Annotated in this window: 103 protein-coding genes (1 of these 103 running past the window's edge); 61 read left to right on the top strand and 42 right to left on the bottom strand. The window is 65.1% G+C overall.

Annotation, left to right across the window (positions count from 1 at the left end; genetic code table 11):
• Positions 1-443: the 5' portion of a winged helix-turn-helix transcriptional regulator gene (locus HMJ39_RS15135; RefSeq protein ID WP_194297927.1), read on the bottom strand. The gene continues 100 nt to the left of window position 1, outside the view; the window shows 443 of its 543 coding nt (coding positions 1-443); the start codon lies at positions 441-443; its stop codon lies off the left edge, out of view.
• A gap of 133 nt (positions 444-576) precedes the next feature.
• Here HMJ39_RS15135 and HMJ39_RS15130 point away from each other — a divergent pair, with 133 nt between their 5' ends.
• Positions 577-1,302 carry an SDR family oxidoreductase gene (locus tag HMJ39_RS15130; protein ID WP_194297926.1) on the top strand — a complete coding sequence of 242 codons (726 nt, stop codon included), beginning with the start codon at positions 577-579 and terminating at the stop codon, positions 1,300-1,302.
• Positions 1,303-1,325: 23 nt separating this feature from the next.
• Complete coding sequence (locus tag HMJ39_RS15125) at positions 1,326-1,922, top strand: 2-hydroxychromene-2-carboxylate isomerase (protein ID WP_194297925.1); 597 nt, start codon at positions 1,326-1,328, stop codon at positions 1,920-1,922.
• 104 nt (positions 1,923-2,026) lie between these two features.
• Here the strand turns inward: HMJ39_RS15125 and speE are convergent, their stop codons facing one another.
• Entirely contained in the window at positions 2,027-2,893 is an 867-nt protein-coding gene (speE, locus tag HMJ39_RS15120) for a polyamine aminopropyltransferase (protein WP_194297924.1), read from the bottom strand.
• 142 nt (positions 2,894-3,035) lie between these two features.
• Between speE and speA the strand changes: the two genes are divergently transcribed.
• The 4 genes from speA (at position 3,036) to betA (ending at position 9,363) form a co-directional block, all read left to right on the top strand.
• Entirely contained in the window at positions 3,036-4,913 is a 1,878-nt protein-coding gene (speA, locus tag HMJ39_RS15115) for a biosynthetic arginine decarboxylase (protein ID WP_194297923.1), read from the top strand.
• An 18-nt stretch (positions 4,914-4,931) separates the two neighbouring features.
• Positions 4,932-5,384 (top strand): DUF4112 domain-containing protein, encoded by a 453-nt coding sequence (locus HMJ39_RS15110; protein WP_194297922.1) that lies wholly within the window; start codon positions 4,932-4,934, stop codon positions 5,382-5,384.
• A gap of 215 nt (positions 5,385-5,599) precedes the next feature.
• Positions 5,600-7,669, top strand: coding sequence for a choline BCCT transporter BetT (betT, locus tag HMJ39_RS15105; RefSeq protein WP_194297921.1), 2,070 nt, complete (start codon positions 5,600-5,602; stop codon positions 7,667-7,669).
• Entirely contained in the window at positions 7,666-9,363 is a 1,698-nt protein-coding gene (gene betA / locus HMJ39_RS15100) for a choline dehydrogenase (RefSeq protein WP_194297920.1), read from the top strand. The genes betT and betA overlap by 4 nt, the downstream gene beginning before the upstream one ends.
• Before the next feature lie 18 nt (positions 9,364-9,381).
• On the opposite strand, the gene betB is transcribed toward betA, so the two are convergent.
• Positions 9,382-10,845: a betaine-aldehyde dehydrogenase gene (gene betB, locus HMJ39_RS15095; protein WP_194297919.1), complete on the bottom strand. Its 1,464-nt coding sequence runs from the start codon at positions 10,843-10,845 to the stop codon at positions 9,382-9,384.
• A gap of 34 nt (positions 10,846-10,879) precedes the next feature.
• Complete coding sequence (locus tag HMJ39_RS15090; protein WP_194297918.1) at positions 10,880-11,536, bottom strand: DUF523 domain-containing protein; 657 nt, start codon at positions 11,534-11,536, stop codon at positions 10,880-10,882.
• Positions 11,537-11,575: 39 nt separating this feature from the next.
• On the opposite strand from HMJ39_RS15090, the gene HMJ39_RS15085 reads away from it, so the two are divergent.
• Both HMJ39_RS15085 and HMJ39_RS15080 read left to right on the top strand, forming a co-directional pair.
• Entirely contained in the window at positions 11,576-12,547 is a 972-nt protein-coding gene (locus HMJ39_RS15085; RefSeq protein ID WP_194297917.1) for a D-2-hydroxyacid dehydrogenase, read from the top strand.
• Between the two features lie 17 nt (positions 12,548-12,564).
• The gene (locus HMJ39_RS15080; protein ID WP_194297916.1) at positions 12,565-12,987 is read left to right on the top strand and encodes a secondary thiamine-phosphate synthase enzyme YjbQ; all 423 of its coding nucleotides are present in this window, start codon (positions 12,565-12,567) and stop codon (positions 12,985-12,987) included.
• A gap of 15 nt (positions 12,988-13,002) precedes the next feature.
• Here HMJ39_RS15080 and HMJ39_RS15075 read toward each other — a convergent pair whose 3' ends face one another.
• The 6 genes from HMJ39_RS15075 to HMJ39_RS15050 form a co-directional block, all read right to left on the bottom strand.
• A complete protein-coding gene (locus tag HMJ39_RS15075; RefSeq protein ID WP_194297915.1) occupies positions 13,003-13,773 on the bottom strand; it encodes a DUF2057 domain-containing protein in 771 nt (256 codons plus the stop codon).
• 81 nt (positions 13,774-13,854) lie between these two features.
• Positions 13,855-14,190 (bottom strand): DUF4870 family protein, encoded by a 336-nt coding sequence (locus HMJ39_RS15070; protein ID WP_194297914.1) that lies wholly within the window; start codon positions 14,188-14,190, stop codon positions 13,855-13,857.
• On the bottom strand, positions 14,187-14,465 hold the full coding sequence (locus HMJ39_RS15065; RefSeq protein ID WP_202552878.1) for a BPTI/Kunitz domain-containing protein: 279 nt from the start codon (positions 14,463-14,465) through the stop codon (positions 14,187-14,189). The genes HMJ39_RS15070 and HMJ39_RS15065 overlap by 4 nt, the downstream gene beginning before the upstream one ends.
• A gap of 45 nt (positions 14,466-14,510) precedes the next feature.
• Entirely contained in the window at positions 14,511-14,864 is a 354-nt protein-coding gene (locus tag HMJ39_RS15060; RefSeq protein WP_194297913.1) for a DMT family protein, read from the bottom strand.
• Between the two features lie 14 nt (positions 14,865-14,878).
• A complete protein-coding gene (locus tag HMJ39_RS15055; protein ID WP_194297912.1) occupies positions 14,879-15,406 on the bottom strand; it encodes a mechanosensitive ion channel domain-containing protein in 528 nt (175 codons plus the stop codon).
• A 121-nt stretch (positions 15,407-15,527) separates the two neighbouring features.
• The gene (locus HMJ39_RS15050) at positions 15,528-16,904 is read right to left on the bottom strand and encodes a cytochrome P450 (protein WP_194297911.1); all 1,377 of its coding nucleotides are present in this window, start codon (positions 16,902-16,904) and stop codon (positions 15,528-15,530) included.
• 147 nt (positions 16,905-17,051) lie between these two features.
• On the opposite strand from HMJ39_RS15050, the gene moaB reads away from it, so the two are divergent.
• From moaB to HMJ39_RS15025, 5 genes are all read left to right on the top strand, one after another.
• Entirely contained in the window at positions 17,052-17,570 is a 519-nt protein-coding gene (gene moaB, locus HMJ39_RS15045) for a molybdenum cofactor biosynthesis protein B (protein ID WP_161382944.1), read from the top strand.
• Positions 17,571-17,572: 2 nt separating this feature from the next.
• A complete protein-coding gene (locus tag HMJ39_RS15040) occupies positions 17,573-18,790 on the top strand; it encodes a molybdopterin molybdotransferase MoeA (protein ID WP_194297910.1) in 1,218 nt (405 codons plus the stop codon).
• A 29-nt stretch (positions 18,791-18,819) separates the two neighbouring features.
• The gene (locus tag HMJ39_RS15035; RefSeq protein ID WP_194297909.1) at positions 18,820-19,590 is read left to right on the top strand and encodes an SDR family oxidoreductase; all 771 of its coding nucleotides are present in this window, start codon (positions 18,820-18,822) and stop codon (positions 19,588-19,590) included.
• Positions 19,591-19,604: 14 nt separating this feature from the next.
• Positions 19,605-20,237: a TetR/AcrR family transcriptional regulator gene (locus HMJ39_RS15030; RefSeq protein WP_194297908.1), complete on the top strand. Its 633-nt coding sequence runs from the start codon at positions 19,605-19,607 to the stop codon at positions 20,235-20,237.
• Between the two features lie 150 nt (positions 20,238-20,387).
• Positions 20,388-21,356, top strand: coding sequence for an NAD(P)H-dependent flavin oxidoreductase (locus HMJ39_RS15025; RefSeq protein ID WP_194297907.1), 969 nt, complete (start codon positions 20,388-20,390; stop codon positions 21,354-21,356).
• A 72-nt stretch (positions 21,357-21,428) separates the two neighbouring features.
• Here HMJ39_RS15025 and HMJ39_RS15020 read toward each other — a convergent pair whose 3' ends face one another.
• Together HMJ39_RS15020 and HMJ39_RS15015 are read right to left on the bottom strand one after the other, a co-directional pair.
• The gene (locus tag HMJ39_RS15020) at positions 21,429-23,051 is read right to left on the bottom strand and encodes a glucan biosynthesis protein (protein ID WP_194297906.1); all 1,623 of its coding nucleotides are present in this window, start codon (positions 23,049-23,051) and stop codon (positions 21,429-21,431) included.
• Positions 23,052-23,130: 79 nt separating this feature from the next.
• Positions 23,131-24,294, bottom strand: a complete 1,164-nt coding sequence (locus tag HMJ39_RS15015; protein ID WP_194297905.1) for a YbfB/YjiJ family MFS transporter — start codon at positions 24,292-24,294, stop codon at positions 23,131-23,133.
• A 109-nt stretch (positions 24,295-24,403) separates the two neighbouring features.
• Here HMJ39_RS15015 and HMJ39_RS15010 point away from each other — a divergent pair, with 109 nt between their 5' ends.
• The gene (locus HMJ39_RS15010) at positions 24,404-25,327 is read left to right on the top strand and encodes a LysR substrate-binding domain-containing protein (RefSeq protein ID WP_194297904.1); all 924 of its coding nucleotides are present in this window, start codon (positions 24,404-24,406) and stop codon (positions 25,325-25,327) included.
• Positions 25,328-25,369: 42 nt separating this feature from the next.
• On the opposite strand, the gene HMJ39_RS15005 is transcribed toward HMJ39_RS15010, so the two are convergent.
• A complete protein-coding gene (locus HMJ39_RS15005; protein ID WP_194297903.1) occupies positions 25,370-25,858 on the bottom strand; it encodes an FKBP-type peptidyl-prolyl cis-trans isomerase in 489 nt (162 codons plus the stop codon).
• A gap of 162 nt (positions 25,859-26,020) precedes the next feature.
• Here HMJ39_RS15005 and moaA point away from each other — a divergent pair, with 162 nt between their 5' ends.
• Positions 26,021-27,016 (top strand): GTP 3',8-cyclase MoaA, encoded by a 996-nt coding sequence (moaA, locus tag HMJ39_RS15000; protein WP_228462397.1) that lies wholly within the window; start codon positions 26,021-26,023, stop codon positions 27,014-27,016.
• Between the two features lie 105 nt (positions 27,017-27,121).
• Entirely contained in the window at positions 27,122-27,760 is a 639-nt protein-coding gene (can, locus tag HMJ39_RS14995; protein ID WP_194297902.1) for a carbonate dehydratase, read from the top strand.
• Positions 27,761-27,768: 8 nt separating this feature from the next.
• Here the strand turns inward: can and HMJ39_RS14990 are convergent, their stop codons facing one another.
• From HMJ39_RS14990 to HMJ39_RS14960, 7 genes are all read right to left on the bottom strand, one after another.
• The gene (locus HMJ39_RS14990) at positions 27,769-28,485 is read right to left on the bottom strand and encodes a copper resistance protein B (protein WP_194297901.1); all 717 of its coding nucleotides are present in this window, start codon (positions 28,483-28,485) and stop codon (positions 27,769-27,771) included.
• Positions 28,482-30,341 carry a copper resistance system multicopper oxidase gene (locus tag HMJ39_RS14985; protein ID WP_194297900.1) on the bottom strand — a complete coding sequence of 620 codons (1,860 nt, stop codon included), beginning with the start codon at positions 30,339-30,341 and terminating at the stop codon, positions 28,482-28,484. The genes HMJ39_RS14990 and HMJ39_RS14985 overlap by 4 nt, the downstream gene beginning before the upstream one ends.
• A 531-nt stretch (positions 30,342-30,872) precedes the next feature.
• On the bottom strand, positions 30,873-31,655 hold the full coding sequence (locus HMJ39_RS14980) for an SDR family NAD(P)-dependent oxidoreductase (RefSeq protein ID WP_067605000.1): 783 nt from the start codon (positions 31,653-31,655) through the stop codon (positions 30,873-30,875).
• A gap of 72 nt (positions 31,656-31,727) precedes the next feature.
• Positions 31,728-32,429: a DUF6901 family protein gene (locus tag HMJ39_RS14975; protein WP_194297899.1), complete on the bottom strand. Its 702-nt coding sequence runs from the start codon at positions 32,427-32,429 to the stop codon at positions 31,728-31,730.
• Entirely contained in the window at positions 32,419-33,876 is a 1,458-nt protein-coding gene (locus HMJ39_RS14970) for a sensor histidine kinase (RefSeq protein ID WP_161382958.1), read from the bottom strand. Before HMJ39_RS14970 ends, HMJ39_RS14975 begins: the two co-directional genes overlap by 11 nt.
• Positions 33,877-33,881: 5 nt before the next feature.
• The gene (locus HMJ39_RS14965) at positions 33,882-34,334 is read right to left on the bottom strand and encodes a response regulator (protein ID WP_138773370.1); all 453 of its coding nucleotides are present in this window, start codon (positions 34,332-34,334) and stop codon (positions 33,882-33,884) included.
• Positions 34,335-34,502: 168 nt separating this feature from the next.
• The gene (locus HMJ39_RS14960) at positions 34,503-34,934 is read right to left on the bottom strand and encodes a PaaI family thioesterase (RefSeq protein WP_161382959.1); all 432 of its coding nucleotides are present in this window, start codon (positions 34,932-34,934) and stop codon (positions 34,503-34,505) included.
• Between the two features lie 500 nt (positions 34,935-35,434).
• On the opposite strand from HMJ39_RS14960, the gene HMJ39_RS14955 reads away from it, so the two are divergent.
• The 8 genes from HMJ39_RS14955 to HMJ39_RS14920 all read left to right on the top strand — a co-directional run bounded on the left by HMJ39_RS14955 (position 35,435) and on the right by HMJ39_RS14920 (position 45,568).
• Positions 35,435-36,784: a TolC family protein gene (locus tag HMJ39_RS14955; protein WP_138773368.1), complete on the top strand. Its 1,350-nt coding sequence runs from the start codon at positions 35,435-35,437 to the stop codon at positions 36,782-36,784.
• Positions 36,781-38,001: an efflux RND transporter periplasmic adaptor subunit gene (locus HMJ39_RS14950; RefSeq protein ID WP_194297898.1), complete on the top strand. Its 1,221-nt coding sequence runs from the start codon at positions 36,781-36,783 to the stop codon at positions 37,999-38,001. The genes HMJ39_RS14955 and HMJ39_RS14950 overlap by 4 nt, the downstream gene beginning before the upstream one ends.
• Before the next feature lie 13 nt (positions 38,002-38,014).
• Positions 38,015-41,122, top strand: a complete 3,108-nt coding sequence (locus HMJ39_RS14945; RefSeq protein WP_194297897.1) for an efflux RND transporter permease subunit — start codon at positions 38,015-38,017, stop codon at positions 41,120-41,122.
• Positions 41,123-41,171: 49 nt separating this feature from the next.
• A complete protein-coding gene (locus tag HMJ39_RS14940; protein WP_170214485.1) occupies positions 41,172-41,498 on the top strand; it encodes a P-II family nitrogen regulator in 327 nt (108 codons plus the stop codon).
• Between the two features lie 53 nt (positions 41,499-41,551).
• Positions 41,552-42,040, top strand: coding sequence for a GtrA family protein (locus HMJ39_RS14935; RefSeq protein ID WP_083209379.1), 489 nt, complete (start codon positions 41,552-41,554; stop codon positions 42,038-42,040).
• Positions 42,033-43,052, top strand: a complete 1,020-nt coding sequence (locus tag HMJ39_RS14930; RefSeq protein ID WP_067604980.1) for a glycosyltransferase family 2 protein — start codon at positions 42,033-42,035, stop codon at positions 43,050-43,052. Before HMJ39_RS14935 ends, HMJ39_RS14930 begins: the two co-directional genes overlap by 8 nt.
• Positions 43,036-44,544 (top strand): ArnT family glycosyltransferase, encoded by a 1,509-nt coding sequence (locus tag HMJ39_RS14925; RefSeq protein WP_083209378.1) that lies wholly within the window; start codon positions 43,036-43,038, stop codon positions 44,542-44,544. Before HMJ39_RS14930 ends, HMJ39_RS14925 begins: the two co-directional genes overlap by 17 nt.
• A gap of 70 nt (positions 44,545-44,614) precedes the next feature.
• Entirely contained in the window at positions 44,615-45,568 is a 954-nt protein-coding gene (locus HMJ39_RS14920; protein ID WP_067604978.1) for a cation diffusion facilitator family transporter, read from the top strand.
• 563 nt (positions 45,569-46,131) lie between these two features.
• Here the strand turns inward: HMJ39_RS14920 and HMJ39_RS14915 are convergent.
• Complete coding sequence (locus HMJ39_RS14915; protein WP_138773364.1) at positions 46,132-47,028, bottom strand: cation transporter; 897 nt, start codon at positions 47,026-47,028, stop codon at positions 46,132-46,134.
• A 95-nt stretch (positions 47,029-47,123) separates the two neighbouring features.
• Between HMJ39_RS14915 and cadR the strand changes: the two genes are divergently transcribed.
• Positions 47,124-47,525, top strand: coding sequence for a Cd(II)/Pb(II)-responsive transcriptional regulator (gene cadR, locus HMJ39_RS14910; protein WP_067604971.1), 402 nt, complete (start codon positions 47,124-47,126; stop codon positions 47,523-47,525).
• Between the two features lie 121 nt (positions 47,526-47,646).
• Here the strand turns inward: cadR and HMJ39_RS14905 are convergent, their stop codons facing one another.
• The 3 genes from HMJ39_RS14905 to HMJ39_RS14895 form a co-directional block, all read right to left on the bottom strand.
• Entirely contained in the window at positions 47,647-48,567 is a 921-nt protein-coding gene (locus HMJ39_RS14905; protein WP_138773363.1) for a bile acid:sodium symporter family protein, read from the bottom strand.
• A 15-nt stretch (positions 48,568-48,582) separates the two neighbouring features.
• Positions 48,583-49,812 (bottom strand): sodium:proton antiporter NhaD, encoded by a 1,230-nt coding sequence (nhaD, locus tag HMJ39_RS14900; RefSeq protein ID WP_138773362.1) that lies wholly within the window; start codon positions 49,810-49,812, stop codon positions 48,583-48,585.
• Positions 49,813-49,904: 92 nt separating this feature from the next.
• Positions 49,905-50,345 (bottom strand): MerR family transcriptional regulator, encoded by a 441-nt coding sequence (locus HMJ39_RS14895; protein ID WP_138773361.1) that lies wholly within the window; start codon positions 50,343-50,345, stop codon positions 49,905-49,907.
• Between the two features lie 144 nt (positions 50,346-50,489).
• On the opposite strand from HMJ39_RS14895, the gene HMJ39_RS14890 reads away from it, so the two are divergent.
• The 15 genes from HMJ39_RS14890 (at position 50,490) to HMJ39_RS14820 (ending at position 65,539) form a co-directional block, all read left to right on the top strand.
• Positions 50,490-50,678, top strand: a complete 189-nt coding sequence (locus HMJ39_RS14890) for a type II toxin-antitoxin system VapB family antitoxin (protein ID WP_138773360.1) — start codon at positions 50,490-50,492, stop codon at positions 50,676-50,678.
• On the top strand, positions 50,675-51,064 hold the full coding sequence (locus tag HMJ39_RS14885) for a type II toxin-antitoxin system VapC family toxin (protein ID WP_138773359.1): 390 nt from the start codon (positions 50,675-50,677) through the stop codon (positions 51,062-51,064). Before HMJ39_RS14890 ends, HMJ39_RS14885 begins: the two co-directional genes overlap by 4 nt.
• Before the next feature lie 62 nt (positions 51,065-51,126).
• Positions 51,127-51,468 carry a DUF3703 domain-containing protein gene (locus tag HMJ39_RS14880; protein ID WP_138773358.1) on the top strand — a complete coding sequence of 114 codons (342 nt, stop codon included), beginning with the start codon at positions 51,127-51,129 and terminating at the stop codon, positions 51,466-51,468.
• 56 nt (positions 51,469-51,524) lie between these two features.
• A complete protein-coding gene (locus HMJ39_RS14875; protein WP_138773357.1) occupies positions 51,525-51,863 on the top strand; it encodes a hypothetical protein in 339 nt (112 codons plus the stop codon).
• A 59-nt stretch (positions 51,864-51,922) separates the two neighbouring features.
• Positions 51,923-53,218 carry a TolC family protein gene (locus HMJ39_RS14870; RefSeq protein WP_170214484.1) on the top strand — a complete coding sequence of 432 codons (1,296 nt, stop codon included), beginning with the start codon at positions 51,923-51,925 and terminating at the stop codon, positions 53,216-53,218.
• Positions 53,215-54,438: an efflux RND transporter periplasmic adaptor subunit gene (locus HMJ39_RS14865; RefSeq protein WP_067604954.1), complete on the top strand. Its 1,224-nt coding sequence runs from the start codon at positions 53,215-53,217 to the stop codon at positions 54,436-54,438. The genes HMJ39_RS14870 and HMJ39_RS14865 overlap by 4 nt, the downstream gene beginning before the upstream one ends.
• A gap of 24 nt (positions 54,439-54,462) precedes the next feature.
• Positions 54,463-57,588 (top strand): efflux RND transporter permease subunit, encoded by a 3,126-nt coding sequence (locus tag HMJ39_RS14860; RefSeq protein ID WP_067604952.1) that lies wholly within the window; start codon positions 54,463-54,465, stop codon positions 57,586-57,588.
• Between the two features lie 201 nt (positions 57,589-57,789).
• The gene (locus HMJ39_RS14855; protein ID WP_142947541.1) at positions 57,790-58,722 is read left to right on the top strand and encodes a cation diffusion facilitator family transporter; all 933 of its coding nucleotides are present in this window, start codon (positions 57,790-57,792) and stop codon (positions 58,720-58,722) included.
• A gap of 24 nt (positions 58,723-58,746) precedes the next feature.
• Positions 58,747-59,400, top strand: a complete 654-nt coding sequence (locus HMJ39_RS14850) for a cation transporter (RefSeq protein ID WP_138773354.1) — start codon at positions 58,747-58,749, stop codon at positions 59,398-59,400.
• 33 nt (positions 59,401-59,433) lie between these two features.
• Positions 59,434-59,649 carry a DUF3820 family protein gene (locus HMJ39_RS14845; protein ID WP_067604947.1) on the top strand — a complete coding sequence of 72 codons (216 nt, stop codon included), beginning with the start codon at positions 59,434-59,436 and terminating at the stop codon, positions 59,647-59,649.
• A 109-nt stretch (positions 59,650-59,758) separates the two neighbouring features.
• The gene (locus HMJ39_RS14840) at positions 59,759-60,898 is read left to right on the top strand and encodes an efflux RND transporter periplasmic adaptor subunit (protein WP_194297896.1); all 1,140 of its coding nucleotides are present in this window, start codon (positions 59,759-59,761) and stop codon (positions 60,896-60,898) included.
• Entirely contained in the window at positions 60,898-62,859 is a 1,962-nt protein-coding gene (locus tag HMJ39_RS14835) for a MacB family efflux pump subunit (protein WP_194297895.1), read from the top strand. The genes HMJ39_RS14840 and HMJ39_RS14835 overlap by 1 nt, the downstream gene beginning before the upstream one ends.
• Positions 62,852-64,255: an efflux transporter outer membrane subunit gene (locus HMJ39_RS14830; RefSeq protein WP_228462396.1), complete on the top strand. Its 1,404-nt coding sequence runs from the start codon at positions 62,852-62,854 to the stop codon at positions 64,253-64,255. Before HMJ39_RS14835 ends, HMJ39_RS14830 begins: the two co-directional genes overlap by 8 nt.
• 7 nt (positions 64,256-64,262) lie before the next feature.
• Positions 64,263-65,168 (top strand): histone deacetylase family protein, encoded by a 906-nt coding sequence (locus HMJ39_RS14825; protein ID WP_194297894.1) that lies wholly within the window; start codon positions 64,263-64,265, stop codon positions 65,166-65,168.
• Positions 65,169-65,170: 2 nt separating this feature from the next.
• Positions 65,171-65,539: a sirohydrochlorin chelatase gene (locus HMJ39_RS14820; RefSeq protein ID WP_194297893.1), complete on the top strand. Its 369-nt coding sequence runs from the start codon at positions 65,171-65,173 to the stop codon at positions 65,537-65,539.
• A gap of 17 nt (positions 65,540-65,556) precedes the next feature.
• Here the strand turns inward: HMJ39_RS14820 and HMJ39_RS14815 are convergent, their stop codons facing one another.
• The 4 genes from HMJ39_RS14815 to cfa all read right to left on the bottom strand — a co-directional run bounded on the left by HMJ39_RS14815 (position 65,557) and on the right by cfa (position 72,040).
• Positions 65,557-66,762, bottom strand: coding sequence for a lipid A deacylase LpxR family protein (locus HMJ39_RS14815; protein WP_228462395.1), 1,206 nt, complete (start codon positions 66,760-66,762; stop codon positions 65,557-65,559).
• 338 nt (positions 66,763-67,100) lie between these two features.
• The gene (locus HMJ39_RS14810; RefSeq protein ID WP_194298149.1) at positions 67,101-69,398 is read right to left on the bottom strand and encodes a TonB-dependent siderophore receptor; all 2,298 of its coding nucleotides are present in this window, start codon (positions 69,396-69,398) and stop codon (positions 67,101-67,103) included.
• 194 nt (positions 69,399-69,592) lie between these two features.
• Positions 69,593-70,747, bottom strand: a complete 1,155-nt coding sequence (locus HMJ39_RS14805; RefSeq protein ID WP_194297892.1) for a sigma-70 family RNA polymerase sigma factor — start codon at positions 70,745-70,747, stop codon at positions 69,593-69,595.
• A gap of 132 nt (positions 70,748-70,879) precedes the next feature.
• Entirely contained in the window at positions 70,880-72,040 is a 1,161-nt protein-coding gene (gene cfa, locus HMJ39_RS14800) for a cyclopropane fatty acyl phospholipid synthase (protein ID WP_194297891.1), read from the bottom strand.
• A gap of 263 nt (positions 72,041-72,303) precedes the next feature.
• Here cfa and HMJ39_RS14795 point away from each other — a divergent pair, with 263 nt between their 5' ends.
• Positions 72,304-73,335, top strand: a complete 1,032-nt coding sequence (locus HMJ39_RS14795; protein ID WP_194297890.1) for a metal-dependent hydrolase — start codon at positions 72,304-72,306, stop codon at positions 73,333-73,335.
• Positions 73,336-73,498: 163 nt separating this feature from the next.
• Entirely contained in the window at positions 73,499-74,608 is a 1,110-nt protein-coding gene (locus HMJ39_RS14790; protein WP_194297889.1) for a helix-turn-helix transcriptional regulator, read from the top strand.
• Here the strand turns inward: HMJ39_RS14790 and HMJ39_RS14785 are convergent.
• The gene (locus tag HMJ39_RS14785) at positions 74,605-75,681 is read right to left on the bottom strand and encodes an AraC family transcriptional regulator (RefSeq protein ID WP_228462394.1); all 1,077 of its coding nucleotides are present in this window, start codon (positions 75,679-75,681) and stop codon (positions 74,605-74,607) included. The genes HMJ39_RS14790 and HMJ39_RS14785 overlap by 4 nt on opposite strands.
• A 4-nt stretch (positions 75,682-75,685) precedes the next feature.
• Positions 75,686-76,576 (bottom strand): GGDEF domain-containing protein, encoded by an 891-nt coding sequence (locus HMJ39_RS14780; RefSeq protein ID WP_228462393.1) that lies wholly within the window; start codon positions 76,574-76,576, stop codon positions 75,686-75,688.
• 349 nt (positions 76,577-76,925) lie between these two features.
• Between HMJ39_RS14780 and HMJ39_RS14775 the strand changes: the two genes are divergently transcribed.
• From HMJ39_RS14775 to HMJ39_RS14735, 9 genes are all read left to right on the top strand, one after another.
• Positions 76,926-79,391: a TonB-dependent receptor gene (locus HMJ39_RS14775; RefSeq protein ID WP_194297887.1), complete on the top strand. Its 2,466-nt coding sequence runs from the start codon at positions 76,926-76,928 to the stop codon at positions 79,389-79,391.
• Between the two features lie 67 nt (positions 79,392-79,458).
• The gene (locus HMJ39_RS14770; protein ID WP_194297886.1) at positions 79,459-81,306 is read left to right on the top strand and encodes a phytase; all 1,848 of its coding nucleotides are present in this window, start codon (positions 79,459-79,461) and stop codon (positions 81,304-81,306) included.
• Positions 81,307-81,373: 67 nt separating this feature from the next.
• Positions 81,374-82,141, top strand: coding sequence for a DUF3450 domain-containing protein (locus HMJ39_RS14765; protein ID WP_194297885.1), 768 nt, complete (start codon positions 81,374-81,376; stop codon positions 82,139-82,141).
• Entirely contained in the window at positions 82,138-83,496 is a 1,359-nt protein-coding gene (locus HMJ39_RS14760; protein ID WP_194297884.1) for a MotA/TolQ/ExbB proton channel family protein, read from the top strand. Before HMJ39_RS14765 ends, HMJ39_RS14760 begins: the two co-directional genes overlap by 4 nt.
• Before the next feature lie 10 nt (positions 83,497-83,506).
• On the top strand, positions 83,507-84,037 hold the full coding sequence (locus HMJ39_RS14755; RefSeq protein WP_194297883.1) for a MotA/TolQ/ExbB proton channel family protein: 531 nt from the start codon (positions 83,507-83,509) through the stop codon (positions 84,035-84,037).
• On the top strand, positions 84,030-84,443 hold the full coding sequence (locus tag HMJ39_RS14750; RefSeq protein WP_194297882.1) for an ExbD/TolR family protein: 414 nt from the start codon (positions 84,030-84,032) through the stop codon (positions 84,441-84,443). Before HMJ39_RS14755 ends, HMJ39_RS14750 begins: the two co-directional genes overlap by 8 nt.
• Positions 84,443-85,108: an energy transducer TonB gene (locus tag HMJ39_RS14745; RefSeq protein ID WP_194297881.1), complete on the top strand. Its 666-nt coding sequence runs from the start codon at positions 84,443-84,445 to the stop codon at positions 85,106-85,108. Before HMJ39_RS14750 ends, HMJ39_RS14745 begins: the two co-directional genes overlap by 1 nt.
• Before the next feature lie 4 nt (positions 85,109-85,112).
• A complete protein-coding gene (locus tag HMJ39_RS14740) occupies positions 85,113-86,291 on the top strand; it encodes a tetratricopeptide repeat protein (protein WP_194297880.1) in 1,179 nt (392 codons plus the stop codon).
• A 10-nt stretch (positions 86,292-86,301) separates the two neighbouring features.
• Positions 86,302-88,272, top strand: coding sequence for a PhoX family protein (locus tag HMJ39_RS14735; protein WP_194297879.1), 1,971 nt, complete (start codon positions 86,302-86,304; stop codon positions 88,270-88,272).
• Positions 88,273-88,285: 13 nt separating this feature from the next.
• Here the strand turns inward: HMJ39_RS14735 and HMJ39_RS14730 are convergent, their stop codons facing one another.
• Positions 88,286-89,296 carry a zinc-binding alcohol dehydrogenase family protein gene (locus HMJ39_RS14730; protein ID WP_194297878.1) on the bottom strand — a complete coding sequence of 337 codons (1,011 nt, stop codon included), beginning with the start codon at positions 89,294-89,296 and terminating at the stop codon, positions 88,286-88,288.
• Positions 89,297-89,377: 81 nt separating this feature from the next.
• On the opposite strand from HMJ39_RS14730, the gene HMJ39_RS14725 reads away from it, so the two are divergent.
• Positions 89,378-90,862 carry an amidase gene (locus HMJ39_RS14725; protein ID WP_194297877.1) on the top strand — a complete coding sequence of 495 codons (1,485 nt, stop codon included), beginning with the start codon at positions 89,378-89,380 and terminating at the stop codon, positions 90,860-90,862.
• 60 nt (positions 90,863-90,922) lie between these two features.
• On the opposite strand, the gene glcF is transcribed toward HMJ39_RS14725, so the two are convergent.
• The 3 genes from glcF to glcD are packed head-to-tail and all read right to left on the bottom strand — an operon-like array spanning position 90,923 to position 94,720.
• Positions 90,923-92,158 (bottom strand): glycolate oxidase subunit GlcF, encoded by a 1,236-nt coding sequence (gene glcF / locus HMJ39_RS14720; protein WP_194297876.1) that lies wholly within the window; start codon positions 92,156-92,158, stop codon positions 90,923-90,925.
• Between the two features lie 13 nt (positions 92,159-92,171).
• Positions 92,172-93,227: a glycolate oxidase subunit GlcE gene (gene glcE / locus HMJ39_RS14715; RefSeq protein WP_194297875.1), complete on the bottom strand. Its 1,056-nt coding sequence runs from the start codon at positions 93,225-93,227 to the stop codon at positions 92,172-92,174.
• Positions 93,227-94,720, bottom strand: a complete 1,494-nt coding sequence (gene glcD / locus HMJ39_RS14710) for a glycolate oxidase subunit GlcD (RefSeq protein WP_194297874.1) — start codon at positions 94,718-94,720, stop codon at positions 93,227-93,229. The genes glcE and glcD overlap by 1 nt, the downstream gene beginning before the upstream one ends.
• Before the next feature lie 145 nt (positions 94,721-94,865).
• On the opposite strand from glcD, the gene creB reads away from it, so the two are divergent.
• The 3 genes from creB (at position 94,866) to creD (ending at position 98,356) form a co-directional block, all read left to right on the top strand.
• Complete coding sequence (creB, locus tag HMJ39_RS14705) at positions 94,866-95,534, top strand: two-component system response regulator CreB (protein WP_323370918.1); 669 nt, start codon at positions 94,866-94,868, stop codon at positions 95,532-95,534.
• Positions 95,531-96,946 (top strand): two-component system sensor histidine kinase CreC, encoded by a 1,416-nt coding sequence (creC, locus tag HMJ39_RS14700; RefSeq protein ID WP_194297872.1) that lies wholly within the window; start codon positions 95,531-95,533, stop codon positions 96,944-96,946. The genes creB and creC overlap by 4 nt, the downstream gene beginning before the upstream one ends.
• Positions 96,947-97,027: 81 nt before the next feature.
• On the top strand, positions 97,028-98,356 hold the full coding sequence (gene creD, locus HMJ39_RS14695; protein WP_194297871.1) for a cell envelope integrity protein CreD: 1,329 nt from the start codon (positions 97,028-97,030) through the stop codon (positions 98,354-98,356).
• A gap of 45 nt (positions 98,357-98,401) precedes the next feature.
• On the opposite strand, the gene HMJ39_RS14690 is transcribed toward creD, so the two are convergent.
• From HMJ39_RS14690 to ubiD, 5 genes are all read right to left on the bottom strand, one after another.
• Positions 98,402-98,755, bottom strand: coding sequence for a NirD/YgiW/YdeI family stress tolerance protein (locus tag HMJ39_RS14690; protein ID WP_194297870.1), 354 nt, complete (start codon positions 98,753-98,755; stop codon positions 98,402-98,404).
• A gap of 208 nt (positions 98,756-98,963) precedes the next feature.
• Positions 98,964-100,244 carry an alanine racemase gene (locus tag HMJ39_RS14685; protein WP_194297869.1) on the bottom strand — a complete coding sequence of 427 codons (1,281 nt, stop codon included), beginning with the start codon at positions 100,242-100,244 and terminating at the stop codon, positions 98,964-98,966.
• A gap of 5 nt (positions 100,245-100,249) precedes the next feature.
• Complete coding sequence (locus HMJ39_RS14680) at positions 100,250-101,617, bottom strand: D-arabinono-1,4-lactone oxidase (protein ID WP_194297868.1); 1,368 nt, start codon at positions 101,615-101,617, stop codon at positions 100,250-100,252.
• 90 nt (positions 101,618-101,707) lie between these two features.
• Entirely contained in the window at positions 101,708-102,145 is a 438-nt protein-coding gene (gene trxC / locus HMJ39_RS14675) for a thioredoxin TrxC (protein WP_194297867.1), read from the bottom strand.
• Between the two features lie 63 nt (positions 102,146-102,208).
• Positions 102,209-103,678 carry a 4-hydroxy-3-polyprenylbenzoate decarboxylase gene (ubiD, locus tag HMJ39_RS14670; protein WP_194297866.1) on the bottom strand — a complete coding sequence of 490 codons (1,470 nt, stop codon included), beginning with the start codon at positions 103,676-103,678 and terminating at the stop codon, positions 102,209-102,211.
• Between the two features lie 416 nt (positions 103,679-104,094).
• On the opposite strand from ubiD, the gene HMJ39_RS14665 reads away from it, so the two are divergent.
• The 4 genes from HMJ39_RS14665 to HMJ39_RS14650 all read left to right on the top strand — a co-directional run bounded on the left by HMJ39_RS14665 (position 104,095) and on the right by HMJ39_RS14650 (position 107,134).
• The gene (locus HMJ39_RS14665) at positions 104,095-104,352 is read left to right on the top strand and encodes a hypothetical protein (RefSeq protein ID WP_194297865.1); all 258 of its coding nucleotides are present in this window, start codon (positions 104,095-104,097) and stop codon (positions 104,350-104,352) included.
• A 72-nt stretch (positions 104,353-104,424) separates the two neighbouring features.
• A complete protein-coding gene (locus HMJ39_RS14660; protein ID WP_194297864.1) occupies positions 104,425-105,630 on the top strand; it encodes an ISL3 family transposase in 1,206 nt (401 codons plus the stop codon).
• A 159-nt stretch (positions 105,631-105,789) separates the two neighbouring features.
• Positions 105,790-106,410 (top strand): hypothetical protein, encoded by a 621-nt coding sequence (locus tag HMJ39_RS14655; protein WP_194297863.1) that lies wholly within the window; start codon positions 105,790-105,792, stop codon positions 106,408-106,410.
• A 127-nt stretch (positions 106,411-106,537) separates the two neighbouring features.
• Entirely contained in the window at positions 106,538-107,134 is a 597-nt protein-coding gene (locus HMJ39_RS14650) for a PIN domain-containing protein (RefSeq protein WP_194297862.1), read from the top strand.
• A 140-nt stretch (positions 107,135-107,274) separates the two neighbouring features.
• Here HMJ39_RS14650 and HMJ39_RS14645 read toward each other — a convergent pair whose 3' ends face one another.
• The gene (locus HMJ39_RS14645) at positions 107,275-108,216 is read right to left on the bottom strand and encodes an IS5 family transposase (protein WP_194297861.1); all 942 of its coding nucleotides are present in this window, start codon (positions 108,214-108,216) and stop codon (positions 107,275-107,277) included.
• Between the two features lie 1,235 nt (positions 108,217-109,451).
• On the opposite strand from HMJ39_RS14645, the gene HMJ39_RS14640 reads away from it, so the two are divergent.
• Positions 109,452-109,772: a hypothetical protein gene (locus HMJ39_RS14640; protein ID WP_194297860.1), complete on the top strand. Its 321-nt coding sequence runs from the start codon at positions 109,452-109,454 to the stop codon at positions 109,770-109,772.
• Positions 109,773-109,973: 201 nt separating this feature from the next.
• Here the strand turns inward: HMJ39_RS14640 and rho are convergent, their stop codons facing one another.
• Together rho and trxA are read right to left on the bottom strand one after the other, a co-directional pair.
• Complete coding sequence (gene rho / locus HMJ39_RS14635) at positions 109,974-111,233, bottom strand: transcription termination factor Rho (protein WP_194297859.1); 1,260 nt, start codon at positions 111,231-111,233, stop codon at positions 109,974-109,976.
• 459 nt (positions 111,234-111,692) lie between these two features.
• Positions 111,693-112,019: a thioredoxin TrxA gene (gene trxA / locus HMJ39_RS14630; protein ID WP_161386184.1), complete on the bottom strand. Its 327-nt coding sequence runs from the start codon at positions 112,017-112,019 to the stop codon at positions 111,693-111,695.
• A gap of 186 nt (positions 112,020-112,205) precedes the next feature.
• On the opposite strand from trxA, the gene ppx reads away from it, so the two are divergent.
• A complete protein-coding gene (gene ppx, locus HMJ39_RS14625) occupies positions 112,206-113,678 on the top strand; it encodes an exopolyphosphatase (RefSeq protein WP_407645836.1) in 1,473 nt (490 codons plus the stop codon).
• Positions 113,679-113,771 lie beyond the last annotated feature (93 nt).

Below are 113,771 nucleotides of genomic sequence, written 5' to 3'. Positions count from 1 at the left end.
GCCGGGTTCTGACGCACGCGAACGTCGCGGGGGGCGACCGGTTCGCCGCAGGCGTCACAGGTGAGCCTGGCTTCCAGGCGGTGCCCGCATGTCCGGTGCTCGTGGAGCAGCGGCGCCCCACGTTTGTCCGCCAAATAACGATCACCCCATTGCACCAGGTGCACGATCACCGGGTGCAGCGCCCGCCCCATGTCCGTGAGCCGGTATTCCTCGCGACGGGGGCGCTCCTGATAGGCCGCTTTTTCCAGCACGCCCTGGTCGACCAGCTTGCGCAGCCGGTCACTGAGGACGTGCCGGGTGACGCCCAGGCGTTCCTGGAAATGGTCGAAGCGGCGGACCCCGAGAAAACAGTCGCGCAGCACCATCAGCGTCCAGCGATCGCCGATCACGGCCAGGGCGCGGGCCAGTGAACAGGGTTCTTGGTCCAGGTGTTGCCAGCGCACGTCGTCTCCTGCTTTTGGGCGGGCCCACAGTTTAGCGGTTTGACAGGTTCCAAAAAAGAACCCAGTATTTGGCGAGTCAGTGGGTTCCAAAATGGAACCCATGCCCGATATTTCGATCGCGAGGACAAAGCCAATGAGTCAGGCCGCCATGCTGGTGATCGGCGCCGGCGACGCCACCGGCGGCGCCATCGCCCGCCGCTTCGCCCGAGAGGGGTACACCGCCTGCGTCACCCGGCGCCGCGAGGCGTCCTTGGCGCCGCTGGTTGACGAGATTGAAGCCGCCGGCGGGCGCGCCCGGGCGTTCGGTTGCGACGCTCGTGACGAGGACGCGATGGTGGCCCTGTTCAATACCGTGGAAGCGGAAGTGGGGCCGGTGGAGGTGGTGGTCTTCAACATCGGCGCCAACGTGAACTTTCCCATTCGTGATACCACCGCCCGGGTCTACCGCAAGGTTTGGGAAATGGCCGCCTTTGCCGGCTTCCTGGCCGGCCGGGAGGCGGCTCGGGTGATGGTGCCCCGGCAAAAAGGGACGCTGATTTTCACCGGGGCCACCGCTTCCTTGCGCGGCGGCGCCGGTTTCAGCGCCTTCGCTGGCGCCAAGTTCGCGTTGCGGGCCCTGGCCCAGAGTCTGGCTCGCGAGCTGGGGCCGGAAGGCATCCATGTGGCCCATCCGGTGATCGACGGCGCCATCGACACCGCCTTTATCCGCGACAATTTTCCCGACCGTTATGCCCTCAAGGACCGTGACGGCATCCTCGATCCGGAACACATCGCCGACCAGTACTGGATGCTGCATCGCCAGCCCCGGGACGCCTGGACCCACGAGCTGGATCTGCGGCCCTGGATGGAAACCTTCTGACTTCGCCGATACGAGGCCCGATCATGACCGACACCCTGGAATTCTTCTTCGACGTGGGCAGCCCCGCCTCCTACCTGGCCTGGACGCAACTGCCGGCCCTCGCCGAGCGTACCGGCGCCGTGCTCCGCTACCGGCCTATGCTGCTGGGCGGCGTTTTCAAGGCCACCGGCAACGCCTCGCCGGCGGCGGTACCGGCCAAGGGCCGTTATACACACCATGACATGCAGCGCTTCGCGCGCCGCTACGGCGTCACCCTGACCATGAACCCGCACTTCCCGGTCAATACGTTGATGGGCATGCGGCTGGCCACGGCGGCGCTCGACACGGAACACCGGGACGCCATGCTGACCGCGCTGTTCGAGGGGATGTGGCGCCGGGAGCGGGATCTGGCCGATCCGGCGGTGCTGGCGGCGACCCTGTCGGAGGCCGGCCTGGACGCGGAGCACTGGGCGGCCCTTGCCCAGGACGCCGGGGTGAAGGAGGCGCTCAAGGCCACCACCGAGGAGGCGGTGGCGCGCGGCGTGTTTGGCGCGCCCACCTTCTTCGTCGGCGAGGAGATGTACTTCGGCCAGGACCGGCTGGATTTCGTCGAGGCGCACCTGAGCGGCGAGCCGGCGTGACCCGCGCCGGGCATGATCGCGGCTGAAGCCGCTCCTGCCGTGGGCTTTGGCACGAACGCCACCGGAACGCGATGGGAGCGGCTTCAGCCGCGATATCTTTCGCGTCAGTCGAAATCCGCCAGGGCGTCGCTCATGAACGGCGGCAGCACCAGCGCCGCCTTGTGAATGTCGGCGCTGTAGTACTTGGTGGCGAAACCCTTGCCGGTGGCGTCGCTTTGGCGGAATTCACCCACGTCGTGGCCCTTGCCGGCCAGGGTGCAGCTCCACCAGCCACTGGGATAGACCGGCTGCGGGAACGGCAGGGTGCGGGTATGGCTGAAGCCCGCCTCGCGCATGTTGGCGTGCAGGTCGCGGATGATGGTGTCGCTGTGCAGCAGCGGTGATTCGGACTGCTGCACCAGCACGCCGCCCTCGGCCAGGGCGCGGTGACAGTGCTCGAAGAACTCCGCCTTGAACAGCCCCTCCGCCGGGCCCACCGGGTCGGTGGAATCGACGATGATCACGTCGAAGCGGCCTTCCTCGCACTCCTGCATGAACTTGACGCCGTCCTCGAAGCGCAGCTCCGCGCGCGGGTCGTCGTTGGACTGGCACAGCTCCGGGAAGTACTTCTCGGAAAAGCGGGTCACCTGCTCGTCGATGTCGATCTGGATCGCCTTGGCCACGCCGTCGTGGCGCAGCACCTCGCGCAGGGTGCCGCAGTCGCCGCCGCCGATGATCAGCACGCTGGTGGCGCCGGCGTGGCTGAACAGGGCCGGGTGGGCCATCATCTCGTGGTAGAGGAAGTTGTCCCGCGTGGTGAGCATGGTGGCCCCGTCGATGGTCATCAGGTAGCCGAAGGTGTCGGTGTCCCACATCTCGATGTGCTGGTAGGGCGTCCTGGCCTCTTCCAGCTTGCGCTTGAGGCGCAGGCCGAAGGCGGTGCCGGCGGAGTCGAAATGCTCGATGAACCAGTTGTCGTCTTGGGTAGCCATAGCGGGAATCCACTGCATGAAAGGGAAACGGGGTACAAGCGTCGGCATTGTAAGGCGGCATGGATGATTTGCCACCGTGCATCCAGGCATAATGCCCGCAACGCCACCGCCAATACCACCGCCGCCGCTGAAGGACGCCGCCATGACCGACACGCCCACCCCGTTCGATGCCATCTATAACGTGGATCGCTGGGGCGACGGCTATTTCCGGATCGGCGGCGACGGCCACCTGCGGGTCCGGCCCCAGGGCGAGGCGGGCGGAGAAGCCACCCTGGAGGCGGTGCTCGCCGCCTGCCGCGCCGCCGGCCTGCGCACCCCGGTACTGGCCCGTTTTTCCGGCATTCTGCGCGACCGGGTTCGGCGCCTTTCCGGCGCTTTCCACGATGCCATCCAGGCCCAGGACTATCGCGGCCACTACACCCCGGTGTACCCGATCAAGGTGAACCAGCAGCGCCGGGTGGTGCACGAGATCCTGCGCGCCCGGGACGAGGGCGAGCGCATCGGTCTGGAGGCCGGTTCCAAGCCCGAACTGCTGGCGGTGCTGGCGCTGTCCAATCCCGGCGACACCGTGGTCTGCAACGGCTACAAGGACCGCGAGTACCTGCGCCTGGCTCTGATGGGCGAGAAGCTCGGCCTGCAGGTGCAGATCGTGGTGGAGAAACTGTCCGAGCTGCCCATGCTGCTGAGCGAGGCGGCGGCCCTGGAAGTGGCGCCGCGCATCGGCCTGCGCGTGCGGCTGATGAGCATCGGCAAGGGCAACTGGCAGAACACCGGCGGCGAGAAATCCAAGTTCGGCCTGAGCGCGCCACAACTGATCGAGGCGGTGGAGCACTGCCGCCGCGCCGGCAAGCTGGACTGCCTGCGCATGCTGCATTTCCACCTGGGCTCGCAGATCGCCAACATCCAGGACATCAAGGCGGGCATGCGCGAGGCGGCCCGCTATTACACCGAACTGCGCGGCCTGGGCGCGGCCCTGGACACGGTGGACGTGGGCGGCGGCCTGGGGGTGGATTACGAAGGCACCCATTCCCGTTCCTACTGCTCCATGAACTACAACCTGGCGGACTACGCCTGGCACATCGTGCAGACGCTGTCCGAGCAGTGCGCGCGGCATGATCTGCCCGAGCCGCACCTGATCTCCGAATCCGGCCGGGCGCTCACCGCCCACCACGCGGTGCTGTTGCTCAACATCACCGACGAGGAGCGCCAGGCGCCGGTGGCGGTGGCGCCGCCCGGCGACCACGACTGCGTGGAACTGCACGAGCTGTGGCGGCTCAATCGCCTGCTGGAGGACGGCGGCGTCAATCTGCTGGAGATTCACCCGGAATTGCTGGGCGCCTGGCAGGATCTGCACCGGCGCTATCTCAATGGCGAGCTGGACATCCGCGGCCGTGCCGTCGGCGAGCAGCTTTACATGAACGGCCTGCTGGCCTTGCGTGGCCGGCTCGATCCGCGCCGCCGTCAGCAGCGCGAACTGCTCGACCGCCTCAACGAACTGCTCGCCGACAAGCTGTTCGTGAACTTCTCCGTGTTCCAGTCGGTACCGGACGTGTGGGGCATCGACCAGGTGTTTCCGGTGCTGCCGCTGTCCGGCCTGGACCAGCCCGCCACCCGGCGCGGCGTGCTGCAGGACATCACCTGCGATTCCGACGGCCGCATCGACCAGTACGTGGACGGCGAGGGCGTGGAGGCCAGCCTGCCGCTGCCGGAAACACTCAACGGCCATCTGGCGATCTTCATGGTGGGCGCCTATCAGGAAATCCTTGGCGACATGCACAACCTGTTCGGCGACACGGATTCCGTGGACGTGAACCTCAATGACCGGGGCGGCATCGAGCTCACCCACGCCATTCAGGGCGACACGGTCAGTTCGGTGTTGCGCTACGTGAATTTCGATCCGGAACGGTTGCTCGGCACCCTGGAAGAACGCTGCCACCAGTCCCAGTTGCGCGACGACGAGCGCCAGCGTTTTCTGGGCGAGATCCGCGACGGCCTGGCCGGTTACACCTATCTGGAATAACGCCCGGGAAACAACGCCATGGACGAACAACGCAGAGCCCGCCAGGAAGCGGTGCTCAACCGCCTGGACCGGTTCAGCCGCTTCACCGATTCCAGCCTCCGGATTCCGTTCACCCGCTTCGAATTGGGCGCCGAGGCGATCATCGGTTTGATTCCCGGCGTCGGCGACCTGGCCGGGTTGGTGCTGTCCGGTTACGTGCTGGTGGAGGCGCAACGGGCCGGCGCCAGCGGCGCCACCAAGCGCCGCATGGTGCGCAACATGCTGATCGATTTCGTCGGTGGCCTGGTGCCGGTGGTGGGCGATGCCTTCGACGCCATCTACAAGGCCAACACCCGTAATACCCGACTACTGCGCAAGGAATTGATGCGTGACCTGGGGCGCAAGGAGAAGAAGCCGTTTCCCTGGACCACCCTGTTGGGCTTGTCCCTGCTGTTCGGCGCGATCACCGCCCTGGCGATGACATTTTTCTGAAAAAATTCGTTTTTCATGAAACCGGGTTGATCCTTCACGCCAGGTAAAAAGCTGTAAGAGGCAGCTGCCTTTCCTTCCCCAATGTGCTGATAATCAGGACCAGAACGACGCCAACCGGGTTCGCCCCGGAACCGCCGGTGAGTTCGCAGTCCACCCTTCCGCGTTCCGGGCTGCCCGTCTTTTCCCGAGAAGCTTGCCAATCAAAGGAGCGCCGGATGAGCACGTCCCCCGCCTCGGACACGAGTCCGCTGGATCAGAAGGACCGTATCAATCCCCTGGTGTTTTACGGGTCGGTTTTCGTCATCGTCCTGTTTTCCCTGTGGGCCATGTTCTTCACCGAGTCCGCCGGCAATGTGATCTATGCCGTGCTGGCCTGGATTTCCAACAGCTTCGGCTGGTTTTATTTTCTCGCCGTGGTCGCCTATCTGGTGTTCGTGATCGCCATCGCCTTTTCCCGCTACGGGTCGATCAAATTGGGGCCGGACCACGCCGAGCCGGAATTCAACATCGTCACCTGGGCGGCGATGCTGTTTTCCGCCGGCATCGGCATTGATCTGATCTTTTACTGCATCGTGGAGCCGGTGACCCAGTTCATGCAGCCGCCGGTGGGCGAGGGCGGCAGCGTGGAGGCCGCCCGCGAGGCGATGAAGCTGACCTTCCTGCATTGGGGCCTGTCCGGCTGGGGCATCTACACCCTGGTGGGCATGTCCCTGGCGTTCTTCAGCTACCGCCATGGCCTGCCGCTGACGATCCGCTCGGCGCTGTACCCGATCTTTGGCAAGCGCATCTACGGTGGCGTCGGCAACACCGTGGATATCGCCGCCGTGCTGGGCACGGTGTTCGGCGTGGCCACCAGCCTGGGCATCGGCATCATCCAGTTGAACTTCGGCCTTAACTATATGTTCGGCATCCCCGAGAGCACCCTGACCCAGGCGATCCTGGCCGTGGGCATCGTGGTGTTCGCGGCCATTTCCGCGGTCACCGGCGTGGAGAAAGGCATCCGCCGGCTTTCGGAATTCAACATGCTGCTGGCGGTGGTGCTGGTGCTGTTCGTGCTGATCGCCGGCGACACCCGCTTCCTGCTGGACGCCTTCGTGATGAACATGGGCGACTACATCGCCGGCTTCGTGCCCATGTCCTTCGACACCTATGCGTTCGATCCGCCGCAGAAATGGCTCAATGCCTGGACGGTGTTCTTCTGGGCCTGGTGGATCGCCTGGGGGCCCTTCGTCGGCCTGTTCCTGGCGCGTATTTCCCGGGGGCGGACCATCCGGACCTTCGTCGCCGGCACCCTGATTCTGCCGCTCACTTTCATGATGGCGTGGATGTCGATCATGGGGAACTCCGCCATCGACCTGGTGATGAACGGCGCCACCGAATTCGGTCAGCAGGCGGTGGGCAATCCGGGCTCGGCGATCTATCTGTTCCTGGAAAACTTCCCCTGGACACTGGTCACCACCGTCACGGTGACGGTGCTGGCCATTGTGTTCTTCGTTACTTCCGGCGACTCCGGGTCCCTGGTGTTGTCCAACCTGACCTGTTTCATTCGTGATCCGAGCACCGACGCCCCGGCGTGGATGCGCATCGTCTGGGCCTCGGTGATCGGCGTGGTGACCGTGGCGTTGCTGTCCACGGACGGCCTCGAGGCCCTGCAGAGCGCGGTGGTGATCATGGGTCTGCCGTTCGCCTTCGTGCTGTTCCTGATGATGATCGGGCTGTTCCGCGCTCTGAAAGTGGAAGGCATGAAAGCCGCCAGTAGCCGGGACGCCCTGGCCGGGCATCTGTCGGCGCGCACCAGCTCGCCGCGCGGCCACACCAACTGGACCCACCGGCTGAGCCGGGCGATCAGCTTCCCGGGCCGCAAGCAGGTTACCCAGTTCATCGAGGAAGTGGCGCGCCCGGCGTTCTCCGATGTGCGTTCGGCGCTGTCGGAAAAGGGCCACGAGGCGGTTATCGAAGGCGAGGACGGCGAGCAGGAGCACCTGTCCCTGACCGTGGACCTGGGCGGCGAGGAGGACTTTTCCTATCAGCTCTGGCCGCGAGCCTGCGCCATGCCCTCCTTCACCATCCGCGCCCAGCGGTCGCGCTCGGAGTATTACCGTCTGGAAGTGCACCTGCGCGAGGGCGGCCTGGGCTATGACGTCATGGGCTACACCCGCGAGCAGCTGATCGAGGACGTGGTGGACCATTTCGAAAGCCATCTGCAGTACCTGCACCTGCGCCGCGAAACCACCGGCGGCACCGGCGACGTGCGCGGCGAGGAAGACAGCGGAGAACCGACATGAGTGAACAGGGTTTCGACCAGACATTCGATTACGTGATCGTGGGCGCTGGCTCCGCCGGCGCCGCCGTGGCCTACCGGCTCAGCGAAAGCGGCGAGCACACCGTGCAGGTGCTGGAGTTCGGCGGCAGCGACGACTCCATCTTCATCAAGATGCCCACCGCGTTCTCCATTCCCATGAACATGAAGCGCTACGACTGGGGGTTCCATTCCGAGCAGGAACCGGGCCTCAAGGGACGCAGCATCCACCAGGCCCGGGGCAAGGTGCTGGGTGGCTCGTCGTCGATCAACGGTCTCGCCTACGTGCGCGGCTGCGCCGGCGATTTCGAGGAATGGGCGGCGCTGGGCGCCGAGGGCTGGAGCTATCAGGAGGTGTTGCCCTATTTCAAACGGGCGGAGGACTGCGTATACGGCGGCGATGTCTACCGGGGCGACCAGGGCGGCCTCACCACCTGCAACGGCAACAACATGAAGAACCCGCTCTACCGGGCCTTCATCAAGGCCGGTGAGCAGGCTGGCTACGGTTACACCGAGGACTACAACGGCTACCGCCAGGAAGGCTTCGGGCGCATGGACATGACGGTGCGCGACGGCGTGCGCTGCTCCACCTCCCTGGCCTACTTGAAGCCGGCCATGACCCGCCCCAACCTGGACGTGCAAACCCACGCGCTCACCACCCGGGTGCTGCTGGAGGGCAGGAAAGCGGTGGGCGTGGAATACCGGCAGGGCGCCAATACCTTCCGCGTGCGCGCCCGCAAGGAAGTGATTCTGTCCGCCAGTTCCTTCAATTCGCCCAAGCTGCTGATGCTGTCCGGCATCGGCCCGGCGGCGCATCTCAAGGAGCACGGCATCGAGGTGGTGCACGACCTGCCCGGCGTGGGCCGCAATCTGCAGGACCATCTGGAAGTCTGGGTGCAGCAGGAGTGCACGCGGAAAATCACGCTCAACAGCTGGCTCGGCCCGCTGGCCAAGGCCTGGATCGGCGCCAACTGGCTGTTCCTGAAACGGGGCCTGGGCATCTCCAACCAGTTTGAATCCAACGGCTACATCCGCAGCCGGGCCGGCCTCAAGTGGCCGGACATCCAGTTCCACTTCCTGGCCGGCGCCATCGCCTACGACGGCTCCAGCGCCTTCAAGGGCCACGGCTTCCAGGTGCACCTGGGCGCCAACAAACCCAAGAGCCGGGGCTGGGTGAAGCTGCGCTCCGCCGACCCGGCGGACCCGCCGGAAATCGTCTTCAACTACTTCGCCGAGGAGGAGGACAAGGCGGCGCTGCGCGCCGGCGTGCGCTGGACCCGGGAGATCTTCGCGCAGCCGGCCCTGGACCCCTACCGGGGCCGGGAAGTGTCACCGGGCCCGGAGGTGCGCAGCGACGCCCAGCTCGACGACTGGATGGCGGAGACCGCGGAAACCGCCTACCACCCGGCGGGCTCCTGCCGCATGGGCACCGACGACATGGCGGTGGTGGACCCGCGGTGCCGGGTGCACGGCATCGAGGGGCTGCGGGTGGTGGATTCGTCGATCATGCCCACGGTCACCAACGGCAATCTGAACGCGCCCACCATCATGATCGGCGAGAAAGCCGCCGACCACATTCTTGGCCGCGACATGCTGCGCAGCGATGCGCCCAGCTTCGCGCCGGACGACTGGGAGCAACGCCAGCGCACCGGCGCCCCGGAGCGGGTGATCGATCCGTGACGCACGGCGGGCGCGCCCTCAGTAGGGCGCGTCCACGTCGCCCCGGGCCACGTACACCGTCTTCAGGCGGGTGTAGTGCTCGAAGGCGCGGCGGCTGTTTTCCTTGCCAATGCCGGATTGCTTGATGCCGCCGAACGGCATCTCGATGGGCGTGATGTTGTAGTGGTTGATCCACACGATGCCCGCTTCCAGGTTGGCGGCCATGCGGTGAGCGCGGTCCAGATCGCGGGTGAAGACGCCGCCGGCCAGGCCGAACGGCGTGGCGTTGGCGCGGGCGGTGACCTCGCGCTCCTCGCGGAAGGTGAGCAGCGACAGCACCGGGCCGAAGATTTCCTCGCGCACGATGGTCATTTCATCGGTGAGGTCGTCGAACACCGTGGGCATCACGAAGTTGCCGTCCTCGAAGCCGGGCACCCGGGCCCGTTCACCGCCGATCAACACCCGGCCGCCTTCGCGTTTGCCGGTTTCGATGTAGTCCATCACATGCTCCAGGTGCCCCTGGCTGATCAGCGGCCCCACGTCGGTGTCCGGGTCCTGGGGATCGCCCAGGCGCAGCCTGGCGGTGCGTGCCAGCAGTTTCTCCACGAAGGCGTCGCGCACCGATTCGTGCACGAACACCCGGGTGCCGTTGGTGCAGATCTGGCCCTGGGTGTAGAAGTTGCCAAGCAGGGCGCCGGACACGGCGTTGTCCAGGTTGGCGTCCTCGAACACGATCAGCGGCGACTTGCCGCCCAGCTCCAGGGTCACCGCCTTGAGCGAGTCGGAGGCGGCGCGCATCACCGCCTTGCCGGTGCCCACCTCGCCGGTGAGCGATACCTTGGCGATGCGCGGATGGCCGGTGAGCGCCTGTCCGGTTTCCGCGAACCCCTGCACCACGTTGAACACGCCGTCCGGCAGCCCGGCTTCCTGGAACAGCTCCGCCAGACGCGGGGCGGACAGCGGCGTCAGCTCGGCGGGCTTGAAGATCATGGCGTTGCCGGCGGCCAGCGCCGGCGCCGATTTCCAGGCGGCGATCTGCAGCGGGTAGTTCCAGGCGCCGATGCCGGCGCACACGCCCAGGGGCTCCGGGCGGGTGTAGAAGAATCCGCCGTCCACTTCCTGGTATTCGCCCTGCAGGGAAGACGCCTGGCCGGCGAAGTATTCCAGGCAGTCGGCGGCGGAATCCACGTCCGCCTCCGGGGTTTCCGCGATTGGCTTGCCGGCGTCCAGGGATTCCAGGCGCGCCAGCTCATCGCGGTGCTCGCGCAGTAGTTCGGCGGCGCGCATCAGCACCCGGCCGCGCGCCGTGCCGTCCAGGGCGCGCCACTCGCGCAGGCCCCGCTCGGCGGCGGCCACCGCCTGTTCCACGTCCTCGGCGCCGGCCACCGCCACGCGGCAGATCACCTGGCCGGTGGCCGGGTTGAGGGAGTCGAAGAATTCGCCGGCGGTGCCCTGCCGGTATTGGCCGCCGATCCACAGTAACCGGTCTTTTTGCCGTTCCATAAGCGCTACCTCGCAAGCCGTGAGGGTAGGCCGGTCAGGGCGGGGCCCCGGCCAGCCGGTCAAGAAAACGTCGGGTGCCCGAGCGCAGCGGTTCGCCGAGCGCGGCGCTGCGTTGGCGCAGCGGGTCCAGGGCGCCGCCGGCGCGCCAGTGGTGATGGCAGAACACCCGCAGCACGAAGGCGCGGGCGAACAGGGCGTCGTCGAGATCGGTGTCGTTGGCCACCGGCAGCCCGGGATGGCGCCGGGTGAAGGCCTCGGCGAAGGCGCCGTCGCCCAGGCTCCGGGGCACGCCCTGGCGATCGTGCACCGGCGTGGTGCCCAGGCCACAGCTTGGGGAGCGGCTTTTGAACACGAAGCCGCTGAGCGGCGCGTCCAGATGCCGGGCCTGATCGCGCAGCGCCTCGGTGACGTCCCGCTCCGGGTGGGCGACGCCGCGCACCCGGTGCTCGCCGTTCAGGTCCACCACCTGGATCGGCGGGCGCGGCACCGGCAGACCGATGCCCACCTCCGGGCACACCCGGGCCAGGCGCACCAGCGGCGCCAGCTGGTCGAGGACCAGCCCGTGGCGGCGGTGGCCACCGTCATGGCGCACCGGCTCGCCCATCAGGCAGGCGCTCACCCCCACCGATGGCCGGTCGGCGTCCCGGCGGGGCACGTCAAAGCCCATCTGGCGCAGCAAATCCGGTAGCATGGAAGACCTCCCGGTCCCAACCAACGGCGATAGTGTTTCATGAAAGGTGTCATTCTCGACAGTCAGACTCTCAAGCCCTCGGAGCTGGATTTCTCCGCCCTGGAGAACGAGCTGCCGCACTGGACATACTACGAGCAAACCGGCCCCGACGATGTAAAAAACCGTTTGCGCGACGTCACCGTGGCGATCACCAACAAGGTGGTGATCGACGAGGCGGCGCTGGCGGCGGCCCCGGAGCTCAAGCTGATCGGCATCTCCGCCACCGGCACCAATAACGTGGATCTGGACGCCGCCCGGCGGCGTGGCGTGGTGGTCTGCAACGTCAGTGGCTACGGCACCGAAACCGTGGCCCAGCACACCCTGGCCCTGGCGCTGGGCCTGGCCACCCGCTGGCACCAGTACGACCGCGACGTTCGCCAGGCGTGGCCCCGTTCCTCCATGTTCTGCCGCATGGATTACCCGGTGTTCGACCTGAACGGCAAGACCCTGGGGCTGATCGGCCACGGTGTCCTGGGCCGCCGCGTGGAAGCGCTGGCCAAGGCCTTCGGCATGCGCGTGCTGGTGGCCCGCTCCCTGCGCCCGGACGCCGCGCCGGACCCGGCGCGGGCGCCCCTGGAACAACTGCTGGCGGAATCCGATCTGATCAGCCTGCACTGCCCGCTCACCGAGCACACCGACAAGCTGGTGAACCGGGATTTCCTGGCCGCCATGAAGCCCGGCGCCGGCCTGATCAACACCGCCCGGGGCGGCCTGGTGGACGAGCCGGCCCTGGCCGAAGCGCTGCGCGCCGGGCGCCTGGGCGGCGCCGCCCTGGACGTGCTCGGCCAGGAGCCGCCGCCGGCGGACCACCCGCTGCTCGCCGCCGACCTGCCCAACCTGATCATCACGCCGCACAGCGCCTGGGTGAGCACCGAATCCCGTCAGCGGCTGCTGGACGGCGTGGTCGCCAATGTGCGCGCCTGGAAGGCGGGCCGGCCCATCAACGTGGTCAACGGCCTGAGTGCCGCCTGACAGGGGAGGCCCGAAGCATGTGGCAACAACGGATACTGAAGCTGGCGCCCCGGTCGCGGGGCTTCCATCTGGTCACCGCGGAGGTGCTGGAGGGCATGCCGGAAATCGGCGAACTGGACGTGGGGTTGCTGCATCTGTTCATTCAGCACACCTCCGCGTCCCTGGCCATCAACGAAAACGCGGACCCGGACGTGCGCGGGGATCTGGAGCGGCACTTCAACGTCATGGTGCCGGAGAACGCGCCTCATTATGAGCACACCCTGGAAGGGCCCGACGACATGCCGGCGCACATCAAGACGGTGCTGATCGGCGAGAGCCTGACCCTGCCCATTCGCGACGGCGCGCCGGCGCTGGGCACCTGGCAGGGCATCTATCTGTGCGAGCACCGCGACCGCGCCGGCGGCCGGCGGGTCGTGGCGACGCTTCAGGGTGAGCGGTAGGAGAGGCCCGTCTTCTTACCGGGACAGCCACTGCAGGAACTGGCGGCGTTCCTCCGGGGTGGCCTGGTTCCACTGCGCTTTCAGGGTGTCCAGATAGCTGGCGCCCTGGGCGCTCTGGCCGGCCGGGGCCGGAGCGGCGGCCGGCGCCGGGGCGCTGGCTTCGGGCTGCTCGCTTTCCGGCGCCACGGTGGTCGCCTTGCGGGCCCGCGGGCGAACCGGCTGATCGGTGCCGCCGCCGCCCTGGGGCACGACGCTGGCGGACGCGGCGCTTTCCACGTCGGTGCCGGTGATCGGTGACAGCAGGCCGCGATTCAGCACCAGGCCGCTGTCCTCGGACGGGGTCTTCTCGCCGGTCTGCATGTTTTCCACCCAGCCGGAGAAGTCATCCGCCAGTTCACGGGCTTCCTCGGCGTTTTCCGGGCGCTCGAAGCCGAGCCGGTAGAACTCGCCGCCCTGGCCATCCACCATGAATTTCGCCGGGTCGGACTTCATCACCTCGTGGTTGTCCGGATCCAGATCCCAGAGACGCTTGTAGAACGCCACGATCTCGTAGCGGCCGGGGGTCAGCTTGAGATCCTTGTAGCCGCTGCTGAAGAAGGTGTTCACGCCGTCGATTTCGCGGCCGTTGATGGTGAACACTTCCAGATCGGACGGCACGCGCACCGTCAGAACCTGGGCGTCCGGTTTCTGGGCCCCGTCATAGAGCTGCACCACCGGGCTGCGGGCGCAGGCCGCCAGCAGCAGGGCCGAGCCCAGGATCAAAACGAATGAACGCAGTAAAGCCATGTTGGTCTCCCGATTGACGGACCCGCCAGTGTGGGCGGGCCCGGTAACGATTTTATGACAGCGATCCGATAACGAGGCGGATCAGAATCCCCAGGTGGTCAGGTTCGCCGGCGGCTGCCCCCGGCCCAGGCTTCGCAGCCCGCGGATGCAGCGCACCAGCCACCACACGCCGATCACCACCAGCAGCAACCAGCCGATCAGCGCCAGGGTGGTGATCCCGGCGATCAGGTAGTAGAGCAGGCCGATCCAGAAGGTCCGGTACTGGAAGCGGTAATGGGAGCGTTCCGGCTCCCCCGCTTCCGGCGCGTTCAGGTGGGCGATCACCGCCCCCACCAGGGCGGTCACCCCGCCGGTGAGCAAGCCGATCAGCAGCAGGGCGTAGACCACCCTGAGCAGTTGCCGGCTCTGCTCGTTCACGGCATTTCTTTCCCTTGCAGGTTTGGTGCCGGGGCGTAGCAGCTTGCCATGCAGCTATCCATTGTCTCGAACGGTACGCTGCCCTCGCAGCCGCCCCAGGTGAATTCCTCGCAGCGGTCGGTTTCCGCATTGTAGTAGTAGCGCGGCACCGCCGCCCGGCACTGGCCGGCGTCCGGTTCCTGGAAGCAGGCCTCGGGCAGCGGATGAGCGGTGCGCCCGCTCTGGCAGCCGGCCAGCGCCAGAGCGCCGCCCAGCACGATCAACAACATGCGCATGGTCATTCCTCCTTGGATGTCGCCGGCCATCATAGCAGGCCCGGCCTAACCCATCAGGCGCCCTCGAAACAGAAAGAACACCGCCCCCAGCAGGCAAAGCCCCGCCCACAGGTAGTCCCAGGTCAGTTTTTCCTTAAGGTAAAACAGGGAAAAAGGCACGAACACCGCCAGGGTGACCACCTCCTGGGTGATCTTCAGCTGGCCCACGGTGAGCACCTGGTGGCCGATACGGTTGGCCGGCACCTGCAGCAGATACTCGAACAGGGCGATCCCCCAGCTCACCAGCGCGGCCACGATCCAGGGCTTGTGGGCCATGTTCTTCAGGTGGCCGTACCAGGCGAAGGTCATGAACACATTGCTCAGGGTGAGCAGGCACAGGGTGGTCAGAACAGGCTTCATGGCGGGCCTCCGCGTCAGCGGCAGTGTTTCTGGTCCGATGGCAGGTCGTCGCCGCGGAGCAGAATCACCGTCTTCTGCAGCAGCAGATTGTTGGGCAGGGTGTAATGATGCCCGCCGTTGTCCTCCAGGGTGATGAACACCAGCCCCATGTGGCGGATACGCCCGGTGACGGTGTTGTCGCCGTCCAGAAAACGGATCCGGTCGCCGATCCGGTAAGGCGCGCTGAAAAACAGAATCACCGCCGCCGTGGCGTTGCTCAGCATCGACCAGCTGGCGAACAGGGCCACGCCCAGCAGCGCCACCAGGGAGGTGGCGAACACCACCACGCCGTCGCCGCTGAGGCCCCAGACCGCGCCCAGCAACAGCAGCCCGAGCACCAGGCACAGTACATTGATCAGCACCGCCACCTGGAACACCCGGGCGCGCGCGAACCCGCGCCGCTCGCCCAGCCGCCGCGTTATCCCGCGCAACAACGACGACAACCCGAACGCCCCCAGCACCACCGCCAGGGACAGCAGAATCTTCACGAAAAAGGCGGACATAACCAACCCGACACCATCACCGGAAAAGGCCACAGTCTACCCCCGCCACCCCCCACCTCAAACCAAGCGATGGAGGAATTTGGCACGTGAGCGGCTCGGCGGTGGCCCCTGCTGGAGAGACCTACCGCCGGACGATCTCCACCGGCAACCCATCCTTGGGCATCGCCAACGGCACCAACTGCACCGGCATCTCATACCCGTCCCGCACCCGCACCCGATAACGGCGCAGGAAATGGAACAAAAAGGCCTTGGTCTGGATCTCCGCGAAGTTCAGCCCCAGGCATTTATGGTGCCCGCCGCCGAACGGAATCCACTGGAAATGATGGCCCTTGTGCTCGGCGCGCTCGTCGCTGAAACGCTCCGGGTCGAAGCGCTCCGGGTCGCTCCAGTGCTCGGGCATGTAATGAGTGAACAGCGGCGACAGATTGACCAGGGTATTGCGCGGAATCCGGTAGCCCTGGAACTCCACCTCCTCGGCGGTGCGGCGCGGAAAGGTGGTCAGCGCCGGCCGCAAGCGCAGGGTCTCGCGGAACACCCAGCCGGTTTCCACCATCTTTTCCAGATCCCCGTAGCCGGGCCCGTCGCCGTCCATGCCCTCGGCCACCCGGTCCATCTCCGCCGCCAGCCGGGTCTGCCACTGCGGATTCCGGCACAGCAGATAGATCAGCGAGCACAGCGTGCTGGTGGTGGTGTCGTGGGCGGCGAACAGCAGGAAGATCATGTGGTTGGTCACGTCCCGGTCGGTGAGGCCGCCTTCCTCCGCCGCCGCCTTGCACAGCTCGCTGAAGAAATCCGGCGTGTCCGCGCGCCGCTTCTCCGGGATCAGCCCGGCGATGAAATCCTCCAGGAAACGCCGGCCGCGCAGGCCCCGGTGCCAGAGGGTGCCCGGGATCGGCACCCGCAGCACCGCCAGGGAGGCGTCCGCGGCGTCGATGAAGGACTGGTTCACCCGGTCCGCCCGGGGCCCCATGTCCAGGCCCAGGAAGGTCTGCGCGCCCACGTCCAGCAGCAGGCTCTTGATGCGGTCGAAGAAGGTGAAGGTCTCGCCGGCGGGCCAGTGGGCCACGCCCTCGCGAATACGCGGATTCATGCGCTCCAGGTAGCCGGCCAGGGCCGGCTTCTTGAACGCCTGCTGCATGATGCGGCGGTGGAACTTGTGATCGGCGAAATCGCGCAGCATCAGGCCGTCGGTGAACAGCCGCTCCAGCAACGGGTTCCAGGCGGCGCGGCTGGAAAACACATGCTCCTTGTCGCGCAGCACGAACTCATTGGCCTCCGGCCCGAGCAGGGTGACGCCGCGCTGGAACATGACGCTGCCCTTGTGCACCGGCCCGTAGCGTTCCGCCTGGTGGCGCACCAGACCCTGGTAGTCGCGCAGGAACGCCAGGGTCTGGCCCAGCAGCGGCCAGCCGTAGTCGCCGGGAATATGGTCGAGTTTGCGCTGGGGCATGCGTGGCAGGTGGGCCGCGCGTACCCGGGCGTCTTCCATGGAAGTCATGCGTACTCCGATAAACAGCCTGTATAGGCCGCAAAGTAACCGCCTCGGCCGGTGCCGGGCCAGCGGCTGTCGGCAGCGGTCAAACGGTGCTGTGCCGGCGGGTACGGCGGCTGGTAACATCGCGGGTCCGCAAAGGAGGAAACCGCCATGGCTCACCACGACACCGACTTCCAGCCCCTGGCGCTGGCGGTGCTCACCGTCAGTGACACCCGTACCCCGGACAACGACACCTCCGGCGACCTGCTCGCCGACCGCGCCCGCCAGGCCGGCCACGAGGTGGTGGCCCGGGACCTGGTGCGCGACGACATCTACCAGCTGCGCCGGGTGGTCTCCGCCTGGATCGCCGACCAGGCGGTGCAGGTGGTGCTGGTCACCGGCGGCACCGGTTTCTCCGGCCGGGACAGCACCCCGGAAGCGCTCGCCGTGCTGTTCGACAAGGAGGTCCAGGGCTTCGGCGAACTGTTCCGCCAGGTCAGCCTGGACGAGATCGGCCCGTCCACCATTCAGTCCCGCTGCCTGGCCGGGGTCGCCAACCGCACCCTGATTTTCTGCCTGCCCGGCTCCAACAACGCCTGCGCCACCGGCTGGGACAAAATCATCGCCAACCAGCTGGACAGCCGCACCCGGCCCTGCAACTTCGCGGGCCTGGTAAGCCGCGAGGTCTGATCATGCCGTTGATGCCCGTGGACGAAGCCCGAGCGCGGCTGCTGGACACCGCCCGCCCTCTCGGCGAAGTGACACGCCTGCCGCTGGCCGAGGCCCGTGGCGGCTGGCTGGCGGAGCCGGTGGCCGCCCGGGTCACGGTGCCGCCCCACGACAACGCGGCGGTGGACGGCATCGCCGTGCGCCACGCCGACCTGGGCGACGGCACCCGGAGCCTGCCGGTGACCCTGCGGGTGCCCGCCGGCGATCCTCTCGGAGAGCTGGCCCCGGGTGGCGCGGCGCGCATTTTCACCGGTGCCCCGGTGCCCGCCGGCGCCGACACCGTGCTGATGCAGGAAGACTGCGAGTTCGGCGACGGCACGGTAACGCCGCCGCCGGCCGCTGGTGCCCGGCCCGGCCAGAACATCCGCCCCGCCGGCCAGGACGCCCGCCAGGGCGACACCGTGCTGGCCGCCGGCACCCGGGTTTCCGCCCGGGCCATCGGCCTGGCCGCCTCCGTGGGCGTGTCGGAGCTGGCGGTGCGCCGGCCCCGGGTGGTGGTGCTGAGCAGCGGCGATGAATTGCTCCCTCCCGGCGCGCCGCCGGCGCCGGGCAAGATCTACAACAGCAACGGCCCGCTGATGGAAAGCCTGCTGGCGGACAGTGGCTTCCCGGACGTCACCGCCCTGTGGCTGCCGGACGACCGGGCCCGTACCCGGGAGGCCCTGGACCAGTTGCTGGCGGACCCGCCGGATCTGGTGATGGCCAGCGGCGGCGTGTCCGTGGGTGAGGAGGATCACCTGCGGGCGGTGCTGGAGGAACGGGGCGAGCTGGATTTCTGGCGCCTGGCGATCAAGCCCGGCAAACCGTTCACCTTCGGCCGCCTGGGCGACGCCGGCGTGCCCTTCTTCGGCCTGCCCGGCAACCCCTCGGCGGTGCTGGTGTGTTACCTGATGCTGGTGCTGCCCTATCTGCGCCGCTGCCTGGGGGGCGAGCCGGTGCTGCCGGCGCCCCAGCGGTTGCCGGCGGAGTTCGCCGTCAAACCCGGCCCGCGCCAGGAATACCTGCGCGTGCGGCGGGTGTCCCGCGACGGCGCCGTGGTGCTGGAAAAGCACCCCAACCAGAGCTCCGGCATGCTCAGCTCGGCGGTGTGGGCGGATGGGCTGGCGGTGGCGCCGGTGGATCACGGCCAGGCCGCCGGTGAGCCCCTGGATTATTACAGCTTCGCCGATCTGCTGGCCTGACGCGGCGACCACGACAAGGACATTCCGCCATGAGTGACACGACCCCGAGCGCCGCGAGAGTAGCCATCGTCACCGGTGCCGGCACCGGCATCGGCAAGGCCTGCGCCCTGGCCCTGGTGGATGCTGGCTACCGGGTGGCGTTCGCCGGCCGCGACGGCGAGCGCCTGGCGCGCACCCTGGCGGACGCCGGGCTGGGTGAGGACCGGGCCCTGGCGGTGGCCACCGACGTGGGCGACCCGGCCCAGGTGAAGGCGCTGTTCCAGCGCACCCTGGACGCCTTCGGCCGGCTCGACCTGCTGTTCAACAACGCCGGCACCGGCGCGCCGCCGGTGCCCCTGGAAGAGCTGACCCCGGAGCAGTGGCAGCGGGTGGTGAACACCAACCTGTCCGGTGCTTTCTACTGCACCCAGGAGGCCTTCCGCATCATGAAGGCCCAGGCGCCCATGGGCGGGCGCATCATCAACAACGGCTCGATCTCCGCCCAGTCGCCGCGTCCCAACTCGGCGCCCTACACCGCCACCAAGCACGCCATGACCGGCCTCACCAAATCCACCTCCCTGGACGGCCGCCGTTACCGCATCGCCTGCGGGCAGATCGACATCGGCAATGCCGCCACCGACATGACCGAGCCCATGAAGCAGGGCATTCCCCAGGCCAACGGCGAGATTCTGGTGGAGGACCGCATGGACGTGGCCCACGTGGCCGAGGCGGTGGTGCGTATGGCGGCCCTGCCATTGGACGCCAATGTGCAGTTCATGACGATCATGGCCACCCGCATGCCCTTCATCGGGCGCGGCTGAGCCGGGAGGGCGCCGTGGCCAAGAAACCCAAGTCCGAACAGGAAGTGGCGGCTTTTCGCGAGCGGGTTCGTGACGCCGCCACCCGGCTGTTCCTGGAGCGCGGGCCGGACAACGTGACCATGCGCCAGATCGCCGCGGAAATGGGCGTCAGCCCGATGACGCCGTACCGCTACTTCCGCGACAAGGACGAGATTCTGGCGCTGGTGCGCGCCGCTGCCTTCAACCAGTTCGCCGAGAACCTGGAGCAGGCGGTGCGCGCCGCCGGGGACGCCCGCGCCAAGGCGCGGGCGGCGGGCACCGCCTACCTGGACTTCGCGCGCCGTTTTCCGGATACCTACCAGCTCCTGTTCGAGCACACCCAGGACGACGAGGACCGTTACCCGGAGCTGGTCAAGGCCCATGCCCGGGCCAACGAGAGCATGGCCGGCTACGTGCAGGAGATGATCGACGCCGGCCTGGTGCGCGGCGACGCCAAGCTGATCGGCTACATGTTCTGGGCCGTCACCCACGGCACCGTGGTGCTGGAGCAAAGCGGCGCCCTGGGGCGGGACATGGACGTGGATTTCCTGCGCCAGACCACCATGCGCACCCTGTTCGCCGGCATGGGCGTGTTGCCGCCCTACTGGGACGAGGGCGATCGCGACTGAAGTCGCGATCGGGTGGCTGGCCAGAATCACCAACCCGTTGACCGTAAAGGTCACCTTCGGGGCGTTTCCGGGGTTGCCGGGACGCGTTTTTCCGGCATAAAGTATACGCCGTAAATTATTCGGCCCATTTGCCCCTGGAGAGAGTCCGTCATGGCTTTACCCGCGCATCTGGCGGACCGGCTGCGTTTGCCGGTGATCGCCTCGCCCCTGTTCATTATTTCCAACCCGGACCTGGTGATCGCCCAGTGCAAGGCCGGGATCGTCGGTTCCTTCCCGTCGCTGAACGCGCGGCCGGTGTCCCAGCTGGACGAATGGCTGCACCGCATCACCGAGGAACTGGCCGCCTGGGACCGGGACAACCCGGACACCCCGGCCGCGCCGTTCGCGGTCAACCAGATCGTGCACAAGACCAATGACCGCCTGGAGGAAGACCTGGCCCTGTGCGAGAAGTACAAGGTGCCCATGGTGATCACTTCCCTGGGTGCCCGGGAAGATCTCAACAAGGCGGTGCACGGCTGGGGTGGCATGGTCATGCACGACGTGATCAATGACCGCTTCGGTCGCAAGGCCATCGAGAAGGGCGCCGACGGTCTGATCGCCGTGGCCGCCGGCGCCGGTGGCCATGCCGGCCAGCTGTCGCCGTTCGCCCTGATCCAGGAGCTGCGCCAGTGGTTCGAGGGCCCCATCGCCCTGTCCGGCTCCATCGCCAGCGGCGCGTCGATTCTCGCCGCCCAGGCCATGGGCGCGGATCTCGCCTACATCGGCTCCCTGTTCATCGCTTCCCAGGAAGCCAACGCCGTGGACGGCTACAAACGCATGATCGTCGACAGCAATGCCTCGGACATCGTCTACAGCAACCTGTTCACCGGGGTGCACGGCAACTATCTGGCGCCGTCCATCGTCAACGCCGGCATGGACCCGGCCAACCTGCCGGAGAGCGACCCCTCGAAGATGAACTTCGGCTCCGGCAGCAGCAGCAAGTCCAAGGCCTGGAAAGACATTTGGGGCTGCGGCCAGGGCATTGGCGTGGTGGACGATGTTCTGCCCGCCGCCGAGCACGTGGCGCGCCTGACCCGGGAATACGAAGCCGCCAAGGACGCCCTGCGCGCCAAAATGTAGGGTGACCCCGTAGGAGCGGCTTTAGCCGCGATCATTAGCGCTGAAGCGGCTTCCGCCACCTCGGCGTTTCGGTTACAGGTGGCCGGGGTTGCGCAGGTCGCGCTCCTCCATGGGCGGCGGTGACCACTGGTAAATCCAGGTTTCCGTGAGCGGCGCGCCGTCACTCTCGCGCTTGAGGAACAGGCGCAGGTTGATCGGCGTGAGGTCGTCCTCCGGCGGCACCAGGTCGAACATGGCCCGGTAGCCGTCGATTTCGTGCAGCGGCCGCGCCGAGGTGATCTCCACCCGGCCGGCGCTGCTGTCGATCACCGGCACCACCTCGCCCATGGCCGGCAAGGCGCCATCGGAGATCGGCCCGCCCCGGAAGTCCACCACGAAGCGCCAACTGAAATACTCCCGGGGTTGCCCCACCACGCCGCCCAGGCCGGTGCGGGTGGCCACGCAGCGGGCCAGCGACGGGCGCGGAGGCCGGCCGGTCCAGGACAGCCGATAGCCGAACAGGTATTCCCGCCCGGCTTGCACCGGTTCCTCCGGGCGCCAGAACGCCACGATGTTGTCGAAGGTTTCGTCCAGGGTGGGTATCTCCACCAACTGCACCGCGCCCTTGCCCCAGTCCCCCCGGGGCTCCACCCACAGGCTCGGACGGCGCTCGTAGAACACGCCGTCGTCCTGGTAATGGTCGAAGTCCCGGTCGCGTTGCAGCAGGCCGAAGCCCCGTGGGTTGTCGTCGCCGTAGCTGTTGAAACGCAGCCGGGGCGGATTCACCAGCGGCCGCCAGAGCCATTCGCCGCCGCCGGTGTGCATCGCCAGGCCGTCGGAATCGTGGATCTCCGGGCGCCAGTCCCAGGCCACCCGGCGGCTGTTCTCGCCCACCTGGTACATGCTGGTCAGCGGCGCCACGCCCAGGCGCTCGATGGCCTGGCGCGGGTACAGCGCCGCGTCCACGTCCATGATCAGGTCGCCCTGTTGCCGTTCAATGGTGAAGCGGTAGGCGCCGGTGACGCTGGGGGAATCCAGGAAGGCGTACACCCGCACCCGGTCCGCCTGGTCCAGGCGCTCGATCCAGAAATGAGTGAAGCGCGGGAACTCTTCCGGCTCCGGCAGGGCGGTGTTCACCGCTAGGCCCCGGGCGGACAGGCCGAACTGCCGGGAGGCGCTGGTGGCGCGGAAGTAGCTGGCGCCCAGGAAGGCGGCCACGTCCCGCTCCCAGTCGCTGTGGTGGAGCAGCCGGAAGCCGGCGAAGCCCAGCCCCTCGGGCAGATCCGCCGGGTCCACGCCGCTGTCGCTGAAATCGAACAGGTCGGTGCGATAGGGAATCGGCCGCGCCTCGCCGTCGACGATCTCGTGGATCTTCACCGGCGTCTCGAAGTGCAGGCCCAGATGGAAGAACTGGAAGCGGAAATCGGCGTCCTCCCGATCCGCCCAGAGGGCGTGATCCGGCCGGTAGCGGATCGCCTGGTACTGGTCCCAGGTCAGGTCGCGGATCGCCTTGGGCAGGGTTTTCGCCGGGTCCCGCCAGGGGCGCCCGGCGAAGTGCCGCGCCATGCCCTTGAGGCCGGCGTAGCTGAACGGTTCCCCGCGGCCCTCGCGGCCCACGCCGGGGGCTTTCTCCAGGGCGCGGGCCAGGGCCGGCGCCGCCGGCAGCAGGGCGGTGCCGAACAGACCCAGGGCTTTCAAGAGCTCACGTCGATCCATGCCGTTCTCCGCTGTCTTTCCATGATGGCCATGCAGGTTGGAGCCGGTGACGCCGGCTCCGGTTCCTGATGGTACACGGCTAGCGGCGGGCGAGCAGACCGGAAACCAGCAACAACAGGGCGGCGGCCAGCAGGGTGGCGCCGCCGATGCGGAAGATCAGCGGCCCGGCCTGGTGGGCGTACAGCGCCGCCATGGCGTAGGCGGCGCCGGCCTGGCCCACGGCGAACAGGGCGGTGGCGTGGCCCCAGGTGCGGGTGGCCAGGCGCGGCGGCACCAGCTCCGCGGTGCGCCCCATCACCGAGGACACCATGGCCGGAATCATCGCGCCCACCAGGTAGGAGGACAGAGTCACCGCAGCGACCCCGCCCACCGTTACCGGCAGCAGCACGGCGCCGCCCTTGATGGTAAGCGCGCCGATCAGGGTGCGGTGCCAGCCCAGATGGCGGGCGGCGGCGCCGGCCAGAAAAGGCCCGCTGATCGCGCCCACCGCGAACACGCCCCACTGCACGGCGCTGGCCCAGGTGGTGAAGTCCCGCTGGCGCTCCAGATAGTCCACCCAGAACACGGTGTGTGGCACGAAGCCGATGGCGTCCATCAGGTAGGCCAGGTAGACCGCCACCAGCAGCAGGCCGGCGCCCTGGCCCGGGCCGGCTTCGCCACCTTCGCCGGTGGGCATGGGCGGCCACTGGCGCCACAGCAGCCACAGCGGCGGCAGGCACACCAGCGCCAGCCCCAGCCAGGCCCGCTCCAGGCCGCTGTCGATGAGCAGCGGCACCAGGGTGGCGGAGAACAGCACGCCCAGGCCGACGCCGGCGAAGATCCAGGTGCTGCCGCGCTTGCGCATGGCCAGCGGCAGTTGCTGGGCGATCAGCGACGGCGCCAGCACCATCAGAAAGGCGCCGGTGACCCCGGCCACGAAGCGCCACAGGCTGAACCACCACACCGGCGCCGGCCACGCGCTGGCGGCGAAGCCCACCGCCACCAGCAAGGCGGACACGCGGATCACCCGGCCCGGGCCCAGCCACTGACCGGCCCGGCCGGCGAGCACCGCGCCCACCAGGTAACCGAGCAGGTTGGCGGCGCCCACATAGCCGGCATCCGCCTCGCTCAGCCAGCCGGCCTTGATCACTCCGGGCAGCAGGGCGGCGTAGGCGAAGCGGCCCAGGCCGATGCCCACCAGGGTGGCCGAGCCGGCCATCACCACCAGGCGAATCGGGGAGGGAAGCGAACTGTCGCGGGTCATGCGCGGCTCCAGCCGGGACAATAAAGGCGCCAGTAAAGCAGAGTGCTGGTATCACCGGAAATGATTTTTTAAGATCGCACCCATCACTGACAATGAATCGAGGCCGGTCATGCTGATCCGCTCCCTGGAAATTTTCCGCGCCGTGGTGGACACCGGCAGCTTCAGCGCCGCCGCCGAGCGGCTGCACACGGTGCAGTCCAATGTCACCGCCCACGTCAAAAAGCTGGAAACCGAGCTGGACGCGCGGCTGCTGGAGCGCCGCAATCCGGTGGTGGCCACCCCGGCCGGGCGGCAGTTGCTGGCGTACGCGCGGCGCATCGTGGAGCTCCATGACGACGCCCTGTCACGGTTCCGGCCCGGCGGCGAGCCCCTTGGCGAGCTGCGCCTGGGCAGCATGGAAACCACCGCCGCCGTGCATCTGCCGCGTCTGCTCACCGACTTCAGCCGGCGCTGGCCGCAGCTCGGCGTGCACCTGCACACCGGCACCACCGGCGAACTGATCGAGGAGGTGCGCGGCGGGCGGCTGGACGCGGCCTTCGTGGTGGCGGAGGACGCCGGCGACGATCTGGCCCTGCGGCCGGTGTTCCGGGAGCGTCTGGTGCTGGTCAGCGGCCGCCCCCTGGAGAGCTTCCCCGGGCGGGCGGACCTGGCGCGCATGCCGTTTCTGGCGTTCCGGTCCGGCTGCGGTTACCGCACCACCATCGAGGTGCTGCTGGCGGATCTCAAGGTGGCGGCGCCGCGCATCCACGAATTCGGCAGCCTGGACGCCATTGTCGGTTGCGTGGGCGCGGGCATGGGGCTGGCGTTGCTGCCGGCTTCCACGGTGGACCAGTATCGCCGCCGCCACACGCTGCATACCCTGGACCTGCCCGGTGACCGGGGGCGGGTGACGACGATGATCGCCACCCTGAAGCAGGCCAGCTGGAGCCGGGCCCTGGAGGTGTTCATGGAAGGGGTGCCGGGCCCGGCCGGTGATGTGGAGGCGCCGGGCGTTCGGGCCGCTGAAACGGAACTGGACAGGGCGGAGGGCTAGAAAAGCGTCGCGGGCCGGCCGGGCCGGCCCGCGCGGCGCGGGTCAGTGCTCGTGGCCTTCCGGGCCGTGCACGTGACCGTGTTCTTTCTCTTCGTCGCTGGCTTCGCGGACTTCGGTGACTTCCACGTCGAAGTTCAGGGTTTCACCGGCCAGCGGGTGGTTGCCGTCCACGGTGACTTCCTCGCCTTCCACGGCGGTGATGGTGAAGATGCGCGGGCCGGCCTCGGTCTGGGCCTGGAACTGCATGCCCGGCTGCAGCTCGCCGCCGGCGCCTTCGAAGGCGGACGCGGGAACCTGCTGGATCAGGCCTTCATGGCGTTCGCCATAGCCTTCTTCCGGGGTCACCTTCACTTCCAGCTTGTCGCCGGCTTCCTTGCCCACCAGCGCTTTCTCCAGGCCCGGAATGATGTTGCCGTGGCCATGCAGGTAGTTCAGCGGTTCCTCGCGTTGACGGGAGGAATCGATGGTCTGGCCGGCGTCGTTGGTCAGGGTGTAGTGAAAGGCCACTACCTTGTTGTCTGCGATTTGCATGGGTGCCCCTTTGGGGTTGAATGTATGGCGGATGAATGCCGGCGCGAAACGCCGTGATCGCCCATGGTAACAGCCCCGCCAAGGGGCTGACCAACCGGCGGCCGCCGCTGGCACGAAATGACCGCCTCGCGGGGGGCGTGCTCCGCCGCGCTTTCTGGCATCATGGCACCCATGCTCGAAGATCGTTTTGGACGCATCATTGATTACGTACGGCTGTCGGTGACCGACCGCTGCGATTTCCGCTGTGTGTACTGCATGGCCGAGGACATGACCTTCGTGCCTCGCGCCCGGGTGCTCACCCTGGAGGAGATGGCGCGGCTGGGCCGCGTGCTGGTGGAGCAGGGCGTGCGCCGCATTCGCCTCACCGGCGGCGAACCCCTGGTGCGCCGCAACCTGACCTGGCTGGCCCGGGAACTGGGCGCCCTGCCCGGGCTGGAGGAACTCAACCTGACCACCAACGGTGCGCGGCTGGGCCGCTATGCCGGGGAGCTGCGCGACGCCGGGGTCACCCGGGTCAACATCAGCCTGGATTCCCTGTGCCCGGACCGTTTCCGGGAACTGACCCGCACCGGCCGCCTCGACGATGTGCTGGAGGGCATCGAGGCGGCCCGCGGGGCCGGCTTCGAGCGCATCCGCCTGAACAGCGTGGTGATGCGCGGGCGCAACGAGGACGAGGTGAGCGACCTGGTGGGCTTCGCCCTGGATCGGGGGCTGGACATCGCCTTCATCGAGGAGATGCCCTTGGGCCAGATCGGCGAGCACAGCCGCCAGGAGGCGTTCGTATCCTCCGCGGAGCTGCGCGAACTGATCGGCGAGCGCTATCCGCTGGTGCCCCTGGCCGCCGGCACCGCCGGCCCGTCCCGCTACTGGCGCGCCGAGGATTATCCGGACAGCCGTATCGGTTTCATCTCCCCGCACTCCAACAACTTCTGCCACGCCTGCAACCGCGTGCGGGTCACCGCCGAGGGGCGTTTGCTGCTGTGCCTGGGCCACGAACACAGCCTGGACCTGCGCGGTATCCTGCGCGCCCACCCGGACGACGACCAGCCGCTGATCGATGCCCTGCACCGGGGCATGGAGATCAAGCCTGAACGCCACGAGTTCGATCTCGCCGAAGGCGAGCAGCTGGTGCGCTTCATGAACATGACCGGCGGCTGAGCCGCCGGCGTGTTCCGGCCCCGGCGCCAAACTTTGAAAGACTTTTCACGTTGCAGCTTTCGGTGAGTACGGCATCATGGGGCGATTCCGAATGGGAGCTGATTCGTGAAAACCCTGCCTGAACTGTTTCAAAAGAACGAAGAGTGGCGCCGAGACATCGAGCTGGATAACCCCGGCTTCTTCAAAACCCTGGAAAACCAGCAAAGCCCGCGCTTTCTGTGGATCGGCTGCGCCGATTCCCGGGTGCCCGCCAACCAGATCGTCGGCCTGATGCCCGGCGAGTTGTTCGTGCACCGCAACGTGGCCAACCTGGTCAATCACACCGACCTGAACCTGCTGTCCGTGCTGCAGTTCGCCGTGGACGTGCTCAAGGTGGAGCACATCATGGTGGTCGGCCATTACGGTTGCGGCGGCGTGCGCGCCGCCATGGAAGACCAGCCCCACGGGCTGATCGACAATTGGCTGCGACAGGTGCGTGAGCTTTACCTGCGCAACCGCAAGGCCCTGGCCGAGCTGCCCGACGACGGCGCCCGCCTGGATCGCATGTGCGAGCTGAACGTGGCCCGCCAGGTGATCAACGTGGCCAACACCACCGTGGTCCAGGAAGCCTGGCGCCGCGAGCAGCCGCTGAGCATCCACGGCTGGATCTACTCCATCGCCAACGGCAAGCTCAGCGACCTGGACCTGGGCGTGCAGACCAACCAGGAACTTCGCGACCTGGAAGCGGACAGCTACGAGGGCTGACCGGCGCCCTAGAACCAGAGGCGAACGCCGGCCACCAGGGTGGTCTCGGAAACGTCGTCTCCAGCGCCACGGGTTTTAGCGGCGGTATCACCGAACCGCCGCTCCCAGTTCACGCCGATGTAGGGCGCGAACTCACGGCGGATCTCGTAGCGTAGCCGCAGGCCGGCTTCGATATCGGTGAGCCCTTCGCCGATGCCGAGTTCTTCATCCTCCTTACCGTAAAAGTTGGCTTCCACCGCCGGCACCAGGATCAGCTTCTGGGTAAACAGAATTTCGTATTCCGCCTCCAGCCTCAGGTTGGTAAGCCCTTCCTCGCCCACGAACAGGGTGGCCTCGCTTTCGAACAGATAGGGCGCCAGCCCTTGAACCCCGAAACTGGCCCAGTCCCGGTTCGGGTCGTCCGGCTGCCAGTCCCGGCGGGCGCCGAGCTGCCAGTCCCAGAACGGGGCGAAGGCGCGGTTCCAGGCAAGCCGGGTTTCGAAGCCTTCGGTTTCGCCGCCGTTGTCCATCAGGCGCTCGCCTTCGGTGCTGAGATAGAGCTTGTTCAGGTCGCCGCCGTACCAGGCCGCGGCCTCCCAGGCGGCCACGGTGCCTTCGTCGGCGTCCCGGGTCTCGAACTCATCGACGATCACCCGGCTGAACGCCGGCTCGTGCTTGTCCATCGCCTGAACCAGGGGTGACAGTGCCAGCAAGGCGGCGGCGGTTATCGGATGTGCCTGTTTCATGAGCGTGCCTCCTTCGCCGTTGCGTTGTCGACCACGCGCACCTCGCGGAACATGCCGGCCTCCATGTGGTAAAGCAGATGACAGTGGTAGGCCCAGCGTCCGGTGGCATCGGCGCGCACCAGGTAGCTCAGTTTTTCGCCGGGTTTCACGGTGATGGTGTGCTTGCGCAGCAGGCGGCCATCGCCCAGCTCCAAATCGCTCCACAAACCGTGCAGGTGAATCGGGTGGGTCATCATGGTGTCGTTGACCAGGGTGATGCGCGCCCGCTCGCCGTGGTAAAGCTCCAGGGGCACGGAATCGGCGAACTTGATGCCGTTGAAGCTCCACATATAGCGGCTCATGTTGCCGGTCAGGTGCAAGACGATCTCGCGGTCCGGCGTCAGGCTGTCCGGCGGGCCGCCGGCGGTTTCCATGTCCGCGTAGGTGAGGACCTTCCAGTCGCGTCCGCGCAGGCCGATGCCGGGATCGTCGAGCATCGCCGCCGGCGCCATGGCGCGCATGTCCACGCCCGGCCCGTGTTCGGAATCCAGATGCTGGACGGCGCTGCTGCGCGGCGCCAGATCCGGGTTATCGGCCACGAACGCGAACGGCACCTTGTGGTCGCCGTCGTGCTGCATGCCCTTCATGGCGTCATGATTCATCTTGCCAGGGTCCATCTTGCCGTGATCCATCGCACCGTGGTTCATGCCTTCCATATCGCCATGGTTCATGCCGGCCATGCCGCCCATACCCATTTCGGTGTGCCCCAACAGCGGCGGCGGGTCCATCGCCGGCACGGCCGCGTTCATGGCCGGGTCGGGGGTGAGGGTGCCGCGCGCGAAGCCGGAGCGGTCGATGCTCTGCGCGAATACGGTGAACGCCTGCTTTTTCTCGGGGGTGACGATCACATCGATGGTTTCCGCCACGCCCAGCCGGCATTCATGGAAGCGCACCGGTTTCACCGGCTGCCCGTCCAAAGCCACCACGGTCATGTCCAGGCCGGGGATGCGGATATCGAAGAACGTCATGGCGCTGGCGTTGACGAAACGCAGCTTCACTCGTTCCCCGGGTCTGAACAGACCGGTCCAGTTGGCGTTCGGGCTGCGCCCGTTGAGCAGGTAGGTGTAGGTATAGCCGGTGACATCGGCGAGATCGCTTTGGCTCATGCGCATGGTGTTCCACATGTGCCGGTCCTTGAGCGTTTGCGCCACGCCTTTTTCACGGAAGTCGCGCAGCGTGTCGAAGATGGTGCGCTCGTTGAAGTTGTAGTAGTGGCTGAGCTTTTTCAGGGTGGCGTAGATCTGCTCCGGCTTCTCGTCGCTCCAGTCGGACAGCACCATCACGTAGTCGCGGTCCACCGGTTCCGGTTCGGCGTCTCGCGGGTCAATGACGATGGCGCCGTAGACGCCGCTTTGTTCCTGGAAACCGGAATGGCTGTGATACCAGTAGGTGCCGTTCTGTTTGATTGGGAAGCGGTAGGTGAAGGTCTCGCCGGGCGGTATGCCGTCGAAGGACAGCCCCGGCACGCCGTCCATTTGGAACGGCAGCAGCAGGCCATGCCAGTGAATCGAACTGGTGGCCGGCAGGTAGTTGGTGACGTTGAGAGTAACGGTATCGCCTTCCCGCCAGCGCAGGGTGGGGGCCGGCAGGCTGCCGTTGACCAGCATCCCGGGTCGCTTTTTTCCGGTGATATTCACGTCGGCGCCGCCGATGGCGAGATTAAAGGTATTACCGCTGAGGATGGGCGCGCCGGTCTGGCCCTGGTCGGCCAGTAGCCGGGCGGGGCTCAGGCCGAAACCGCCGATGCCGAGGGCGCCCGCGCCCAGGGCCAGGCCCTGGACGAAACGACGACGCCCGATAACAGCTGAAGAGGTCATGGAATGACTCCTGATTAAAAAAGAGGTTCGCGCCGGGGCGCGTGGAATCTTTAAATCGGGAGTGGTGCGGACGGTGGCCGCCAGGGCGAGGTGTGAAAACCCGAGAGCCGGTCCCCGGCAGGGGCGGTATTCAGCGTGGGGGCAGCGTGGGGCGCTCGCGCCGGCGCCAGCGTGGCCGGCATGCCGCTGCCCTGACAGGCCTGAGCGCAGGAGCAGGGCGCGCTATTGTGGTCGGTGCCTTGGCAATGCGTATGGGCGGCGGTCTGTCCGGCTTGCGCGCCAGCGCATGGCATTTCGCTGGTGGGGCCGTGTGGCGGCCCGTTCATGATGTGAGCCGCTTGCACCGGCGACCACAACAGCCCGCCCGCCAGCCAAAGCAGCAGGATCAGGAAAACGGGGCGGGCGGGCAGCGACACATTCATAGGCTGACTATACAACCCTGGTGCTGCCCCCGGGTCAAGCTCTAAGGGCTCCGGGCGTGGCGCGCCGTGGCGGGGAAAGACAGTGCCGTTGACCCACGCCGGTTTTCATTCAGCGGCGCACGCCGCTGGCATTGAGGTGGCTGCCGCCGTCCACCAGCAGCGCTTCGCCGGTGACCAGGTCGCCGCCGATCACCAGTCCCAGCACCGCCTGGGCAACGGTTTCCGGCGAGGCGGCGTCATTCAGGGCGGCGCCGGCCTTGGTCTTGGCCAGCAGGTTGGCGTAAGCCTCCTTGCCCAGCCCTTTCTCCAGCCATTCGCCCTGCACGAAGCCCGGGCAGATGGCGTTGACACGAATCTCCGGACCCAGCACCCGGGCCAGGGACTTGGTCATTGTCAGCAGGGCGCCCTTGGAGGCGGCGTAGGCGATCGAGCTGCCCACCCCGGCGAGGCCGGCGATGGAGGCCATGTTGATCACCTGGGCGGTGCCCGCCTGGCGCAGCGCTTTCTCGGCGGCGCGGGTCATCTGGTAGGGCCCCACGGTGTTCACCGCGTAGAGGTGCAGGAAGTCGTCCTTGCTCAGGCCGTCCAGATCCTGGTGGGCGCAGAATTTGGTGGTGCCGGCGTTGTTGACCAGCACGTCCAGGCGGCCGAACTCCGCCAGGGTCGCTTCCACCAGGGTCTGGCACTGGGTGTCGTCGGACACGTCCGCCTGCTGAACCAGGGTGCGGACGCCGAACGCCTCGCAATCCTTGGCCACGGCGCGGGCGCCCTCTTCGTTACGGCTGTAATTGATCACTACGTGGCAGCCCTGTTCCGCGAACAAACGGGCGGTGGCGGCGCCGATGCCGGAAGACGAACCGGTGATCAGAGCCACGGCGTTTTTTAGTTTCATGTTGATAGTCCCGAGACAAACGAAAAAGAAAATCGACGTTAACACGCCGGCCGCTGAAAGCGCATCGGGTTGCTAGGGGGCGGGGCCGGCGGCCTGGCGGAACAGCCCGGCCAGGTCGTCGAGCTGCTCGTGCAGTTCGCCGTTCACTTCCTTGGTCAGGACGTGCAGCAGGATCATCGCGTTGATCGGCGCGTCGGAGCCGTCCGGGTGGCGGAAGCGGCCGACGAAACAGCGGTTCAGTTCGCCCAGATTGCGGTACGCGCGGTCCATGTCTTCCAGGTTCAGCGGCAGGTCGGGGTTGTCCCGTTTCGCCAGGTAGCGGCGCAGCAGGAAGAAGCCGGCGGCGCGGGTCAGGGTTTCCGTTTCCGTGCTCACCGGCAGATGGAACAGGGCCATGGGCCGCAGGAAGCGGGTGTGCGGGCAGTCGCTGAGCGCGCACACCAGCCCGAACAGTGAACTCAGCGCCCGCTGCGCGGTGGTGTCCAGCCGGTATTCCCGTTCCCGGGTGGTGACCCTTAGATGGATGGGGTCGAAGGAGTGGCCAAGCTGTTGTTCAGGGAGCAGCCACGCCAGGTTGCGGGCGATCGGACAATAGCGGTGTTCGTCGCGGCTCAGCGGGCAGTGCGAGCACTGGCAGTGTTCCAGCAGCGCCCAGTCCGGGGGCACGAAATCCGGGTCCACGGCGAGGCGGTGGTTCTCCGGTTCCTGGTGCAGCTCGATGTGGGTCACGCGCCCGTCGGTGCGGGTCAGCTGGTAGTGGATATCAGGCTGCATGGGCACGCTTCTTTTCCGCCAGCGGCAGGCGGATGTCGATGCGGGTACCCTCGCCGGGGGCGCTGGTGGCGGTGAGGGTGCCGCCGTGGCGCTGGATAATATCCTGGGAGATGGACAGCCCCAGGCCGGTGCCCTGGCCAATCGGCTTGGTGGTGAAGAACGGCTCGAAGATCTGATCCAGGTGGGCCGCCTCCATGCCCGGACCGTTGTCGCTCACCGACAGGCAATACGACTGCTCGTCGCTGTGCGCTTCGATGCGGATCTCGCCATCCTGCTCCACCGCCTGGGCGGCGTTGACCAGAATGTTCATCAGCACTTGAGAGAGCTGGCTCTCCGAACCGTTCACCGGCGGCAGATCCGGCGGCAGGTGGGTGGTGACGCGCACGCGTTCCAGTTCGTGGCGCGCCAGGTTCATGGACGTGGCCACGCAGCGGGACAGATCCACCGGCTGATAGCGTTCCTGCTCGTTATGGGAGAAGTGCTTCAGGTCGCGGATGATTTTCTTGATCCGGTCGATGCCTTCACTGGTTTCGCGCATCAGGTGCGGATGATCGTTAAGAATCATCTCCAGCGAATCCATATTCAGGCGCAACGACTGTTCCGCCTGCAGGAATTGTTCAAAGCGTTCCGGGCTGATACGGCGGCGCAGCCCGGCGATCACTTTCGACAGGGTGGTCAGGTACTGTTCGCTGCGGCGCAGGTTGGCGGAGACGAAGGCAATCGGGTTGTTGATCTCGTGGGCGATGCCCGCGGAAATCGTGCCCAGGGAGGCCATCTTTTCCGAATGCAGCAACATGGATTCCACCTGGTTGATCTTGTCGTCCTTGTCGCGCACCGCCTGGATCAACTCACTGTTCTGCGCCTTGATCTGGGTGATGTCGGTGCCGAAATAAATATAGCCGTCGTCTTCGTCGGTGATGTACGACAGCGGGAAAATAAACATATTCACCCAGTACAGCTCACCGTCCGCGCCGCGGCCGCACACCTCGCCGCTCCAGACGCCGCGTCGCGCCTGCTCGCAGTGCATGAAATGGGCGCTCAGCTCGGGGCGGTCCTTGGGGTGATGCATGCTCTCGTGCTGGCCGATCAGCTGCCGGAAGGAAAAGCCGCTGAGTGACAAAAAGCGGTCGTTGGCGAAGGTAATGATCCCTTTTTCGTTGGTGGTCATTACACAGTATTCGTCGATGATCCGCGCCAGCGGCCCGAGTACCCGTTTGTTGAGTTTGTACTCGTCCGCGTTCACTTCGATCAACCGCAGTTTGCGGCCGAAGGCGCTCTGGCTCAGGGAGGCGAATTCGGACAATTTGGCCTCCACGTTCATGGAGGCCCGGTAGGTTTTGTACATAAAGAAAATGATGATCAGCAGGATCACCGTGGAGGACATCAGAAACAGCCCCTGGCTCCCCAGCCCGGCAAACGGCCCCTGTAACGATGTAAATAGATCCATGCGGGTTACTCCCCGTCGTAACCCATGCTTCTGAGGGCTTCGCGCTGGTCGCGAACGGTCTGCGCGAGAATTTTATTTTCCACCAGGATATCGCGGAATTTCAGACCCTCCTCGACACTTTCCAGCAACTGGTCGTCGTCCCAGGGTTTGGGCACGAAGCGGAAGGCGCCGGCCTGGTTGATGGCGGACATCAGGGTGTCGATATCGATCACTCCGGTGAGCAGGATACGGATGGTATCCGGCTGCATGGTCCGCAACTCCTGCAGCATCTCAATGCCGTCCATGTCCGGCATCCGGTAATCGGTGATCACCGCGTCGAACACGGTGGTGCGGGCGCGCCGTAACGCGGTGGCGGCGTCCGTGTAGGTTTCCACTTCCCAGTCCGGCCGCGTCGCCAGAACCCGGTTCAGCGCCTTGAGAATATAATCTTCGTCGTCGACAACCATGATGCGGTACATGGTGATCTCCCCTTGCCCCATGAATCTGCTCAAATTATCGGCGCCGCTGGTTAAAAAGTCATCACCGTTCACGGCGCGCTCATTGTTTCTACGAAGATACTACTACCGGTTCAGAGTAAACAAACCATTTCATCGCCTTCCCGGGCCGTCTGGTCGCCTTGGAAAGACTCAGGCGCCGGCCGGGCTGATGATGGATTTGGTCACCGAGCCGGTGGCGATCAGCTTCTCGCCACCGTCGGGTTTAATGGCGACGGCGTCCGCGCGCATCGCCGCCAGGGTGCGGCCGAGGCGATCCACGCGGGCGCGGATCACCACCCGGTCGCCCTTGAAGGCGGCGCGCAGCACGCTGGTGTGGGTTTCGATCGACACCGGATGTTTGTCGGCCTCCAGCAGGGTCAGGCAGGCGAAGAAGCAGGCCACGTCGAAGAACGTGTAGAGCATGCCACCGTGCAGCGAGCCCTCCGGGTTGAGGGTGAAGTCGTTGAGTTCGATTTCCACTTCGCTTTCGCCGTCGGCGGCCTTATGCAGGCGCAGGCCACAGGCGCGGTGAAGCGGGTGGGACAGCACGTCGTCACGGACTTCTTCGAAACGGCTGGGCATATCATTCTCCTTGGCCGGGTGTGTCAGGGGCGTTGAGTATAGGACAAAATGTCCGGTTGCCGAACGAGGTAGAGGCCGGTAGTATTTAGTTCATGATCCGTCTTCTGAATGCCCTCACACTCCTTGCGGTCCTGACCAACAGCCTGGTCTGGAGTGGCGATGTGGTGGCGCATACCCTGGACAAGGACGGACATTCCCACGCTGAGGCCACCAACGAGCCCTCCCAGCTTCACATCGTCACCTCCACGCCTCAATCGGACGACGGAGACGGTGATCGGCATCACTGCTGCCATCAGGCTTCCCACTTGAGCGGACTGAGTGCGGTCCCGGTGGCATTTACGGTGATTAGTAGCCCGGCATTGTCGATTGCTCCCAGCAGTCCTCCTATCAGCGGATTCTTTCGCTCCCCCTTCCGACCTCCCTCTGTCTGATTCACTGGACAAGTTTGACGGCGCTTCAGCGCCGATTTGATTCCCTGAATCACGCATACAGAGGTCTTTATGAACCGACCGTGGAAGTTGGTCGTGCCGGCGGCGTGCGTCGCCCTCGGCCTGGCGGGTCCTGTGCCCGCCGATCAGTTCAGCATGGGGCGGGTGGGCGATTATCTGGCCGAAAAGCCGGTTAACGAATCCGTCTCTCTTTCACTGCAGCAGGCGCTGGAAAAGGCGCTCCGGCGTAACAGTGCGCTGCAGTCGGCGCGCGCTGGCGTCGGACGTTTCGAGGGCCGTCTGACACACGCCAGTCGGTGGTTGCCCGCCAATCCGGAATTATCTCTGCAGGTCGCGGAGAGGGACCAGGGCGGACAATCCAGTACCGATAAGGGCATCCGATTGTCCCAGGAAATTTGGATTGGCGGGCAACGGGGGCTTGGTAAAGCGGCGGCGTCCGCACGGTTGACCGCCGCCGAGCAACGGCTTGCTTTTCTCGAAACCAGTGTGCGCGCGCGAGTGCGCCTTGCCTATCTGGAAGCCTTGCTGGCCCGGGAAAGCGTTGAAACCGCTGAGCGAGCCGAGACCCTGACTGGAAAACTTTACCAGTTTGCGTCACAGCGTTTTCAGGCCGGGGCCGCCACCCAGCTAATACTCAATACCGCCCGTATTGGTGCCGCCCGCGCCCGTGCGGCACTGGTTGATGCCCGCCGGGATCATAAACGGGCTCGATTGGCGCTGATGGAACTGCTGGTGATGGATCCGGAAAGCGCCCGTTTGCGTTTGACCAGTGAACTGAGCCTGGACCGCTTTAACCTGCCGAGTATGGGCCCGCTGTTGGGAGAGGCGCTCAAGCGCCGCCAGGACCTGGTCGCCGCGGCCAGGGAGGTTGTCGCCGCGCGCAAGACACTGTCCCTATCAAAACGCCAGCTGATTCCAAATCTCAAAGTGTTCGGTTTCATGCAGGAAGAAGAAGGTGCGGACGTTGCGGGTCTGGGCGTGTCCATGCCCATTCCGGTGTGGGATACCCGCTCCGGTGAAAACCAGGTGGCGCGCGCGGAGCTGGAGCAGGCGCGCATCGAAGAAGATGCGTTGCGCTTGCAGGTTCGCACCGAAGTGATTGGCGCGGTAACCGACTACAACGCCGCTCGACAACGGCTTGAGGTATTCGGCAAGGATGTCCTGGCCAGCGCCGAGGAAAACGTCCGGCTCACAGAAAAAGCGTTTCGCGCCGGTAGTGTTGGCGCGCCGACCCTGGCCATGGCTCAGGACGATCTTATCAACACGCGAAGGGAATATCTGGATGCGCTGCGTGAAGCGATTGGCGCCGCCGCGGCCCTGGAGAGGTCCACTGGCGGTGTGGTGGCGCTGCGTGAAGCCGGAACCGAACAACTGAAGAACACGGGAGATTCCGAATCATGAAAGTAGCCACGACGATCACGACAATGGTGTTAACTCTGGCGTTGGCGGGATGCGGTGATGCTTCTCCCGGACATGACGATGAGGCCGGCCACGCCAAAAAAGAGGCGGGCCACGAAAGGTCGGAATCGGGCACCGAACACGGCGATCATAATGAAGAAGCGGGCTCGAAAGTCTCTTTAACTTCGGAGCAAAGCGCCTTGTTGAACCTCAAGACCGACAAGGTGCCCGGTGGTCGAGCCGATCAAACTATCCAGGTGCCGGCCAGCGCGCATTTCAATGCGGACCGTATCGCTCACGTGGGCCCCCTGCTGCCAGGCAGAGTGGAGAAAGTGGTCGCCGACCTCGGCGCCCGTGTGAAACGCGATGACGTTCTGGCTGTTTTGTCGAGTCCGCAATTGGGCGAGGCCAAGGCGCGCTACTTGAGAAAGCAGGCCGAATTCGAAGCCGCGGCCGCGGATTTGCGCAGGCAGAGCCGTCTTGCCAAACAGAATATCGTCAGCCAGGCGGACCTGCTTGACACCCGTGCCCTCTATCGCGGTGCGCGCGCGGAAAGAAACGCCGCGAAGGCGGCGTTGCGTGCCATGGGGCTCACTGAAGACCAAATAGCGGCGCTGGATCAGAACGATGACCTGAGCCGGTATGTATTGACCAGCCCCCTGGCCGGTGTCGTGGAAGAGCGCGATCTGGCGCCGGGGCAGATACTTTCGACGGAGCAGGCCCCGATTATGGTGGTCGACGCGAGCTCTCTTTGGGTGTTCGGTCAAGTGTACGAGAAAAACGCGGATTTGGTCGCCGTGGGCCAGCCGGCGCGTTTCGACACCGTGGACGCAGCGGTCGATGGAAAAATCGACTGGGTGGCCAGCCGGCTTGATGGCGAGACTCGCACTTTGAAGGTCCGTGCGCTGATCAATAACCCTGATCGCACAATGAAAGCCGGCCAGTACGGTGATCTGACCATAACCCGCCAGGTGCCTGATCCGGTGCCTTTGGTGCCTGTCGATGCGGTGCAGACCATCAACGGTCAGACGCATGTTTTCGTGCCCGGCGATACAGACGGCGAATACCGTGCTCAGGAAGTGGAAACCGGCGAAGAAGCCAACGGTTTAATCGAGATCAAAAGCGGTTTGCGGATTGGCGCTTCCGTAGTGACGTCCGGCGCTTTTGACCTTAAGTCCGCGCTCACCGCCAGCGGTCGTAGCGCCGCGCACGGCCACTGATCGGGAGTTCAATATGATCGAAAGATTGATTGATGTCGCGCTGCGTAACCGCTTACTGGTGCTGGTTTTCATGCTCGGTGTCGCCGGTTGGGGGGTGCTTTCCTGGCGGCAGTTGCCGGTGGATTCATTCCCGGATGTGACGCCAAGCATGGTTCAGATCTTTACCGCCTCGCCTGGCTTGTCACCGGAGGATGTGGAGACCCTGATCAGTTATCCGGTGGAAATATCCATGTACGGCCTGCCAGGTCTGAAGCGGGTGCAGAGCACCTCGATCTTCGGGCTCTCCAGGGTCAATGTGTATTTCTCCGAAGACACAGATGTCTACTTCGCACGCCGCCTCGTGATGGAACGACTGGCCAAGGCGCGCGCCGAGATTCCCGGCGACCTTGGCGAGCCCCAGTTGGGGCCCATCACCAGCGGCCTCGGTCGGGTGATGATGTACACCCTGGAAACCGAGCCGGACAGTGACATTTCGTTGACGGAGCTGCGTGAGCTGCAGGATTGGGTGGTCAAGCCCATGATGCGCACGGTGCCGGGGGTGACCGGCGTGTTGTCTCTCGGTGGCTATGAAAAGCAGTACCAGGTCCGGCTTGATACGCGCGCTCTACTGGCGCGGGACCTTACCGTCGCGGATGTACGCGGAGCTATTACCGCTAACAATAAGAATGTGGGCGCCTCCTTTATTAATCGCGCCGGGGAAGAGAACGTGATCCGCGGTTATGGATGGGTGCCCCCGGGTAACGCCGGCTTGGATGCTATCCGTGACATCGTCATCCGTGCCCACGAGAGCACTCCGGTAACAGTCGGTGACGTGGCGAGTGTGGAGTATGGGCCGGCCATTCGCCGCGGTGCGCAAATTGCCAGTGGTGCCGAATCGGTGGGCGGCTATGTTCTTAAGCTGCTTGGTTCCAATACCAGTCAAGTCCTAAAGGACGCCAATCAAAAGCTTGAACAAATCAACGGCGCACTGCCCGACGGTGTCAGGGTAAAAGCGTTCTACTCGCAAAAGGAGTTGATCGATAAGGCGGTGGGAACCGTGGAGTCGGCGTTACTGCAGGGCGCGGTGCTGGTGATATTGATTTTATATCTCCTGTTGGGGAATCTGCGCTCCACGCTGATCGTGGTCGCCAGCCTGCCTCTCTCCGCGCTGTTCGCGTTCATCGCGATGCGCTATGTGGGGCTATCCGCCAACCTCATGAGTCTGGGGGGGTTGGCTATCGGCCTGGGCATGATGGTGGACGGTTCGGTGGTGATCCTGGAAAACATCTTCCGGCATATGGAAAATCGCGCCGAGGAGAATGTTTCCATGGCCAGGCTGGCCAGTGAGGCGGCGCGTGAGGTGGCGCGCCCCATTGTGTTTGCCAGCAGTATTATCATCATCGTCTTCCTGCCGCTTTTCACGCTGCAAGGCGTGGAAGGGAAAATGTTCTCGCCGATGGCCTACACCATCGCCTTCGCATTGCTCGGCGCCATGATTGTAGCATTGGTGCTGGTGCCCGCGCTGATGACCTATGCCTTCAAGAAGGATGGCAACTACGGTGAGCCGCGACTGGTGGGCTGGTTAAAGGATCGTTATCAGCCCGTGCTGGACAAGGTTATGGCCTGGCCCAAGGTGGTCGCCGGCGCGGCGGTACTGGTTCTGGTGCTGGGTGTATCGGTGTTTCCGCTCCTGGGCAGTGAATTCGTGCCGACCCTTCGTGAAGGGACGCTCATGGTGCGCTCTACCCTGCCACCGGCTGCCAGCCTGGACAGTGCTATCGGTTATGCCAAACGCATACAAACGGTGTTCGAGGAATTCGAACCGGTAACCGGCACCTACTCCAGAGTCGGGCGCGCTGAGGTGGGCGGTGACCCCGAACCCGTAAATGTCATCGCCACCACCATCACACTCAAACCCCTTGGTCAGTGGTCCGGCGACTACGACTATGAAGGGTTGCAGTCGGCCATGTCCGATGCGGTGGCGGACCGGCTGCCGGGGCTGGCCAATAATTTCTCTCAGCCGATTCAGTTACGTACCGACGAACTGTTATCCGGTATCAAGGCACAGATCGCGATCAGTATATTCGGTGAAAACTTCGGAGAACTCGCCCGTATCGGTGAGCAGGTCAAACGTATCGCGCAAGCCACGCCTGGCGCTGTCGATGTGCGCATGCAGCAGCAAGGGGGCAAGCCGCAGATCCGAATCCGACCGGACAGGGAGGCGATGGCCCGCTACGGTTTGAGCGTCGACCAGCTGTTCGCCACTGTGGAAACCGGTATCGGCGGCGACGCGGCCGGTCAAGTGTTCGAAGGTATTAAGCGCTTTGATCTGTTCGTGCGGCTGCGCGAGGAGCAACGCGACACGGTGTCGGCGATTGAAGACCTTTTGATCCGAACGCCGGCCGGCGCGGTGATACCGCTGACCCGCGTCGCCGATGTGGAGCGCTTCATCGGCCCGAAAATGATCTCCCGCTCCAAGGCCAGCCGGCGCCTGTTCGTGCAACTGAACGTGCGCGGCCGGGACATGGGCGGGGTGGTCACGGAGATACGTCGTAAGGTCGCCGAACAGGTGGATATGCCGACCGGCTATTTCGTCGAATACGGCGGTCAGTTCGAGAATCAGCAACGGGCCATGAAGCGTCTCTATCTGGTCGTGCCTGTGACTCTGGCGCTGATCTTTCTGCTTCTGTACACCGCCTTTAACAGCTTGCGTTATGCCGCGCTGATTTATCTGAATGTGCCGATCGCCACCATGGGTGGGATTTTCGCATTGTGGCTATCGGGCATGTATCTCTCCGTATCCGCCGCCGTCGGCTTTATCGCCGTGTTCGGCGTCGCGGTACTCAACGGCGTGGTCCTTGTGAGCTACATAAACCAATTGCGCGACGAAGGCATGGACGTTTTCGAGGCCGCGCGAACCGGCGCCATGCGGCGATTGAGACCGGTGCTGATGACCGCGCTTACCTCTATGCTTGGCCTGCTTCCGCTGCTGATCGCCGATGGCATTGGCGCCAACGTTCAGCGTCCACTCGCCGCCGTGGTCGTGGGGGGCTTGATAACCTCCACCTTGCTGACCCTGCTGGTCATTCCGGTGGTCTATCCCTGGTTTGCCGGCGCCCGCCGGGACGATGTTGAATTCTAAAATCTGAGAACGGCCGGCATCGTCGATGGCGGCCGATAAGGAGACCGTAATGAAAGAGATAAAAGCTTACGTACGAAACAACATGGTCAACAAGGTGATTGACGCCTTAGCGCAGCTGCCGGAGCCGCCTTCGGTGGCGGCCGTTCCGCTGGAGACCTATGGTCACGGCGTCATTGACGACGCCTACGGTCGATTACGAATGACAAAGCTGGAAGTCGACATCGCTGATGCCCGCGTGGAGGAGGTCGTGATCGTGATTGAGAGGGCCGCCAGGACAGGGGAGGGTCATCCGGGTGACGGCCGAATTCTTGTGGCTGGCGTTGAGGCCGCCTTGCGTATTGATACTGGCGAGCGCGATGAGGACGCTTTGAAATGAGTCAGTGGATTTCACTGTCCTTAAGATGTCACCGGGACAGTTCGAGATAAGCAATGAATTTCCGAATGGCCTTGGTAGCCGTCACAAGGTTGCGACAGTGGACCATGTCGAGAATGGTGAGCGCAATCTCGAGAGCAGGGACGCCCAATTCGGATCCAGACGACGGATGGAGAACGCGAATAAAGAGGTATCTACGCTTTCTAATTTGCGGCGGTGCGGCCACGGGAGTCCATTGGTTGATTATGGCGCTATTAATGACGGTCGACGTTCCGCCCGCCTGGGCTACCGGGGTCGGAGCGATTGCGGGCGCCATAGCTAACTATCCGTTGCAAAAAATTTTTACTTTTTCTGGTCGTGTGTCTCCAAGTCCGGTGCCGGTCTACATCCTGGCATGCATTCTGACATGGAGCCTTAACTTGTTCCTGTTCGTGACTCTTAACTCCGGGTTTGGTTTTTCTGCTGGCATTGCTCAGATTTTTGTTACCGCATTCGTGGCAATTGGAAGTTACGGTTTTTATAGAAAGTGGGTTTTCCATGATTAAAAATTCTAGCGGTTATTCGGTTGAGGCTGAAGTCCCGGTCATTAGTCTGGTTATACCGATATATAATGAGAGAGAGGTACTGCCAGTTTGTCTGCCTCGCCTTGATAAAGTAATGCGTGAGGTCGGCTTTTTTTTCGAAGCCATCTTCGTGGATGACGGTAGCAAGGATGATGGTTATGAGTACCTGGTTGAGCAGTCCCGTCGATATTCCTGGATCAGGCTGGTGCGCCTCAGTCGAAACTTTGGGAAAGAAGCCGCATTGACCGCCGGTCTCGACTATGCTGCCGGTGAGGCGGTGGTTATTCTGGACGCGGACTTACAGGACCCTCCTGAGTGTATTCCTAAAATGGTCGAAGCTTGGCGGGCTGGTGTCGATGTCGTCCTGATGCAACGCCGTACCCGGTGCGGAGAAAGCTGGGTTAAGCGCGCCAGTTCCTATCTGTTTTACCGCCTATTGAATCGATTGAGTGACTGCGAGATTCCTGCGGATGTGGGTGATTTTCGTTTGATGAGCCGGCGTTGTCTGCAAGCCGTGCTCGAGTTGCCCGAACGAAACCGTTACATGAAGGGGTTATTTTCTTGGGTTGGGATGCCTACAGAAGTGATTCAGTATGACCGCGGCGCCAGAGTGGCGGGCAAGACAAAATGGAATTACGCGGGTTTAATTGGGCTGGCCATGGAAGGCATCACCTCTTTTTCCATCGCGCCTCTTCGGTGGGCTGCGGTAATGGGTGTTTTTAGCGCTATTTTTGGCGGCGGCTTCGGGTTATGGATTATATTCAAGGCAATGGTGTTTGGTGCGCAGGTGGCCGGGTATCCATCATTGATTGCTTTAATTACCTGCTTGGGCGGTGTGCAACTTATTACTTTTGGAATACTGGGGGAGTACGTTGGGAAAACCTACCTGGAGGCTAAGCGCCGACCGATCTATTTGGTTCGTGAGGTGTTGAGCGCCGTCCGCGGAGGGGAAGCGGCTTCGGCGCGTGGAGGTTGTAATGCCAGGGACCATTGAAAATCGCCGTGACTGGAAGCTGGTGCCTCGCTCGCCAACGGAAAAGCTGGTGCTCGCACTAATGGTCGTTCTACTCAGTCGTTGGATCTCCATGGCCTTTTTACCCTTTACTGATACCACGGAAGCGCGCTATGCGAATATTGCCCGGGGCATGGCAATATCGGGGGACTGGATCACTCCCTGGTTTGAGCCGGGCCTGCCATTCTGGGGAAAGCCGCCGCTGTCATTCTGGATTCAGGCCGTGTCGTATAAGGTTCTCGGCTGGGACGAGTTCGCACTTCGTTTTCCGGCCTGGCTGGCTCAGTTGGGTATGGTGTGGCTGGTTTGGCGTTACGCGTCGAGCCTGGTAAGTCGTCAAAGTGCCCTTATAACCAGCCTGATATTTGCATCGTCCAGCCTGGCTTACGTACTCGCCGGTGCCGTAATGACGGATCCGTTCCTGGGCCTGGGAACTACCGCAGGCCTGACCGGCGCAGCTTTGGCCCTGCGTGGTGAAGGCTTGGTCTGGGGCTGGGTTTGCTTTTTGGGTCTGGCCGTGGGGCTGCTCGCTAAAGGTCCGCTGACCTTTGTTCTGGTCGGCGGCCCGTTATTTTTGTGGTTGCTGTGGACGCACCGCTGGAGCGACCTAAGGCGCTTGCCGGTCGTTGGCGGCACCATCGTGATGCTATTAATGACGGCGCCATGGTATCTGTTGGCTGAACTGAAGACGCCGGGATTTATCGACTATTTCCTTGTTGGAGAGCACATTAAGCGCTTTCTGGATCCAGGTTGGGTTGGGGATATTTATGGAAGCGCCCATGATGAAGTTCGTGGAACTATATGGCTGCTGACCTTGTATGCGACCCTGCCCTGGTCGCCACTGGCGTTGAGCGGGCTTTTTCTGCTGCTTCGAAATGACGATTGGGGGTTTGGTGCTATACGGCGTGGCCTTAGTGATGACGACAACAAGTTATTGTTGCTAGCCGCTTTCATGCCTAGTTTGTTCTTTACTTTTTCGGGAAATATTCTCGCTAGTTACGTACTTCCTGGGCTGCCATTCATGGCGCTGCTAATGGTGCGCGGTATGCAAAGCTCGGGCGTGACCTCCCGCTGGCTAGACCTATGTTTGTGGCCGTTTGCGCTGTTTGTGCCGACTTTGTCTTTGGTCGCTGGTGCCTGGATTTACCTGCATCCTGGAAGTATAAAGACGGAAAAGGGGTTGATTGCCTGCTATTATCGGCAGCCGGAGAATGGCGCAGCTCCGCTCATCTATTTGGATGATGCGCCTTTTTCGGCCCGCTATTACAGTCAGGAAAAAGTCCGAGAAAAGAGTTTGGATTTGATTCTCCGAGAAGTGAAGAATTCCCCCGGTAGATCGCTATATGTCGCCGTCCAACCGGACGACCTGGATCGTTTTAAGAGGCAGTTGTCCGCACCGTTCGTGAAAATATTCGAGAATCGCCGTTACGTATTGATGACTCAGAGTGACCGTGCCGTTGTAACGTGCCGGTAAACCCAGCGGAGCTAGAAGACGCCGCCAGCTCGTCGGCTTGAGCGGCTGAGCCATTCGCAAGGAGAAAACTATGCCGCATGATCATGGAGCCGCACACGTTGAGCCCGATACCGGCGATCGCCGTGTATCCATAGCCATTTGGGCCAATGGTATTCTGACCGTGGCTCAAATCGTCGGTGGTATACTTTCGGGAAGCCTCGCGCTGATCGCGGATGCCCTGCATAATTTTTCCGACATGGCCGCCCTGGTGATCGCCTTCGCGGCACGCAAGATCTCAAGACGGCCAGCTGACGAACGCATGACTTTCGGATACGGGCGCGTTGAAGTGGTGGCTGCCTTAATTAATTACACTACATTGATCTTGATTGGAATTTATCTAATTTACGAAGGCGGTATGCGTATTATCAGCCCGCCCGAAGTGCAGGCGTGGACGGTGGTTGTCCTTGGCTCTATCGCGCTGGTCGTGGACGCGCTGACAGCGGTTTTGACTTATTCAATGCAGAAAGGCAGTGTGAATATTCGCGCTTTGTTCCTGCATAATCTTTCGGATGCACTTGCCTCTGTTGCCGTAGTCGTCAGCGGCACACTTATTATTCTATATGACATGTGGTGGATAGACCCGGCGATCACGATCGGTATTGCGGTTTATATCCTTTACTTGTCTTTCGCCGAGATAGGCGGTCCGATTCGCACATTGATGCTTGGAAGTCCACCGGATATCGATAGCAAATCCGTTTTGAGCATGATGCGTGGTGTAGAGGGCGTCGACGACGTGCATCATGTGCATCTCTGGCAGATGGAGGAGAGTGAGCCAGCTCTCGACTGCCATGTGGTGTTGATGGCAGATGCCTGGTCACGAATGGAAGACATTAAGAGCCAGATTAAGCGGCGGTTGGAAGACCAGTTTGATATTAGCCATTCCAGTCTGGAGTTCGAGCATGAGCACAGACAGCATCAAAATGCCGATCTCTATGGCCACGGTCGATCCGAAGATCGCAATGCGGCACAGTTTTCGGGGCCCTAGAGGAGCACAGTGGTGTCATTGCCTGGCATGCCGTGGCAGGTTGTCTCGAAGCGACTTAGAGCACATGTATGCTATGCTTCGGGAACGGTTTGCGGTTGCTCGCAAGCCCGGTTTGGTTCATGACCTGGTTGATTTCGAAGGTTAAGAGGACTTGTACGCCATGCATGGAGATTTCAAGATGGACATCGCTCGCTGAATAGATTTTGGCCGTATCGCCGTAGTCGGTGACCGGAAATGGATTGAGCTGGGAGCGCCGCGGCTGACATAACGTAGCGGTAACATGCGCATAATGTTGGAGTATTCATGCAAAAAAAGGCGCTTTGTGCGTTCCTCGTCATTTTCTCGTTGATGTTTTTCACCAGTCTGGCCATGAATATGTACACTGACCGCGCTGTCTATTTGGCCCCTCTTATTGGGCTCGGCGGGATGCTCTGGTCGGTGCTGAGGTTGCGAGGTTGCACTCATGCCGCGGGCTTGAGAATAGGCCGTGACGATACGGAGTGAGCGGGGCCGACAGCGCTCGGCACCCTCAAGCCATTCTCGCCGAGCCGCGCCGAACGGTGCTAGCTCTTAAGCGCCAGAATCCGCCTGGCACCGTTCAGCACAATCACACCCGTGATCGTGCCGATAATTAGGTCCGGGTAATTAGATCCGGTCCACGCGACCAAGGCGCCGGCGGTAATGACTCCCATGTTAACGACCACGTCATTGGCGGAGAAGATCCAGCTCGCTTTCATATGCGCCCCGCCCTCTCGATGTTTGGATATGAGAAGAAGGCAGCTGATATTGGCAATCATTGCGACGAACGCGATAGCCATCATAACCAGCGATTCAGGTTCACTCCCAAATGCAAAGCGTCTCATCACTTCCGCAAGTACGCCTATGGCTAGAATCAGCTGGAGTACACCAGCAATGTGGGCGGCGCGCACTTGCATTTTCACCCCACGCCCAACCGCATAAAGGGCTATTGCGTATACTGCCGCATCGGCAAAATTGTCCAGCGATTCTCCGAGCAGTCCGGTGGATTGGGCGATCAAGCCGGCAGTCATCTCCACCACGAACAAGAGAGCATTGATGCTCAGCAGCCAACGCAGACTGCCGGATTCCTGCTCCGCGGAGAGGGTCGAAGATCCGGCGGTCTTGGCGGCTTCGGAATTGATAGCCGTGGTGCTCTGGAGCGAGGCTCCTAGCCCTAGGGTGGTCAGCTTTTCAGTGATAGGGTCAGCCTCGCCATGATGTATGACCTCCAATCGGCGGTTCGATAGGTCAAAGGTCAGCGCGCGAACCTCTTCAAAGCCGCTCAAAGCCAAGCGGATCATTCGTTCTTCTGACGGGCAGTCCATCTTGGGCACTGTATAAGTGCTGATCCGTGTTCCTGATGTTGTGCGGCCGCCAGCACCATCGTTGCTCGACTGGGGTGTTGCACTACGGCCAGAGGGCCTGTCAACCGATTGGCTCATGACACGATTCCGATCAGAAAATATAATAAGGCTATTCAAAACCATATAGTCGCTATAAGGTCAATAGGGCGAAGGATATCTAGAGGAGAAGTCGAATGCTCATTAGTCAGTTGGCGCGCTCAGTAGGGGTCGACCCTCAGACAATACGATTCTATGAACGGCAAGGTCTGTTGCCGTCGCCTGATAGGCAGGAAAATGGTTATCGCATTTATACCGACCAACATGCTGAGCAGCTGACCTTCGTTCGTCACTGCAGAATTCTGGACCTTTCACTGTCTGAGATTTCCGAACTTCAGAAGTGCCAGAGCGACCCACATCAGTCTTGCGCTGTCGTTAACGTCTTGCTGGACGAGCATGTCTCCCGGTTGCGATCACGGATCATCGCTATGTTGGCGCTCGAGGAACAGCTCATTTCACTAAGAAAGAGTTGCAACGATGACCGCAAGGTTCGAAGTTGCGGAATTCTTTCTGGAATTAGCGATATTGACTTTCAATGAAGTAGATTCAATCGGCATCATCGATGATTCGGTTGATTAAACAGTGCTGGAGGTCAACAGCATTTGGTCTTGTGGGAAACATGGATCGACGTCGAAGTCCTTTGGTTGTATATGAAAGTGCCTAGCTTCGTGCGATGATCTTGGCCGCAATAGGTGAGGTGATCATTTGAATCACGGCAAAAAAAGCGGAGGGGATAGCTATTTCTGATGGCAGGCCCGATGCGGCCACGAAAGCCGCGGCGATGCTGAATTCCTTTTTGCTTACGGTGAAGAGATATGTAATCACCTCCTTACAATCATTGGTTAGTAGTCGTGAGGTCATCGCTACCAAATAACCGATAAGGTTCAGGCACAAGGCCGCCCCCGCAATGACAAAAGCGTACCAGCCGTAGTTGATAATGGTTGCAGCATTTGGCCCGACCACGGCGAGCAGTATCAATAGGTAGATAATTGAGCCGAGGCCCGCGTAATGGGAGTCGTACCGTGCGCAAAAGTCTGGGAGCCCCGTACGTGAGCTTACACCCAACACCGTAGGGACAAAGACGATCAATACTAGTTCCAGGATTATGGATTCGAGTGGGACTTCCAGTTGTATCCCCGTGAGCCATAGAAACAGGAAGGGAACGATGAACGGAGACAGTACTGTATTGATTGCGTTAAAGACCGCGGCCAGAGCAACATTGCCCCGCGCTATCAGTACCAAGAGGGGGGACGAGACATCCGTTGGCAGGGTGCCAAGTAAGGTTTGGCCGGCGGCCAGTGGGCCACCTCCAAAGAAGAAACGACCGGTTACCCAGCCGGCAATCGACATGGGCCCATAGACCAGGCCCAGGGCAAGGAATTGCCTTGACGGCTTACGTACCACCATCCGTACATCGTGCGCGTCGAAGGTCAGGCTGATGATAAACATCAGAAGCGCCAGTAGTGGCCCGATGCCGGGTTCCAGGAACTGACCGGTTTCCGGGATTGCTAGCCCTAGCCCAGCTACAACAATGACAAACCACACAAGTTTGGATTCGACAAAAGAAATTAGTTGATTCATCGTTTGGCTTCCTGCCTAAAGCAGCGCGCTGACGCCCAGCACACCGGCGAAACCCACCGTGTAGGCCACCAGCAGATAGCCGGAGTACTTCAGGTAGCTGCCGAAGGTGAGCGATTCCACCTTGCTCATCGCCACCACCCCGGCGGCCGAGCCGATCACCAGCAGCGAGCCGCCCACGCCCACCGCGTAGGTGAGGGTAAGCCATTGTGGCAACGTCATTTCGATGCCGGAATTCAACAGCGCGGCCGTCAGCGGCACGTTGTCGAACAGCGATGACACCAGCCCCATCACATAGTTGGCGGCCAGCGGCGGCATCACGTCGTACAGGTGCGGGAAGTAGGCCAGCACGCCCAGCTCTTTCAGCATGCCCACCAGCAGCAGCACGCCGAGGAAAAACAGCAGCGTGTCGAACTCGATCTTGCGGATGTACTCCAGGGTGGGTTCGTCACGGTTGAGAAACTGCACCACCATGAACATCAGCGACAGGCCGAACAAAAACATCAATACCGGCGGAATGCCGAACAGAATATTGCCGCCGATGGTGGACAGGATGGTAGCGAAGAACAGCCCGGCCACCACCTTGTCGCCGCCGTTGATGTGCACTTCTTTCTTTTCCAGCACCAGCTGCCCGTTCAGGCCCCGGGACAGCATCAGTGACAGGGACGCCACCGCCAGAAAAGCGGGCAGGCTGAGCAGCAGCAGATGGGGGATTTCCACCTTGTCGGCCAGGAAGATCATCAGCGTGGTGACGTCGCCGGTGATCAGCGCGGTGCCGCCGGCGTTCACCGAAAACACCACCAGCACCACGTAGCGCAGCAGCTTGTCCGTGGGCAGGTTCAGATTCAGCAGAATCGCGATGCACACCAGGGTGGCGGTGATGTTGTCGGCCATGGACGAGAAGCAGAACGCGAACAGGCCGGTGAGCAGCATCAACTGGCGCTCGCTCATGCGCTCGGGAATCAGCCGGTTGACGATGCCGTCGATGATGCCCTTGCTGGACAGATAGGCGACGAACGTCATCGCCGCCATTAAAAACAGCCACAGCGAGGCGATATCCAGCAGGTTGTCGTCCAGGGCGAGCATCAGCGCTTCGCTGGTCTCGCCGGCGGGCGGCGAAATGAAATACAGCACCCAGACCAGCGAGCCGAAAAACAGCGTGGTCTTGGCTTTGTCGATATGAACCACGTCTTCCACAACAATGGAGACGAACCCGAGAGCTACGAGACACAGCAGCACGGCGGACATGGCGGACTTCCAGGCAGGACAGGGGAAAAGACGGCGGCGATTCTAACGCCGATACGTCAAGAAAGCGACCTACCTGTTTCGCGGATGGCTCTTTACTGCTTGCCGGCCACCGCCTCCAGGGGATGGTCGTTTCGGCACAGGCGGTGATCGCCGAGCACCTCGATCACCCCGCAGTGGGCGACATCGCCGCCGGCGCACCCTTTGATCATACGGTCCAGTTCGTCACGCAGCGCGCACAGCGCGCCAATGCGGTCGTCCACCGCGTCCCGGTGGCGCCGCGCCAGTGCATCCACGGCGGCGCAATCGCGGTGCTCCTGGTCCGACAGGGCGAGCAGCTCGCGGATCGCTTCAATGCGGAAGCCCAGCTGCCGGGAGTGGCGAATAAAATGCAGCCGGTCACGATGGCGCTCGCCGTAGCGCCGCTGGTTGCCGGCACTGCGCGCCGGCTCCGGCATCAGGCCGATCTTTTCGTAGTAGCGGATGGTCTCCACCTTGCAGTCGGTGGCGCGGCTTAACTCGCCGATTGAAAGCATGCGGCTTCCCTCGTCTATCTGTAGTGACTACAGCTATTTAACCGAAATGGCGAGGTCAGCGAAACCGCCAATCCCGGGCATTGAAATAAGCATCATTTGGTGACATATTTGGTGCTAACCTGACACTTGGAGAGGAGCAGCAGGATGCGGACCACGATCAATATCGATGACGACTTGCTGGCCGAGGCCCAGCGGCTCACCGGCGTTAAGGAACGTACCCAGATTATCCGTGATGCCCTGGTGGCATTGATCGAACGGGAGAGCGCCTTGCGGCTGGCGCGCCTGGGCGGCTCCGAGCCGGATCTGGCGGTGCCCGGGCGCCGCCGGTCGTGATTCTGGTGGACACGTCGGTGTGGGTGGATCACCTGCGCGCCGGCGACCGGGAGCTGGCCCGCCTGTTGGAGCGTAACCAGGCGCGGATGCACCCCTTCGTGGTCGGCGAGCTGGCCTGCGGCAACCTGAGCCGCCGCCGGGAGGTGCTGGATTTGCTGCGTGGGTTGCCACCGGTGCCGGTCGCGGACCAGGACGAGGTGCTGTTCCTGATCGAGCGGCACGGTCTGATGGGGCGGGGTATCGGTTTCATCGACGCGCACCTGCTGGCCGCCACGCTGCTCAGTCACGCCACCCGTCTGTGGACCCGGGACAAGCGGCTCGCCGAGGTGGCGCGAGACCTGGGCGTGGACGGCGCACCGGGGCCGATGATTCATGATCGGGCTTGACCCTGTAGTGGCTACAGGTATTTCAATTGACATCCTGAGTTCACTGAAAGCAGGACTGGTCCATGAAACCTCGCCTTCGCCGGGCTTTCCGCCATGAAATGGATCTCGCGCGCCTCGCCTATCAGGAAGGCGACTGGCAAGCGGCGTTCCGTCATCTTGAGCGAGCGCACATTATCGGACAACGGTTTATCGGCCCGCACACCCTCGCGCATTGGTGGATGCTGCGAGTGGGGTGGAGACGCAGGGATGCCCGGGAGGTCCGGGGTCAGTTACCGCGACTGGTGGCGGCATTACTGCTGTCACGAATCTGGGTGCCCGCCGGTAACACCGGCAGCGCGGATGTCAGCCCGATCAAGCCGATGCCGATACCCGCTGATCTGGTGGCCCTATTGCGCCGACGGTGATTTTGACGCCATGCGCGCGTTGCCGTACTGTTTCCGCTCTGATTAAGGTGGTGTGCATGTTGAAACGTTGGGTCGCAGCAATGCTGGTTGTGTTCCTGGCCGTTAACGGGCTGGTGGTGGCGGGAGATTCCACCATCCATGCCAGCCATGACACTCCAGGCCTGTCGTTGCACGCCGACGGTGATATTAAAAACGTTTCAGCTGCTTTTCCGATGGACGCCGACGATGGCGGTTATCATGATTGTCACAACCCCGCTTGCTACGCGCCTTTAAGCGCCAGCGTGGCGGGTGCCCACTTCGCTCTTGGCAACACCTGGCCGCCGAATCCGCGTCCGGGCGCAGTGCTGTCTGGGCGCCAACCTCCCGTTCCCCCACCGAATACGGTGTCGTTCTAGCGTACTGAATGACCTCCGGCGTCCCGCGCCGTCGTTTCCCGTATTTGGAGCATAGTTTAATGCATCACCGTACTTTGTGCGGCGGCCTTGCCGTCGTGCTCGGCGGTCTAGTGCTGGTCTGGCCCTTGGCCACCGGCGCCGACACCATCGATTTGAAATCCGTGAATCTGACGACCGTCCTGTCCCGGGTGCTCGAGCGCAACCCTGGTCTGGATGAATACCCCTATCGTTTCCGCGCCGCTGATGCGGCCGTTGTTCAAGCGGGCATCCGCCCCAGTACCGAAGTCTCCCTGGAAGTGGAAAATATCGCCGGCTCCGGGCAATGGGCCGGCACCGACGGTGCGGAAGTCACGTTGGCTTTGAGCCAGACCGTCGAGTTGGGCGGTCAGCGCGACGCCCGGATGGAGAGTGCTCGCCGGGCCGGAGAAGTGAGTCGTCTGGACTACGATCTCGCGCGTCTTGACTTGCTTGGCGAAGCGAACCGGCGCTACTTGGCGCTTGTCGCCGCCGAGCGCCGCGTGACCCTGGCCGAGAAGGCCCTGGGCCTGGCCGGTGACGCCGAACAGGCCGCCCAGCGGCGCGTTGCCGCTGGCGCCGCTCCGTCATCCGAACGGCGTCGTTTGGTGCTGTCCCGGCAGGCGGCGGAACGAGACCTGGAACGGTCCCGCATGGATCGTCGTTCCGCCAGCCAACGGCTTGCTGCCCTGTGGGGAGAGACCGGTGAGCAAGGTTTGCGTGCCGCCGAAGAGTTGCTACCCCTGCCCGACCTGCCCGGTTTGGAGCAATGGCGCGGACGTCTGGATCAGGCACCGAGGTTGCGCGAATTCGCTTCTCTAGCCCGTCTCGCTGAGGCCCGGGCCCGGTTGGCGCAAGCCAATGGCAGCCGTGACGTACGCTTTTCCGTGGGCGCTCGGCACGATGAATCCAGTGGCGATCAAGCCGCGGTGTTGGGGTTCTCCATGCCGCTTAATCTGAGCAACCCCAATCGTGGTAACGAGGCCCGTCGGCTGGCGGAAGTGGACCTTCTCGAGGCGCGCAGAAGTGCCGCGCGCATCGAGCTGTTGTCGCTGGTGGAGGGCTTGTACCTGGACCTACAACAACGCCGCACCGAGGTCCGCTCGATTCTGGAGCAATCCCTGCCGGAAGCCCGGCGGCTCTACGAGGAAGTCGAGGCCGGGTATCGTCGCGGGCGCTACAGCGTCCTTGACCTGATTGACGCCGCTCATTCCCGTCTGGCCCTGGAGCGTCGCGTTACCGACCTGGCTGAGGGCTTTCATCAGCAACGCAATGAACTGGAGCGCCTGACCGGCACTTCCCTGGCCGCCGAAGCGCGTGCGCAAGGAGATTCCCAATGAACCGATTTATTCTGAGTGTGTTGTACGCTGGCCTGCTATCTGCTGTCACCACCGGTGCCTGGGCGGCAGGCGCGAGTGGTGGCGATCATGCTGAACGCCAGGAGCGTGAGGGGCCGCACGGGGGACGCCTGCTGGAGAAAAATGAATTCGGTCTGGAGCTGACGATATTTGAAGATGGCGTTCCACCTGAATATCGAGTCTACGCTTACCGGAACGGAAAACCCCTGGACCCGGATCAAGTAGATTTGACCATCAGGCTGGACCGTCTGGGCGGACAGCGAGACCGTATTACCTTTGTCCCGGAGCGTGACTACTTGCTGGGCCAACAGCCAGTGGCCGAACCGCATTCCTTTGATGTCACCGTGGAAGCCAGCCTGGATGGTGAGGCGCACCAGTGGCGTTTCGAAAACCATGAAGGCCGCACCCTTATCCCTGAACGTCTGGCGAAAGCCTCCGGTCTCGGTACCGAAATCGCCGGTGAGCGAACCCTGGAGCGCACGCGCCAGGTCACCGGCCGGGTCGAAGCAGATCCAGACAAACTATACCGGGTCACCGCCCGCTATCCGGGCACGGTTGAGCGGGTGCTGGTGTCGGTGGGCGACCGGGTAAAAAAAGGCCAGCCGCTGGCGCGGGTGGAAGCCCGGGAGAGCCTCACCCTGCAGACGGTGACCGCACCGGCGGATGGCGTGATTACAGAGCGCTTTCTGAACGCCGGAGCGGCCACCAGCGGCGAACCAATTGTTGAGATCGGCGATTTCTCCACCCTTTGGCTGGAGCTGCATCTGTTCCCTCGTGATCTGGACGCTGTGTCCCCAGGGCAGGCTGTGCGCCGAGCGGACGACGCTACTGTGTTGGGCGCAGTGGATTACCTGTACCCCCGAGCTGACGAGGACAGTCAGGTCACCCGGGCGCGGGTAGTGGTCAACGACCCACCCGCCGATCTGCGCCCTGGCATGTTGATTGGTGCCCAGGTGGTGATTGAAAAGAAGACGGTGCCGTTGGCGGTACGCCGGGAAGCGATTCAGAGTTTCCGCGACATGCCGGTAGTGTTTGCCCGCTTCGATGAAAAGTATGAAGTGCGGATGATCAAACAAGGCATGAGTGGCGCGGATTACGTGGAAGTCACCGGTGGTTTGGAGCCAGGCACCGAATACGTGACTGAAAACAGTTTCCTAATCAAGGCCGACGTCCTTAAAGACGGCGCCACTCACGGCCACTAAGTGCTTAAGCACTAAGGAGATCTCATGATCGATGCTTTCGTGGGCTTGGTGGTCCGCCGGCGCTGGTTGGTGATGGCGCTGACCGCGTTGCTGGTGTTGGTGGGCATACGTAGCGCCGTGCAATTACCCATCGACGCGGTACCCGACATCACTAATGTCCAGGTGCAAATTAATACCAGTGCGCCAGGCTACTCGCCACTGGAATCGGAACAACGTATCACCTATCCGGTGGAAACGGCGATGGCCGGGCTGCCTAATCTCGACTACACGCGCTCGGTATCCCGATACGGTTTGTCACAGGTCACGGTAGTGTTCGAGGAGGGCACCGACCTGTACTTCGCCCGCCAGCGGGTGGCGGAAAAACTGCAAAGCGTGCGCGGGCAACTGCCCGAAGGCATGGAACCGGAGCTCGGTCCCATTGCCACCGGACTGGGTGAAATTTTCATGTACACCGTGGAAGCCGACCCGGGCGCCCGCAACGAGGAGGGTGAGCCCTACGACGCGGAAGACCTGCGTACCCTGCAGGACTGGGTGGTGCGGCCTCAGTTAATGCTGGTGGACGGCGTTACAGAGGTGAACACCATTGGCGGCTTCCAGCGCCAATATGAAGTGGCGCCGGACCCGTCGAGGCTGATCGCCCACGAACTGAGTTTGAGAGATCTGTCAGCGGCCTTGCGCGACAACAATTTAAACCTCGGTGCTGGTTATTTGGAACGCAACGGCGAGCAGTGGCTGGTGCGTTCCCCGAGCCAGGTGGCGAGCCTGGATGAGATCGCTGAGATCGTCGTGGCGCGACGCGGTGATACCGTGATACGTGTGGCGGACGTGGCGGAAGTCCGCTTCGGTAAAGAGCAGCGCACCGGCGCGGCCACCCGCAACGGTGAGGAAGTAGTGCTCGGTACCACCTTCATGCTGATCGGCGAAAACAGCCGGGAAGTGGCCAAGTCGGTAGCGGAACGTCTTCAGGAGGTTAATCGTTCCTTACCCGACGGTGTGCGTGCCGAGCCGATGTACGATCGCACCTCTCTGGTCGAAAAAACCATCGCCACGGTGGAGAAAAACCTGTTCGAAGGCGCGTTGCTGGTGGTCGTGGTGCTGTTCGCCCTGCTGGGCAACTTCCGTGCCGCCCTGATCACCGCCGCGGTCATCCCATTGAGCATGTTGTTCGCGCTCACCGGCATGGCGGCCAACCGGGTCAGTGGCAATCTGATGAGCCTGGGCGCCATCGATTTTGGGTTGATCGTCGACGGTGCCGTGATCGTGGTGGAGAACTGTCTGACCGGTCTGGCGGCGGCTCAGAAGCACCATGGGCGTTTGCTCACTTTGAAAGAGCGTTTGGACACCGTCACCCGGGCCACCCGGGAAGTGTTCAAGCCCAGTGCCTTTGGGGTGTTCATCATCATGGTGGTATACCTGCCGATCTTCGCGCTCACCGGCGTAGAAGGGAAGATGTTCCACCCCATGGCATTCACCGTGGTAGCGGCGCTTACCGGGGCGCTGATTTTATCGGTGACCTTCGTGCCGGCCGCCGTCGCCCTGTTTGTACGAGGTCGGGTGGGCCATCAGGATAACCCGGTGATGCGGGTGGCGCGGCGACTTTACCAGCCGGCTCTGGATGTCGCTCTGCGTGCTGCGGTGCCGGTATTGCTGGTGGCGGGGGTGTTGGTTGTTGCCAGCGGAGTCCTGGCGACCCGACTGGGCACCGAGTTCATCCCGCAGTTGGATGAGGGCGATGTGGCGGTCCACGCGCTGCGCATCCCCGGCACCAGCCTGAGCCAGGCATTGGAGATGCAGGAACAGGTGGACCGCCGTTTCCTGGAATTCGACGAGGTGGACAAGGTGTTCGCCAAGCTAGGCACCGCCGAGGTGGCCACCGACCCGATGCCGCCCAATGTGGCGGACACCTTTGTGATTCTGAAGCCCCGTGACCAATGGCCGGACCCGGATCGGCCCAAAGCGGATTTGGTGGCCGCCATGGCCGAGGCGGCGGAAACGCTGCCGGGCAACAAGTACGAGTTCACTCAGCCGATTCAGATGCGTTTCAATGAGCTGATCGCAGGGGTGCGCGCGGATTTGGCGGTGCGCTTTTACGGCGATGATCTGGCTCAACTGGAAGCGCTGGGTGAGCAGGCGGTATCGGTGATCAACAGGGTGCCCGGCGCCGCCGACGCCCGTCTGCAGCCGCTCTCAGGCCTGCCGGTGCTCACTGTTACACCGGACCGGGAAGCATTGGGCCGCTACGGTCTTAATGCCTCGACCGTACAGCGGACGGTGCGTGTCGCGGTGGGCGGCGAGACCTTGGGTACCGTATACCAGGGTGACAGCCGCTTCCCGTTGCGTTTGCGCTTGCCGGCGGAGAACGTGGCGGATCTGGACACCCTGAAGCGGCTTCCGATAGCGGTGCCCGGAGGTCATGACCCCGGCTATGTGCCGCTGGAAGAAGTGGCGGAGGTGGCGTTGACGCCGGGGCCTAACCAAATCGATCGCGAGAACGGCAAGCGTAATGCCATTGTATCCGCCAACGTGCGGGGCCGGGACCTGGGCTCATTTGTCGAGGATGTGCGGACGGCGGTTCGTGAGGAGATTGATCTGCCCACCGGTTATTGGGTGGACTATGGCGGTACCTTTGAGCAGCTGCAGTCCGCCTCCCGGCGTTTGGCCATCGTGGTGCCGCTTTCGCTATTGCTAATCTTCGCGTTGTTGTATGGGGCGTTCGGCAGCGCTCGCGATGCGCTGATTATTTTTACCGCCATTCCCCTGTCGCTGACCGGGGGCGTGCTGGCCCTGTGGGCACGCGACATCTCCCTGTCGATCTCCGCCGGGGTCGGGTTTATTGCCCTGTCCGGTATTGCCGTGCTCAATGGCGTGGTGATGCTGTCTCATATCAAGGATCTGATGGCGGAGGGCATGCCATTGCGGGACGCGGTGCGTGAGGGCGCGCTGCGCCGCCTGCGACCAGTGCTGATGACTGCTTTGGTAGCGGGGCTTGGTTTCGTGCCGATGGCCTTCAACACCGGCATCGGCTCGGAAGTGCAGCGTCCTCTGGCCACCGTTGTGGTTGGAGGGATCGTCACCGCTACCCTGCTTACTCTGGTGGTATTGCCGGCGCTGTACAGCCGGTTTGGCCGCAAAACGGTTGAACAAGTTTAACCTGGACCTTAACCCGAAACAGGGCGCCACCGTTTGGGCGCCCCGTCAGTATGATATGGGATTGACGATGAACTACTGGCCGTGCCTGTGCGTCGCCGGTACCGGTCGAGGACCAGGCCGAAGTCCTCTTTCTGATCGGGCTTGACCCTGTAGTGGCTACAGGTATTGGAATGTGCGGAAACGGATCGAAGGAGCCGGCCAGTGCACACCCATCACCATCATGACCATGCTCACCCGCACGGCGCGCCAAAGGATTTCGGGCGCGCCTTCGTGATCGCCATCACCCTGAACCTGGGGTTCACGGCGGTGGAATTCGTGTACGGCTTCCTCGCCCAATCCTCGGCATTGATGGCCGACGCCGGGCATAACCTGTCCGATGTGCTGGGCCTGGTGCTGGCCTGGGGCGGGGCGATGCTGGCGCGCAAAGCGCCGGACAGCCGCTTTACCTTCGGGCTGCGCGGCAGCTCGATTCTGGCGGCGCTGGCCAACGCCATGTTCCTGCTGATCGCCTGCGGCGCCATCGGCTGGGACGCCATCCGGCGGCTCGCCGATCCGCCGGAAGTGGCGTCGGTGACCGTTATGGTGGTAGCGGGCATCGGTGTTCTGATCAACCTGGCGTCGGCCTGGTTATTCGCCAAGGGCAGCAAGGGCGATTTGAATATCCGCGGTGCTTTCCTGCATCTGGCCGCCGACGCGGCGGTGTCGGTGGGCGTGGTGCTGGCCGGTCTGGCGATACTCTATACCGGCTGGAACTGGCTCGACCCGGTGACCAGTCTGCTGATCACCGTGGTCATCGTGATCGGCACTTGGGGCCTGCTGCGCGAATCCCTGAAGCTGGTGCTGAACGCGGTGCCCGCGAACATCGATCTTCCCGAGGTGGACGCCTGGTTACGTGACCAGCCGGGCGTCACCGGCATTCATGACCTGCACATCTGGGGCATGAGCACCACGGAGAGCGCGTTGACGGTCCATCTGGTGATGCCGGACGGCTTCCCCGGCGACGCCTACCTGGACCGGGTGGCGGACGGGCTGCAACACCGTTTCAGCATTGCCCACAGCACCCTGCAGGTGGAGCGGGGCGATAACGCCCACTTCTGCGTGCTGCACGCGCCGAACGACGGCCAAACCGATTGACCACCGAACCGCACGGAGACTGGCATGGCATGTTGCGAACCGGAACTGGATAAGCAGGCGCCCGTCGCCTACCGAAACGCGCTGATCGCGGTGCTGGCGATCAACCTGGTGATGTTCGGCGTCGAGGCGGCGGTGGGCCTGTTTTCAGGATCCCGGGCACTGCGCGCCGACGCGCTGGATTTCCTGGGTGACGCCGCTACCTACGGCCTCACCCTTTGGGCGCTGGGGCAATCCCTGACCTGGCGATTTCGCGCCGCCCGTATCAAGGGCTTCTCGCTGCTGCTGCTGGGGTTGCTGGTGCTGGCGGACAGCTTGGTAAGCCTGATAACCGGGGCCGCGCCCCCCGGGGTGATGATGTCCGGCATCGGCGCCTTGGCGCTGGTGGCCAACCTCACCAGCCTGATGCTGCTGGTACGCTACCGCCAGGGTGACGCCAATATCCGCTCCGCCTGGCTGTGCACGCGCAATGATGTGCTCGCCAATATATCGGTGATCGTCGCCGGCCTGCTGGTGCTGGCCAGCGGCAGCCACTGGCCGGACGTGCTGGTGGCGATGGCGATTGCCGGTTTGTTCTGCCATAGCGCGGTGTCCATTCTGCGCCAGGCCAATGCCGAACAGAGGGCCGGGCAACGTGACGGGCCGGGCCCCGGTGGTGACGGCTGCGGCCCGGCGCGTTAGTCTGCCCGGCATTTCCGCTCCAACGGCATCGTCATGAGTTTTAAAAACGAAGACCTGATCGCTGTCTGCCAGCGCACCATGCCTTTCGGTAAATACCAGGGCAGGCCGCTGATCGACCTGCCGGAATCCTACCTGCTGTGGTTCGCCGACCGCGGCTTTCCCCGCGGCGAGCTGGGCCGTCTTATGGCCCTGGCGATGATCCTCAGCGTGGAAAATCTCAAGCATCTGGTAACGCCGTTCCGCGAGTGAGCGGCGGGCGTGCACGGTGGTTGCCGGTTTGACGCATATTCTTTGCATCTTTTACCGGTACCTTTGAGGTCGACGCATTCTTTTCTGGGCAGAGTATTCGGGCAGGGTCATGACACGCTGGATCAAACGTCGTTTGCTAATCGTTTCGCTGGTGGTCCTGGCCGCGCTGGCCGCGTCCTGGTGGTGGCTGTCGGGTAACGGCGCCACGGACGGGCAGTGGCAGACCGCCCGGGCCCAACCCGCCGACATCGAGGATCTGGTGACCGCCCTCGGCACCCTGGAGCCCTACGATTACGTGGACGTGGGCGCCCAGGTGTCCGGCCAGCTGGAAAAGCTGCACGTGGATCTCGGCGATAAAGTCGAAAAGGGCCAACTGCTGGCGGAAATCGATGCCTCGGTGCAGGAGTCGCAGGTGCAGGCGGGCCTGGCGCAACTGGACGCCCTGCGCGCGCAACTGGAGCAGCAGCGCGCCGAGCTGGAACTGGCGCAGGTGCAGTTCGACCGCCAGGAGCGGCTGCGCCAGGCCGACGCCACCAGTGATGACGCCTGGCAGACCGCCAAGGCCACCCTGGCCACCACCCGCGCCCAGATCAAAGTGCTTCAGGCACAGATCGACCAGACCCAGTCCGGCCTTGAGGGCGACCAGGCGACCCTCGGCTACGCCAAGATCTACGCCCCCCGCGACGGCACCGTGGTGACCCTGGACGCCCGCGAAGGGCAGACCCTCAACGCCAACCAGACCGCGCCGATTCTGATGCGCGTCGCCGATCTCTCCACCATGACCGTGTCCACGGAGGTCTCCGAGGCGGACGTGGACCGGCTGGAGATCGGCATGCCGGTGTACTTCTCCACCCTGGGCAACAGCGCCGTGCGTTATGACAGCACGCTGCGCCAGGTGCTGCCGACCCCGGAAGTGGTCAACAACGTGGTGCTCTACACCGCCGAGTTCGATGTGGCCAACCCGGACAACGCCTTGATGTCGGGGATGACCGCCCAGGTGTTTTTCGTGGTGGAGTCCGCCGAGGGGGCGCTCAGCGTGCCCGCGTCGGCGGTGAAGAGCGGCGCCGACGGTCAGTACGTGGAGGTGCCCGCCGGCAAGGGCCGGCTGGAAAAACGTCCGGTGAAAACCGGCGTCACCGACCGGGTGCGCGTGCAGATCACCGGCGGGCTCGCCGAAGGCGACACCGTGGTGATCGGTAAGGTGCAGGCGCAAACCGAGGACGAGCCGCGCCGCCGGGGTCTGTTCTGATGGCAGAGCAGACGCCGCGGGCGCCGCTGATCGAGCTGCGCGACATTCGTAAACGCTTCCCCGGCGGTGATGAGGACGTGGAGGTGCTGCACGGCATTTCGCTGACCATCGAGGCCGGTGAATGCGTGGCGATCATGGGCAGCTCCGGCTCCGGCAAGTCCACCCTGATGCACATCCTCGGTTGCCTGGACCGGCCCAGCGACGGCCAGTACCTGTTCGCCGGCCGTGACGTCAGCGAGCTGGATCACCAGGAGCTGGCTTGGCTGCGCCGGGAGATGTTCGGGTTCGTGTTCCAGAGCTACCACCTGATCGGCACGGCCAGCGCCTGGGAAAACGTGGCGCTGCCGGCGATCTACGCCGGCCTGTCCCGGGACCAGCGCCGCGAGCGCGCCCGTCATCTGCTCACCGATCTGGGCCTGGGCGAGCGCCTGGACCACCGGCCCAACCAGCTGTCCGGCGGCCAGCAGCAGCGCGTTTCCATCGCCCGGGCGCTGATGAACGGCGGCCGGGTGATTCTCGCCGACGAACCCACCGGCGCCCTGGACAGCGCCAGCGGCGAGGCGGTCATGGCCCAGCTGCAAAGCCTGGCGGATCAGGGCCACACGGTCATCGTCATCACCCACGACGCGGAGGTGGCGGCCCACGCGGATCGGGTGGTGGAGCTGCACGACGGCGACATCCTGTCCGATACCCGCCGGCGGCCCTCCCGGGCCACGCCGGAGGCCGCCCCGGAGACCCTCAGCCCGCCCCGGGAAGCGGCGCTGCCGGAGCTGGGCGAAGTGGCCGAGGCGGTGATCATGGCGTTGCGTTCGTTGCGCGCCAACTGGCTGCGCACCCTGCTGACCCTGCTCGGCATCGTCATCGGCGTGGGCGCCGTGGTGGTGATGCTGGCCATCGGCCAGGGCGCCAAGCAGGACGTGGTGGCGCGTATCGGCGACATGGGCACGGACCTGCTGGTGATCCGCCCGGACCGGGGCCAGCGGCGCGTCTCCGACGGCGTCATCGCCACCCTGGTGCCGGCGGACGCGGAGGCCCTGCGCGAGGTGCCCAATGTTCGCTTGGCGGTGCCGGAAATTTCCGGCAGCGTTACCGCCCGCGCCGAGGGCCGGGACATCACCACCAGCGTCAAGGCGGTGTCCAGCGACTACCCGGCGCTGCGCGACTGGCAGGCGGTCAACGGCATCTTCTTCTCCCAGCTGGACCAGGACCGCTACGCGCCGGTGGCGGTGATCGGCCAGACCGTGCGCGAGAACCTGTTCGGCGACGACGATCCCCTGGGCCGGTTCGTGCTGCTGGACAGCATTCCCTTCCAGGTGATCGGCGTGATGGGCGAGCAGGGCGCCACCAACTGGGGCGACGACCAGGACGACGTGGTGTTCGTGCCGCTGTCCACCGGCACCCTGCGCCTGTTCGGCCAGAACTATCTGCGTTCCATCACCCTGGCGGTGGACGACGTGGAGAACATCGACGCCACCGAACAGGCGGCGGTGGAGCTGCTCACCCAGCGCCACGGCACCGAGGACGTGCGCGTGTTCAACATGGCGTCGCTGCTGGACATGGTGTCCGACACCCAGAACACCCTGACCATGCTGCTCGGGTCCATCGCCGCCATCTCCCTGCTGGTGGGCGGCATCGGCGTGATGAACATCATGCTGGTGAGCGTCACCGAGCGCATTCATGAAATCGGCATCCGCATGGCCACCGGCGCCCGCCAGCGCAATATTCTGCAGCAGTTCCTCACCGAAGCGGTGGTGGTGTCCGCCCTGGGCGGGCTGATCGGCGTGGCCCTGGGCGTGGCGGTGGGGCTGCTGCTGCGGCTGATTGGTCTGCCGATCCTGTTTTCCGCCCCGGTGGCGGTGGCCGCGTTCCTGTGCGCGGCGGTGATCGGCCTGGTGTTCGGTTTCGCGCCGGCCCTGAAAGCGGCGCGCTTGAATCCGGTGGAGGCCCTGTCGAATGAATAACGGCCCAATCAATAACGGCTGCAAGCGGGCGCTGACCATGCTGACCCTGGCCCTGACGGTGGCCGGGTGCGCGGTGCGCTCCGAGCTGGAAACACCGGAGCCGGAAGCGCCGGCGCAGTGGGAGAATCAGCTCGCCGACAGCCGCGCCGCGCTGGCCAACCCGGCCTGGTGGCAGGGCTTCGGCAGCGATGAGCTGAACCAGCTGGTGGCCCGGGCGCTCACCGACAACACCGATTTGCAGGCCGCCGCCGCCCGGGTGCTGCAGGCGGAAGGCCGCCTGCGGCAGGCCGGCTCGTCCCTGTTCCCGAGCTTGTCCCTGGGGGGCGGCGCGTCCACCTCCGGCACTTTCGGTGGCAATGACGGCACCGACCGGTTCCAGCTCAACGCCAATGCCAGCTACGAGCTGGACCTGTGGGGCCGGCTGCGCAACAACAAGGCGATCGCCGAGGCCAACCTGGACGCCAGCCGCTTCGACCGGGACGCGGTGCGCCTCACGGTGCTGTCCAGCGTCGCCAGCACCTGGCTCCAGTGGCGCTACCTGCAGGACCGGCTGACCCTGGCCGAAAACAGCCTGGCCCTGGCCGAACGCATCCTCGAGGTGGTCGAGGCCAAGGTGCGCTACGGCGCCGTGTCGCCCCAGGATCTGGCCCAGCAGCGCACCCTGGTGGCCAACCAGCGCGCCGCCCTGCCGGATCTGCGCCAGCAAACCCGGGAAACCCGCTACGCCCTGGCGGTGCTGGTGGGCGAGACGCCCCAGGGGTTCCTGCCTGGGGCCGGGGATGGCGGCCTGGCGGATCTGACCGTGCCGGAAATCCAGCCGGGCCTGCCCGCCGACGTGCTCGCCCAGCGCCCGGACGTGGGCCGCGCCCTGGCCGGCCTGATGGCCGCCGATTACGGCGTGGCCGTGGCCCGCACCGCCTACTGGCCGTCGCTGAGCCTCACCGGCAGCGCCGGCTACGCCAGCAGCTCCCTGGGCGACCTGTTCGACGGCGACGCGGTTTACAACCTGGCCGCCTCCCTGAGCCAACTGATCTTCGACGGCGGCCAGACCCGGGGCGAGAACACCGTGGCCCGGGCCGCCTGGCTGGAGCAGGTGGCCGGTTACCGGGGCGTGCTGCTCACCGCCCTGTCCGAGGTGGACCAGGGCCTGGGCAACATCAACGCGCTCGATGAGCAGGGCGCTCACCGCCGGGAAGCCCTGACCCAGGCCCGGCGCGGTTTCGAGATCGCCGAGACGCGCTACCGGGAAGGCGACATCGAGCTGACCTCGGTGCTGGACGCCCAGACCAGCCTGATCAGTGCCCGCCAGAACCTGCTCGATCTGCGTTACGATCAATTGGTGGCACGGGTCACGCTGTACCGGGTATTGGGGCAGGGGCTGGCGGGCCCGCTATAATCGCGGCATGTCGATTCCCCTGGTCTACCACCCGTCCTACAGCTTTCCGTTCCCGGCGCGCCACCGTTTTCCCATGGAGAAGTTCCGGCTGCTCCACCAGCGCTTGCGCGACGCCGGCATCGCCGGGCCCAACAATCTGCACCGCCCGGGCCGGGCGCGGGCGCCGCTGTTGTCCCTGGCTCACTGCCCGGACTATCTGGACCGTTTCCTGGGCAACCGCCTCGGTGACAAGGAAGCCAAACGCCTGGGGTTGCCGTGGAGCGAGGGGCTGGCGCGGCGTACCTGCATCGCGCCCATGGGCACCCTGGTTGCCGCCCAGCTCGCCCTCAAGCACGGCATTGCCTGTCACCTGGCCGGCGGCACCCACCATGCCCATTACGATTTCGGCTCCGGTTTCTGCATCCTCAATGATCTGGCGGTCACCGCCCGGGCGCTGCTGGCCGAGGAGCGCGTGAAGCGGGTGCTGATTTTCGATTGCGACGTGCACCAGGGCGACGGCACCGCCGCCATCCTCGCCGGCGAACCGCGCGCCTTCACCTGCTCGGTGCATTGCGAAAAGAACTTTCCCACCCGCAAGATGCACAGCGATCTGGACGTGGGCCTGCCGGTGGGGCTTGGCGACGAGGATTATCTGGCCATCGTCACCGACACCCTGGGCGGGTTGCTGGACGCCCTGCGCCCGGATCTGGTGTTGTACGATGCCGGCGTGGATGTGTACCGGGACGACCCGCTCGGGCGCCTGGCGGTCAGTCTGCCCGGCCTGGCGGAACGGGAGCGCCGGGTGCTGGCGCTTTGCCGCGATCGTGACGTGCCGGTGGCCACCGTCATTGGCGGCGGCTACGACGATGATCGCGCCGCCCTGGCCCGCCGCCACGCTCTGGTGATCGAGGCGGCCCATTCATTGTGGAGGTAGTGGTGAAAAAAGCCCTGTTGATCATGGCCCACGGCAGCCGCGCCGAGGCGGCCAACGAGGAATTCAAGGCACTGGTGGACGCGGTGGCGGAAACCACCCGGGAAGATTACGCGGCGGTGCTGCCGTGCTTTCTGGAACTGGCGCGTCCGTCGTTGCAGGAGGCCCTGCAGCAGCTGGAGCACCAGCCGGTGGACAGCGTCTATGTCTATCCGCTGTTCTTCAATAACGGCAAGCACGTGGCCACCGACATCCCCGCCCAGGTGGAAGAGGCCCGCGAGCGCCACCCGCACCTGACCATCGAGCTGCTGGAGTACTTCGGCACCGCGCCGGGGTTGGCGGCGCTGGTGCGCGAGCACATCGCGGGGCAATAGCCTGGTGTGAACAGGCCCTAGAACGTTTTCGCCACGATCAGCCCGCCCCACAGCACATTACGGTCGGCGGTGCCGTCGCGCACTTCCGAGGTGTGGCCGCGCAGCACATAGCTGAGCCGCCAGCCATTGGCGAACGAGCGGGTGTAGCCCAGCCAGGCTTCCAGAATCAGGTGGTTCAGCTCGTCGCTGTCGTAGGTCACTTCGCTGTCGCGGAACTGGCCCTGCAGAAAGGCGTTGTAGCCCCGCGCCACCACCGCGGCGCCGCCCCACACGTAGCTCTCGGTGGGCGCCGGGCCGCCCACGCCTCGGGAGGAGCCGTCCGCGTAGCTGGCCAGCTCCGGATTGAATTTCCACCACGGGTCGGCGATGCGCCCGCCCCGGAAACTCAGGCTCCAGCGTGCCTCGGTGAGGTAGCCGGCGGAGGCCTGCAGGGTGCTTTTTACTTCCAGGTTTTCCGACGACGGATTCAGATATTTCTGCCGCGCCAGGGTGTAGCGGGCGGTGGGTTCGCCGCCTTCGCTGACCTGGTGATCCCAGCCTTCCGCGTGCTCGCTGCCGATCACCTTGTGCACCGCGTTCTGGCCATTGCCGACGATCGCCAGCCCCAGGGCGCCCAGGGTCAGGCTGCTGTGCCAGGCCACGTTCTCGCCCCGGTCGATCCGGACCCGGGACTGGGACATGTAGAGCAGGCTGGCGTAGGGCCGGTCGTCGTACAACGGCGCCGAGGCCTGTTTGTCTTCCGGGGTGAAGCCGAACAGCCCGAATTCCACGCTGTGGCCGTCGATGGGCGTCCGGGCGTCTCCTTCCTCACCGGCCAGATGGTCCACGCCGAACAGCCGGTCCAGGCCGGTGAGCACCGGGTTCAGGGAATACCAGGCGTCGCGGGCGTCGCGGCCGGTGTGGGAAAAACTCAGGCCGTAGGTGTAATCCTGGTCGCGGCCGGTGGGCACCAGGGCGTCGTTATCGAACGCGAACGACCAACTGTCACGCGCCGGTTCCCGGGCCGGCTCCGCCCGTGGCCGGCGCGGAGTTCGCTCCTCGCGGTCGAGCATGGCCAGTTGTGGGTTGTCGCGGTCCATGAAGGCCGGGGCGTCGCTGGCCGGTGCCGATTGCGCCAGCGACGTGGGCGCGCTGATAACACCGATCAGAAACGCGGCGCCCAGCAGGCCGACTTTGAAGTGAACGCCTCGCGTTCGGGAGGCGTGTTCGAATGCATCGTCCATCGTCCATCGTTCTCCGTTCCACGGAAATCAGGTTGCCGGATCCCGCCGCCGACGCCGGGTCGGTGTCCGGGAGCGCTATCCTGCTTGGCGCGCCGCCGGAGGCGGTAGGTCAAAGCTGGGCTTTTCTTGCCTGTTTCCGCATCGCGCTGGAGTCCGCGTGGCGATGTTGTTAGTAGCCGTCCTGGCCGAGGCCGGGATCCTTCCCTTGGCGAGGCCCGGGGGCATCGCCGTTGATGGACAGCATTGGTGATCGTGGCGTGTTGCGCGAGAGGGGGGATGTAAAAGCTTGTGCAAGCCCGGGGTGGACGTGATCACGTCCACACCCGGGGGTCGACGGTTCAGCGCAGTTGGTAGGTCACGGTGGCCATGACACTGCGTTCGGCGCCGAAGTAGCAGTAGTTCAGCGAGTAGCAGGACGCCACGTATTCCTTGTCGAGCAGGTTGTTGGCGTTGACCCGGGCGCTCAGGCCCTGAATGCCAAGATGGCTGAAGTCATAGCCGAGCGCCGCGTCCACCAGGGTGTAGGACGGTACCTCCCGGGTGTTGGCGCGGTCCGCCTGAATGCCCTCGGTGTAGCGCACCCCGGCGCCCAGGTCGAAGCCCGCCATGGGCCCCTGGTCGAAGCGGTAATGGCCCCAGGCGGTGGCCTGGTTGCGCGGCGCCTGGTTGACCTGGTTACCCTCGATTCCGGGCTCCGCCTCGGTGTACTCGATGTCGGTGTAGGTGTAGCTGGCCCGTACCCGGAAACGGTCGGTGAGCAGGGTCTGCGCCTCCAGCTCCACGCCCCGGGAACGGATCTCGCCGATCGGCACATAGACCGGGTTCTGCGGTTCGCGGATCGCCAGGTTCTCCTGGTCGATGTGGAACAGCGACAGAGTGTACAGGCCGCGGCCGTCACGGGGCTGGTACTTGAGGCCGGTTTCGTACTGGGTGCCCTCGGTGGGTTCCAGCGGGTCGCCGTCCTCGTCGGTGTAGACGCTGGGGTTGAACGATTCGGAATAACTCACATAGGGCGCGAGGCCGTTGTCCAGACGGTAGAGCACGCCGGCCCTGCCGCTGAACTGCTCCTCGTCCTGGCTGGAGCGGGCACCGGTATCCTGATTGACGTTGGCGGTGCGTACCCAGTCATAGCGGCCCCCCAGGGAGAAACGCCAGCGGTCCAGGGCGATCTGGTCGCTCAGATAGACGCCGGTCTGGATCAGTTTGCGCTCATGGGGCACCGGGTCGCCAATGGCGGTGGGGACCGCTCCATACACCGGATCGAAGGCGTCGATGGCGGGGAAGGCGCCGCTGCTCCAGGCCGCGTCCACGTCGCGGTGCTGGTAGTCGGCGCCGATCAGCAGGGTGTGTTGCAGATCGCCGGTGGCGAAGTCGGCGCGGGCCTGGTTGTCCACGGTGTAGGCGTCCAGTTGTTCGTCGGCGCCGGAGTAGAAGCGGCTGAGCCGGTCGCTGTTGCCCACCCATTGGTAGGAATACACCTGCTGGAGCTGTACGTCGCTGGTGATGTAGCGGAAATTCTGCCGCAGGCTCCAGGTGTCATCGATGAAGTGCTGTAGCTGGTAGCCGAGCATTTTCTGGGTGCGCTCGAACTGCTCGTAATCCGGCTCGCCCTCGAAGAAGGTGTTGTCGATGTAGCGGCCGTTGCGCCGGTACAGGCTGCCCTCGGCGGGCACGCCGCTGTGGCTGCCGCCTTCCGGATCGTCCTGGTAGTAGGCCATCAGGTCGAGCAGGGTGTTGTCGCCCAGTTGCAGGGTCAGGCTGGGCATGATTGCCCGCCGTTCCTGTTCCAGGTGATCGAACTGGGTGTCGCCCTTGTCCGCCAGGCCCACCAGCCGGTAGGCCACCCGGTCGTTCACCGGCCCGGAGAAATCGAAGCCCACGCCGCGATAGTCGTTGGTGCCGACGCCGAAGCGCAGTTCCTGGCGGGTTTCGAACAGTGGTTTCTTGCTGGTCAGGTTGACCAGGCCGCCGGGGGAGGCGCGCCCGTAGAGCACCGAGGTGGGGCCCTTGACGATCTCCACCCGCTCCAGGAAATAGGGGTCGATCTGCATGGAGCTGAAGGTGCCGCCATCGCCCATGGTCTTGAGACCGTCCAGGTAGATGTTGTCGATGCTGTCGTCGGAAAAACCGCGCAAGGACACGTAGTCATAGCGTTTCGAGGCGCCGATCTGGTCGGTGAACACGCCGGGGGTGTAGCGCAGGGCCTGCTGCACGGTATCGGAGCCCTGTTCCTCGATCTGGGCGCGGCGCACCACGGAAATCGATTGCGGCGTTTCCAGGGTGGGGGTGTCCACCTTGGTGGCCACCTCCGCGTTCACCGCCACCGGCGCCAGGGTGCTTTCGGTCACCGGGGCCGGCTCCAGGGTGATGCTGCCGTCGTTGTTGACCCGGTAACGCAGGCCGCTGCCGGCCAGCAGCTGGCTCAGGGCTTGCGGGGCGCTGTAGTCCCCTTGCAGAGCCGGGCTTTGCTTGCCCCGGGTGGCGTCGGCGTCGTACAGCAGCTGCACGCCGGTGACCTCGGCCAGCTCCGCCAGGGCGGCGTCCAGGGGCTGGGCCTGGATGTCCAGCTGCGCGGCCCGCACCGGGCCGAGCAGGATCAGCCCGGCGGCGAGCAGGGCCAGGCGGGGGTAAGTCATTGATTTCATGGAGTCGGTACCCTTTTCAAAACAATGCAAATAGAAACCATTCGCGACAAAGGCACCCAGGAAGACGATGGCCGCTTCCGTTTCTGAACCCCAAGAAGAAATTTTTTTGCTCAACCCGTATCGCGGCTGAAGCCGCTCCTACCGTGCGATCATCCCGTAGGAGCGGCTTCAGCCGCGATCGCCGTTCAATAAAGCACCACCACGCCTGGCAGGCGAAGCGCCCGCACCGGCAGGGTCTGGGTGAGGGCGCTCAACACCGCCTCGGGCTCGTCGGTGGCGAAGGTGCCGCTCACCCGCCGCCCGGCCAGATCATCGTTGAGCAGGACCAGCCGGTCCGGATGGTAGGGCCGCAGATCGGTGAGCAGCTCGCCCAGGGGGCGGTCGCGGAACACCAGGCGGCCCCGCGCCCAGGCCAGCACGGCGTCGGCGTCCACCGCCGCCACCGGGCCGATCCGGCCGTGGCGCCAGTGCACCTGCTGGCCGGCGGTGAGCGTGCGTTCCCGGCGGCCGTCCCCGGCCACCACGCTGCCCTCGGCCACGGTGAGGCGGGTGACGCCGTCGCGGTGGCGTACCTCGAAGCGGGTGCCGGTGACCCGCACCCGGGCGTCGTCGGCGCGCACCAGGAACGGATGGGCGCGGTCCTTGGCCACCTGGAACAGGGCCTCGCCACGCACCACCTCCACCCGGCGGTGGTCGCCGGTGACGTCGATGTTGATGGCGCTGCGGCCGTTCAGGGTCACCCGGCTGCCGTCCGCCAGGGTCAGGGTGCGTTGCTCGCCGGCGCCGGTGCGCGCGTCCGCGGTCCACACCGACCAGGGCAGGCCGGCGGCCACCACCAGCAGCACCGCCACCGCCGCCAGCAGGGCGCGGCAATGGGCCAGGGCGCGAGCAATGTACTTGCCCGCCATGCGCTCGGAGACTCCCAGGCGCTGGCCGATCTCGCGCTGGCTGACGCCGTCCAGCCGGTTCCACAGCAAGGCCTGGCGCTGATGCTCGGGGAGAGCCGCCAGGGCGCTGTTGAGGCCGTCCACCGCCTGGGCGCTGCGCGCGGCGGACTCCGGCGTCGGCGTGTCGCTTTCCAGGGCCAGGTCGGGGTCGGTGAGGGCCACCGTGGTGGGGCGGCGGCGTTGCTGGCGCAGGTGGTCGATCAGCAGGTTGCGGGCGATGCGGAACACCAGGGCGCGGGGATTGCGTGGCGTCTCCCGCTGCTCCTCCAGCCGGCGCAAACGCAAGTACACCTCATGGCACAGATCGGCGGCCTGTTCCGGCGAGTCCAGACGCCGGCACAGATAGCCGTTGAGTTCCCGGGCGTGCTGTTGAAAGAGGTCGTCGGCCTGCATGGGGTGGCGCCCGCCCCGTGGGGCCGGTCATCGTGAGTGAGAATGATTCGTGATCCGTTTGCGGGCATTATGCCACCGCCCCGCCGGCCCGCGCCAGGGGCGGCGGGCGCGAGGGTTGGCGTGGCCCGCCAATCAGCGCGGAGACCGGTAGGCGTGGACGCGGTGGCCGGGTTTGGAGAATACCCACTGCCAGAGCTGGATGGTGCGTGCCCGGAACGCGCCGGCGCACACATTCAGGTAGTAGTGCCACATGCGATGAAAGCGCTCATCGTAGCGACCTTCGAGTTCCGGCCAACGGGCCTGGAAGTTGGCGTCCCAGGCTTTCAGGGTGCGCGCGTAGTCCGGGCCGAAGTTGTGCAGGTCCTCCACCACATAGCGGTGCTCGGCGTGGCGGGCGATTTGTTTGATGGACGGCAGCTCGCCGTTGGGAAAGATGTACTTGTCGATCCAGGCGTCGTGGCTGTTGGTGCTTTCGTTGTTGCCGATGGTGTGCAGCAGCATCAGCCCCCGGTCCTTGAGCAACCGCCGGGTGGTCTCCATGAAGGTGCGGTAGTTGCGCCGGCCCACGTGCTCGAACATGCCCACCGACACCACCCGGTCGTACTGGCCGGTCACCGTGCGGTAATCCTTGAGCAGCACTTCCACGGGCAGGTCCTTGCAACGTTGCCGGGCGAGCTCCGCCTGCTCGGTGGACACGGTGACGCCGTGGGCGCGCACGCCATAGTGCCGGGCGGCGTATTCCAGCAGGCTGCCCCAGCCGCAGCCGATGTCGAGCAGGGTCATGCCCGGCTCCAGCTCCAGCTTGCGGCAGATCAGGTCGAGCTTGGCTTCCTGGGCCTGGTGCAGGGTGTCCGCCTCCTTCCAGTAACCGCAGCTGTAGGCCATGGTCGGGTCGAGCATCTTCTCGAACAGATCATTGCCCAGGTCGTAGTGCCGCCTGGCCACCTGGCGGGAACGGCGCATACTCTGCCGGTTGCGCAGGCCGTGGCCAAGCAGCTGCAACGCCAGGGTCCATTTGTTCTTGCCCAGGTTGTCGGCGCCGGCGCGCAGGATGCGATGGGTGAATTCATCCAGGGCATCGCAGTCCCACCAGCCGTCCATGTAGGCTTCGCCCAGTCCCAGCGAGCGCTGGGCGGCGATACGCGAGAGCGTGTCCGGATGGTGGATTTGCATGTCCCAGGGGCGCCGACCGTTGATCTGGATGTCGGCGTTGGAGAGAACGGAAGCGATCAAGTCGTCGATGGCGCGCGACCCGGTATGGGGAGCGTCGTCGCGGCTGCGTGAACCGAGCATACAGCATCTCCTTCAGGGTTGATTGAAGACTGCATGGGTGTCACGGGCGTCAGCATGGCTGCCCTTGGAAACCATTCTTTGACGCCAGCCTCACGGACGCAAGCGCCGGCGGTGGTGAAAAATCGCCGAAGTTCCCCGCGGAACTTTATTTTTACAATAATATTCAAACAGTTGGCTTGCCGGACCCCATGGTATGAACACCTTCTATGGATGTGATTTGGGTCCGCTATTCACCTTTTTGGCGCTTTTTTCGGGAGCAGGGCATGGATTCTTTGACGCAGGCGGCGCTCGGCGGCGCCCTGGGTGGCGCGGTGCTGGGCGGTCGTCTGGGGCGCGGCGCCGTTCTCGGCGGCGCGGTGCTGGCCACCCTGCCGGATCTGGACGTTCTCATCGATTACGGCGACGCCGTGGCCAACTTTTCCGAGCACCGTGGCTTCAGCCATTCGCTGCTGGTGCTGGCGCCCCTGGCCACCCTGCTGGCCTGGGGGCTGAGCCGCTGGAAACCGGCGCCGGGCTTCGGCCGCTGGTGGGCGTTCACCACTCTGGTGCTGCTCACCCATCCGTTGCTGGACGCCTTCACCACCTATGGCACCCAGCTTTGGTGGCCGGTGGGGCCGCCGGTGGCGCTCAACAGCGTGTTCATCATCGATCCGCTTTATACCCTGCCTCTGCTGATCGCGGTGATCATCGCGTTGATCCGGCCGCCGGCGCTCACCGCGCTGTCCGTGGGGCTGGGCCTGTCCAGCGCCTACCTGGCCTGGAGCCTGGTGGCCCAGCAATGGATGACCCAGCGGGTGCAGGACACCCTGGCGGAGCGTGGCCTGGAGGCGGTGCCGCTGATGGTGCAGCCGATGCCGTTCTCCACCTTCCTGTGGCGCGCCACCGCCCTGACGCCGGACCAGCGTCTGGAAATCGTCACCGGTGTGTTCGACGGCGACCGGCCGCCCCATGTGGAGGCCTTCCCCCGGTCCCCGGAGCTGGAAACGGAAGCGGCGCGGCTCGCGGACGGCCGGCGCCTGGCCTGGTTCACCCGGGGGTTCCTGGATTACCGCCGCGACGGTGACCGTCTGGTGGTCACCGATGTGCGCCTGGGGGTGCCCGGCGCCCATCCGTTCCAGTTCGTGATCGCCCACCAGGGCCTGGACGGCTGGCAGCCGCTGACCAGCAGCCGGCTGCCACGGCCCATGGTCAACCAGGACGCCTGGCCGGCGTTGTGGCGGCGCACTTTCGCCCTGGCGCCGGTGCTGTGCCTGCGCTCGCTGACCGTCGGCGACAGCGTCGCCGCCTGCCGCTAGGCCAGTATCTGGATACCCGGACCCTTTTTATCCACAATGGCCCCGAGCGCCTTGCCATCGGCCGGACGCCAGTGGTCGCGGAAAATGCCGGGAACAAGGGGGTGGCAGGGCGGCCCTGCTGGTGCGGGCGTTGGAATAAAAATACCAACCAACCAGGAAGACCATGGCACCCGTACTCCGGAATGAGCCCGATCTGCTGCAAACACTCTACCGCTCTCTGACCCACCGGGAAGGCTTTCATGCCTTTCTGGAAAAACTGACCGGTGCCATCAACGGCTGTGCCGCCCAGCTATTGGTGATTCATCGTCAGCCCCTGCGCATGGAGCACGTCTGGTATCACGGCCTGTCGGAAGAATTCCTCGACTGGTATCTGGAAAACAACATGATCGCCCAGGATGTGGTCAGCAATCAGGCCATCAAACAGGCTCCGGGGCTTTTCCAGTCGGCCCTGCCACTGCTGCCGGATTTTCGGCCCGACGCGGACTACTCCAAATGGGAAAACGAACAGGACATGCTGGATTCCGCCTGGCTGGTGGTCGACAACACGCGCACCCACACCTTTGTCCTGACCATTCAGCGCACCGTGGGCCAGGGGCCATATCAGCAGACGGAGCTGGATGCCCTGAACCGGCTGGTGCCTCATATCCGCCAGACCGTGCAGCTTTACCGGCAACTGGAAACCCGCAGCAAGGCGGCGTCATCCCTGTCGGCCATCATTGATGTTTTGCCCGATGCCACCTTTGTACTCGACAGCCTGGCCACCGTGCTCTACTCCAACAAGGCCGCCCGGGCTCTGATCAACCGGGAGCGTTGCCTGAGCATCCGCGACGAACGCTTCAGCTTCGCCGAAAAGGACGTACAGGCCGCCTTCTTTCGCAGCTCGGCCCAGGTGGTTCGCTCCAGCATGGGGAAGGAGGGCTACTGCAGCGAGACCCTGTTCCTCAAGCGTGAACGGCGGTCCCCGCTGATTTTCGTGATCCGCCCCATCGAAAGCAGCGAACTGCTGGCCGGGGGCGCTCTGGTGAGCGTCTACGAACCGGACAACCGGCCCCTTCCCTCCGCCGAGCATATCGCCGCCTACTTCGACCTGACCCAGGCCGAAGCCCGGGTTTGTGAACAATTGGTCAGCGGCAAAAGCGTACAGGCCGTCAGCGAACAATCGGGCCGTAGCGTCGCCACCGTGCGCTCGCAGATGAAGCAGATTTTTCAGAAAACGGGCTGCTCCCGGCAAGGGGAACTGGTCAGCCGGATTCTGGCGGCGTTGTTGCGTTAGCAGGCCCCTTCGTCACTCCGGGCCGAGGGATCGGGGCGGTCCAGGGTGCGCGCCAGCAACCGGCGGCAGGCGCTGGGGGTGAGGCCGGTCCAGCGTTTGAACGAGCGCCGGAAGTTGGTGGGGTCGTTGAAACTCAGATGGCGGGCCACCTGATCGTTGCTGTAGCCATGCAGCTGCAGAAGATGCAGCGCCTCGTGTTTACGGGCCCGATCCAGCAATTGCTGGAAGTGCGTGCCCTGGCGGCGCAGCCGTCGCTTCAGGGTGGCCGGGCTGGCGCCCAGGGCGGAGGCCGCCTGTTCCAGGCTCACCGGTTCGCGCACCCGTTGGCGCAGGTAATCGTAGAGCGCCTGGATGAAGCTGGTGCGAAAGCCCAGCCGGGCCAGGTCGTTTTCGCAGTCGCGCAGGGCCAGCGCCCGGGCCGTGGCCGACGCCCGTGGCCAGGGCCGGTCCAGGTAACCGGCCGGCAGCAGCATGGCGTCCATGTGGGCGTCGAAGTGCAGGTCCGACCCCAGATGCACCCGGTATTGCTCCGGGTACGCCGGGCGCGGATAGCTGAACTGGAAGATCCAGGGCAGCCGCTCGCCGCTCAGCCAGCGGGTCACCGACGCCAACCCGGCCATCATGGTCTCCACCAGGAAACGGTATTCGTCGCCGGCGCCGCAGGCGTCCAGCCACTGCACGCAGCAGTAGTCGCCGGCGCGCGCCACCCGGGTGGTGAGCAGCGGCGAGATCAGCGACTGGGCGGACTCGAACACCGCCAGGGCCTGGCCCAGGTCCGGGGCGTTGCCGAGCAGGGCGCTCACCGCGCCATAGTGGCCGGGGAACAGGCGCTGGCCGTGCAGGAAACTCAGTTCCGGCTCCGGGTAGAGGCGGCGGGCATTGTGGATCAGCTGCAGATACTGACGCGGCGAGGCCAGGGCGCGGCCGGCGGCCACCTCGTGATAGAACAGACCGGTGTGACGCAGCAGGCGGTCCACCTCCGCGCCCTGGTCGCACACCAGGTCCATCAGCGTCACCGGTTGGTGGTGGGCGCGGATGAACTTGTCGTCCAGTTCGTAGCTGGCCTCGATCATGATGTCAGGCCGGCGCCGGTTGTTGGCGGCGCGCTTCCAGGTCCTGGTTGGCCCGTTCGATCAGCGCGTCCGGTTCGTCGCCCCGGGCCGTGGCCAGCCCCACGTCCAGGCGCTGAAGGTGGGTTTCGCCCTGGCGGGTCTTGAACGCGAAGTGATCCACCGCGGCGATCAGTTCCCCGCCCAACAGGGTCGCCTCCCGTTCGCCGGTGCCGGGCAGCACCACCGCGAAGCGGTCGCCGGCGTAGCGGCACAGCAGGTCATCCTGTCGCAGGTTGAGCAGCAACAATTCCGCCAGTTCCTGGAGCAGACGGTCCGCGTCCCGGGGCCCCAGTTGCCGGCGTACGTGATCGAAGCGGTTCACGTCCAGCATCATCAGCGTCACGGCGCGGCCGGCCTCGCCCAGCTCCATGGCCAGCTGCCGGCGCAGATAGGGCGCGCTGGTCAGGTTGGTGAGGCGATCGAAGCTGCGGTGCTCGCGGAAAATCCGCTCCCGCCGACGCAGCTGCTCGTTGATGGCCAGCTGCTCCCGTTGCCAGTGGTAGATGCCCAGGGTCAGCAGCACCATGCCCAGGGGCATGGCGCCGGATTCCACCCAATGGTCCCAGACCACCGCCTCGGGCAGGCGGATCACCTCGTCCAGCACGTCCTGCCAGTAGGCGATGAAGATGCCGGTCAGCCCGGCTACCAGATAGTTGGTAACGCGGCCTGAAGGGCGGCTATTGAGAATCAGGCCCAGCCACAGAAAGGCGAGCAGGGCGGCGCCGCCCTCGCCGGCGATGTCCAGCCAGGCGATTTCCTCCAGCCCCTTGGGGTCGCCGGCGGCCAGGTTGGCCAGCAGCACCAGGTTGGCCAGGGTGGCCACGGCGAGAATCTTCCAGCGGTGCAGATGCAGCATTCTTATCACGGTGTCGTCCTCTTCCCGTTTCCTGCAGGCACTGGTACGCGGCGGCCATGTCAGTTCGATGACAGACCGGCGGATGGCGGGCCAGGGGGTCGAATTGGCTCACCCGATCCGCCGTGGCGCGGCGTTGATCGATGAAAAAAGCCGGTCGTGCCCCCTCGGGCCGCGGCACGCCCGGCGCGCGGTGGGGGTGCGAACGGCTCAGCGCGCCCGGCCTTTCGACGTAAGTCATTGATTTTAATGGGGTTGGATTTTCCCTGTAACAGAACGGACATTTCCCGTGCCTAGTGTCCCGGCGCAACGCAATCAGGCAGGGGGGCGCCGTGCCCCGGGGGAGAACCGCATGTTCAAGAAAACTCTGCTCGCCACCCTGGTGGGCCTGGCCGCGGGCCAGGCCGCCTGGGCCCAGCAGGCCGGTGACGGCAACGAGGAGACCGTCAAGGTGATCGGCCAGGCGGCCAGCATGGACAAGGCGCTGGCCAGCCAGCGCGCCGCCGACAACATTGAAACCACCGTCAACGCCGACGCCATCGGCCAGTTTCCCGACAGCAACGTCTCCGAGTCCTTGCAGCGCCTGCCCGGGGTGTCCATCGAGCGGGACCAGGGCGAGGGCCGCTTCGTACGGGTGCGCGGCCTGGCCCCGGACCTGAACGCGGTGAACGTTAACGGCATCCAGGTGCCGGCGCCGGAATCCGACCGCCGCGCCGTGGCCCTGGACGTGATTCCCTCGGAGCTGCTGGAGTCGCTCACGGTGGTGAAATCGCTCACCCCGGACATGGACGCCAACTCCCTGGGCGGCACCGTGGAGGTGAACAGCCTGTCGGCCTTCGACCGCGACGGGCTCTACTACTCCGTGTCCGGCCAGGCCGGTTACGACGAGCACAGCGAGGAAACCAGCCCGGAACTGTCCGCCGCCGCCAGTAATCGCTTCGACCTGGGCGACGGCCAGGACAACTTCGGCGTCGCCGCCGCCATCAGCTGGGCGGAGCGGGACTTCGGCTCCGACAACGTGGAAACCGGCGGCGCCTGGGATTTCGACGGCGACACGCCGCGCCTGGAGGAATTCGAACAGCGCGACTACACCATCACCCGGGAACGGCTGGGCATGGCGCTGAACCTGGACTACCGGCCCGACGACAACACCAGCTACTACCTGCGCACCCTGCACAGCCGCTTCCGCGACCAGGAAGTGCGCCAGGCCACCATCTACGGTTTCGACAGTGCCCAGGCCGCCGGCGAGACCGGCCTCACCGAGGTGGAGAAGGAACTCAAGAACCGGGAGGAAACCCAGGAAATCACCTCCCTGGTGTTCGGCGGCAAGAAGCGCTGGGACCGCTGGATCATGGAATACAACCTGGGCTACAGCGAAGCCAGCGAGGAAGAGCCCCGCCACACCGACGGCGCCGTGTTCGTCGCCGAGCTGCCCAACGGCGGTTTCACCGACAGCCGCCAGCCCAATGCGCTGCACCCGGACGGTTTCTTCGACGACGGCAACTACGAACTGGACGAGGTGGAAGTCGCCAGCGGTGACACCGAGGACAACCAGACCGACCTCAAGCTGGACTTCACCCGCGAGCTGCTGTGGAACAACAACCCGGCTTCCATCAAGTTCGGCACCAAGATGGCGCGCCGCGACAAGGAAGGCGACGTCAACGTCTGGACCTACGAACCGGACGGCAACCTGGCGGACTTCCGCACCGACGTGGACTACGAGCTGGGCGACATCGGCTCCGGCATCGACCCGGACGCCATGGACAACGCGCTCAGCGGGCCCGGCGAGTTCGACGCCGAGGCCTCCGCCATCGAGGACTACAAGATTTCCGAGGACCGCGACGCCGCCTACGTGATGGGCACCGTGGACTTCGAGAAGCTGCGCCTGCTGGGTGGCGTGCGTTATCAGCGCACCGACTTCGAGGCCCGGGGCAACGGCGTCGAGGACGGCACCCTGGTGACCAATGACTACGACGAAAGCGAGGACCACTGGCTGCCGGCCCTGCACCTGCGCTACCAGCTCGGCCGCGACACCATCGCTCGCGCCGCCTTTACCCAGTCCGTGGTGCGGCCCACCTTCGAACAGCTTTCTCCGGGCTTCGAGATCGACGGCGACGAAGCCAGCTTCGGCAACCCGGAGCTCAAGTCCCTGGAAGCCAACAACTTCGATCTTGGCATCGAGCACTACATGGGTCGCGCCGGGGTGATCTCCGCCTTCGCGTTCTACAAGGACATCGACAACTTCGCCTACCTCACCGATCTGGGTGGTTCGCCGGGCTACGAGGCGTTCAGCGACGCGGAGACCTTCGACAACGGCAGCGACGCTTCGGTGTACGGCCTGGAGCTGTCCTACTCCAAGCAGTTCAACGAATTGCCGGCGCCGTTCAACGGCCTGCTGGTGGGTGCCAACGCCACCTTCGTGGATTCCGAGGCCACCATCGAAAGCTACGACGATGACGCCGGCGCCTATTCCCGCCGCGACATCCCGCTGCCCAGCCAGTCCGACGTCACCGGCAACCTGGTGTTCGGTTACGAAACGCCGCGCCTGAGTCTGCGCCTGGCGGCCAACTACACCGGTGAGTTCCTGCAGGAAGTGAGCGACCCCCTGGACGATCGCTACGACATCTACACCGATGACCATGTTCAACTGGACTTCACCGGTCACTACTTCCTCACCGAGCAGCTCCAGCTCACCTTCGAGGCGATCAACATCAATGATGAACCCTTCTACGCCTACACCGGCAAGGAGCGGTTCAACGCCCAGTACGAGGAATACGGCCCGACCTACAAGCTGGGCCTGTCCCTCAAACACTTTTGATCAGGCAGGGCGGTACCCGGCACGCGCCGGATGCCGCCGGCTTTTTTCCTGACGTAAGGACGACACCATGAAGAAATGCACCACCCTGTTTTTGCTGTGCCTGGGCGGCGCCTTGTTGGCCGGTTGCCAGCATGGGCCGGACCGGGCACCGCCTTGGGTGCCGGATCAACGGGCCGGGCTGGCGCTGTGGTTTCCCGGCGCCGGCGCCGGCGCCGGCGACGGCTGGGCGGCGATCAGCGCCGACGGCGACCTCACCGTGGACGGCGCCGCTGCGCCGCTGCGCGCCGGCGATTTCGAACGCCTCGACGGCCGGCGTCTGGACGACGGCCGCTGGCGGCTGGCCACCGTGGACACCGCCGCCAACCAGGTGGTGGTGCTGGAGGTGGCGAACCACCGGGCGCGTACCCTGACCACCCTGCCGGTGCCGGACTACGAAGTGAACGGGCTCTGCCTGTACCAGGACCGGGACGCGCATCTGTCCGTGTTCGTGCTGGACGAGCGCGGCGGCGCCGACCAGTGGTTGCTGCGCGACGGCGGCGAGCCGCTACACGTGCGTCGCCTGGTGTTGCCCGCCGGCGCCGAGTACTGCCGCGTGGACGACCGCCGGGACGCCCTCTACGTGAGCGAGGAAGGTGTCGGCCTGTGGCGCTACCGCGCCGATCCGGAACGGGACCCGGAGCGCACCCTGGTCGATGCCCGCCACCCCCATGGCGGCCTGGCCGGGAGCGCCAAGGGCCTGGCCCTGATCCCCGGCGGCGTGGCCTTGCTCGACGCGGACGCCGCCGAGCTGCACCTGTATCGCGACGGCGCCCCGGTGGGCGCGCCCCTGGCGGTGCCCGACCTGGACGAACCGGAACGGCTGGCCAGCCGCTGGCGGGACGGCCGGCTCACCCTGGTGGTCCTGGATGACGACGGCGCCGCCGCGCGGCGTCTGACGGTGCCCTGGGACGCCGCCACCAGCGACCAGGAAGAAGCGGATCTGGTCACCGTGCTGCCCAGCGCCCAAACCGAGCCGGTGGCCCGCTTCGGCGACGCCGCCGACGACCCGGCGATCTGGATTCACCCGGACAACCCGGCCGCCAGCCTGGTGCTCGGCACCGACAAGAAAAACGGCCTGCACGTCTACGACCTGGCGGGCAGGGAACGTCAGTTCCTGCCCGCCGGCAAGCTCAACAACGTGGACGTGCGCGGCAACCTGGCGGTGGCCAGCAACCGGGACCATAACAGCCTGCACCTGTTCGACATCGACGCCGCCAGCGGCCGTCTCACCGACCTGGGCGAACTCGCCACCGGCCTGGAGGAAATCTACGGCCTGTGCATGCACCGGGACGGCGAAGGCCGCGTCCATGCCATCGCCAACGGCAAGAGCGGCGCCTTCGAGCAGTACCGGCTGCAACGCTCGGAGCACGGCGTGCGCGGCGAACGGGTGCGTCGCTTCCAGGTGCCCAGCCAACCGGAAGGCTGCGTCGCCGACGACGCCACCGGCCGCCTGTTCGTGGGCGAGGAGAACGCGGCGGTGTGGGTGCTGCCCGCCGACCCGGACGACCCGACCCCGGCGCGCCCGGTGATCGAGGTGGGCGACAAGGTGGTCGCCGACATCGAGGGTCTGGCCCTGCACGTGGGCGACGACCACCGCTACCTGGTGATCTCCAGCCAGGGCAACAACAGCTATGTGGTGGTGGACGCGGTGCCGCCCTTCGCTTACCGGGGCCGCTTCCGCATCGGCGCCAACCTGGACGCCGCCATCGACGGCGCCTCGGAAACCGATGGGCTGGAAGTGACCGCCCTGGACCTGGGCGGCGCCTATGGCGAGGGCCTGCTGGTGGTCCAGGACGGCCGCAACCGGCTGCCCCAGGCCCCGCAGAACTTCAAGTACGTGCCCTGGACGGCGGTGCGCGAGGCCTTGGGGCTTTAAGCATGTAAGTAAAGGGACTGTCATCCGCCTTTTATAGAGTGGTCACGAAACTGTCTTGAGAGCTTTTATGAACAAGCCAATCGGAACCCTGATGGTGCTGGCGGCCCTGGCCGCCGGCGGCGTCCGGGCCGCGGACATGCAGGCGGTCACCGCCGAGGGCGAGGCACGGGCCTCGGAAAGCGGCGCCGCCCAGAACCGGGTCGCCGGCCTGGACGACGAAAGCGCCCGGCTGGAAGCGGAGTACCGCCAGCTGCTGCGTACCGTGGACGGCCTGGAAACCTACAACCGGGTGCTCGGCGAGCAGGTCGCGGCCCAGGAAAGCGAACGCCAGGACATGGCCGCCTCCCTGGACAACGCCGCCCGCCTGGAACGCCGCCTGGTACCCCTGATGGACCGCATGATCGAGCGGCTGGATACCTTCATCGACGAGGATCTGCCGTTCCAGGTAGGGGCGCGCCACGCCGCCGTGGACCAACTGCGCCAGCGGCTCGGCGACCCGGACGCGCCGGTGGCGGACACCCTGCGCCGGGTGTTCGAGGCCTACGCCGGCGAAGCCGCCCACGGCCGTTCCCTGGACAGCTGGCGGGGCACCCTGGAGCTGGACGGCGAGCGCCGCGACGTGAACCTGCTGCGGGTGGGCCGCGTGGCCCTGATGTACCGCACCCTGGACGGCGAGGCCCTGGGCGCCTGGGACCCGGGCGCCGGCCAGTGGCGGAGCCTGGACCGGGGCGAATACCGCCGCGCCTTCGACATGGCGATGAAAATCGCCGACAAACAGGCGGCGCCGGAGCTGATCCGGGTGCCCCTGTTCGGTGCCCGGGAGGTGACCCCATGACTCGCGTACTGGTGTGTGTACTGGCGGCGCTGCTGATGGCGCCGGCCCTGGCCGCCGACCGGCTGTCCATTGATACCCTGCTGGAGCAGGCTCGTCAGGGCCGCGCCGGGGAAGCCGAGGAAAACCGCGAGCGGCTGGAACGCTTCCGTGCCGAGCGCGACCGCCAGGCGGCGCGGGTGGCGGAACTGCGCGCCCGGCGCGACGCCCTGGAGCGGCGCAGCGAGGAACTGGAGCAGCGCTTCGAGGCCAACCGCGACGCCCTGGAAACGCGCCGCGCCGAACTGCGCGAGGCCCTGGGTGGCATGCGCGAGGTGTTCGGCGTGATCCAGCAGGTGGCCGCCGATGCCCGGGCGGATTTCCGCGACAGCGTCACCCAGGTGCAATACCCGGAACGGGACGCCTTCCTGGCCGGGTTGATCCAGCGCATGGGCAATGGCGACCGGCTGCCGGACCTGGACCAGGTGGAGCGCCTGTGGCTGGAACTGGACCGGGAAATGCGCGCCGGCGGCCAGGTGGCGCGCTTCAAGCACCCGATCGTGGAAGCGGACGGCGACACCGACAGCGACGAAACCGTCACTCGGGTGGGCCTGTTCCAGCTCACCGCCGACGACGACTATCTGGAATACCTGCCCGCCGAGAACCGCCTGGTGGAGCGCGCCGCCCAGCCCGACGGCGCCGCCCGCGCCAGCGCCGAGGCCCTGGACGAGGAGCGCTTCCCGGTGGCCTTCGCCCTGGACCCCACCCGTGGCGAATTGCTCGACATGCTGGTGAGCATGCCCGGCTTCCTGGAGCGCCTGCGCCAGGGCGGCCTGATCGGCTACGCCATCCTGCTGCTGGGCGCCGTGGCGGTGCTGGTGACCTTGGAGCGGGCCCTGGTGCTGGCCCGCCAGCGCCGCCGCTTCACGCGCCAGATGAAGGACCCGGCGCACCCCGGCGATAACCCCCTGGGCCGCATCCTGGCCTGCTACGCGGACCAGCGCCACCGGGACCCGGAAACCCTGGAGCTGAAGATCGGCGAAGCGCTGATCAAGGAACTGCCGCCGCTGCAGAAGCGCCTGGTGTGGCTGAAGATGATCGCCATGGTGGCGCCGCTGATGGGCCTGCTAGGCACCGTCACCGGCATGATCGTCACCTTCCAGTCGATCACTCTGTTCGGCACCGGCGATCCCAAGCTGATGGCCGGCGGCATTTCCCAGGCCCTGGTGACCACCGTCATGGGGCTGTCCGTGGCGATTCCCACGCTGCTGCTGCACACCCTGCTGCACGCCCGCGCCCGGGCCCTCGGCCAGGTGCTGGAAGAGCAGGCCGCGGGCATGGTCGCCGAACAAATGGCCGGCGCCCGCGCCGCCGCCTGAGGAAGCGACCATGCTCGACGCCCTGCGTGAACTGCTGGATCTGGGTGGCCCGGTGCTGTGGCTGATCGGCGCCGTGCTGGTGGCCCTGTGGACGCTGATCGCCGACCGCTGGCTGTACCTGTGGCGGGTCCATCCGGACCGCCGCCGCCGGGCCCTGGCGGTGTGGCGGACGGTGCGCCCGCCCAACCTGTGGAGCGCCCGCAAGCTGCGCGCCCGGCTGGTGTCCCTGGTGGCCCAGCCCCTGGAGCGGCACCTGGCGCTGATCCGCACCCTGATCGCCCTGTGCCCGCTGCTCGGCCTGCTGGGCACGGTCACCGGCATGCTGCGGGTGTTCGACGTGCTGGCGGTGATCGGCACCGGCGACGCCCGCGCCCTGGCCGACGGCGTGGCCCGCGCCACCGTGCCCACCATGGCCGGCATGGTGGCGGCCCTGTCCGGCGTGCTGATGAGCCACTACCTGGCGCGCCGCGCCCGCTACGAGCGCGAAGCGCTCACCGACGCCATGACCATCGACGCCCCCGGGGGAGACACCCATGCGTAGATTCGCCTGGCAGGACCAGACCGACGAGCAGGACACCGGCATCGATGTGACGCCCATGCTCGACGTGGTGTTCATTCTGCTGATCTTTTTCATCGTCACCGCCTCCTTCGTCAAGGAGACCGGCGTGGAGGTGACCCGCCCCACGGCGGACACCGGCACCAGCCGGGAAGGCGCCAACATCGTGGTGGCCATCGACAACCAGAACCGGGTGTGGATCGACCAGCGCCAGGTGGGTCCCCACGCGGTGGAAGCCCACGTGGCCCGGCTGCACGCCCGCAACCCCCAGGGCAGTGTGGTGATCCAGGCGGACGCCGCCTCCAACACCGAAACCCTGGTCACGGTGATGGACGGCGCCCGCGCCGCCGGGGTCCCGGACATCGCCATCGCCACCCGGAGCGGGCGCTGATGACGGCCATCCAGCAACAGCTCGCCGGCGGCGGCGGACGCTTCACCCGCCTGCTGGCCCTGCCCGCCGCGCTGGTCGCGGCGCTGCTGCTGGGCTGGCTGATGGCGCGGCTGATCCAGGCCGAGGGCGAGGCGCCGCCCAGCCGGGAGCCCATGAAGGTGGTGCGCTTCGACGACAGCCGCCCGCAGCGCGCCCAGCCGGCAAGCCAGGCCCTGCCCCAGCGGCCGCCGGACACACCGGCACCGCCGCTGCCCTCGCCGGTGGCCCTGGACACGCCGGCCCCGGCCACTCCGGACCTGCCCCTGCCGGCGGCTCCCACGGAGCGCCCCAGCGTCACCCCGGACCTGAAGCTGGGGGACCTGGGCGAGCCGTCGGCGCCGGTCAGCGACAGCGGCGAGTACCTGCCCATGACCAAGGTCACGCCGGCCTACCCGGAGCGGGCCCGCATGCAGAACCTGGAAGGCGACTGCGTGGTGGAATACACGGTCACGCCCCAGGGCACCACCACCGATGTGCGGGTGGTGGAGGACGAGTGCGAGAACTGGTTGTTCCGCCGGCCGGCGGTGAAGGCGGCGCAACGGTTTCGTTATCAGCCGCGCCACCAGAACGGCCAGGCGGTGGCCGTGCCCGGGGTGCGCAACCGCTTTGAATTCCGCCTGGAGTAAACCCATGCGTTATTGGCTTGTTGTCCTGCTGCTTGTGTCCCTCGGCGCCCAGGCGGCGCTGCGCCCGGCGGTTCATGAACGGCTCCAGGACGCCCGCGCCCGGGCCGAGGCCGGCCACGGCGACGCCGCCCTGGCGGCCCTGGAGACGCTCACCTCCGAGCTGGACCTCACCGGCGAGGAGCGCGCCCGGGTGGACGAACTGCGCGGCTACCTGCATTACCAGGCCGGCCGCCACGACGCCGCCCTGAGCGCCTACCAGGCGGTGGCCGCCAACCCGGACGCGCCGGCGCCCTTGCTGGACGGTACCCGCCGGGCGCTGCTGTGGCTTTATTACGACGCCGGCCGCATGGACCGGGCCCTGGCCCAGTTCCGCGCCCTGGCCGCGCGCCACGACCAGCTCACGCCCGAGCTCCATGTGCTGGGCGCCACCGTGCTGCACGGCGCCGGTGACCACCGGGCCGCCGCCGACCATCTGCGCCGGGCGGTGGCCGGCCGGGAAGCCCGCGGCGAGGCGGTGCCGGACGCCTGGCTATCGTCCTGGCGGGCGAGCCTGCAGGCCGCCGGCGATTACCGCGCCGCCGCCCGGGTGCAGAACCGGCTGGTGAACCGCTCGCCCAGCCCGGAGCACCTGCTGGCCCTGGCCGGCCTGTACGGCCGCGCCGGCGAGCCGCGCAAGCAGGTGGCGGTGCTGGAAAGCCTGTACGAGAACGGTCAACTGCCGGGCACCGACGCCCTGCGCACCCTGATCGCCCTGTACCAGCGCCTGGACCGGCCCCTGCAGGCGGCCCGCGTCCTGGACGCGGCGCTCCGGGACGGCGTCCTGGGCGCCAGCCGGGAACGCCGCCGGCGGCTCGCCGGCCTGTGGCTCCAGGCCCGGGAGCAGGACCGCGCCCAGGCCACCCTGGAACGGCTGGTGGAGGACTACCCGGACGCGGACCTCTATCTGCAGCTGGCGCGGCTCCATAACCGGGCACAGCGCTGGGGTGAGGCTGCCGACGCCCTGGGGCAAGCCCTGGCGCGGGGCGTGGACGACCGCGCCGACACCCTGATGGCGCTGGGCGTGGCCCGTTACCGCCAGGGCCGCCGGGCCGCCGCCCGGGACGCCTTTGAGCAGGCCCGCCGCCATGCCGCCCGCCGCGCCGACGCCGAACAATGGCTGGCCCACCTGAGCCGGCAACCTTGAGGACCGAACCATGACCGATTCCCGCTTTCGCATCGACCCGGACGCCCTGGAGGCGCTGGACGACCGGCCGGTGGCCCGTCCCCGCGCCGGCGCGCCCCTGGACCCGCACCGGCGACGCTTTCTGCGCGGCGGCCTGGGCCTGGCCGCCGCCGGGTTCTTCGGCGCGCCTCTGGCCGGCTGCGCGCCGTCCGCCCCGGCCCCGGGCGGGCGCCCGGCCATCGGCTTCACGCCCCTGGCCCGCCAGACCGACCCCGCCTTCGACGCCGTGGCCGTGCCCGACGGCTACCGCGCCCGGGCGTTTTACGCCTGGGGAGATCCGATCCGCGCCGGCGCGCCGGCCTGGAAGCCGGACGCCTCCAACGACTGGCGCGACCAGCTTGAACAGGCCGGCGACAACCACGACGGCATGCATTACTTCCCGTTCCCGGACGACCCCAACGGCCACGGCCTGCTGGTGATCAACCACGAAAAGGTGGAAACGGAATACCTGCACCCGAACGGCCCCACGGTCCGCCAGGACGCGGACGGCCGCCGCCGGCGTCCGGTGCGGGAAGTGAAAAAGGAACTGGCCGCCCACGGCGTCAGCGTCATCGAAGTGCGCCGCGACGACGACGGTGAGTGGCGGCGGGTGATGGACTCCCGCTACAACCGCCGGATCAGTGCCCTGACGCCCATGGTCCTGCGCGGCCCAGCCGCCGGCACCCCGGGCCTGCGCACCGCCTCGGACCCGGACGGGCGCACCGTGATCGGCACCTTCGCCAACTGCGCCCTGGGCTACACCCCCTGGGGCACCTATCTCGCCTGCGAGGAAAACTGGCCCAACTACTTCGTCAACCGGGACGCGGCGGACCACGCCGGGCGCGCGAGCCATGCCCGCTACCGGGTCAGCCAGGGCGAGGTCAGCAACTATTATCTGTGGGAAACCGCCGAACCGCGCTTCGACGCCACCCCGGACCCGGCGGCGCCCCACGGCGGCCACGTCAACGAGCCCAACCGCTTCGGCTGGGTGGTGGAAATCGACCCGTTCGACCCCGACGGCACCCCGGTGAAGCGCACCGCCATGGGCCGGCTGGTGCGCGAATGCAGCACCCCCTCGGTGGCGCCGGACGGCCGCTTGGCGTTCTACTTCGGCGACGACACCCGGGGCGAATATGTCTACAAGTTCGTGCCCGCCGGCCGCTACCGGCCCGACGACCCGGCCGCCAACCGCCACCTGCTCGACGAGGGCACCCTCTACGTGGGCGTGTTCGGCGACGGCGGCAAGGGGGAATGGCGGCCCCTGGTTCACGGCCAGGGCCCGCTCACCGCGGAGAACGGCTTTCATGATCAGGCGGACGTGCTGATCAACGCCCGGGGCGCCGCCGACCTGGTGGGCGCCACCACCATGGACCGGCCGGAATGGGTGGCGGTGAAACCGGGCAACCGGGAGGTCTACGTCTCGCTCACCAACAACCACAAGCGCGGCCAGGTGGCGGATCAGCCGGTCAACGGCGCCAACCCGCGCTCACCGAACCTGCACGGCCAGATCCTGCGCTGGCGGGAACGGGACGACGACCCCGCCGCCACCCGCTTCCAGTGGGAGCTGTTCCTGCTGGCCGGCTACGACCGGGACGCGGACGTGCCCGACGCCCAGAAAGGCACCATCGACGGCGACGTCTTCTCGTCCCCGGACGGCCTCTGGTTCGACCCGGACGGCCGCCTCTGGATCGAGACCGACTACGACGACGCCGGCCCCGACCACGCCGCCATGGGCACCAACCAGTTGCTGTGCGCCGACCCGGACACCGGCGAGGTAAAACGCTTCCTGGTGGGCCCGCGCGGCTGCGAGATCACCGGCATCACCGGCACCCCGGACGGCCGCGCCCTGTGGATCAACGTGCAGCACCCGGGCATCAGCTTCCCCGCCGGCGACGGAAAGACCCGGCCGCGCTCCGCCACCGTGCTGATCGAGAAGAACGACGGCGGCGTGATCGGCACCTGAGGGGAATGGAGGGCTACGCCCAGCCGGCCAGCACCAGCTTGCCGATGGTGGCGCCGCCTTCCAGGCGGCGGTGGGCTTCCTTGAGGTTGGCGGCGTTGATCGGCCCCAGGCCTTCGGCCAGGGTGGTTTCCAGCACGCCCTTTTCCATCAGCCGGGCGGCCTGGGCGAGGATTTGCCCCTGGCGTTCCATGTCCACGCCGAACAGGGCGCGGGTGAACATGAATTCCCAGGCGAAGCGGGCGCTCTTGGGTTTCAGCGGGTTGGTGTCCAGCGGTCCGCGGGCGTCGACGATGGAGACGATGCCGCCCAGGGGCGCCACCAGCTGGCAGACGTCGTTCCAGTAGCTGTCCGGTTCCTGGGCCAGCAGGATGGCGTCCACCTGCTCGATGCCCTGGGCCTTGAGCGGTGCCACCAGCCCTTTGCGGTAGTCGATGGTGTGGTGGGCGCCCATGGCCCGGCACCATTCGGCGGAGCGTTCCCGCCCGGCGGTGGCGATCACCGTCATGCCGAAGTGCCGCGCCGCCAGTTGCGCGGCGATGGAGCCCACGCCGCCGGCGCCGCCGACGATCAGCAGGGTCTTGCCTTTCGCCGTTTGCGGGGTGAGGCCGAGCTGGTCTTCCAGGGCCTCCCAGGCGGTCAGGGTGGTCAGCGGCAGGGCGGCGGCTTCCTGCAGGCCGATGCCCTCCGGCGCCTTGGCGACGATGCGCTCGTCCACGCATTGGTACTGGGCGTTGGAGCCCTGGCGCTGCATGGCGCCGGCGTACCAGACCCGGTCGCCGGGCAGGAAGTCGCGCACCTCCGAGCCCACCGCCTCGACGCGCCCGGCGGCGTCGTAGCCGAGCACCTTGTAGCCTTTTTCCGCCAGGGGGCGTTGGCGTACCTTGGTGTCCACCGGGTTCACCGACACCGCCTCCACCGCCACCAGCAGGTCCCGGGGCCCGGGTTGCGGCTGGTCCAGCTCGATGTCTTCCAGGGCGTGCACGTCCTCGATGGCGCGGGGTTGGTTGAAGCCGACTGCTTTCATGGGGCCTCCGGGCTAATGTGCTTCGTGGGGAGATTGTGGCACCGTAGGAGCGCGCTCCTACGAGCAACAAGGATACCTATCATGAATTTTGAAGAATACCGGCGCCACGACGGTCTGGGGTTGGCGGAGTTGGTGGCCAAGGGGGAGGTCTCCGCCGAGGAAGTGCTGGAGGTGGCGATCCAACGCGCGGAGGCGGTGAACCCCAAGCTCAACGGGCTGATCATTCCCCTCTACGAGGAAGCCCGGCGGCGTGCCGGCGAGCCTCTGGAAGGCCCCTTCGCCGGCGTGCCCATGCTGGTCAAGGATCTGTTCCAGGAGATCGGCGGCGCGCCGGCTTACAGCGGCAACAAGGCGCTCAAGAACCAGGACTTCCGTGCCCCCCGGGATTCGGAACTGGTACGGCGCTGGAAGGCCGCCGGCGCGGTGCCGTTCGGGCGCACCAATACCCCGGAGTTCGGCTCCAAGGGCGTCACCGAACCGGAGTCCTTCGGCGCCAGCCGCAACCCCTGGAACCCGGACCACACCCCGGGCGGTTCCTCCGGCGGCTCGGCGGCGCTCACCGCCGCCGGCGTGGTGCCCTTCGCCGGTGCCAACGATGGCGGCGGCAGCATTCGCATTCCCGCCGCCTGCTGCGGCCTGTTCGGGCTCAAGCCCGGCCGTGGGCGCACCCCCTGGGGCCCGGAGTTCGTGGAGGCCCTGCACGGCATTTCCGTGAACCATGTGGTGAGCCGCTCGGTGCGCGACTCCGCCGCTTTGCTCGACGCCACCCACGGTGACGAACACGGCAGCCTGTTCCACATCGCGCCGCCGCAACGGTCCTATCTCAGCGAACTGGAGCGCGACCCGGCGCCGCTGAAAATCGGCTTCTCCCTGACTTCGCCCATCGGCACCCCGGTGGACCCGGAGGCGGTGAAAGCGGTGGAGGACACCGCCCGCCTGCTGGAAAGCCTGGGCCACCACGTGGAGGAGGCGGCGCCGTCCCTGGACATGATGGCCATGAGCATGGACTGGCTGGGCATCTGGTTCACCAAGTGCGCCTCCGAGGTGGCCCGGGTCAAGGAACTCACCGGCTGCGGTGACGAGGGCTTCGAGCTGGACACCCTGGCCATGGCCGCCTTCGGCCACGCCACCAGTGCCGACGACTATCTGGGCTTCTACCAGCGCGGCCAGCTTTACTCCCGGCAACTGGCGGATTTCCACGACCGCTATGATTTCTGGCTGACGCCAACCCTGGCCATGCAGCCGGCGACCATCGGTGCTTCCGCCACGCCGCCCTGGCAGCAGAACGCCCTCAAGGTGATCCTCAAGCTGCGCGCCGGCAAGCTGGTGATGAAATCCGGTCTGGTGGAACAGATGGCCCGGGAAAACATGAAGTACGTGCCCTTCACCCAGCTCGCCAACTTCACCGGCGTGCCGGCCATGTCGGTGCCCCTGCACTGGTGCGACAGTGGCCTGCCCATGGGCGTGCAGTTCGTCGGCACCCATGGCGACGAAGGCCGGCTGCTGGGCCTGGCCGGTCAGTTGGAGAAAGCGAAGCCGTGGTTTGATCGTATGCCGGAGGTTTAAAATCGGATCGCGACTGAAGTCGCTCCTACGGCGGCTCTGAACCATCCCGTAGGAGCGACTTCAGTCGCGATCAAGCGTCTCGGACAACCCCTGATCCACAACCTCGATCCAATGCCTGACCGGCGTACGCCCGGCGGCGCCCAGATGCATCTGGCAGCCGATATTGGCGGTGGCGATATGGTCCGGTTGCCCGCTTTCCAGGGCGTCGAGCTTATTGTCACGCAGTTGCCGGGCCATGGCCGGCTGGGTAATCGAATAGGTGCCGGCGGAGCCGCAGCACAGGTGGGCGTCCGGCACCGGGGTCAGATCGAAACCCAGGCGGGTGAGCACGCCTTCGGTGACGCCGGCCAGGCGCTGGCCATGTTGCAAGGTGCAGGGGCATTGGAAGGCCAGCCGGCTTTCGGTGTGCACTGCCAGCGTTTCCAGATTTTCTTGGGCGAGAAATTCCGCCGGGTCCCGGGTGTGCTCGCTGACGCGGTGGGCCTTGTCGGCGTAGGCCGGGTCGTCCCGCAGCACCTTGCCGTATTCCTTGATAAAGGCACCGCAGCCGCTGGCGGTGGGGATGATCGCTTCCACGCCGTCGTCCAGGGCGGCGATCCAGGCGTCGATATTGCGTCGGGCCCGGTCCAGGCCGGTGGCCTGGCCGTCCAGATGATAGTCCACCGCGCCGCAGCAGCCGGCGCCGGACCAGACTTCCGCGCCGATGCCGAGACGGTCCAGCACCCGGGCGGTGGCGGCGTTGGTGTTGGGCGACAGGGCCGGTTGCACGCAGCCGGCCAGCAGCGCCACCCGGCGCGGATGGCCGCCGCCGGGCCAGTGGCCCGCTGCCGGCACCTTGGCGGGGATCTTCTCTTTCAGCGCCGCCGGCGCCAGCGGCCGGGCCAGCCGCCCCAGGCCCATCAAAGTAGCGAACAGGCGCGGATGCGGCATCAGGGCGCGCAGGCCCCGGCGCAGCAGCCGCTCCCGCGTGGAACGGGGCACCTGGCGCTCCAGTTCCGGCCGGGCGATGTCCAGCAGGGAGTGGTAGTCCACGCCGGAAGGGCAGGTGGTTTCGCAGGCCCGGCAGCTCAGGCAGGCGTCCAGGTGCTGCTGGGTGCCTTCGCCGGGCTCGTTGCCTTCCAGCATTTCCTTCATCAAATAGATGCGCCCGCGCGGGCCGTCCAGCTCGTCGCCGGTGAGCTGGTAGGTGGGGCAGGTGGCGTTGCAGAAGCCGCAATGCACGCAGCTGCGCAGGATCGATTCCGCTTCGTCGGCGCGGGGCAGTTGGCGGGCGGTGTCGCTGAGTCGGGTTTGCATGGCCGGCCTCCGGTTACAGGTCCGCATAGAGCCGGCCCGGATTGAAAATCCGCTCCGGGTCCAGGCGGGCTTTCAGCGTCTGGTGATAGCGCAGCAGGGCGGCCGGCAGCGGGTGGAAGGGCGCGTCCTCTGGCTCCTCGCCGCTGAAACGGGTGGCGGAGCCGCCGGCGCTGGCCGCCAGCTGCCGGAGGGTGTCGGCGTCCGTGTCGCTTTTCAGCCAGCGCTGGGCGCCGCCCCAGTCGCTGAGCAGGGTTCCGGGCAGCTCAAGCACCGGCGTCGCCGGTGGCAGCGACAGGCGCCATAAAGGTTTGCCGCCGTCGAAGAACGGCAGCCGGTGGTCACGCAGCTTGTCCCAGTAGTGTTCGTCCGCCAGCGGCTCGCCGTCAATCTCTCGGGCGGCCGCCTCCACCGAGCCTTGGTTGCCCTCCAGGCGCAGCCGCAGCAGCCCGCCGCCGTGGCAGGCGGCGGACAGCGGCAGGCCGCGCCGGCGCCAGCCGAGTATGTTGTCCCGGGCCTGGTCGCCGGTGAGACGGAGCTGCAGGGAGCGGCTGGCGCGCGGGCGCGGCAGCACCTTGAACGACACTTCCGTGATCAGCCCCAGGCAGCCGAAGCTGCCGGCCATCAGCCGGGACAGGTCGTAGCCGGCCACGTTCTTCATCACCTCGCCGCCGAAGCGCAGGTGCTGGCCCTCGCCGGTGATCACCCGGGTGCCCAGTACGAAGTCCCGCACCGAACCGGCCCAGGGCCGGCGCGGGCCGGCCAGGCCGCTGGCCACCATGCCGCCGACGCTGGCGTCGCCGCCGAACAGGGGCGGCTCGAACGGCAGCATCTGGTCCTGCTCCGCCAGGGTGGCGATCAGTTCGCTGACCCGGGTGCCGGCGCGGGCGGTGACCACCAGCTCGCTGGGGTCGTAATGGACCACGCCGCTGTGGCCGAGGGTATCCAGCACCTCGCCGTCCACCGGCCGGCCCAGGTGGCTTTTGCCGCCGGTGCCCCGGGGGCACAGCGGGCGGCCCTCGGCGCGGGCGGCGCGCACGCGCTCCAGCAGCGCTTCGGCCTGGTCGCCCATCAAAAACGCTCCAGCTCGGGGAACGGCAGTTCGCCCCGGTGAATGTGCATGGCGCCGAACTCCGCGCAACGGTTCAGGGTGGGGATGTTCTTGCCCGGGTTGAGCAGCCGTTGCGGGTCGAAGGCCGCTTTCACCGCGTGGAAGCAGGTGATCTCGTCGGCGTCGAACTGGCTGCACATCTGGTTGATCTTCTCGCGGCCCACGCCGTGCTCGCCGGTGATGCTGCCGCCCACCGCCACGCACAGCTCCAGGATGCGCCCGCCTAACTCCTCGGCGCGGTGCAGTTGGTCCTCGTCGTTGGCGTCGAACAGGATCAGCGGGTGCATGTTGCCGTCGCCGGCGTGGAACACGTTGGCCACGCGCAGATGGTACTCCCGGGACAGCGCCTCGATGCCGGCCAGCACCTTGGGCAGCTCCCGTTTCGGGATGGTGCCGTCCATGCAGTAATAGTCCGGCGAGATGCGCCCCACCGCCGGGAAGGCCGCCTTGCGGCCGGCCCAGAAGCGCTGGCGCTCGGCGTCGTCCCGGGCCTGGCGGATGTCGGTGGCGCCGGCGTTTTCCATCACCGCGCGCACCCGTTGGCAGTCCTCGTCCACGTCGCTTTCCACGCCGTCCAGCTCGCACAGCAGAATGGCGGCGGCGTCCCGGGGGTAACCGGCCCGGGCGAAATCCTCGGCGGCGCACAGCGCCAGGTTGTCCATCATCTCCAGGCCGCCGGGAATGACGCCGGCGGCGATGATGTCGGCCACCGCCTGGCCGGCGTTTTCCACGCTGTCGAAGCTGGCCAGCAGCACCTTGGCGCGGGGCGGCGCCGGCAGCAGTTTCACGGTGATCTCGGTGACGATGCCGAGCATGCCCTCGGAGCCGGTGAACAGGGCCATCAGATCGAAGCCCGGCGTATCCAGGGCGTCGCTGCCCAGGGTCAGGCACTCGCCGTCCACGGTGACGATCTCCAGCTTCAGCAGGTTGTGCACGGTGAGTCCGTATTTGAGGCAGTGCACGCCGCCGGCGTTCTCCGCCACGTTGCCGCCGATGGAGCAGGCGATCTGCGACGACGGGTCCGGCGCGTAGTACAGACCATAGGGCGCGGCGGCCTGGGAAATGGCCAGGTTGCGCACGCCGGGCTGCACCCGGGCGGTACCGGCCTCGGCGTCGATCTCGAGGATACGGTTGAAGCGCGCCATCACCAGCAGAATGCCCTTTTCCAGCGGCAGGGCGCCGCCGGACAGGCCGGTGCCGGCGCCCCGGGCCACCACCGGTACGCCTTCCTCGCTGGCGATGCGCATCAGCGCCTGCACCTGCTCCAGGGTCGCCGGCAGGGCCACCAGCATGGGCACGGTGCGGTAGGCGGACAGGCCGTCGCATTCGTAGGGGGTGAGGTCCTCGCGCCGGTGCAGCAGGTGCAGATCGGGCAGGTCCCGCCGCAGGCGGGTGAGCAGGGCCGCCTTGTCCACTTCCGGGAGGGGGCCGTCGAGCCGTTCGTCGTAATGCATGGGTCCGCCGGGCTGCTGTTGTTGGAATCGCGGTGACCGGATTCAGTGTGCAACGGCCCCGGAGCGGCGGCAAGACCGGCTCGACTTTGGTCGAAAGGCGTCGTGCCGGTGCTATGATGACCGCGTTTTCGCAACGGGGATCACCGTGACGGCGCACATTCTGATCGTTGACGACGAACCGAGGGTGGCGGAGCCGCTGAGCTTCGCCCTCCAGAGGGAACACTTCCGGGTGACCCATGTGGAACGGGGCGAGCAGGCGCTGGCGGTGCTGGCCGCCGACGCGCCGGCGCTGATGGTGCTGGACGTGGGCCTGCCGGACATTAACGGCTTCGACGTGCTCAAGCGGGTGCGGCGCGACAGCGAGGTGCCGGTGCTGTTTCTCACCGCCCGCGAGGACGAACTGGACCGCATCCTGGGCCTGGAGCTGGGCGGCGACGACTATGTGACCAAGCCGTTCAGCCCCCGCGAGGTGGTGGCCCGGGTGCGCGCCATTCTCAAGCGTCAGGGCGCGCCGGCCGACGCCGCTCCGGTGCTGGACTGGCGGGTGGACGAGGACGCCGCCCGGGCCTGGTTCCGCGACCAGCCCTTGTCCCTGACCCGCTCGGAATACCGCATTCTGGAAGCCCTGGTGCGGCACCCGGGCCGGGTGTTCAGCCGCGCCCGGCTGCTGGACATCTGCGGCAGCGAAGAGGACAGTTTCGAGCGCGCCGTGGACACCCACATCAAGACCCTGCGCGCCAAGCTGAGGCCCCTGGGGGGTGATGCCTGGATCGTGACCCGGCGCGGCCTGGGCTATGTGCTGGAACGGCCATGAAACTGAGCCGTCAGCTGCTGCTGATCTTCTTTCTTATCATGGGGCTGGTGAGCTGGTTCACCATGGATCTGGTGCTCGGCGAGGCCAAGCCCCTGGTGCGTCAGTCGGCGGAGGAAACCCTGGTGGACGCCGCCAACCTGCTGGCGGAAATCATCGCCTCGGACGTGGACGGCGAACGGCTGATCATCACCCCGGCCCTGCGCGGCGCCCTGCGGCGCTACGCCGACCGCGCCCCCGCCGCCACCATCTGGGGCCTGGACAAGAACCGCACCGACACCCATGTGTACGTCACCGATGCCCGCGGCGTGGTGCGCTTCGATTCCCGGGGCGAGAACGAGGGCGAGGATTTCTCGCAGTGGAACGACGTGCTGCTGACCCTGCAGGGCAAGTACGGCGCCCGCACCACCCGCTCCGACCCGGACGATCCCACCTCCTCGGTGCTGTACGTGGCGGCGCCGGTGCGCCATGACGGCGCCCTGATCGGGGTGGTGACCCTGGGCAAGCCCGGCGCCTCGATTCAGCCGTTCGTGGCCCAGGCGGAAGCGCGGCTGATCCGCTACGGCTGGATGGCCCTGGCGGTGTGCCTGTTGCTGGGCCTCGGCCTGGCCTGGTGGATCAGCCGCCGGGTGGGGCGCCTGCGCGCCTATGCCCTGGCGGTGGCGGAAGGCCGGCGGCCGGCGCCGCCGCGCTTCCGGGTGCGCGACGAAATCCACGATCTGGCGCGGGCGGTGACCGCCATGCGCCGGCGTCTGGAAGAGCGCGCCCGGCTGGAAAACCACACCGCCATGCTCACCCACGAAATGAAAAGCCCGCTGGCGGCGATTCGCGGCGCCGGGGAAATCCTCGCCGAGGAAGTCAGCGACCCGGCCCTGCACCGGCTCACCGACAACGTGGTCCACGAAAGTCAGCGGCTCAGTGACCTGCTCGATCGCATGCTGGCGCTGGCGCGGCTGGAAAAACTGGAAAGCCTGCCACCCCGGCGTGATCAGGCTCTGGCGCCGTTGCTGGAGGAGTGGCGCCGCAGCCGCCAGGTGCTGCTGGATGGCAAGGGGCTGGAGGTGGCCCTGGAGGGCGAAGCGGAACTGCGCGTGGACCCGGACACCGCCCGGCTGGCGCTGTTCAACCTGCTCGACAATGGGCTGCGCTTCGCCGACGCCGGCTCCACCCTGGTGGTGGCCGGCTGGCGCGACGGGGACACCGGGGGCGTCACCGTCACCAACACCGGCCCGCGCATTCCGGACTACGCCCTGGCGCGCGTCAGCGAACGCTTCTATTCCCTGCCGGCGCCGGGCGAGGAGAAAAGCTCCGGCCTGGGCCTGGCCATGGTCCGCGAAGTCGCCGAGCTGCACGGCGGCTGGCTGCGCGTCGAAAACCTCGACCACGGCGTCCGCGTCACGCTTTGCCTGCAGTAACCTCCACCTCGCACACGAAACCCCCACATTCCCCCCACACCCGCCGGGCAAGCTGGCCGCTCTGAATCAAGGGAGACGACCATGGCCCAGAGTCCATTGAAGAAAATCCTGATCATCGCCGGCCTGATGCTGGTGTTGGTGGCGCCGCTGCTGATGATCCAGGCGAAGATCAACGAACGCCAGCAGCGCGCGGCGATGGTAAGCCAGGAGGTCAGCCGCCAATACGCCGGCGAGCAGACGGTATCCGGCCCGGTCATCATGGTGCCCCAGGTGCGCCGCCACGAGGTCGCCTACCAGGACCAGGAAAGCGGCGAACGCCGTACCCGCGCCGAGTTCCGGCACGAGCTGGCCAGCCAGGTGCCGGACACCCTCACCATCGAAGGGCAGCTCAAGACCCGCACCCTGTACCGGGGCATCTACGGGACACCGGTCTACCAGAGTGGCCTGAACCTGGAAGCGCGTTTTCCGGAAAACTGGCAACAGGTGTCCGACCGCGCCGTCCGCGATCGCGGCCCGGCGCTGCTGGTATTGCGGGTCGGCGATCTGCGTGGTTTGGCGGAACGGCCCCGGCTGCGCATCGGTGAACGAACCCTGCCGTTGCTGGAGCCCGGCGAGATACCGGAAGCCCTGGGCGGCAATGTGCTGGTGGCGCCGCTGCCCCGGGAACTGAACGGGCCCTTCACCGTTTCCGTGGACCTCAACCTCAATGGCAGCCGCTCGCTGGCGGCCCTGCCCCTGGCCAAGGAAACGCGCATGACCCTGCGCGGCGACTGGCCGCACCCCGGGTTCACCGGCCTGTTGCTGCCGGCGGACCGGGAGATCTCCGACCAGGGGTTCATGGGGCGCTGGTACACCAACAGCCTGGCGGCGGCGAGCACCCTCGCCTGTGCCCGGGACACGGCCCGCTGCCAGGAGCGCGACAAGGCGCTGCGGGTGGAGCTGGTGCAGCCGGTCACCGGCCTGCTTTCCAGCGAGCGGGCGCTGAAATACAGCTACCTGATCGTCGGCCTGACCTTCGCCGCTTTCTTCCTGTTCGAGGTGATGCGGCGCGTGTCCGTGCACCCCATGCAGTATCTGCTGGTGGGGCTGGCGCTGGCCATGTTCTATCTGCTGTTGGTGGCGTTGGGCGAACATCTGGATTTCGCCTGGGCCTATGGCATCGGCGGGCTGGCCTGTGTCGGCCTGATCGGCGTGTATCTCAGCGCGGTGTTGCGTTCCGGTAAAGCGGGGTGGGGGTTCGCCGGCGCCCAGGGGCTGGTGCTGGCGTTGATCTACGCCATCCTTAATGCCGAGGACTATGCTTTGCTGATGGGATCGCTGTTGCTGTTCGCCACGCTGGCGGCGGTGATGTTACTGACCCGTCATGTGGATTGGGGCGCCCACGCTCGTGGTCAGCAAGGTACTTCGTGAAGGAAAGAACGGGCCGGGGCATTGCCCCGGCCGTGGCGGTCGTGATCAGCCGTCGATGGTGGCGGCGTCGGAACCCTGCATGGCGTTCACTTCTTCCACGTCCACCAGGGTGCGGCCGTCGTCGTGGTCCACTTCGCCGACCAGATCCAGGCGCGTCCCGGTCTGCAGTTGGCGGTCGCCGGTGAGGCCGGTGTCCAGTTCGATCTCGATGGTGCCGGCGGTGTCGCGCAGCAGGTAACGTTCATCTTCCATGACCTGCACCACCTCGCCGCTGAGGTGCACCATCTGGCCTTCCTCGATGCCTTGCTTGATGGCGGCGCTGTCCGCCTGGATGGCGTTGCCGGCGTGGGCCACGGAGAAGGTACCCGCCAGGGCGGCGGCGATGATCAGCTTTTTCATGGCAAATCCTCCTTGTTCGCTCGGATACGAGTAAGGAGTATGGCAGCCGAAAGGGCCCTTTGTTGCGGTGTGGTTGTAAAGGAGCATTAAAAGCCGGGGTGCGGCTCCATAGGGTGGGGGGCTGTAGGAGCGACTTCAGTCGCGATGAAGATGGCACGGGCCTACACCGAGACGCGGTCTCAGCTGGAGGGCTCGACCCCGATTACCGCTAAGGCCCCTCGCCCTGCGGCAGCGGCGGCCACCACCCCTGAATGGCGCCGTCCTCTATTGCCGCCAGATCACCGAACTGCAGCAGCACGAACTCGCTCTGGGTGGGGCGGAAGAAGATCAGGTCCCCCACTTCCAGGTCGGTGGCCGGGGAGCCGTTGTACATCATCTGGTTGGTGCTCATGCCGTACAACTCGTTGCTCTCGATGCCCGGCGGCGACACCGGCCGCGCTTTCCAGTAACCGCCGTAGATGAAATAAGTGCGCCGCCGGTTCGGGTCCCACAGGGTCCAGGCGTCGCCGAGGGGCACCGGGCCGGGCAGGTCGAGGCCGTCCCGGGCCTTGAGCACCGGCGTGGCGATGAACGCCGCCGGCTCGAAGGCGGCCAGGGTGTCCAGGTCGAAGTCGCTGGGTTTGACCAGGGCGGAGCCGGCGGCCAGTTCGTTGAGCGGGGTTTCGTCGCCGTGCAGGGCAAAGGTGGGGCTGCCGGCGCCGTTGAAGGTGAGCGGCAGGTCCTGGTAGCGCGGATGGGTGCGGTACAGCCGGTCGATGAAGCCCTGGTACACCGCCTGGCTTTTGCGCAGGGATTCCTCGCGGCTTTCCAGCACCGCCGGCACCTTGCCCACGTGGGCGTCGTAGCCCATGAAACCGCTGAAGGCCAGGTGTTCCGGTTGCGCCTCGATCAGCGACATCAGGGCGTCCAGTTCATGGGGCTCGGCCAGCCCGCCGCGATGCAGGCCCACATCCAGCTCCAGGTTGACGCGCAGGCGCCGGTTCAGGCGCCGGGCCAGGGCCAGGTATTCGCGCAGCCGGGCTTCGCTGTCGATCAGCCATTGCAGCTGGTGGTCCGGGTCGAAGCCGGCGTCCGCCGGCAGTTCCTCGTAGAAGCGCGCCGCCGCGTTCACCGGCATGGGCTTGCCCAGCAGCAGGTCGCAGTCCGGCTCGGCGGCGGCCAGGGCATTGATGAACGGCTGGTGGAACACCATGGCCCGGCGGCTGCCGGTCTCCGCCATCACCGCCTGGATCAGCGGCACGCTGGGCAGGGATTTGGCGACGATGCGGTAATCGCGGCCCGGCGGCAGGCGTTCCATCAGGCGCCGGCAGTTGTCGGCCAGCCGCTGGCGGTCGATAAGCAGCACCGGCCGGCCCGGGCCCCGGTTGCGCAGCAGCTCGTTGAGGCCCTGGAAATAGGGCGGATGGGGCGCGCCCCGGTCGCCGGGCTTGAGCCACCAGGCCACCGCCAGGCCGCCGCCGAGGGCGAGCAGAAAGGTGCGTCGTTTCATGGTTGTTATCCGTTTTCGAGGAACAAACGCTTCAGATGATCATTGAGCAGACGGCCTTCCGGGTCCAGCTCCCGGCGGATCGCCAGGAAATCGTCGAAGCCCGGGTACAGCGCGCGCAGCTCCGCCGCCCCCAGGCCGTGCAGCTTGCCCCAGTGGGGCCGGCCCTGGCATTCCCGCAGCACCGGCTCGGTGGCCTCGAACAGCGGCCGGTAATCCTGCTTGTAGTACTGATGCACGGAGATGCTGGCGCCGGGGCGGCCGCTGAACATGGACAGCAGGGTGTCGTCGGCGGCCACGTAGCGGAACTCGATGGGGAAGAACACATTGATGTCGCGCTCGCGGATCGTCTCGCACACCTGGCGCAGGCAGTCCACGCCCCGCTCCGCGGGCACCGTGTATTCCATCTCGTTGAAGCGCACCGTGCGGCGGTTGGCGTAAATCTTGTGGGCCGGCCCCCAGCGGCGGTTCTCCTCAACGAAGAAAGTCACCAGTTTTTGCAGCGTCGAAGTCAGCCAGCCGGCGCGCATGGCCAGCTCGGAGACCATTTCCAGCAGATCGTTGCTGTCGTCCTGGGCCAGGTTGTCGTCTTCCCGGTCGGTGGGCGTCATGGTCTTGACGATGGCGGTGCCGCCCAGGGGGAAGGCGAAGAATTCGATGTTGCGGAAGTTGTCCTTTTCCCGCTCCACGAAGTCCATGGCCTCGTCCAGGGGCAGGGTCCAGGTGTGCTCCTCCAGGCGGTAGGCGGGCGTGGTGCGTAGGGACACCTCGGTGACCAGACCCAGGGCGCCCACCGAGCAGCGCGCGGCGTCGAACAGCTCGCCGTCCTTCGCCGTCAGCCGGTGGCGCCGGCCGGCCATGTCCAGCAGGGTGAGGCCGTCCACCTGGGCGGACAGGCTGGGCAGCCCCAGGCCGGTGCCGTGGGTGCTGGTGGCGATGGCCCCGGCCAGGGATTGCAGGTTGATGTCCGGTTCGTTGATCAGGCTCTGGCCCTCGCCCCAGGCCTGGGCGCCGGCCTGGGCGATGCGGGTGCCGGCGCCGAAGTGCAGCACGTCGCCATCGCGGCCGCGCAGGCCGGCCATGGCTTCCAGGGAGACCAGGGTGTCGTCGGTGGGCACCACGCCGCTGAACGAGTGGCTGCCGCCGAAGGCGCGTACCGTGCCGGAGGTGGCGGCCAGCAGCTGCTTCAGGGCGTCCTCGGTGGCCGGGTAGGCCAGATCCCGGGGGCGGGCGCTCTGGTTACCGGACCAGTTTTGCCACTGGCCGCCGGCCGGTTGCTCCGAGGCGCGGGCCAGGGCGGGCACGGCGCCGGCCCCGGCGGTGGCCGCCAGCGCCTTGAGAAAGCCGCGGCGGTCCAGGGAAAGATTGAAAGCCATGATGGTTCCCGTTTGTTTTTATGGAACCATCGTACCAATCACCCGGCGAAGCGCAATTGACTCAGGGGCCGTCCGCGCCGGGGCCGGGAGTCACAGCCGGTAAGCGGCCAGCCACTGCTCCAGTTGCGCCGGCTGCATGGCGCCGGCCTGGCGGGCCAGCTCACGGCCCTCGCGGAACACGATCAGGGTGGGGATGCTGCGAATGCCAAAGCGCCCGGCCAGGGCCGGCTCCGCTTCGGTGTCGAGCTTGGCGAAGCGCAGGTCCGGCTCCAGCCGGCCGGCGGCCTGGGCGAACACCGGCGCCATCACCTTGCAGGGACCGCACCAGCTGGCCCAGAAATCCACCACCACGGGCAGCTCCGAGCGTTCCACCACGGCGCTGAAATTGGCGCTGGTAAGGGTGATCGGGGCGCCCTCGAACAGGGGGCGTTTGCATTTGCCGCAGCGCGGGCGGTCGGCGCGGCGGGCCGCCGGGATGCGGTTGACCGCGCCGCAGTGGGCGCAGCCCAGGGTCAGGGTGTCGGACATGACGCGGGTCTCCGGTTACGCATCTTGTTTATATGATGGCGCCGGGACCCGCTTCAAGCGCTGTCAGAGGTCAATGCCGAGCTGGTCCCAGAGTTCGTCCACGCGCTGCTTCACGTCCGCGTCCATTGCGATGGGCGTGCCCCACTCGCGGCTGGTTTCGCCGGGCCATTTGGTGGTGGCGTCCAGGCCCATCTTGGAGCCCAGGCCCGCCACCGGCGAGGCGAAGTCCAGGTAGTCGATGGGCGTGTTCTCCACCAGCACCGTGTCCCGGGCCGGGTCCATGCGGGTGGTGATCGCCCACATCACGTCCTTCCAGTCGCGGGCGTTCACATCGTCGTCGCAGACGATCACGAACTTGGTGTACATGAACTGGCGCAGGAACGACCACACGCCCATCATCACCCGCTTGGCGTGGCCGGCATACTGCTTCTTCATGGTCACCACCGCCATGCGGTAGGAGCAGCCCTCCGGCGGCAGATAGAAATCCACAATCTCCGGGAACTGCTTGCGCAGGATCGGCACGAACAGCTCGTTCATGGCCAGGCCCAGCACCGCCGGCTCATCCGGCGGCCGGCCGGTGTAGGTGCTGTGATAGATCGGATCGCGGCGGTGGGTGATGCGCTCCACGGTGAACACCGGGAAACGCTCCACCTCATTGTAATAACCGGTGTGGTCGCCGAACGGCCCCTCGTCCGCCATCTCGCCGGGATAAATATGCCCCTCCAGCACGAACTCGGCGCTGGCCGGCACCTGCAGATCCGAGCCCAGGCACTTCACCAGCTCGGTTTTGCTGCCGCGCAGCAGGCCGGCGAAGGCGTACTCGCTGAGGCTGTCCGGCACCGGCGTCACCGCGCCCAGGATGGTGGCCGGGTCCGCCCCCAAGGCCACCGCCACCGGGAACGGCTCGCCCGGGTGCGCCTCCTGCCACTCCTGGAAATCCAGCGCCCCGCCCCGGTGTCCCAGCCAGCGCATGATCAGCTTGTTACGACCGATCAGCTGCTGGCGGTAGATGCCCAGGTTCTGGCGCTCCTTGTGCGGCCCCCGGGTGATCACCAGCGGCCAGGTCACCAGCGGCCCGGCGTCGCCCGGCCAGCAGGTCTGGATCGGCAGTTGGCCCAGATCCACGTCCTCGCCCTCGATCACCTGCTGCTGGCAAGGCCCACTGCCACTCACCTTCGGGCTCATGCTCAGCACCTTGCGGAAAATCGGCAGCTTCTCCCAAGCATCGCGGAACCCCTTGGGCGGCTCCGGCTCCTTAAGAAACGCCAGCAATTCGCCCAGCTCGCGCAACTCCTGCACCGAATCCCGACCCATACCCAGCGCCACCCGCCGCTCCGTGCCGAACAGATTGCCCAACACCGGAATCGAAGAGCCCTTCGGGTTCTCGAACAACAACGCCGGCCCGCCCGCCTTCAGCGTGCGGTCGCAGATCTCCGTCATCTCCAGACGCGGGTCCACCTCGGCGGTAATGCGTTTCAGCTCGCCCTGCTGTTCCAGTTGCTGGATGAAGTCACGAAGATCGCGGTATTTCATGAAAAACGGTCTCGCCGGCTACAAGGTGGCGGCAGTATAACAGCCCATCCGCCGTCCACGATGCCATGCCGCCCCCGCCGCCCTCCCCAGGCCTGTGTAGGAGCGACTGGGCGGCACTCCGCTTCAGTCGCGATAAACGCCGTGAAGACCGCGACAGAAACGGAGCCCCGGCCGACCGCCCCGGCCGTAGCCCACACGGACAGTATGATTGATATTGGAAAACACAGCGGTCACGCGAACGGGGACGGACCCCACGTGAAAGGTTTGTAACTTTATGAAATATCTGATTTATTCGGGTTTATATAAAAATACGAAAGCTGGGATATGACGCTGGCGCGTTCATTGGATATTCGAGCCGGCGTCCACCTGTTAAGTTTCCCTGTAAAGAATCACAAAATTAAGTATAAGGAGAAAATATGTCTGAAGTGAATGTATATGAGCAGGCTCTTGCAGCCGTACTAAGTGAGGCCAAATCGCAGGGGGTCGATATCGATAAGCTGGTTGAAGATGCAAATGCTGGAATTATGGGAAATAAGCCATACACTTGGGTCGGTGCTGCACATAAACCGAACGTTTTGGATGCGTTAAAAAAAGGTTCATCGCGCTTTAGCGGGAACGCTCCCCGGTCTGGGGCGCGACGGGCCGATTCAGAAGTCAGTAAACAGGGGAACTAAGAGGTAGGGGCGGACAGTGAACCGAGTTAAGTTGTTTGTGCGACCAAATAACGAGACAAGGACACTGCCGCCATGGTTGATGCTACGTTCCCCGGCTCGGGCTGGGAAGGCTTTATCGCCACCCAATTCGTTCCGCTCTCCGGTTCCGAGTGCCTAATTCACCTGGTTCCTGACCCTCAAGTGCCGCCTCGCTGCCCAGGCTGCCGGCGATCCTGCCCCCTGATCCACGACACCACAGTACGCCGCATTCGGGACCGGGACCTGTTCGAGTATCGGGTTTGGTTGTCAGTGCCAATAAGGCGGGTACGCTGCGCCACGTGCGGTGTTGGCCGGGAAGCATTGTCCTGGCTTGAGCCCCGGTCTCGCATCACCCACCGACTACGTCAGCACGTCGAGGTCTTGCTGACCCTCCTGCCGATCAAGCAGATCGCCGGCCTTACCGGGCTGCACTGGCACACCCTCAAGACCCTCGATAAGGCCCGGCTGGCCCGGGACCTGCCCGAGCCAGACCTCAGTCTGGTCCGTTACTTGGTTATGGACGAGTTCGCCCTGTTCAAGGGCCACCGTTATGCCAGCGTGGCGATCGATGCCGAGACCCGGCAGGTGCTGTGGGTGGGTGAAGGTCGATCCCGCGAGGCGGTCCGTCCCTGCTTCAAGTGGTTGGGGCCTCATTGCGAACATATCGAGGCGGTGGCGATGGACATGAATACCGCCATGGACCTGGAGGTACAGGCCTGGTGCCCCAAGGCCCGGGTGGTCTACGACCTGTTCCATGTGATCGCCAAGTTCGGTCGGGAGGTGATCGACCGGGTCCGGGTGGATCAGGCCAACCAATTGCGCCAGGACAAGCCCGCACGGCGGGCCGTGAAGCGCTCACGCTGGTTGCTGCTGCGCAACCCAGAGAACCTGAAGGCTGATCAAGCGGACGAGCTGAAGACATTACTGGATCTGAATCAGCCGTTGATGGTGGTGTATCTGATGAAGAGCCAGCTCAAGGAACTCTGGTACGCCCGCACCGAACGGGCCGCCCGGTGGCGTTGGACACGGTGGTTCAACATGGCCCAGGCCAGTGGTCTGGCGCCGTTGATCCGCTTCGCCCGGCGTCTGAAGCCCTACGCCGAGGGCATCATCGCCAGCGCCACCTATCGCCTCAATACCAGCGTGCTGGAGGGCATGAACAACCGCATCAAGGTCATCAAGCGCATGGCCTATGGCTACCGGGACAGCGACTACTTCTTCCTAAAGATCAAAGCCGCCTTTCCCGGTAATCCGCGATGAACCAAAAAAAAGCAGTCAATGAGATTAAGTAGCGTAATGCAAAAACTTAACAAGTTGCTGTTGTCGCCACTTCGTGGCTGGGACAGCCTACTCGCCGCTTCGCTCTGTTTCGGCTGCCCCAAAGCAAGGCGTTAGAACTCACAAGGAAGATCGCAGAACGTGAAGCTTTCAGAAAAAACTCTGGAATTGAATATATGCGCACAGGCCTCTCAAAAAGTAAGCGCCACACAGCAGCTGTTTTGGTTTGGCCTTACTCAAAAGCAAGAGGCGAAGGCCGGATTTGACGCTTGTACGGAGCTTGGTGGACGCTTATTGATTTTCCAATTTAAGGCATCAAATCGTGTTCTTAAATCAAAGAGGCGTGTGTTTATGGCCCCTCACTACCAGCTTGATGCCCTACGAAATCAAGTTAATTCATTTCAGCGGTCTGTCTTTTACGCATTCCCACTTGTTGGCAACACTCTTGAGCTTAAGAAAAACCCAGATCTGCTCTCGCATACGTGGCTCGTGGACGTCGCATCATTGAAGTCGGTAGGCCCTCCCACAAAGAGTGATGGCAGCTTGCGTAAGAACGGATGTCACAACGTCTATGTCACGCCAGGGAAGGCTGTATTTCATTCTGAGCCAGTAGAGATTGGCGCCATTAGCTTTAGTAGTTTAGTAGAACAACGATTCTCGGAGAGCGATGGGATAAATTGGGTAAGCAATCAGCGCTTCGAAGGATTCTGGGAATTTGCACAACGCTTTTCGTCTGGGGCTAGGGGGCTTGTGGTGTGGTAAGTTCTAACAAATTCTTACAGTCGGACCAAGTCGTACTGTCATGTCTTTTGCAAAAAGCGCAAAAGACACGCCAGCACGACTTGGCCGCTGAAGAAAAGCGTTAGGCCCAAAAACAAGGAGAGTCTGCTTGGCAACAAACTATGTTCTGATAGATTTTGAGAATGTACAGCCCAGTAACCTGGAGGTTCTCAAGCATCACCCTTTCAAGGTGGTTGTTTTCGTTGGTGCTAACCAAGTAAAGATACCGTTTGATCTGGCCGCAGCGATGCAGGGCCTTGGGGATGCTGCGCGGTATATCAAAATTACGGGAATCGGCAAAAATGCTCTCGACTTTCACATCGCCTATTACATTGGCGAGTTGGCGGCACAGGACTCGGGAGCCGACTTTCACATCATCTCCCGCGATACTGGTTTTGACACGCTGATAAAGCATCTCAAATCGCGTGGTATCAAAATCCAGCGTGAGCGAGACTTGGCTGAAATTCCCGTAGTAAGAATGTCAACGGCTACCTCTACCGACGATATGGTGTCTGCCATCGTAAAAAACCTGGCAGGCCGGGGTCAATCTCGACCCCGCAAAGTGAAGACACTCTCCAACACCATCAATTCCCTTTTAACAGAGAAGCTATCTGAACAGCAGCTGAGCTCAATTGTGAAAGACCTTGAGCAGCGTAAGTACATAAAGGTGAACAATGGCAATGTTTCGTGCCAATTGCTGCACTAGGGAAGGTCTGAATAACTCCTTCTTTTGACGTTTGCGGTTTTCAATCAGCTTCTACCATCAAATGGTGGCCACAACTCACTCTTGAGTGTTCATTTTTTCGCCTGATTGCCGCGTTTTGGCGGCAATCAGGCGCACTGCCCCTAGGGCAGCAACACCCGTTTCACTCTCAACAGGTTGTGCAGCCCCGCTAGAAAATAGAGTCGGTTGGTATTCTTCGCCAGCCCCCGGTAGCGAACCTTGCTGTAGCCGAACATGCCTTTGATCACTCGGAAGGGATGCTCCACCTTGGCCCGCACGCTGGCTTTGATGGTTTCGCATTCCTTTGCCACCTTCGACATCGTGGCGCGCTTACCCGGCCGCTCAGCGATAAACCAATCCACTTTACGTCTCTTGTGCTCTTCGCGTTTCTCGATACCGCAATAACCCGCATCTCCCCAGACCCGCTTCTCTTTGCCATGCAGAAGCTGGCCTGATGCCGTCAGGTCATGTTCATTGGCGGCAGTAGTGGCAAGACTATGAATCAGACCCACTGTGTCATCGACACCAATATGACACTTCATCCCAAAATGCCATTGATTGCCTTTCTTGGTCTGATGCATCTCCGGATCACGGGCCTTTTCCTTGTTCTTCGTCGAGCTGGGGGCTTCGATAATCGTCGCATCAACGATGCTGCCTTCACGAACCATCAGCCCGTGTCGTGCCAACTGGCGGTTGATCTTCTTGAACAGCTTCTTGCCAAGATTGTGCTGTTCCAACAAGTGTCGGAAGTTCAGGATCGTTGTCTCATCAGGAACCCGAGAGAGGCGAACCCCTGCAAAACGGCGCATGGACTCGATTTCATACAAGGCATCTTCCATCGCCGGATCGCTCAGGTTGTAGATGATCTGCATGACATGGATGCGCAGCATGCTCGATAGCGCATACGGCGGCCGGCCAGTGCTGCCAGAGGCATAATAGACAGCAATCGTAGACTCCAGCGCCTTCCAGGGTAGCAACTGATCCAACTTCTCAAGGAACACTTCCCGCCGGGTCTTGCGCTTCTTGTGTTCGTATTCGGCTTCGGCAAAGGTCAGCTGGCTCATGGCAGTTCCGGCTAGTGGCTGAGAGAAAGTCCTGATTATGGCAAAGTCGGGGAGTTTTTCAGAGGTTCCCTAGCCCTAATAAGGCCAGGCACGCGACGCCTACTGCATTGTGGCTTCGCCTCAATTCCGTAGCCGCGTGCTGGCTGGCGTTAGCCCCTCCGAGGAAAAGATCAATGTCTATCGCAAGCACTCCCCGCTCTAACTTTGTAACCGTGGTTGCGTGGATCTTTATTGTGCTAAGTGGTTTTGCCTCATTAATTGCGCTTCTTCAGAACTTGATGTTGCACCTCGCAATGCCAATGGATGAGATGAAGCAACACATGTCAGGTCAAGCCGTGGAACAAATGCCAGCCGCAGCAATGTTCATGTTTGGACACATTGAACTCATATTTGCAGCATTTCTGGCCGTGTGTCTGGGCACTCTTGCATCTTCCGTCGGCCTCCTTAAAAGGAAAATTGGGCTCGCATCACGTTCATCGCCCTCATGCTTCTCGGAGTGTTTTGGAATCTTGGAGGGCTGGTTCTTCAACAAACCTTCATGTCGCAAATGCCCATTCCACCGGACGCTCCGTCGGAGTTTCAAGCTCACTTCGAATCCATGATGAAGGTAATGAGGGTGGCGACGGCGTTAGTTGCGCTTGGCATGTCGACCTTATTGGGATGGATCGCCTGGCGATTGTGGTCGCCAAGCATCGTTGCTGAATTTGGCGGGGTGGACCTTGCTGAAGGCCAGGACTAGCAAAGTGTTGCAGGCGACATTTGACTCGCTACCCACGTTTGCTACTGCAAACGCGGCCATCGACTCAAGTGCGCCTTAACGCAGGCGTTAGTGCTAAAAAAGTCGAGGGAAAAATGCGGAAACGAAAGGGTTCATGGGCCAGGGGGCCCGTGAAGGAGACGGAGTCTCAGTGGTTGGAAGAAGGAAAGGAACTTTCGAGATTAATTTTTCTCTTGCCGGTTTTGGGGCTATACGTGCTATGGATGGCCGCTGTATTCAAGGCTCAAGGTTTGATTCCAGCAGGAATCGCTTCGCTCGGGCTGGTCAGCATAATATGGAGATGGCCAGAAGGGCTGTTTAAGCGGGTAGGGGCTGTGCTTCTGTTAGGCATCATTGTCCCGGCTTCGGTTTCGTATGCTCTTCTATGACGTATTGTGGAAAAGGGCGCGTTAACAATGGACGGCACTCGGACGCCTGCGGTGCCGGTTTTTAAGGACGTTGGCCACAAGAGGGAGCCATGAAAGAGAGTGATTGGAAGAAGTTCAAGGCCATAAAGGAAAGAGCCATTGAGCGGTTCTGCACTCAGGCTCTTGACGAGTTTGAAGACGTCATCTCCAACTCGGACGACCATGTTCACAATCGCTATCGACGGCTTTACAAGCTTGTTCAAAACCGCGACAGGGAAATGTCGTCAATATTTGATGATCACAGCCGCTCCAATGCCCCGATGCAGCTCACGGTAATTCGCACTAGGGGCCTTGCTGAAGAATCCTTGCTCGCGGAATTATCAGACGAATTTCGGGAACAAACGGACCCCAAGCGGTCTGGTTGGGATTAACTTTGCTTGACCAGCTGTTTCAGTTCGTTCCGGCCCGAGTAACCCATCCATCGGGTGCCCTTTCCGCGGCGCTACAAGGGCACGGCTGAACACCGGCGTTTGAGCGTGCGTGAGCGTTATGAACACAGTCTCAAACGCAAAACGCCCCGGCGATGACCGGGGCGTTTTGCGTTACGGGGTCTTGCGGAAAGACCGCCGGTGTTACTTGCGCTTCATGGAGTCGAAGAACTCCGCGTTGGTCTTGGTCTGCTTCATGCGGTCGATGAGGAATTCCATGGCGCCGATTTCGTCCATGGGGTGCAGGACCTTGCGCAGGATCCACATTTTCTGCAGTTCGTCCTCGCTGACCAGTCGCTCCTCGCGGCGGGTGCCGGAGCGTTTGATGTTCATGGCCGGGAACACGCGCTTCTCGGCGACCTTGCGGTCCAGGTGCAGTTCCATGTTGCCGGTGCCCTTGAACTCCTCGTAGATCACTTCGTCCATCTTGGAGCCGGTTTCCACCAGGGCGGTGGCGAGGATGGTCAGGCTGCCACCTTCCTCGATGTTCCGGGCGGCGCCGAAGAAGCGCTTGGGTTTTTCCAGGGCGTGGGCGTCGACACCACCAGTGAGCACCTTGCCGGAGCTGGGCTGCACGGTGTTGTAGGCGCGCGCCAGACGGGTGATGGAGTCGAGCAGGATCACCACGTCCTGTTTATGCTCCACCAGCCGCTTGGCTTTCTCGATCACCATCTCGGCGACCTGCACGTGGCGGGCCGGCGGTTCATCGAAGGTGGAGGCCACCACTTCGCCGCGCACCGTGCGTGACATCTCGGTCACTTCCTCGGGCCGCTCGTCGATCAGCAGCACGATCATGTGGGCTTCGGGATTGTTGCGGGCGATGGAGTGGGCGATGTTCTGCAGGAGCATGGTCTTACCGGCTTTGGGCGGGGCGACGATCAGGCCGCGCTGCCCTTTGCCGATCGGCGCCACAAGGTCGATCACCCGGGCGGTGATGTCCTCGGTGGAGCCGTTGCCGATTTCCATGACGAAGCGTTCCGTGGGGAACAGCGGCGTCAGGTTCTCGAACAGGATCTTGTTCTTGGCGTTTTCCGGGCGGTCGGTGTTGATCTCGTTGACCTTGAGCATGGCGAAGTAGCGTTCGCCATCCTTGGGGGGCCGGATCTTGCCGGAAATGGTGTCGCCGGTGCGCAGGTTGAAGCGCCGGATCTGGCTGGGGGAGACGTAGATGTCGTCCGGGCCGGCCAGGTAGGAGCCTTCCGCGGAGCGGAGGAAACCGAACCCGTCCTGCAGGATCTCCAGAACCCCGTCGCCGTAGATGTCGGAGCCGTTCTTGGCGGCTTTCTTGAGGATGGAGAAGATTACGTCCTGTTTGCGGGTTCTCGCCAGGTTCTCCAGGCCGAGTTCCTTGGCAATATCCAGCAGTTCGCCGATCGGCTTCTGTTTCAGTTCGGTTAGATTCATTGGAGTTTTACAGGGTGTCCAGAAATGAATTGACGGGATGCACCATGGGGTGGTGTCTCGATGGTCCGGCGCATCCGGGCCGACGGGCCTCGGGATGCTCTAATTGATTCGTTTTTCGGATCCAAAAATGGCGTGCATTCGCTGGGCCCTGTTTCGGCGGCCCTTACCAAAGCAATAAGGGGGGCCGGACATGGCCTGACGCATCAAACGGGAACGAGTAAAGATGTGACCCTTGCGAATCACCGTGCGGCGGGGCCTGATTCTCAGGGGCCGGCGGCGGTGATTACCCCGTTAAGGACGTTTGCCGGAAAGGCGCAAAACGGACAAAACGGTGATCCCTGCCAGAGGGTGCGAATACGCTGATTCGGGAATGTACCATCGGGTTCGGGGGCTGTCCAGCCCGTGAAGCCAACCATTTGCGCTGGTCCCCACGGGGCTGGGCCGGTTACCGGTCCCGGTTCAGAGCGTGCTGTCCAGGAAGGCGGTGAGCTGGGACTTGGAAAGCGCGCCCACCTTGGTGGCTTCCACGTCGCCGTTCTTGAACACGGTCAGGGTGGGGATGCCACGTACGCCGTATTTTTTGGGCGTTTCCGGGTTGTCGTCGATGTTCAGCTTGGCGATGGTCAGCTTGTCCGCGTATTCGCCGGAGAGATCCTCCAGGATCGGCGCCACCATCTTGCACGGGCCGCACCAGGGCGCCCAGTAGTCCACCAGAACCGGGCCGTCGGCTTTCAGGACTTTCTCCTCGAAATCCGCGTCGGTCACGTTGATAATCTCGCCGCTCATTGAAATCTCCTGCTAGGCTCGCGGGATGTGGGGCACGCCATGCGATCATGGCAATGCAGAGGGTCATTAATATCAGGGTCTGGGGCGCGGATTTCAAGCGCGCCGGGCAATGGTGCCGACAGCGGCCGCCTATGGAGGCGCCGGCCGAATCCGCCGAGGAGGACGGTTTTGCGACAACCCGAACACATGGCCGCCATCGATCTGGGGTCGAACAGCTTCCACATGGTGGTGGCCCGCCAGGCCCAGGGCGAGGTGCGGATTCTGGAAAGCCTCTCCGAAAAAGTGCAGCTCGGCGCCGGCCTGACGCCGGATAATCAGTTGGACGCCGCCGCCCAGGAAAGGGCGCTGGAATGCCTGGGCCGCTTCGCTCAGCGGATCGCCGGCGTGCCCCGGGGCAATGTGCGCGTAGTGGGCACTAACACACTTCGCATGGCCCGTAATTCAAGCCGTTTTATCGCTCGCGCGGAGGCTCAGCTGGGCCACGATATCGAGGTGGTGGCGGGCCGCGAAGAGGCGCGCCTGATCTATCTGGGGGTGGCCCACAGCCTGGCCGATGACGCCGGCACCCGGCTGGTGGTGGACATTGGCGGTGGTTCCACGGAGCTGATCATCGGCGAGCGTTTCGAGGCCGCCGAAACCGAGTCCCTGCACATGGGCTGCGTCAGCTACGGCCAGCGCTTCTTTCCGGAGGGGCGCATCACCGAGGCGGCGTTTCGCAAGGCGGTTACCGCCGCCCGGCAGGAAGTGCTTTCCATCGAGACCAACTACCGGCGGTTGGGCTGGGCCCAGGCGGTGGGCGCGTCCGGCACGGTGAAGGCGATCGCCCAGGTGTGCGAGGAAAATGGCTGGAGCGTCGAGGGGGTCTCCCTGGAAGGCCTGGAAAAGGCCCGTCGCAAGGCGATCAAGGCGGGCAATTCGGATGCGCTCTCCCTGAAAGGGCTGCGCGAGGACCGCAAGCCGATCTTCGCCTCCGGTCTGGCCATCCTGCTGGGTATTTTCGAGCAGTTGGGGCTGACGCACATGCAGGTGTCCAGCGGCGCGCTGCGCGAGGGCCTGCTCTACGATCTGCTCGGTCGGTTCAGCCATGAGGACGTGCGCGAGCGCAGCATCCAGGCGATTCTCAACCGCTATCACGTGGAGCGGGCCCAGGCGGAGCGGGTCTCGACCACCGCCCGGGGGCTCCATGACCAGGTGGCCGCCACCTGGGGGCTGGATGACGAGCGCGCCGCCGATACGCTGCGCTGGGGCGCGTTGCTCCACGAGCTGGGGCTGGCGGTGTCCCACAGCCAGTTCCACAAGCACGGCGCCTATCTGGTGACCCACTCGGATCTGCCCGGTTTTTCCCGGGAAGAACAGCAGGCGGTGGCGCTGCTGGTGCGCGGTCACCGTCGCAAGCTGCCGCTCTCGACCCTGGCCGAATGCCCCGAGGACGAGCAGACCCGCTGGTTACGGCTGTGTCTGATCCTGCGGCTTGCGTGCCGGCTGCATCATGCCCGCAACGATGCCCCGGTGCCGCCGCTCACCCTGAGCGCTGACGAGCGCGCCCTGACGCTGGCGTTCCCGGCCGGCTGGCTGGAGGAGCATCCGCTGACCCAGGCGGACCTGGAGCAGGAACAGGAGTACTTCCAGGCGGCGGATTACACTCTGACGATCCTGTAGCACCGCCCTTGTAGATACCCTGTTCGCGGTCAAGCGTTTTGCAGGCCAGCGGTTTGAAAAAGGCGGGCCGAATCGAACGGGGTATCGGTCTTC

The organism is Alloalcanivorax profundimaris (genome assembly GCF_015265435.1).
Classification (GTDB): domain Bacteria; phylum Pseudomonadota; class Gammaproteobacteria; order Pseudomonadales; family Alcanivoracaceae; genus Alloalcanivorax; species Alloalcanivorax profundimaris.
The sequence above is the reverse complement of the archived record's forward strand: the minus strand, read 5'-3'. Positions and strand labels throughout refer to the sequence as shown.

Coding starts and splice junctions, on each gene's coding strand:
- HMJ39_RS14905 (WP_138773363.1), bottom strand. CDS start 48,567: ATGAATCAACTAATTTCTTTTGTCGAATCCAAACTTGTGTGGTTTGTC.
- nhaD (WP_138773362.1), bottom strand. CDS start 49,812: ATGTCCGCCGTGCTGCTGTGTCTCGTAGCTCTCGGGTTCGTCTCCATT.
- HMJ39_RS15005 (WP_194297903.1), bottom strand. CDS start 25,858: ATGCAAATCGCAGACAACAAGGTAGTGGCCTTTCACTACACCCTGACC.
- speE (WP_194297924.1), bottom strand. CDS start 2,893: ATGGCTACCCAAGACGACAACTGGTTCATCGAGCATTTCGACTCCGCC.
- HMJ39_RS14735 (WP_194297879.1), top strand. CDS start 86,302: ATGACCGATTCCCGCTTTCGCATCGACCCGGACGCCCTGGAGGCGCTG.
- HMJ39_RS14640 (WP_194297860.1), top strand. CDS start 109,452: ATGAAAGAGAGTGATTGGAAGAAGTTCAAGGCCATAAAGGAAAGAGCC.
- HMJ39_RS14795 (WP_194297890.1), top strand. CDS start 72,304: ATGGATTCTTTGACGCAGGCGGCGCTCGGCGGCGCCCTGGGTGGCGCG.
- HMJ39_RS14965 (WP_138773370.1), bottom strand. CDS start 34,334: ATGTACCGCATCATGGTTGTCGACGACGAAGATTATATTCTCAAGGCG.
- HMJ39_RS14765 (WP_194297885.1), top strand. CDS start 81,374: ATGAACAAGCCAATCGGAACCCTGATGGTGCTGGCGGCCCTGGCCGCC.
- HMJ39_RS14770 (WP_194297886.1), top strand. CDS start 79,459: ATGAAGAAATGCACCACCCTGTTTTTGCTGTGCCTGGGCGGCGCCTTG.
- HMJ39_RS14840 (WP_194297896.1), top strand. CDS start 59,759: ATGACACGCTGGATCAAACGTCGTTTGCTAATCGTTTCGCTGGTGGTC.
- HMJ39_RS14985 (WP_194297900.1), bottom strand. CDS start 30,341: ATGACCTCTTCAGCTGTTATCGGGCGTCGTCGTTTCGTCCAGGGCCTG.
- HMJ39_RS14850 (WP_138773354.1), top strand. CDS start 58,747: ATGGCATGTTGCGAACCGGAACTGGATAAGCAGGCGCCCGTCGCCTAC.
- HMJ39_RS14680 (WP_194297868.1), bottom strand. CDS start 101,617: ATGGCTTTCAATCTTTCCCTGGACCGCCGCGGCTTTCTCAAGGCGCTG.
- moaB (WP_161382944.1), top strand. CDS start 17,052: ATGGCTCACCACGACACCGACTTCCAGCCCCTGGCGCTGGCGGTGCTC.
- moaA (WP_228462397.1), top strand. CDS start 26,021: ATGGCACCCATGCTCGAAGATCGTTTTGGACGCATCATTGATTACGTA.
- HMJ39_RS14815 (WP_228462395.1), bottom strand. CDS start 66,762: ATGGACGATGCATTCGAACACGCCTCCCGAACGCGAGGCGTTCACTTC.
- HMJ39_RS14785 (WP_228462394.1), bottom strand. CDS start 75,681: ATGATCGAGGCCAGCTACGAACTGGACGACAAGTTCATCCGCGCCCAC.
- HMJ39_RS15015 (WP_194297905.1), bottom strand. CDS start 24,294: ATGACCCGCGACAGTTCGCTTCCCTCCCCGATTCGCCTGGTGGTGATG.
- HMJ39_RS14925 (WP_083209378.1), top strand. CDS start 43,036: ATGCCAGGGACCATTGAAAATCGCCGTGACTGGAAGCTGGTGCCTCGC.
- HMJ39_RS14955 (WP_138773368.1), top strand. CDS start 35,435: ATGAACCGACCGTGGAAGTTGGTCGTGCCGGCGGCGTGCGTCGCCCTC.
- HMJ39_RS15075 (WP_194297915.1), bottom strand. CDS start 13,773: ATGGCTTTACTGCGTTCATTCGTTTTGATCCTGGGCTCGGCCCTGCTG.
- HMJ39_RS14860 (WP_067604952.1), top strand. CDS start 54,463: ATGATCGATGCTTTCGTGGGCTTGGTGGTCCGCCGGCGCTGGTTGGTG.
- HMJ39_RS14975 (WP_194297899.1), bottom strand. CDS start 32,429: ATGCAGCCTGATATCCACTACCAGCTGACCCGCACCGACGGGCGCGTG.
- HMJ39_RS14880 (WP_138773358.1), top strand. CDS start 51,127: ATGAAACCTCGCCTTCGCCGGGCTTTCCGCCATGAAATGGATCTCGCG.
- HMJ39_RS14920 (WP_067604978.1), top strand. CDS start 44,615: ATGCCGCATGATCATGGAGCCGCACACGTTGAGCCCGATACCGGCGAT.
- HMJ39_RS15090 (WP_194297918.1), bottom strand. CDS start 11,536: ATGCTACCGGATTTGCTGCGCCAGATGGGCTTTGACGTGCCCCGCCGG.
- HMJ39_RS15055 (WP_194297912.1), bottom strand. CDS start 15,406: ATGTCCGCCTTTTTCGTGAAGATTCTGCTGTCCCTGGCGGTGGTGCTG.
- creD (WP_194297871.1), top strand. CDS start 97,028: ATGGCCCAGAGTCCATTGAAGAAAATCCTGATCATCGCCGGCCTGATG.
- HMJ39_RS14845 (WP_067604947.1), top strand. CDS start 59,434: ATGAGTTTTAAAAACGAAGACCTGATCGCTGTCTGCCAGCGCACCATG.
- HMJ39_RS14690 (WP_194297870.1), bottom strand. CDS start 98,755: ATGAAAAAGCTGATCATCGCCGCCGCCCTGGCGGGTACCTTCTCCGTG.
- cadR (WP_067604971.1), top strand. CDS start 47,124: ATGCTCATTAGTCAGTTGGCGCGCTCAGTAGGGGTCGACCCTCAGACA.
- HMJ39_RS14835 (WP_194297895.1), top strand. CDS start 60,898: ATGGCAGAGCAGACGCCGCGGGCGCCGCTGATCGAGCTGCGCGACATT.
- HMJ39_RS14865 (WP_067604954.1), top strand. CDS start 53,215: ATGAACCGATTTATTCTGAGTGTGTTGTACGCTGGCCTGCTATCTGCT.
- HMJ39_RS14895 (WP_138773361.1), bottom strand. CDS start 50,345: ATGCTTTCAATCGGCGAGTTAAGCCGCGCCACCGACTGCAAGGTGGAG.
- HMJ39_RS14760 (WP_194297884.1), top strand. CDS start 82,138: ATGACTCGCGTACTGGTGTGTGTACTGGCGGCGCTGCTGATGGCGCCG.
- HMJ39_RS14660 (WP_194297864.1), top strand. CDS start 104,425: ATGGTTGATGCTACGTTCCCCGGCTCGGGCTGGGAAGGCTTTATCGCC.
- trxC (WP_194297867.1), bottom strand. CDS start 102,145: ATGTCCGACACCCTGACCCTGGGCTGCGCCCACTGCGGCGCGGTCAAC.
- HMJ39_RS14940 (WP_170214485.1), top strand. CDS start 41,172: ATGAAAGAGATAAAAGCTTACGTACGAAACAACATGGTCAACAAGGTG.
- ppx (WP_407645836.1), top strand. CDS start 112,206: ATGGCCGCCATCGATCTGGGGTCGAACAGCTTCCACATGGTGGTGGCC.
- HMJ39_RS14930 (WP_067604980.1), top strand. CDS start 42,033: ATGATTAAAAATTCTAGCGGTTATTCGGTTGAGGCTGAAGTCCCGGTC.
- HMJ39_RS14805 (WP_194297892.1), bottom strand. CDS start 70,747: ATGCAGGCCGACGACCTCTTTCAACAGCACGCCCGGGAACTCAACGGC.
- rho (WP_194297859.1), bottom strand. CDS start 111,233: ATGAATCTAACCGAACTGAAACAGAAGCCGATCGGCGAACTGCTGGAT.
- HMJ39_RS15110 (WP_194297922.1), top strand. CDS start 4,932: ATGGACGAACAACGCAGAGCCCGCCAGGAAGCGGTGCTCAACCGCCTG.
- HMJ39_RS14665 (WP_194297865.1), top strand. CDS start 104,095: ATGTCTGAAGTGAATGTATATGAGCAGGCTCTTGCAGCCGTACTAAGT.
- HMJ39_RS14775 (WP_194297887.1), top strand. CDS start 76,926: ATGTTCAAGAAAACTCTGCTCGCCACCCTGGTGGGCCTGGCCGCGGGC.
- HMJ39_RS14915 (WP_138773364.1), bottom strand. CDS start 47,028: ATGAGCCAATCGGTTGACAGGCCCTCTGGCCGTAGTGCAACACCCCAG.
- speA (WP_194297923.1), top strand. CDS start 3,036: ATGACCGACACGCCCACCCCGTTCGATGCCATCTATAACGTGGATCGC.
- HMJ39_RS14970 (WP_161382958.1), bottom strand. CDS start 33,876: ATGGATCTATTTACATCGTTACAGGGGCCGTTTGCCGGGCTGGGGAGC.
- HMJ39_RS14685 (WP_194297869.1), bottom strand. CDS start 100,244: ATGAAACGACGCACCTTTCTGCTCGCCCTCGGCGGCGGCCTGGCGGTG.
- HMJ39_RS14750 (WP_194297882.1), top strand. CDS start 84,030: ATGCGTAGATTCGCCTGGCAGGACCAGACCGACGAGCAGGACACCGGC.
- HMJ39_RS15035 (WP_194297909.1), top strand. CDS start 18,820: ATGAGTGACACGACCCCGAGCGCCGCGAGAGTAGCCATCGTCACCGGT.
- HMJ39_RS14790 (WP_194297889.1), top strand. CDS start 73,499: ATGGCACCCGTACTCCGGAATGAGCCCGATCTGCTGCAAACACTCTAC.
- betA (WP_194297920.1), top strand. CDS start 7,666: ATGAGTGAACAGGGTTTCGACCAGACATTCGATTACGTGATCGTGGGC.
- HMJ39_RS14780 (WP_228462393.1), bottom strand. CDS start 76,576: ATGCTGCATCTGCACCGCTGGAAGATTCTCGCCGTGGCCACCCTGGCC.
- HMJ39_RS15130 (WP_194297926.1), top strand. CDS start 577: ATGAGTCAGGCCGCCATGCTGGTGATCGGCGCCGGCGACGCCACCGGC.
- betT (WP_194297921.1), top strand. CDS start 5,600: ATGAGCACGTCCCCCGCCTCGGACACGAGTCCGCTGGATCAGAAGGAC.
- HMJ39_RS14830 (WP_228462396.1), top strand. CDS start 62,852: ATGAATAACGGCCCAATCAATAACGGCTGCAAGCGGGCGCTGACCATG.
- HMJ39_RS15020 (WP_194297906.1), bottom strand. CDS start 23,051: ATGGATCGACGTGAGCTCTTGAAAGCCCTGGGTCTGTTCGGCACCGCC.
- HMJ39_RS14730 (WP_194297878.1), bottom strand. CDS start 89,296: ATGAAAGCAGTCGGCTTCAACCAACCCCGCGCCATCGAGGACGTGCAC.
- HMJ39_RS14875 (WP_138773357.1), top strand. CDS start 51,525: ATGTTGAAACGTTGGGTCGCAGCAATGCTGGTTGTGTTCCTGGCCGTT.
- HMJ39_RS14935 (WP_083209379.1), top strand. CDS start 41,552: ATGAATTTCCGAATGGCCTTGGTAGCCGTCACAAGGTTGCGACAGTGG.
- glcD (WP_194297874.1), bottom strand. CDS start 94,720: ATGCATTACGACGAACGGCTCGACGGCCCCCTCCCGGAAGTGGACAAG.
- HMJ39_RS15080 (WP_194297916.1), top strand. CDS start 12,565: ATGTGGCAACAACGGATACTGAAGCTGGCGCCCCGGTCGCGGGGCTTC.
- HMJ39_RS15060 (WP_194297913.1), bottom strand. CDS start 14,864: ATGAAGCCTGTTCTGACCACCCTGTGCCTGCTCACCCTGAGCAATGTG.
- HMJ39_RS14890 (WP_138773360.1), top strand. CDS start 50,490: ATGCGGACCACGATCAATATCGATGACGACTTGCTGGCCGAGGCCCAG.
- HMJ39_RS15010 (WP_194297904.1), top strand. CDS start 24,404: ATGCTGATCCGCTCCCTGGAAATTTTCCGCGCCGTGGTGGACACCGGC.
- trxA (WP_161386184.1), bottom strand. CDS start 112,019: ATGAGCGGCGAGATTATCAACGTGACCGACGCGGATTTCGAGGAGAAA.
- HMJ39_RS14980 (WP_067605000.1), bottom strand. CDS start 31,655: ATGAAACTAAAAAACGCCGTGGCTCTGATCACCGGTTCGTCTTCCGGC.
- HMJ39_RS14740 (WP_194297880.1), top strand. CDS start 85,113: ATGCGTTATTGGCTTGTTGTCCTGCTGCTTGTGTCCCTCGGCGCCCAG.
- HMJ39_RS14645 (WP_194297861.1), bottom strand. CDS start 108,216: ATGAGCCAGCTGACCTTTGCCGAAGCCGAATACGAACACAAGAAGCGC.
- HMJ39_RS14755 (WP_194297883.1), top strand. CDS start 83,507: ATGCTCGACGCCCTGCGTGAACTGCTGGATCTGGGTGGCCCGGTGCTG.
- HMJ39_RS14870 (WP_170214484.1), top strand. CDS start 51,923: ATGCATCACCGTACTTTGTGCGGCGGCCTTGCCGTCGTGCTCGGCGGT.
- glcF (WP_194297876.1), bottom strand. CDS start 92,158: ATGCAAACCCGACTCAGCGACACCGCCCGCCAACTGCCCCGCGCCGAC.
- HMJ39_RS14745 (WP_194297881.1), top strand. CDS start 84,443: ATGACGGCCATCCAGCAACAGCTCGCCGGCGGCGGCGGACGCTTCACC.
- HMJ39_RS14945 (WP_194297897.1), top strand. CDS start 38,015: ATGATCGAAAGATTGATTGATGTCGCGCTGCGTAACCGCTTACTGGTG.
- HMJ39_RS14810 (WP_194298149.1), bottom strand. CDS start 69,398: ATGACTTACCCCCGCCTGGCCCTGCTCGCCGCCGGGCTGATCCTGCTC.
- HMJ39_RS15125 (WP_194297925.1), top strand. CDS start 1,326: ATGACCGACACCCTGGAATTCTTCTTCGACGTGGGCAGCCCCGCCTCC.
- glcE (WP_194297875.1), bottom strand. CDS start 93,227: ATGGGCGACCAGGCCGAAGCGCTGCTGGAGCGCGTGCGCGCCGCCCGC.
- HMJ39_RS14990 (WP_194297901.1), bottom strand. CDS start 28,485: ATGAAACAGGCACATCCGATAACCGCCGCCGCCTTGCTGGCACTGTCA.
- HMJ39_RS14725 (WP_194297877.1), top strand. CDS start 89,378: ATGAATTTTGAAGAATACCGGCGCCACGACGGTCTGGGGTTGGCGGAG.
- creC (WP_194297872.1), top strand. CDS start 95,531: ATGAAACTGAGCCGTCAGCTGCTGCTGATCTTCTTTCTTATCATGGGG.
- HMJ39_RS15050 (WP_194297911.1), bottom strand. CDS start 16,904: ATGACTTCCATGGAAGACGCCCGGGTACGCGCGGCCCACCTGCCACGC.
- HMJ39_RS15040 (WP_194297910.1), top strand. CDS start 17,573: ATGCCGTTGATGCCCGTGGACGAAGCCCGAGCGCGGCTGCTGGACACC.
- HMJ39_RS15025 (WP_194297907.1), top strand. CDS start 20,388: ATGGCTTTACCCGCGCATCTGGCGGACCGGCTGCGTTTGCCGGTGATC.
- HMJ39_RS14960 (WP_161382959.1), bottom strand. CDS start 34,934: ATGCCCAGCCGTTTCGAAGAAGTCCGTGACGACGTGCTGTCCCACCCG.
- ubiD (WP_194297866.1), bottom strand. CDS start 103,678: ATGAAATACCGCGATCTTCGTGACTTCATCCAGCAACTGGAACAGCAG.
- HMJ39_RS15085 (WP_194297917.1), top strand. CDS start 11,576: ATGAAAGGTGTCATTCTCGACAGTCAGACTCTCAAGCCCTCGGAGCTG.
- betB (WP_194297919.1), bottom strand. CDS start 10,845: ATGGAACGGCAAAAAGACCGGTTACTGTGGATCGGCGGCCAATACCGG.
- cfa (WP_194297891.1), bottom strand. CDS start 72,040: ATGCTCGGTTCACGCAGCCGCGACGACGCTCCCCATACCGGGTCGCGC.
- HMJ39_RS14825 (WP_194297894.1), top strand. CDS start 64,263: ATGTCGATTCCCCTGGTCTACCACCCGTCCTACAGCTTTCCGTTCCCG.
- HMJ39_RS14950 (WP_194297898.1), top strand. CDS start 36,781: ATGAAAGTAGCCACGACGATCACGACAATGGTGTTAACTCTGGCGTTG.
- HMJ39_RS15065 (WP_202552878.1), bottom strand. CDS start 14,465: ATGCGCATGTTGTTGATCGTGCTGGGCGGCGCTCTGGCGCTGGCCGGC.